97 protein-coding genes, 1 tRNA gene, 5 pseudogenes and 1 riboswitch (2 of these 104 running past the window's edge) are annotated in these 114,786 nt (G+C 70.4%); of the genes and pseudogenes, 59 read left to right on the top strand and 44 right to left on the bottom strand.

Annotated features, from left to right (window positions below; genetic code table 11):
• Window positions 1–491, bottom strand: the 5' portion of a protein-coding gene (gene fabG / locus AB0J72_RS01040; RefSeq protein WP_363393039.1) for a 3-oxoacyl-ACP reductase FabG. Its footprint begins 271 nt before the window's first position; only the first 491 of its 762 coding nucleotides appear in the window; the start codon lies at window positions 489–491; its stop codon lies off the left edge, out of view.
• A gap of 191 nt (window positions 492–682) precedes the next feature.
• Here fabG and AB0J72_RS01035 point away from each other — a divergent pair, with 191 nt between their 5' ends.
• The 5 genes from AB0J72_RS01035 to AB0J72_RS01015 all read left to right on the top strand — a co-directional run bounded on the left by AB0J72_RS01035 (window position 683) and on the right by AB0J72_RS01015 (window position 5,864).
• Window positions 683–1,684, top strand: coding sequence for a hypothetical protein (locus AB0J72_RS01035; RefSeq protein ID WP_363393037.1), 1,002 nt, complete (start codon window positions 683–685; stop codon window positions 1,682–1,684).
• Window positions 1,684–2,301: a hypothetical protein gene (locus AB0J72_RS01030; RefSeq protein WP_363393034.1), complete on the top strand. Its 618-nt coding sequence runs from the start codon at window positions 1,684–1,686 to the stop codon at window positions 2,299–2,301. Before AB0J72_RS01035 ends, AB0J72_RS01030 begins: the two co-directional genes overlap by 1 nt.
• A 3-nt stretch (window positions 2,302–2,304) precedes the next feature.
• Window positions 2,305–3,102, top strand: a complete 798-nt coding sequence (locus AB0J72_RS01025; protein WP_363393031.1) for an endonuclease/exonuclease/phosphatase family protein — start codon at window positions 2,305–2,307, stop codon at window positions 3,100–3,102.
• Between the two features lie 239 nt (window positions 3,103–3,341).
• Window positions 3,342–5,033, top strand: a complete 1,692-nt coding sequence (locus AB0J72_RS01020) for a substrate-binding domain-containing protein (RefSeq protein ID WP_363393028.1) — start codon at window positions 3,342–3,344, stop codon at window positions 5,031–5,033.
• An 84-nt stretch (window positions 5,034–5,117) separates the two neighbouring features.
• Complete coding sequence (locus AB0J72_RS01015; protein WP_363393025.1) at window positions 5,118–5,864, top strand: NAD(P)H-binding protein; 747 nt, start codon at window positions 5,118–5,120, stop codon at window positions 5,862–5,864.
• On the opposite strand, the gene AB0J72_RS01010 is transcribed toward AB0J72_RS01015, so the two are convergent.
• Entirely contained in the window at window positions 5,851–7,311 is a 1,461-nt protein-coding gene (locus AB0J72_RS01010; protein ID WP_363393919.1) for a fused MFS/spermidine synthase, read from the bottom strand. The two genes, AB0J72_RS01015 and AB0J72_RS01010, sit on opposite strands and share 14 nt — an antisense overlap.
• Between AB0J72_RS01010 and valS the strand changes: the two genes are divergently transcribed.
• Window positions 7,303–9,804: a valine--tRNA ligase gene (gene valS / locus AB0J72_RS01005; protein ID WP_363393022.1), complete on the top strand. Its 2,502-nt coding sequence runs from the start codon at window positions 7,303–7,305 to the stop codon at window positions 9,802–9,804. The two genes, AB0J72_RS01010 and valS, sit on opposite strands and share 9 nt — an antisense overlap.
• Entirely contained in the window at window positions 9,804–10,610 is an 807-nt protein-coding gene (locus AB0J72_RS01000; RefSeq protein WP_363393019.1) for a TrmH family RNA methyltransferase, read from the top strand. Before valS ends, AB0J72_RS01000 begins: the two co-directional genes overlap by 1 nt.
• 1,031 nt (window positions 10,611–11,641) lie before the next feature.
• On the opposite strand, the gene AB0J72_RS00995 is transcribed toward AB0J72_RS01000, so the two are convergent.
• Both AB0J72_RS00995 and AB0J72_RS00990 read right to left on the bottom strand, forming a co-directional pair.
• Entirely contained in the window at window positions 11,642–12,643 is a 1,002-nt protein-coding gene (locus AB0J72_RS00995; protein ID WP_363393016.1) for a cobalamin-dependent protein, read from the bottom strand.
• Entirely contained in the window at window positions 12,640–13,965 is a 1,326-nt protein-coding gene (locus tag AB0J72_RS00990; RefSeq protein ID WP_363393013.1) for a GAF domain-containing SpoIIE family protein phosphatase, read from the bottom strand. The genes AB0J72_RS00995 and AB0J72_RS00990 overlap by 4 nt, the downstream gene beginning before the upstream one ends.
• A 137-nt stretch (window positions 13,966–14,102) precedes the next feature.
• Between AB0J72_RS00990 and AB0J72_RS00985 the strand changes: the two genes are divergently transcribed.
• Window positions 14,103–14,444: an STAS domain-containing protein gene (locus AB0J72_RS00985; RefSeq protein WP_363393010.1), complete on the top strand. Its 342-nt coding sequence runs from the start codon at window positions 14,103–14,105 to the stop codon at window positions 14,442–14,444.
• A gap of 40 nt (window positions 14,445–14,484) precedes the next feature.
• Here the strand turns inward: AB0J72_RS00985 and AB0J72_RS00980 are convergent, their stop codons facing one another.
• Window positions 14,485–14,895, bottom strand: coding sequence for an ATP-binding protein (locus tag AB0J72_RS00980; RefSeq protein ID WP_363393007.1), 411 nt, complete (start codon window positions 14,893–14,895; stop codon window positions 14,485–14,487).
• A gap of 138 nt (window positions 14,896–15,033) precedes the next feature.
• Between AB0J72_RS00980 and AB0J72_RS00975 the strand changes: the two genes are divergently transcribed.
• A complete protein-coding gene (locus tag AB0J72_RS00975) occupies window positions 15,034–15,396 on the top strand; it encodes a TraR/DksA family transcriptional regulator (RefSeq protein ID WP_363393004.1) in 363 nt (120 codons plus the stop codon).
• 75 nt (window positions 15,397–15,471) lie between these two features.
• On the opposite strand, the gene AB0J72_RS00970 is transcribed toward AB0J72_RS00975, so the two are convergent.
• Window positions 15,472–15,702: a hypothetical protein gene (locus AB0J72_RS00970; RefSeq protein WP_344501026.1), complete on the bottom strand. Its 231-nt coding sequence runs from the start codon at window positions 15,700–15,702 to the stop codon at window positions 15,472–15,474.
• A 94-nt stretch (window positions 15,703–15,796) separates the two neighbouring features.
• Here AB0J72_RS00970 and AB0J72_RS00965 point away from each other — a divergent pair, with 94 nt between their 5' ends.
• The 5 genes from AB0J72_RS00965 to AB0J72_RS00945 all read left to right on the top strand — a co-directional run bounded on the left by AB0J72_RS00965 (window position 15,797) and on the right by AB0J72_RS00945 (window position 21,077).
• Complete coding sequence (locus AB0J72_RS00965; RefSeq protein ID WP_363393001.1) at window positions 15,797–18,442, top strand: response regulator; 2,646 nt, start codon at window positions 15,797–15,799, stop codon at window positions 18,440–18,442.
• Between the two features lie 35 nt (window positions 18,443–18,477).
• Entirely contained in the window at window positions 18,478–18,852 is a 375-nt protein-coding gene (locus AB0J72_RS00960) for a response regulator (protein ID WP_363392998.1), read from the top strand.
• 106 nt (window positions 18,853–18,958) lie between these two features.
• Complete coding sequence (locus AB0J72_RS00955) at window positions 18,959–20,593, top strand: sodium:solute symporter family protein (RefSeq protein ID WP_363392995.1); 1,635 nt, start codon at window positions 18,959–18,961, stop codon at window positions 20,591–20,593.
• A 12-nt stretch (window positions 20,594–20,605) separates the two neighbouring features.
• Entirely contained in the window at window positions 20,606–20,890 is a 285-nt protein-coding gene (locus AB0J72_RS00950) for a hypothetical protein (protein WP_363392992.1), read from the top strand.
• Between the two features lie 43 nt (window positions 20,891–20,933).
• Complete coding sequence (locus tag AB0J72_RS00945) at window positions 20,934–21,077, top strand: hypothetical protein (RefSeq protein WP_363392990.1); 144 nt, start codon at window positions 20,934–20,936, stop codon at window positions 21,075–21,077.
• Window positions 21,078–21,094: 17 nt separating this feature from the next.
• Here AB0J72_RS00945 and AB0J72_RS00940 read toward each other — a convergent pair whose 3' ends face one another.
• Window positions 21,095–21,406 carry a hypothetical protein gene (locus AB0J72_RS00940; RefSeq protein ID WP_363392987.1) on the bottom strand — a complete coding sequence of 104 codons (312 nt, stop codon included), beginning with the start codon at window positions 21,404–21,406 and terminating at the stop codon, window positions 21,095–21,097.
• A 3-nt stretch (window positions 21,407–21,409) separates the two neighbouring features.
• Here AB0J72_RS00940 and AB0J72_RS00935 point away from each other — a divergent pair, with 3 nt between their 5' ends.
• From AB0J72_RS00935 to AB0J72_RS00925, 3 genes are read left to right on the top strand one after another with little or no spacing between them, the layout of a single operon-like run.
• A complete protein-coding gene (locus tag AB0J72_RS00935) occupies window positions 21,410–22,423 on the top strand; it encodes a hypothetical protein (protein WP_363392984.1) in 1,014 nt (337 codons plus the stop codon).
• A gap of 18 nt (window positions 22,424–22,441) precedes the next feature.
• Window positions 22,442–23,137, top strand: coding sequence for a response regulator transcription factor (locus tag AB0J72_RS00930; RefSeq protein WP_344501042.1), 696 nt, complete (start codon window positions 22,442–22,444; stop codon window positions 23,135–23,137).
• Window positions 23,134–24,591, top strand: coding sequence for a HAMP domain-containing sensor histidine kinase (locus AB0J72_RS00925; protein ID WP_363392981.1), 1,458 nt, complete (start codon window positions 23,134–23,136; stop codon window positions 24,589–24,591). Before AB0J72_RS00930 ends, AB0J72_RS00925 begins: the two co-directional genes overlap by 4 nt.
• A 61-nt stretch (window positions 24,592–24,652) precedes the next feature.
• On the opposite strand, the gene AB0J72_RS00920 is transcribed toward AB0J72_RS00925, so the two are convergent.
• Window positions 24,653–27,532, bottom strand: a complete 2,880-nt coding sequence (locus AB0J72_RS00920) for a carbohydrate-binding protein (protein ID WP_363392978.1) — start codon at window positions 27,530–27,532, stop codon at window positions 24,653–24,655.
• 180 nt (window positions 27,533–27,712) lie between these two features.
• Between AB0J72_RS00920 and AB0J72_RS00915 the strand changes: the two genes are divergently transcribed.
• Window positions 27,713–28,183, top strand: coding sequence for an alpha/beta fold hydrolase (locus tag AB0J72_RS00915; RefSeq protein WP_363392975.1), 471 nt, complete (start codon window positions 27,713–27,715; stop codon window positions 28,181–28,183).
• Here AB0J72_RS00915 and AB0J72_RS00910 read toward each other — a convergent pair.
• The 5 genes from AB0J72_RS00910 to AB0J72_RS00890 form a co-directional block, all read right to left on the bottom strand.
• Window positions 28,164–29,246 carry a hypothetical protein gene (locus tag AB0J72_RS00910; protein ID WP_363392972.1) on the bottom strand — a complete coding sequence of 361 codons (1,083 nt, stop codon included), beginning with the start codon at window positions 29,244–29,246 and terminating at the stop codon, window positions 28,164–28,166. The genes AB0J72_RS00915 and AB0J72_RS00910 overlap by 20 nt on opposite strands.
• Window positions 29,243–29,764 carry a SigE family RNA polymerase sigma factor gene (locus AB0J72_RS00905; protein WP_363392969.1) on the bottom strand — a complete coding sequence of 174 codons (522 nt, stop codon included), beginning with the start codon at window positions 29,762–29,764 and terminating at the stop codon, window positions 29,243–29,245. Before AB0J72_RS00905 ends, AB0J72_RS00910 begins: the two co-directional genes overlap by 4 nt.
• A gap of 91 nt (window positions 29,765–29,855) precedes the next feature.
• On the bottom strand, window positions 29,856–30,323 hold the full coding sequence (locus AB0J72_RS00900; protein WP_363392966.1) for a Rieske (2Fe-2S) protein: 468 nt from the start codon (window positions 30,321–30,323) through the stop codon (window positions 29,856–29,858).
• A 17-nt stretch (window positions 30,324–30,340) separates the two neighbouring features.
• Window positions 30,341–30,919: a DUF6529 family protein gene (locus AB0J72_RS00895; RefSeq protein ID WP_363392963.1), complete on the bottom strand. Its 579-nt coding sequence runs from the start codon at window positions 30,917–30,919 to the stop codon at window positions 30,341–30,343.
• Window positions 30,920–30,935: 16 nt separating this feature from the next.
• Window positions 30,936–31,643, bottom strand: coding sequence for a hypothetical protein (locus AB0J72_RS00890; RefSeq protein ID WP_363392960.1), 708 nt, complete (start codon window positions 31,641–31,643; stop codon window positions 30,936–30,938).
• A 144-nt stretch (window positions 31,644–31,787) separates the two neighbouring features.
• Here AB0J72_RS00890 and AB0J72_RS00885 point away from each other — a divergent pair, with 144 nt between their 5' ends.
• The 8 genes from AB0J72_RS00885 to AB0J72_RS00850 all read left to right on the top strand — a co-directional run bounded on the left by AB0J72_RS00885 (window position 31,788) and on the right by AB0J72_RS00850 (window position 41,187).
• Window positions 31,788–33,695, top strand: coding sequence for an adenylate/guanylate cyclase domain-containing protein (locus AB0J72_RS00885; RefSeq protein ID WP_363392957.1), 1,908 nt, complete (start codon window positions 31,788–31,790; stop codon window positions 33,693–33,695).
• Between the two features lie 56 nt (window positions 33,696–33,751).
• Window positions 33,752–34,408 (top strand): Crp/Fnr family transcriptional regulator, encoded by a 657-nt coding sequence (locus AB0J72_RS00880; protein ID WP_363392954.1) that lies wholly within the window; start codon window positions 33,752–33,754, stop codon window positions 34,406–34,408.
• Window positions 34,409–34,695: 287 nt separating this feature from the next.
• Window positions 34,696–36,951 carry an immune inhibitor A domain-containing protein gene (locus AB0J72_RS00875; RefSeq protein WP_363392951.1) on the top strand — a complete coding sequence of 752 codons (2,256 nt, stop codon included), beginning with the start codon at window positions 34,696–34,698 and terminating at the stop codon, window positions 36,949–36,951.
• 62 nt (window positions 36,952–37,013) lie between these two features.
• Window positions 37,014–37,478: a hypothetical protein gene (locus AB0J72_RS00870; RefSeq protein ID WP_363392948.1), complete on the top strand. Its 465-nt coding sequence runs from the start codon at window positions 37,014–37,016 to the stop codon at window positions 37,476–37,478.
• 34 nt (window positions 37,479–37,512) lie between these two features.
• Entirely contained in the window at window positions 37,513–38,010 is a 498-nt protein-coding gene (locus AB0J72_RS00865) for a redoxin domain-containing protein (RefSeq protein ID WP_363392945.1), read from the top strand.
• Window positions 38,007–38,561: a thioredoxin domain-containing protein gene (locus tag AB0J72_RS00860; RefSeq protein ID WP_363392942.1), complete on the top strand. Its 555-nt coding sequence runs from the start codon at window positions 38,007–38,009 to the stop codon at window positions 38,559–38,561. Before AB0J72_RS00865 ends, AB0J72_RS00860 begins: the two co-directional genes overlap by 4 nt.
• Window positions 38,562–39,009: 448 nt before the next feature.
• On the top strand, window positions 39,010–39,636 hold the full coding sequence (locus AB0J72_RS00855; RefSeq protein ID WP_363392939.1) for a GPP34 family phosphoprotein: 627 nt from the start codon (window positions 39,010–39,012) through the stop codon (window positions 39,634–39,636).
• Window positions 39,637–39,747: 111 nt separating this feature from the next.
• Entirely contained in the window at window positions 39,748–41,187 is a 1,440-nt protein-coding gene (locus AB0J72_RS00850; protein WP_363392936.1) for an APC family permease, read from the top strand.
• 88 nt (window positions 41,188–41,275) lie between these two features.
• Here the strand turns inward: AB0J72_RS00850 and AB0J72_RS00845 are convergent, their stop codons facing one another.
• The 3 genes from AB0J72_RS00845 to AB0J72_RS00835 all read right to left on the bottom strand — a co-directional run bounded on the left by AB0J72_RS00845 (window position 41,276) and on the right by AB0J72_RS00835 (window position 43,786).
• A complete protein-coding gene (locus AB0J72_RS00845) occupies window positions 41,276–41,470 on the bottom strand; it encodes a hypothetical protein (RefSeq protein WP_327007418.1) in 195 nt (64 codons plus the stop codon).
• Entirely contained in the window at window positions 41,467–42,537 is a 1,071-nt protein-coding gene (locus AB0J72_RS00840) for a LacI family DNA-binding transcriptional regulator (protein WP_363392933.1), read from the bottom strand. Before AB0J72_RS00840 ends, AB0J72_RS00845 begins: the two co-directional genes overlap by 4 nt.
• A 139-nt stretch (window positions 42,538–42,676) precedes the next feature.
• Window positions 42,677–43,786 (bottom strand): MBL fold metallo-hydrolase, encoded by a 1,110-nt coding sequence (locus AB0J72_RS00835; protein WP_363392931.1) that lies wholly within the window; start codon window positions 43,784–43,786, stop codon window positions 42,677–42,679.
• 303 nt (window positions 43,787–44,089) lie between these two features.
• Between AB0J72_RS00835 and AB0J72_RS00830 the strand changes: the two genes are divergently transcribed.
• Window positions 44,090–45,541: a helix-hairpin-helix domain-containing protein gene (locus AB0J72_RS00830; RefSeq protein ID WP_363392929.1), complete on the top strand. Its 1,452-nt coding sequence runs from the start codon at window positions 44,090–44,092 to the stop codon at window positions 45,539–45,541.
• The gene (locus AB0J72_RS00825; RefSeq protein ID WP_363392926.1) at window positions 45,541–46,593 is read left to right on the top strand and encodes an OmpA family protein; all 1,053 of its coding nucleotides are present in this window, start codon (window positions 45,541–45,543) and stop codon (window positions 46,591–46,593) included. Before AB0J72_RS00830 ends, AB0J72_RS00825 begins: the two co-directional genes overlap by 1 nt.
• 60 nt (window positions 46,594–46,653) lie before the next feature.
• On the opposite strand, the gene AB0J72_RS00820 is transcribed toward AB0J72_RS00825, so the two are convergent.
• Window positions 46,654–48,252: an alpha/beta hydrolase gene (locus tag AB0J72_RS00820; RefSeq protein WP_363392923.1), complete on the bottom strand. Its 1,599-nt coding sequence runs from the start codon at window positions 48,250–48,252 to the stop codon at window positions 46,654–46,656.
• A gap of 371 nt (window positions 48,253–48,623) precedes the next feature.
• Between AB0J72_RS00820 and AB0J72_RS00815 the strand changes: the two genes are divergently transcribed.
• The 6 genes from AB0J72_RS00815 to AB0J72_RS00790 all read left to right on the top strand — a co-directional run bounded on the left by AB0J72_RS00815 (window position 48,624) and on the right by AB0J72_RS00790 (window position 57,515).
• Window positions 48,624–49,271, top strand: a complete 648-nt coding sequence (locus AB0J72_RS00815; protein ID WP_363392920.1) for a hypothetical protein — start codon at window positions 48,624–48,626, stop codon at window positions 49,269–49,271.
• A gap of 104 nt (window positions 49,272–49,375) precedes the next feature.
• Complete coding sequence (locus tag AB0J72_RS00810; protein WP_363392917.1) at window positions 49,376–49,894, top strand: SigE family RNA polymerase sigma factor; 519 nt, start codon at window positions 49,376–49,378, stop codon at window positions 49,892–49,894.
• A complete protein-coding gene (locus tag AB0J72_RS00805) occupies window positions 49,891–51,060 on the top strand; it encodes a hypothetical protein (protein WP_363392914.1) in 1,170 nt (389 codons plus the stop codon). The genes AB0J72_RS00810 and AB0J72_RS00805 overlap by 4 nt, the downstream gene beginning before the upstream one ends.
• A gap of 807 nt (window positions 51,061–51,867) precedes the next feature.
• Entirely contained in the window at window positions 51,868–52,107 is a 240-nt protein-coding gene (locus AB0J72_RS00800) for a helix-turn-helix domain-containing protein (protein WP_363392911.1), read from the top strand.
• Between the two features lie 881 nt (window positions 52,108–52,988).
• Window positions 52,989–55,409 carry a hypothetical protein gene (locus AB0J72_RS00795; protein ID WP_363392908.1) on the top strand — a complete coding sequence of 807 codons (2,421 nt, stop codon included), beginning with the start codon at window positions 52,989–52,991 and terminating at the stop codon, window positions 55,407–55,409.
• A gap of 636 nt (window positions 55,410–56,045) precedes the next feature.
• Window positions 56,046–57,515 carry a PIN domain-containing protein gene (locus tag AB0J72_RS00790; RefSeq protein WP_363392905.1) on the top strand — a complete coding sequence of 490 codons (1,470 nt, stop codon included), beginning with the start codon at window positions 56,046–56,048 and terminating at the stop codon, window positions 57,513–57,515.
• 64 nt (window positions 57,516–57,579) lie between these two features.
• Here the strand turns inward: AB0J72_RS00790 and AB0J72_RS00785 are convergent.
• Window positions 57,580–57,789 (bottom strand): annotated as a pseudogene (locus AB0J72_RS00785) (YdcF family protein); the annotation flags it as partial.
• Window positions 57,790–57,810: 21 nt separating this feature from the next.
• On the opposite strand from AB0J72_RS00785, the pseudogene AB0J72_RS00780 reads away from it, so the two are divergent.
• Window positions 57,811–58,494, top strand: a pseudogene (locus tag AB0J72_RS00780) (tyrosine-type recombinase/integrase); the annotation flags it as partial.
• A gap of 65 nt (window positions 58,495–58,559) precedes the next feature.
• Here AB0J72_RS00780 and AB0J72_RS00775 read toward each other — a convergent pair.
• From AB0J72_RS00775 to AB0J72_RS00755, 5 genes are all read right to left on the bottom strand, one after another.
• Window positions 58,560–60,545 carry a hypothetical protein gene (locus tag AB0J72_RS00775; RefSeq protein WP_363392902.1) on the bottom strand — a complete coding sequence of 662 codons (1,986 nt, stop codon included), beginning with the start codon at window positions 60,543–60,545 and terminating at the stop codon, window positions 58,560–58,562.
• 15 nt (window positions 60,546–60,560) lie between these two features.
• Window positions 60,561–61,343, bottom strand: coding sequence for a transposase family protein (locus tag AB0J72_RS00770; protein WP_363392900.1), 783 nt, complete (start codon window positions 61,341–61,343; stop codon window positions 60,561–60,563).
• Window positions 61,344–61,801: 458 nt separating this feature from the next.
• Window positions 61,802–61,876: transfer RNA gene (locus tag AB0J72_RS00765), tRNA-Lys, on the bottom strand.
• Window positions 61,877–62,127: 251 nt separating this feature from the next.
• Window positions 62,128–65,742, bottom strand: a complete 3,615-nt coding sequence (locus AB0J72_RS00760; RefSeq protein WP_363392897.1) for an RICIN domain-containing protein — start codon at window positions 65,740–65,742, stop codon at window positions 62,128–62,130.
• A 323-nt stretch (window positions 65,743–66,065) separates the two neighbouring features.
• The gene (locus AB0J72_RS00755) at window positions 66,066–66,500 is read right to left on the bottom strand and encodes a GNAT family N-acetyltransferase (RefSeq protein ID WP_363392894.1); all 435 of its coding nucleotides are present in this window, start codon (window positions 66,498–66,500) and stop codon (window positions 66,066–66,068) included.
• Between the two features lie 30 nt (window positions 66,501–66,530).
• On the opposite strand from AB0J72_RS00755, the gene AB0J72_RS00750 reads away from it, so the two are divergent.
• The gene (locus AB0J72_RS00750; RefSeq protein ID WP_363392891.1) at window positions 66,531–67,385 is read left to right on the top strand and encodes a hypothetical protein; all 855 of its coding nucleotides are present in this window, start codon (window positions 66,531–66,533) and stop codon (window positions 67,383–67,385) included.
• Window positions 67,386–67,430: 45 nt separating this feature from the next.
• On the opposite strand, the gene AB0J72_RS00745 is transcribed toward AB0J72_RS00750, so the two are convergent.
• Window positions 67,431–67,787, bottom strand: a complete 357-nt coding sequence (locus AB0J72_RS00745; protein WP_363392888.1) for a hypothetical protein — start codon at window positions 67,785–67,787, stop codon at window positions 67,431–67,433.
• 117 nt (window positions 67,788–67,904) lie between these two features.
• Between AB0J72_RS00745 and AB0J72_RS00740 the strand changes: the two genes are divergently transcribed.
• Entirely contained in the window at window positions 67,905–68,411 is a 507-nt protein-coding gene (locus AB0J72_RS00740; protein WP_363392885.1) for a DinB family protein, read from the top strand.
• Between the two features lie 97 nt (window positions 68,412–68,508).
• Window positions 68,509–69,834 carry an NAD(P)/FAD-dependent oxidoreductase gene (locus AB0J72_RS00735; RefSeq protein ID WP_363392882.1) on the top strand — a complete coding sequence of 442 codons (1,326 nt, stop codon included), beginning with the start codon at window positions 68,509–68,511 and terminating at the stop codon, window positions 69,832–69,834.
• A 64-nt stretch (window positions 69,835–69,898) separates the two neighbouring features.
• On the opposite strand, the gene AB0J72_RS00730 is transcribed toward AB0J72_RS00735, so the two are convergent.
• The gene (locus AB0J72_RS00730) at window positions 69,899–71,017 is read right to left on the bottom strand and encodes a glycoside hydrolase family 19 protein (RefSeq protein ID WP_363392880.1); all 1,119 of its coding nucleotides are present in this window, start codon (window positions 71,015–71,017) and stop codon (window positions 69,899–69,901) included.
• A 388-nt stretch (window positions 71,018–71,405) separates the two neighbouring features.
• Window positions 71,406–71,542, top strand: a riboswitch (cyclic di-AMP (ydaO/yuaA leader).
• Window positions 71,543–71,551: 9 nt separating this feature from the next.
• Between AB0J72_RS00730 and AB0J72_RS00725 the strand changes: the two genes are divergently transcribed.
• On the top strand, window positions 71,552–72,568 hold the full coding sequence (locus AB0J72_RS00725; RefSeq protein WP_354889985.1) for a hypothetical protein: 1,017 nt from the start codon (window positions 71,552–71,554) through the stop codon (window positions 72,566–72,568).
• Window positions 72,569–72,665: 97 nt separating this feature from the next.
• Window positions 72,666–73,595 carry an exopolyphosphatase gene (locus AB0J72_RS00720; RefSeq protein ID WP_363392876.1) on the top strand — a complete coding sequence of 310 codons (930 nt, stop codon included), beginning with the start codon at window positions 72,666–72,668 and terminating at the stop codon, window positions 73,593–73,595.
• On the opposite strand, the gene AB0J72_RS00715 is transcribed toward AB0J72_RS00720, so the two are convergent.
• Genes AB0J72_RS00715 through AB0J72_RS00705 form a run of 3 tightly spaced genes read right to left on the bottom strand, consistent with a single transcriptional unit; the run spans window position 73,592 to window position 75,505 of the window.
• A complete protein-coding gene (locus AB0J72_RS00715; protein WP_363392873.1) occupies window positions 73,592–73,984 on the bottom strand; it encodes a hypothetical protein in 393 nt (130 codons plus the stop codon). The genes AB0J72_RS00720 and AB0J72_RS00715 overlap by 4 nt on opposite strands.
• Complete coding sequence (locus AB0J72_RS00710; protein ID WP_363392870.1) at window positions 73,981–74,421, bottom strand: MarR family transcriptional regulator; 441 nt, start codon at window positions 74,419–74,421, stop codon at window positions 73,981–73,983. The genes AB0J72_RS00715 and AB0J72_RS00710 overlap by 4 nt, the downstream gene beginning before the upstream one ends.
• Before the next feature lie 40 nt (window positions 74,422–74,461).
• Complete coding sequence (locus AB0J72_RS00705; RefSeq protein WP_344501098.1) at window positions 74,462–75,505, bottom strand: phosphatase domain-containing protein; 1,044 nt, start codon at window positions 75,503–75,505, stop codon at window positions 74,462–74,464.
• Window positions 75,506–75,650: 145 nt separating this feature from the next.
• On the opposite strand from AB0J72_RS00705, the gene AB0J72_RS00700 reads away from it, so the two are divergent.
• The 3 genes from AB0J72_RS00700 to AB0J72_RS00690 all read left to right on the top strand — a co-directional run bounded on the left by AB0J72_RS00700 (window position 75,651) and on the right by AB0J72_RS00690 (window position 77,056).
• The gene (locus tag AB0J72_RS00700; protein ID WP_363392868.1) at window positions 75,651–75,932 is read left to right on the top strand and encodes a hypothetical protein; all 282 of its coding nucleotides are present in this window, start codon (window positions 75,651–75,653) and stop codon (window positions 75,930–75,932) included.
• A gap of 29 nt (window positions 75,933–75,961) precedes the next feature.
• On the top strand, window positions 75,962–76,240 hold the full coding sequence (locus AB0J72_RS00695) for a hypothetical protein (RefSeq protein WP_363392865.1): 279 nt from the start codon (window positions 75,962–75,964) through the stop codon (window positions 76,238–76,240).
• 81 nt (window positions 76,241–76,321) lie between these two features.
• Window positions 76,322–77,056, top strand: coding sequence for a hypothetical protein (locus AB0J72_RS00690; protein ID WP_363392862.1), 735 nt, complete (start codon window positions 76,322–76,324; stop codon window positions 77,054–77,056).
• On the opposite strand, the gene AB0J72_RS00685 is transcribed toward AB0J72_RS00690, so the two are convergent.
• From AB0J72_RS00685 to AB0J72_RS00675, 3 genes are all read right to left on the bottom strand, one after another.
• Entirely contained in the window at window positions 77,046–78,176 is a 1,131-nt protein-coding gene (locus AB0J72_RS00685) for an AAA family ATPase (protein WP_363392859.1), read from the bottom strand. The two genes, AB0J72_RS00690 and AB0J72_RS00685, sit on opposite strands and share 11 nt — an antisense overlap.
• On the bottom strand, window positions 78,173–78,934 hold the full coding sequence (locus AB0J72_RS00680) for an RNA ligase family protein (RefSeq protein WP_363392856.1): 762 nt from the start codon (window positions 78,932–78,934) through the stop codon (window positions 78,173–78,175). The genes AB0J72_RS00685 and AB0J72_RS00680 overlap by 4 nt, the downstream gene beginning before the upstream one ends.
• An 841-nt stretch (window positions 78,935–79,775) precedes the next feature.
• Window positions 79,776–79,976 (bottom strand): hypothetical protein, encoded by a 201-nt coding sequence (locus AB0J72_RS00675; protein WP_363392853.1) that lies wholly within the window; start codon window positions 79,974–79,976, stop codon window positions 79,776–79,778.
• 339 nt (window positions 79,977–80,315) lie between these two features.
• Here AB0J72_RS00675 and AB0J72_RS00670 point away from each other — a divergent pair, with 339 nt between their 5' ends.
• From AB0J72_RS00670 to AB0J72_RS00660, 3 genes are all read left to right on the top strand, one after another.
• Window positions 80,316–80,609, top strand: a complete 294-nt coding sequence (locus AB0J72_RS00670) for a hypothetical protein (RefSeq protein ID WP_363392850.1) — start codon at window positions 80,316–80,318, stop codon at window positions 80,607–80,609.
• Between the two features lie 41 nt (window positions 80,610–80,650).
• Window positions 80,651–81,061, top strand: coding sequence for a VOC family protein (locus tag AB0J72_RS00665; RefSeq protein WP_344501149.1), 411 nt, complete (start codon window positions 80,651–80,653; stop codon window positions 81,059–81,061).
• A gap of 265 nt (window positions 81,062–81,326) precedes the next feature.
• Window positions 81,327–83,354, top strand: coding sequence for a glycosyl hydrolase family 28-related protein (locus AB0J72_RS00660; protein ID WP_363392847.1), 2,028 nt, complete (start codon window positions 81,327–81,329; stop codon window positions 83,352–83,354).
• A 110-nt stretch (window positions 83,355–83,464) separates the two neighbouring features.
• Here AB0J72_RS00660 and AB0J72_RS00655 read toward each other — a convergent pair whose 3' ends face one another.
• From AB0J72_RS00655 to AB0J72_RS00645, 3 genes are all read right to left on the bottom strand, one after another.
• Window positions 83,465–85,186, bottom strand: coding sequence for a BTAD domain-containing putative transcriptional regulator (locus AB0J72_RS00655; protein ID WP_363392844.1), 1,722 nt, complete (start codon window positions 85,184–85,186; stop codon window positions 83,465–83,467).
• Window positions 85,187–85,345: 159 nt separating this feature from the next.
• Window positions 85,346–86,362 (bottom strand): L-threonylcarbamoyladenylate synthase, encoded by a 1,017-nt coding sequence (locus AB0J72_RS00650; RefSeq protein ID WP_363392841.1) that lies wholly within the window; start codon window positions 86,360–86,362, stop codon window positions 85,346–85,348.
• The gene (locus AB0J72_RS00645; protein WP_363392838.1) at window positions 86,359–87,567 is read right to left on the bottom strand and encodes an FAD-dependent monooxygenase; all 1,209 of its coding nucleotides are present in this window, start codon (window positions 87,565–87,567) and stop codon (window positions 86,359–86,361) included. Before AB0J72_RS00645 ends, AB0J72_RS00650 begins: the two co-directional genes overlap by 4 nt.
• 79 nt (window positions 87,568–87,646) lie before the next feature.
• On the opposite strand from AB0J72_RS00645, the gene AB0J72_RS00640 reads away from it, so the two are divergent.
• Window positions 87,647–88,195 carry a TetR/AcrR family transcriptional regulator gene (locus tag AB0J72_RS00640; RefSeq protein ID WP_363392836.1) on the top strand — a complete coding sequence of 183 codons (549 nt, stop codon included), beginning with the start codon at window positions 87,647–87,649 and terminating at the stop codon, window positions 88,193–88,195.
• Between the two features lie 382 nt (window positions 88,196–88,577).
• Here AB0J72_RS00640 and AB0J72_RS00635 read toward each other — a convergent pair whose 3' ends face one another.
• Complete coding sequence (locus AB0J72_RS00635; RefSeq protein ID WP_363392833.1) at window positions 88,578–89,321, bottom strand: TetR/AcrR family transcriptional regulator; 744 nt, start codon at window positions 89,319–89,321, stop codon at window positions 88,578–88,580.
• 78 nt (window positions 89,322–89,399) lie between these two features.
• On the opposite strand from AB0J72_RS00635, the gene AB0J72_RS00630 reads away from it, so the two are divergent.
• Together AB0J72_RS00630 and AB0J72_RS00625 are read left to right on the top strand one after the other, a co-directional pair.
• A complete protein-coding gene (locus AB0J72_RS00630) occupies window positions 89,400–90,125 on the top strand; it encodes an SDR family oxidoreductase (RefSeq protein WP_363392830.1) in 726 nt (241 codons plus the stop codon).
• 174 nt (window positions 90,126–90,299) lie between these two features.
• Window positions 90,300–90,485: a DUF3073 domain-containing protein gene (locus AB0J72_RS00625; RefSeq protein ID WP_344501158.1), complete on the top strand. Its 186-nt coding sequence runs from the start codon at window positions 90,300–90,302 to the stop codon at window positions 90,483–90,485.
• Window positions 90,486–90,528: 43 nt separating this feature from the next.
• Here the strand turns inward: AB0J72_RS00625 and AB0J72_RS00620 are convergent, their stop codons facing one another.
• On the bottom strand, window positions 90,529–91,311 hold the full coding sequence (locus AB0J72_RS00620; protein ID WP_363392826.1) for an alpha/beta hydrolase: 783 nt from the start codon (window positions 91,309–91,311) through the stop codon (window positions 90,529–90,531).
• Window positions 91,312–91,347: 36 nt separating this feature from the next.
• Window positions 91,348–93,138 (bottom strand): annotated as a pseudogene (locus AB0J72_RS00615) (family 43 glycosylhydrolase); the annotation flags it as partial.
• A gap of 303 nt (window positions 93,139–93,441) precedes the next feature.
• Between AB0J72_RS00615 and AB0J72_RS00610 the strand changes: the two are divergent.
• The 3 genes and pseudogenes from AB0J72_RS00610 (at window position 93,442) to AB0J72_RS00600 (ending at window position 95,221) form a co-directional block, all read left to right on the top strand.
• Window positions 93,442–94,026 (top strand): GNAT family protein, encoded by a 585-nt coding sequence (locus AB0J72_RS00610; RefSeq protein WP_363392823.1) that lies wholly within the window; start codon window positions 93,442–93,444, stop codon window positions 94,024–94,026.
• A gap of 73 nt (window positions 94,027–94,099) precedes the next feature.
• Window positions 94,100–94,525, top strand: a pseudogene (locus tag AB0J72_RS00605) (GNAT family N-acetyltransferase); the annotation flags it as partial.
• 51 nt (window positions 94,526–94,576) lie between these two features.
• On the top strand, window positions 94,577–95,221 hold the full coding sequence (locus AB0J72_RS00600) for a LysE family translocator (protein ID WP_363392820.1): 645 nt from the start codon (window positions 94,577–94,579) through the stop codon (window positions 95,219–95,221).
• Here the strand turns inward: AB0J72_RS00600 and AB0J72_RS00595 are convergent.
• Genes AB0J72_RS00595 through AB0J72_RS00585 form a run of 3 tightly spaced genes read right to left on the bottom strand, consistent with a single transcriptional unit; the run spans window position 95,210 to window position 99,277 of the window.
• Complete coding sequence (locus tag AB0J72_RS00595; RefSeq protein ID WP_363392818.1) at window positions 95,210–96,430, bottom strand: DUF6596 domain-containing protein; 1,221 nt, start codon at window positions 96,428–96,430, stop codon at window positions 95,210–95,212. The genes AB0J72_RS00600 and AB0J72_RS00595 overlap by 12 nt on opposite strands.
• Before the next feature lie 60 nt (window positions 96,431–96,490).
• A complete protein-coding gene (ggt, locus tag AB0J72_RS00590) occupies window positions 96,491–98,254 on the bottom strand; it encodes a gamma-glutamyltransferase (protein ID WP_363392816.1) in 1,764 nt (587 codons plus the stop codon).
• Between the two features lie 39 nt (window positions 98,255–98,293).
• A complete protein-coding gene (locus AB0J72_RS00585) occupies window positions 98,294–99,277 on the bottom strand; it encodes a helix-turn-helix domain-containing protein (RefSeq protein ID WP_363392814.1) in 984 nt (327 codons plus the stop codon).
• 65 nt (window positions 99,278–99,342) lie between these two features.
• On the opposite strand from AB0J72_RS00585, the gene AB0J72_RS00580 reads away from it, so the two are divergent.
• Window positions 99,343–100,626 carry an MFS transporter gene (locus AB0J72_RS00580; RefSeq protein WP_363392811.1) on the top strand — a complete coding sequence of 428 codons (1,284 nt, stop codon included), beginning with the start codon at window positions 99,343–99,345 and terminating at the stop codon, window positions 100,624–100,626.
• A gap of 68 nt (window positions 100,627–100,694) precedes the next feature.
• Here the strand turns inward: AB0J72_RS00580 and AB0J72_RS00575 are convergent, their stop codons facing one another.
• The 3 genes from AB0J72_RS00575 to AB0J72_RS00565 form a co-directional block, all read right to left on the bottom strand.
• Complete coding sequence (locus AB0J72_RS00575; protein ID WP_363392808.1) at window positions 100,695–102,245, bottom strand: aldehyde dehydrogenase family protein; 1,551 nt, start codon at window positions 102,243–102,245, stop codon at window positions 100,695–100,697.
• A 66-nt stretch (window positions 102,246–102,311) separates the two neighbouring features.
• Window positions 102,312–102,788 (bottom strand): hypothetical protein, encoded by a 477-nt coding sequence (locus AB0J72_RS00570; RefSeq protein WP_363392805.1) that lies wholly within the window; start codon window positions 102,786–102,788, stop codon window positions 102,312–102,314.
• A 37-nt stretch (window positions 102,789–102,825) separates the two neighbouring features.
• Window positions 102,826–103,371, bottom strand: coding sequence for a hypothetical protein (locus AB0J72_RS00565; protein ID WP_363392802.1), 546 nt, complete (start codon window positions 103,369–103,371; stop codon window positions 102,826–102,828).
• Window positions 103,372–103,897: 526 nt separating this feature from the next.
• On the opposite strand from AB0J72_RS00565, the pseudogene AB0J72_RS00560 reads away from it, so the two are divergent.
• Window positions 103,898–104,116 (top strand): annotated as a pseudogene (locus AB0J72_RS00560) (pentapeptide repeat-containing protein); the annotation flags it as partial.
• 441 nt (window positions 104,117–104,557) lie between these two features.
• On the opposite strand, the gene AB0J72_RS00555 reads toward AB0J72_RS00560, so the two are convergent.
• The gene (locus AB0J72_RS00555; protein ID WP_363393976.1) at window positions 104,558–104,959 is read right to left on the bottom strand and encodes a hypothetical protein; all 402 of its coding nucleotides are present in this window, start codon (window positions 104,957–104,959) and stop codon (window positions 104,558–104,560) included.
• 84 nt (window positions 104,960–105,043) lie between these two features.
• On the opposite strand from AB0J72_RS00555, the gene AB0J72_RS00550 reads away from it, so the two are divergent.
• The 5 genes from AB0J72_RS00550 to AB0J72_RS00530 all read left to right on the top strand — a co-directional run.
• Window positions 105,044–105,532: a MarR family transcriptional regulator gene (locus AB0J72_RS00550; RefSeq protein WP_363392799.1), complete on the top strand. Its 489-nt coding sequence runs from the start codon at window positions 105,044–105,046 to the stop codon at window positions 105,530–105,532.
• 84 nt (window positions 105,533–105,616) lie between these two features.
• Complete coding sequence (pulA, locus tag AB0J72_RS00545) at window positions 105,617–111,352, top strand: pullulanase-type alpha-1,6-glucosidase (protein ID WP_363392797.1); 5,736 nt, start codon at window positions 105,617–105,619, stop codon at window positions 111,350–111,352.
• 103 nt (window positions 111,353–111,455) lie between these two features.
• Window positions 111,456–111,845: a hypothetical protein gene (locus AB0J72_RS00540; protein ID WP_363392794.1), complete on the top strand. Its 390-nt coding sequence runs from the start codon at window positions 111,456–111,458 to the stop codon at window positions 111,843–111,845.
• Between the two features lie 152 nt (window positions 111,846–111,997).
• Window positions 111,998–114,700, top strand: a complete 2,703-nt coding sequence (locus AB0J72_RS00535) for a sensor histidine kinase (RefSeq protein WP_363392791.1) — start codon at window positions 111,998–112,000, stop codon at window positions 114,698–114,700.
• 5 nt (window positions 114,701–114,705) lie between these two features.
• A protein-coding gene (locus tag AB0J72_RS00530; RefSeq protein ID WP_344501174.1) for a roadblock/LC7 domain-containing protein crosses the window boundary here: on the top strand, window positions 114,706–114,786 show its beginning. It continues 336 nt past the right edge of the window; the window shows 81 of its 417 coding nt (coding positions 1–81); it begins with the start codon at window positions 114,706–114,708; its stop codon lies beyond the right edge, outside the window.

Here is a 114,786-nt window from a genome sequence, read left to right as displayed (position 1 = left end):
AAGCCCTGCAGCCCGGCCTTCGCGGCGGAGTAGTTGGCCTGCCCCCGGTTGCCGAGCGCGGACGACGACGACAGGTTGACGATCCGGCCGAACTTCGCCGCCGTCATGTGCGTCTGCGCGGCCCGGCTCATCAGGAACGCACCCTTCAGGTGCACCTCCATCACCGTGTCCCAGTCGCTGTCGCTCATCTTGAACAGCAGGTTGTCCCGCAGCACCCCGGCGTTGTTGACCAGGACCAGCGGCGGCCCGAGCTCGCCGGCGACCCGGTCGACGGCGGCGGCCACGGCCTGTGCGTCGGCGACGTCCGCCCCGACGGCCAGGGCGCGCCCGCCGGCGGCCTGGATCTGTTCGACAGTGTCCTTGCAGGCGCCCTCGTCCAGGTCGAGCACCGCCACGGCGTGCCCGTCGGCGGCCAGTCGGAGGGCGGTCGCGGCGCCGATGCCGCGGGCCGCGCCGGTCACGATCGCCACGCGGGCCTGTGTGTCAGTCATGCCTCCGATCCTCGCCCGTGAGACCCGGTCCTGAAAAGGCACTGCAAGTGCAGATTGTTCACACCGCCCGCGCCATATGTCCGATTGGCGGAATTTCCCGCAAGTTCCCGGCGGGGAACAGTTCAGGTGCGGCACGGTTGCGCCGATGGTCTCAGCGTCACACGGAAGAGACGGCACCACGGGGGGCACGGATGAACAGCAACGCGATCAAGAAGGCAGTCACGCTGGCCGGTTTCGCCGCCCTGGCGGGCCTCGGGACGATGATCGGTTCGACCGCCGCCTCCGCCGCTCCCGCCGCCGCCTCCTCCGCGGCCTTCGGCGGCAAGGCCGTCGCCTACGTGCGGGCCGGCGTCATCTACAGCAGCGACGGCTACAGCGAGGTCCGCCTCACCGAGGACGAGGTCAACGCCCGGCCGCGGTTCAACCCTGGCGGCACGAAGCTCGCGTACCTGCACAACAACACGGTCTGGGTGATGAACGCCGACGGCAGCGGCAAGCGCCAGGTCAGCGACCGGGTCTCCGGCGGCGCCTCGTGGTCCCCGGACGGCAGGTGGATCGCCTACGCCGCGCTGTCGTGCACCGGCGGCCCCGGCGTCTTCCGCGTCGCGGCCGACGGCCCCGAGGGTGCCGAGGGCTCTGGGTCGCAGCCGCTCTTCCCCGCCTCCTGCCGCGACCAGGCCGTCCCCGAGGTCGCGTACATCACCGAGCAGGCGACCGAGCAGGCCCCGGTGAAGCTGGTGGACCGGCTGCGCACCGACGACGCGGTCGCCTGGTCGCCCGACGGCACGAAGATCGCGTTCCGGGGCGGCGAGTGCGAGTCGATCGCCGACAACTGCCTGAGCGTCGGCACCGTCGAGACCGGCACCGAGCGCGCCATCGACTACTACGGCGGTGGCGGCAGCGGCACCAGCGGCTTCGGCGTCGTCCCCGCCTGGTCGCCCGACGGCGGGAAGGTCACCTGGACCACCTACACCGAGGACGGCACCGCGGTGCGGGTCACCGAGGCCGACGCCGACGGCGGCAACCGGCACCAGATCGGCGCCGCCGACGACCGCGAGATGGTCTACGCGGGCACCCGCACCGGCGTGCTGACCGCGTCGCACCAGGGCCACTCGTGGGTGACCGCGGTCGACCTGGCCACCGGGGCGCGGACCCCGCTGCACCAGGGCTCGCAGCCGACCGTTCAGGCCTGATGACCAGACACCTGCCCGGCGTCGCGCTGGCGCTCACGCTGGCGTCCTGCGGCTCCGGTCCGACACCCGTCGGGCCGGAGCCTTCGCGTTCGGCGACCGGCTCGCTGCTCGCCGTCGAGGACCTGCCCGACGGCTACGTGACCAGCCCGCCGCAGGCGGATCCCGAGGTCAGCCGGGACAGCGCGGTCAGCGTCGCCGGCTGCGGCGCCCTGATCGACCGGTTCCGCGGGGGCGGCACCGGCGTCCGGTTCGAGGGCGGCGCCGCCGGGCCCTTCCTCGCCGAGGAGGTCTCCGCGGATCCGGATGCGGTGGATGTACTGCGGCAGCTCGGCACCCGGTGCGCGGCCTTCACGGACACCGATCCCGGCGGCGGGACGACCAGCGTCACGGTGACCGACGCCGGGCTGCCGAGCCTCGGCGACGAGTCCGCGGCGGTCCGGATGGCGGCGTCCGGCGGCGCCGGCGACGACGCCTACACCCTCGGCGGCTATCTGCTCGTCGTCCGCGTCGGCGGCACGACCTGCACCCTCGTGCACTTCGGCCAGCCGGAGGTGGACCGGGCCGAGACCGAGACGATCGCCAGAGCGGCGGTACGGAAGCTGCGGCGGCCACAATGAGGCATGCGGCTGGGCACGTTCAACCTCATGCACGGGCGGTCCCTCGCCGACGGGCAGGTCGACGCCGGCCGCGTCCACGCGACGATCGCCGCGCTGGACGCCGACGTCCTCGGGCTGCAGGAGGTCGACCGGGGCCAGCACCGCAGCGGCCACGCCGACCTCGCCGCGATCGCGGCCGACGCCCTGGGTGCGGGGCACGTCCTGTTCGTGCCGGCCGTGGTCGGCACCCCCGGCGAGGGCTTCCGGACGGCGACCGACGGCGACCAGGACGGGACCGACCCGCACTACGGCGTCGCGCTGGTGAGCCGGTATCCGGTGGTCGACTGGCGGGTGACCCGCCTGCCGGCCGCCCCGCTGCGCTCACCGCTGCTGGCCGGACCCCAGCTGCTGTTCCTCGACGACGAGCCGCGGGTCCTGATCGCCGCGGTGCTCGAAACCCCCGCCGGGCGTGTGACGGTCGCCACCACCCACCTGTCCTTCGTCCCCGGCTGGAACGTCCGGCAGCTCCAGCTGGTCCGCCGGGCGCTGCGGCCGCTGCCGACGCCGCGCGTGCTCCTCGGCGACCTCAACCTCCCCGGCGGGCTGCCCCGGCTCTTCTCCGGCTGGCACCGCCTCGCGCGCCTGCCGACCTTCCCGGCGCCGGCGCCACGCGTGCAGTTCGACCACGTGCTGGCCGACGGGCGCGGCATCGAGCGCCTCCCGCGGGTCCTGCGGGTGGCGGCCCCGGCGGTGCCGTTCTCCGATCACCGGCCGCTGATTGTGACACTCCGTGACCGGCCAGGCACGCTGAAGATCGATTAGGGCAGATTTAAGTGCGAGCGGAATGCCTGCTTGCGGCGGTTTGTCCCGGCATGATTGCGAACCGTGTTCGGATAACTACGATTCTTCGGTGCCTTGTAGATTGGGCGTTCGTTTGTTGGGATGCGTACCGTCAGTGATTTCCAACCGAAGGTACAAGGCCGCAGAGGCCGCCGGTCCGGAGGATAAGAGCCGTGAAAGGTCGCCACCGCTCAGCGGGGTCGTCAGGCGCAGCGCTCAAGATGGGCGCCGCCGCCGTCGCCGTGCTCGTAGTCCTCGCCGGCAGCTGGTATGCGTTCCGGAAGTACTCCCAGCCGTCGTGCGGTGCGTCCACCAAGCTCACGGTCAGCGCACCCGCCGAGATCGCGCCCGCGCTGAAGCAGCAGGTCGCCGACTGGTCCGCGCAGGCCAAGCCTGACGACGGCTGCGTCGACGTCGAGGTCATCGAGGCCGCGTCCGCCGACGTGGCCGCCGCGATCGCCGCGACCTCGAAGAAGTCCCTGACCGGCGTCGGCCAGGCCAACGGCAAGACCCGCATCCCCGACGTGTGGGTGCCCGACTCGTCGCTGTGGCTCCAGCGCCTGCGCGCCGCCAACCCCGCCAGCGTCCCGGCCAACGCCAAGTCGATCGCCCGCAGCCCCATCGTCGTCGCCGTCCCCGAGCCGATCGCCACCACCTCCTTCGGCTGGCCCCAGACGAAAATCAAGTACACCGACCTGATCGGGAAAGTCGCCGGCGACCAGAAGGTCAAGCTCGGCATCGTCGAGCCCAGCCGCGACTCGACCGGCCTCGCCGGCCTGATGACCCTCGCCGCCGCCGCGACCGCCTCCGCCGGCGGCAACCAGACCCAGGCCACGCAGACCGCGACCGCCGCCCTCCGCGCGCTCGCCGCCGGCCGGTCCTCGCTGCGCGACGACCTCATGCAGAAGTTCCCGCGCGGCTCCGACCCGCAGGCACTCAGCGCCGGCCTGACCGTCGCGCCGCTGTCGGAGCAGGCCGTCATCCAGTACAACGCCCAGCAGCCGCCGGTCCGCCTCGCCGCGATCTACGCCGAGCCCGCGCCGCTCGCCCTCGACTACCCGTTCGTCATCCTCGGCAAGGAGCGCACCGCCGCCGCCGAGCAGCTGCTCAAGGTGCTCGGCGGCGACCAGTTCCGGGACCGGCTCGGCGCGATCGGCCTCCGCGGCTCCGACGGCGTCGCCGGCAAGGGCTTCCAGACCCCGACCGGCGCACCCACCTCCCTCACCGCCGGCCAGGTCCCCGAGGCCGCCGTCATCGAAGGCCTGCTCACCAAGTGGCAGGCGATCACCCTCCCGGCCCGCATGCTCGCCGTCATCGACGTGTCGGGCTCCATGCTCACGAAGGTCCCCACCGCCGGCGGCGCCGACCGCATGACGGTGACCCTCGAAGCGGCCCGCCGCGGCATGCAGCTCTTCGACGACTCCTGGGCCCTCGGCGTGTGGACCTTCTCCACCCAGCTCGACGGCGCCAAGGACTACAAGCAGCTCGTCCCCATCGGCCCGCTGGTCAGCCAGCGCAACCAGTGCCTCCAGGCGCTGCAGGGCATCCGCCCCAAGCAGAACGGCGACACCGCCCTCTACGACACCATCCTCGCCGGCTACAAGGCCGTGCAGAGCGGCTGGGACCAGGGCCGGATCAACTCCCTCATCGTCATGACCGACGGCGAGAACGACGACCCCGCCGGCGGCCTCTCCCTCGAGCAGCTGATCGCCGAGCTCAAGGCGACCGCCGACCCGGCCAAGCCCATCCAGGTCATCCTCATCGGCATCGGCGACAAGGTCGGCGAGGGCGCCATGCGCCAGATCACCGACGCCATCGGCGGCGGCACCTTCGTCGCCCCCGACCCGGCCAAGATCGGCGACATCTTCCTCCAGGCCATCTCGCTGCGCGGCCAGGCCGCCCAGCCCAAGTAGCTGTTACCCGCGCCCAGCCCGCCGCCCCGCCACGATCCCGCACCGCACGGGGATCATGGCAGGGCGGCGGCGCATACTGGGTGTGTGATCGCGGTGACCGGGGCATCCGGGCAGGTCGGCAGACGAGTCGCGGCGGGGATCCCCGAGGCGCGGCGGCTGACCCGCAAGGACGCCGAATACCGCGACACCGGCCGGATGCGGCAGGCGCTCGACGGGGTCGGGACGCTGTTCCTGGTCTCGGCGCGCGAGTCCGGCGACCGGGTCGCCGAGCACCGCAGCGCCGTCGACGCGGCCGTCGCGGCGGGCGTCCAGCGGATCGTGTACCTGTCGTTCGCCGGCGCCGCACCCGACTGCACCTTCACGTTCGGCCGGGACCACTGGCACACCGAACAGCACATCCGGCAGACCGGCCTGCGCTGGACCTTCCTGCGCGACAACCTCTACCAGGAGATGCTGCCGAATCTCGCCGGCCCCGACGGCGTCATCCGCGGGCCCGCCGCCGGCGGCCGGCTCGCCGCCGTCGCCTACGACGACATCGCCGCGAGCGCCGTCGCGGCCCTCACCCAGGACGGGCACGACGGACGGACCTACGAGCTCACCGGGCCCGAGGCGCTGACCATGCACGAGGTCGCGGCCCGGCTCGGACTCACCTACGTCCCCGAGACCGTCGAGGAGGCCTACGCGTCGCGGGCGCACTACGGGGCGCCGGCGTTCGAGGTCGCCGGATGGGTCAGCTCCTACGAGGCGATCGCCGCCGGCGAGCTCGCGACCGTCAGCGACGACGTACGGCACCTGACCGGACGGGACCCGAAACCGCTCAGTCCCACGTGAGCAGCTGGTCGACCGGCGCGTAGTCGTCGGTCAGGATCCGCGCTCCGCCGACGAACGCGCGAAGCTCGTCGCCGGTCAGGGAGTCCGGCACCGCCCGTACCGGCGACGTGGAAGCGAACACGACGAAGTTGCTGCCGGTCTCGCCCCGCAACGCGGGCTGCGGCGCCACCAGGGTCACGAACGGGAACACGGCGGCGATGGTCGCGACCTCGGCACGGACGAAGCGGCGGGCCGGACCGTCGATGACGTTGAGCGCGTAGACGCCACCCGGGCGCAGCACCCGCCGGACGTCGGTGACCAGCTCCCGGGTCGTGAGATGCCACGGAACCGCGAGGTGGCCGAACGCGTCGCCGATGACCAGGTCACGCGACGCGGACGGCTGGCGGCGCAGCCCCGCGCGGGCGTCGCCGGTCTCGACCCGCAGCAGCGGACCGGTCCGCAGGCCGAGCCGCCGCCGGTCGAGGTCGACGAGCGCCGGATCCAGCTCCAGGACGAGGTTGTCGCTGCCCGGGCGGGTCGCGGCCACGTACCGCGGCAACGTGAACCCACCACCACCCACGTGCAGCACATCCAGCGGGCCCGCCGGCAGATCGTCCACATAGGACCCGATCCACTGGGTGTACGCGTACTCCAGGTGCTCCGGGTCGCCCAGGTCCACATAGGAGTGCTGGGCGCCGTTGAGGAACAGGACGCGGCCCTCACCCCCGTCCTCGCCGACCGCGGCACACGTGTACGCGGTCTCCACGTCGCACGGGGAAGGGGTGACGATGCCGAGCGGCACGCCGATCACGACGAACGCCGCGGCCGCCGACAGGTTGCCGGTGCGCCGCCAGTACCCGCCGAAGCCGAAGCCGGCAAGTGCCAGCACACCCGCCAGGACCAGCAGGATCACGCTCGTCGGCACGGTGGCCACCAACACGAACCCCGTCGCGAACGTCGCCGTGATCGCGCCGAGCGTCCCGACGCTGGACAGCCGGCCCACCACCCTGCCCGTGTGCGCGAGATCGGCCAGCTGCAGCTTCACCACCAGCGGGGTCACCGCCGACAGCAGCGCCGCCGGCACGAACAAGGCCATCGCCGCGAGCAGCAGCACACTCGACGGCCCGGCGTCGCGCAGCCACGCACCGGCGACCCGGACGATCGGCAGCGTCGCGGCCGTCGCGGCGGCGCCCAGCAGCAACAACGGCGACAACAGCCGGCGCGGGTCACCCCGCCGGTCCGCGAGCCAGCCACCGGTCCACGCGCCGTACGCGATCGCGGCCAGGGCCACACCGATGATCGCGGTGCTGCTCGACAGCGTCACACCGACGTACGGCCCGACGAGCCGCAGCCCGACGATCTCCAGGACGAGCACGGCACCGCTGGTCAGGAACACCAGACCGGCGGCGATGCGGTTATTGAGGGGTGTCGCGGCATCCACCGCTCTAGCATGGGGCACATGTCCGATTCGACGCGCATACCCGCCAAGCCGACCCTCGATGGCCTCGAGGCGCGCTGGGTAAAGGTATGGGACGCCGAAGGGACCTACCGATTCGACCGGACCGCCACCCGCGACAGCGTGTTCTCGATCGACACGCCGCCGCCGACGGTGAGCGGGGCACTGCACATCGGCCACGTCTTCTCCTACACACAGACCGACGCGATCGCCCGCTACCAGCGCATGCGCGGCCGGGACGTGTTCTACCCGATGGGGTGGGACGACAACGGCCTGCCCACCGAGCGGCGGGTGCAGCTCACGTACGGGGTGCAGTGCGACCCCGCGCTGCCGTACGACGAACACCTCGTCATCACCAAGACCCCCGGCGGCCCGCCCCAGAAGATCAGCCGGCGGAACTTCATCGACCTCTGCAAACGCCAGACCGAGGTCGACGAGCAGGCCTACGAGCAGCTGTGGCGCAACCTCGGCCTGTCCGTCGACTGGACCCTGCTCTACACGACGATCGGCGACCGGGCCCGGACCGCCGCCCAGCAGGGGTTCCTCAACAGCCTCGCCCGCGACGACGCGTACGCCGTCGACGGCCCGACCCTCTGGGACGTCACGTTCGGCACGGCGGTCGCGCAGGCCGAGCTCGAAGACCGCGAACGCCCCGGCGCCTACCACCGGATCCGCTTCGGCGACTTCACCGTCGACACCACCCGGCCCGAGCTGCTGCCCGCCTGCGTGGCCCTGGTCGCGCACCCCTCCGACGAGCGGTTCCAGCCGCACTTCGGCACGACCGTGCGCACGCCCCTGTTCCACGTCGACGTGCCGCTGCTCGCCCACCCCCTGGCCGACCCCGCGAAGGGCACCGGCCTCGTGATGGTGTGCACCTTCGGCGACCTCACCGACGTGACCTGGTGGCGGGAGCTCGACCTGCCGACCCGCACCGTCATCCAGCGCAACGGCCGGCTCGGCCTGCAACCCCCGCCCGGCGTCGACGAGGACCAGTACGCACTCGTCGCCGGCCTCACCGTCAACCAGGCCCGGGAGAAGATCGTCGCGGCACTGCGTGCCGACGGCATGCTCGAAGGCGAGCCACGGCCGATCACCCACGCGGTGAAGTTCTACGAGAAGGGCGAGAAACCCCTCGAGATCGTCGGCACCCGCCAGTGGTACATCCGCAACGGCGGCCGCTCGCCAGAACTCCGCGCCGCGCTGCTCGAACGGGGCCGCGAGCTGCAGTGGACCCCGGCCCACATGCGCTCCCGCTACGAACACTGGGTCGAAGGCCTCACCGGCGACTGGGTGATCAGCCGGCAACGCTTCTTCGGCGTGCCGATCCCCCTCTGGTACCGCCTGGACGACGACGCCCACCCCGTCTACGACGACCCCATCGTGCCTTCGGTGCTGCCGATGGACCCGAGCAGCGACACGCCACCCGGCTACGACGAGTCGCAGCGCGGCCGGCCCGGCGGGTTCATCGGCGACCCCGACGTCATGGACACCTGGGCGACGTCCTCGCTGACCCCGCAGATCATCGGCGGCTGGCTCGACGACCCCGACCTCTTCACCCGGGTCTTCCCCATGGACCTGCGCCCCCAGGCCCACGAGATCATCCGGACCTGGCTCTTCTCGACCGTGCTCCGCGCCCACGTGGAGCACGACGTGCTGCCCTGGAAGCGGGCGTCGATCGCCGGCTGGATCGTCGACCCCGACCGCAAGAAGATCGGCAAGTCCAAGGACAACGCCGGCGACTCCCCGGAAGCCATGCTCGAACGGCACGGCGCCGACGCCCTGCGCTACTGGGCGACCAGCGCCCGCCCGGGCGTCGACACGGCGCTCGACGTGAACCAGATGAAGATCGGCCGCCGCCTGGCCACGAAGCTCCTCAACGCGAGCCGCTTCGTGCTCGGCTTCCCCGTGCCCACCAGCGGGGTCGTCACCGAACCCGTGGACCAGGCCCTGCTGGCCGCCCTGTCCACCGTGGTGACCGAGGCGACGACGGCCTTCGAGGCGTACGACTACGCGCGCGCCCTCGAACGCACCGAACAGTTCTTCTGGTCCTTCTGCGACGACTACCTGGAACTGGTCAAGTCCCGCGCCTACGGCGAGCTTCCCGCCGCCGACTCCGCCCGGACCGCCCTGACCACGGCGCTGTCGACCCTGCTGCGGCTGTTCGCCCCGTTCCTGCCCTTCGTGACGGAGGAGATCTGGTCCTGGTGGCAGCCCGGCTCCATCCACCGCGCCCCATGGCCGACCGTCACCACCACCACCTCCTCCTCTGACATCTCCTCTTTGTCTGACATCTCTTCTTTGTCGGTGGCGACGGCGGTGCTGGCGGCGGTGCGGAAGGCGAAGTCGGCGGCCCAGCAGTCCATGCGGGCCGAGGTGGCGCTGCTGGCGGTGGCCGGCCCCGCGGCCGTCCTGGAGCAGGTCAAGGCCGACCTGACCGCGGCCGGCAACGTCCGGTCGTGGGCCATCACCGACGCCGAGGAACTGTCCGTTACCGTCACGTTGTGATGGAACTCCAGGCCATCGGGGTCCAACACCCCGCCGTGCGGCAGGTGCAGCACATCCAGAACAACACCGCACCCAACCGCTACAAGCTCTTCGTCGCCGAGGGCCTCTGGGCGCACAACATGCTCCTGGAGGCCGGCGCCCCGATCGACACGTTCTTCTGGTGCCCCGAAGCGATCTACGCCGACGAGGCCCACCGCCGCGCGGAGGAGATCGCCGCACGGGCGGACCGGTCGTTCCGGATCTCGCTCCGGACCCTGGAGAAGATCTCCGAACGCGACAAGCCCGACGGCCTGCTGTCCCTCGCCGCCCTGCCCCGCTGGGACGCCGACGACCTCCGGTTCGGCAAGACGTCGCTGGTACTGGTCGCCGACGGCCTAGAGATCCCCGGCAACCTCGGCACCCTGATCCGGTCCCTGGACGCCTGCGGCGCCGACTGCCTGGTGCTCACCAACCGCAAGACCCGCCTGACCCACCCGAAGGTCATCCGCGCCAGCCAGGGCACGATCCTCACCGTGCCGACGATCGAGTTCGAGCAGACCGCCGACGCCGTAGCCTGGCTCCAACGCCACCGCTTCACGGTCCTCCTCGCCGACACCGACGAGGCAGTAAACTACCGCCAGGCAAACTACGCGGGCCGCACCGCCCTCGTCGTCGGCAGCGAACGCTACGGCATCGGCAAAGAGTGGTACGGCCACGGCTACCAACGCGTCGCAGTCCCCATGCTCGGCTCGGGCGACTCCCTCAACGTCTCCGTCTCCGCTTCAGTCCTCCTCTACGAGGCCCGCGCCCGCAAATCGTCCTGGTAACCACGCCGCGGACCTCTCTGGTAACCCGGCGCCGCGGCCTCTTGGTGGCACGCACCGTGGGCTCTTTGGTGGCACGTCCGGGCGCCAGGCGGCGACCTCGAAGCAGCAGACGGACGCCCCCGTAGCCACGGCTGCGGCCGCCGCCGCGGGCTCCTACCAACACGCGCCCGGGCTCCTACCAACACGCGCCCGGGCTCCTGCCAACACGCGCCCGGGCTCCTGCCAACACGCGCCGCGGGCTGCCAACACGCGCCGCTGGCTTCGCACGCGTGTCGTGCTCCGCCCACTCGCCGGGAAGCTCGCGAGCGCGGGATGCACTTGATGTCGGGAAAACTCGACGTCGGGAAACACTCGACGCGCGTGGATCGCCCGGGCCGACTGGGCCGAACTCGCCTCCGCCGTCAGACGCCCTGGCCGAGTGGCGGTCTCCGAGCGCCGAGCTGCACGAGTTACGCCAGCGCCCAGACAGCACCCGCTCCCGGCTGTGCGCGCAACCTGCACCCGGCACCACCGCGCCCGGCACCACCCGCACATGAGCACCACCCGTACAGGGGGCAACACCCGAGCCCGCCGCACTCGGCACCACCCGCACATGGGCAACATCCAGCCCGATTGCATGCGTGGCACCCGCACCCGGGGTGAAACGCACGCATGAGTGATGCGTGCCCGCCGGGCCACGCGCGCTGCGTGACGCACGCGCCCCTGGCTATGTGCGCCCGCCGGTAACGTGCGCGACGTACGCCCGCCGGCAATGCGCGCGACGTACGCCCGCCGGCAATGCGCGCCCGCGGGCCGGTGGGCGCGTCCGCGGGTGGGTGCCGGTAACGCGCGCCTGCGAGTCGGGTCGGTGGGTCCGTTGGTCGATGGCTGGCCGCACCGTGCTGGTGGGCAGCCCGCGCTGAACGTTCGGGGGTCCGGCACCGCTTCGGGCTGGTGCCGCACCGCCTACTTGGCAACCTACACCACGCCTGCAAATTGACCTTCAAACCCGTATTCAGAACAGTACGTGCAGTAGTTCGTGCTGTTCAGGGCTACAGGGACTTCAGGTGGCGGGCGGCCTCGGGGAGGGGTTCGCCGACGGTGCGGTGCAGGGCGAGCCATAAGTCCGGGATGGCGCCGGCGGGTTCGCCCCGGGCGGTGAAGAGTGCCGTCAGCCAGTCGCTGGCCTCGCGGAGCAGTCTCGGGTCGTCGGTGAGCAGCGCCGCTGACAGGGCGTGCAGGGCGTGGTCGATCGCGTCGTCGAACAGGCCGCCGTCCTCCTGGAAGCGGGCGACCGAGCCGGCGTGAGGGGATTCGAGCCAGCTCCGGCGGGCGGTGGCGCGGAACTCGGCGAAGCGGACGACCATCTCGGCGTGCTCGTCGGCGCCGGCGTGGCGGGCGCGGTCCGTGGCGGCGCTGTGAAGGTGGGTGACGAGGCCGTCGAGCACCGGCGCGGCGGCGCGGGCGTCCTTCGCCCAGCCGGAGGCGCCCAGCGCCCGGGCCCGCGTGTCGTCGGGGCCGAAGGCGCCGCCGCCGACGAGGACCGGCAGGCCCGCCTCGCGGGCGGCGTCGATGAGGCGGCGGGCGGCGGGCAGGGAGGCGGCGACGGAGCAGCTGATCGCGACCGCGTCGGCGTCCACGTCGTCGAGGAAGCGGGCGAACTGGCGGGCCGGCATCGACGCGCCGAGGAAGGTGGTGCGCCAGCCGGCCGCCTGCAGGCAGTACCCGACCAGGCGCGCGGGCAGGCCGTGCCACTCGCGCTCCGCGCAGGTGAGGATCACGTGGCCGAGCGGGTCGGTGGGGGTGTCGATGCGGGCGCCGACGGCGAGGGCGACGGACTCGCTGATCGCGGTCGCGGCGTGCTCGTGGGCGACGGTCCACGAGCCGGCCGCCCAGCGCAGGCCGACCTGCTCCTGCGCGCGGCCCACGACGTCGAGCAGGACGTCGACCGGGTCGGCGCCGCCGTCGACCAGCGCGAGCGCGTGCGCCACGGCACCCGCCGCGTCCCGGCGCTCCAGGAACGAGAAGTACGGCCCGAAGGACAGAGCGGTCACGAGACGGCCGCGCGCAGGGCCAGCACCGCCAGGTCGTCGCGTTGCGTGCCGTCGGAGCCTTCGAGGACGGCGATCTCGACCGCCTCCACCAGCGCGTCGACGCCCACCTGTGCGTACTGCGACAGCAGCTCGGCGAGGCGCCGCGTGCCGTCGCGGACGCTGTGGTGGCGGGCCTCGGTGACGCCGTCGGTGTAGAGGACGAGGGTGTCGCCGGGCGACAGGGTGACCTCCGCCGGCGTGTACTCGACCCCGGCGACCAGGCCGGCCGCGAGGCCGCGCACCGCGACGGGCTCCACCGAGCCGCAGGCGCGCACAGCCAGCGGCGGCGGGTGGCCGGCGGAGGCGACCCGCACGTGCAGGGCACCGCAGGGCTGGCGGCGGACCCGGCCGTAGACGGCGGTCACGTACCGGCCGGAGGTGCTGCCGTCGAGCATCGTGTTGAGGGCGCGGAGCACCGCGGCGGGGTCGCGGTCGACGGCGGAGGCGCCGCGGACGGTGTGCCGGGCCTGGCCGGTGACCACGGCCGCCTCGACGCCCTTGCCGGAGACGTCGCCGAGGACGAACGACCAGTCGTCGGGGCTGCCCCACACGTCGTAGAAGTCGCCGCCGATCTCGGCGTCGGTGGAGGCGGCGCGGTAGCGGGCGGCGAGCGCGCTGCCCTCCAGCTTCGGCAGCTCGGGCGGGCGGAGGCTGGCCTGCAGGACGGTGGCGACGCCCGCGCGCTCGGCATACCGGCGGGCGGCGTCCAGCGCGAGCGCGATGCGGACCGCCAGCTCCTCGGCGATGGAGATGTCCTCGGCGACGAACCCGAAGCCGGTGCGACGGGCGAGCGTCAGCGTGCCGAACGTCGTGCCGCGGGCGGTCAGCGGCAGGCCCAGCACGTCGGCCGGGCGCAGCGCCGCGACCTGCGCGCGCATCCGCTCGTCGGGCACGAGGGCGAGCAGGCCGTCGGGCTGCAGCGGGTCCTGCTCCAGCGAGACGTGCAGCAGCTCCGGCCGCCCGGTGACCAGTAGCCGCGACTGCCCGTTGACCCCGTCGGCGTCGGGATGGCGCCGGGCCGCGGAGGAGGTGCCCGTCTTGTTGACGACGAGGCTGGTGTACGACGCCCCGTCCCGCCCGATGAGCATGATCTGCGCCCAGTCGGCGAGGTGCGGCACGCACGCGGCCAGCGAGCGCCGGACGGTGTGCGGCAGGTTGAGCGACCCGGAGACGGTGCGGCTGGCGTCGGCGAGGAACTGGGCCCGCCGCTGGGCGACGGCAAGCATGCCGGCGTCGTTGAGCGAGTCCGGGGCACGCCCCACGAAGCCCAGGTCGCTGGTCATGAGTTCGAGTCTGCGTCGTACCCCGGACCGGGTCAAACGGTGTGAGCGTTTGAAGTCCGCCCAATGGGTACCACACACTGTTGACCAGCGATCAGTAGCCGATCCGTAGCTCGGTTCGCGAAAGGACACAGCGCAACGTGGTCAACGACGAGACGGTCTGGGAGCTGTCGGTGCGCCGCGAGGGGCAGCGGGCACGACTCGACACGGTGGGTGACCTGGACCTGGACACCGCACCGAAGCTGCTCACCGAGGTGGTCAAGCAGCTGGACGCAGGCGTGACGGAGCTGGTCATCGACCTGACCGAGCTCGCCTTCATCGACTCGAGCGGGCTGGGCACGCTGGTCGGCTGCTGGCGGCGGGCGCAGCAGGCGGGCGCGACGTTGATCGTCGCCAACCCCAACGAAGACGTGTCCATGACCCTGGAGATCACCGGTCTGGACCAGATCCTGCCGATCAGGGACGAGAAGCAGGCCGCCTGAACAACGAGCACCAGCGCTGACGGACGGGAAGGGCGCCGGCCTAGATCAACTCGGCCCAGACGATCTTGCCGATCGGCTGCGGGCGGACGCCCCACGAGTGGGCCAGCCGCGACACGATGAACATGCCCCGCCCCGACGTGCTGGTCTCGTTGTCGATCTCGGTGATCCGCGGCAGGGCGGGGCTCGCGTCGCCCACCTCGATGAGCACCGCGCCGTCGCGGCGCAGCAGGCGCAGCGCGGCCGGCGGGATGCCGTGCCGCAGCGCGTTGGCGACCAGCTCGTGCCCGACCATCACCGCGGCCCGGGTGAGGTGGGGCAGGTTCCACACGTGCAGCGCGCGCGTGATCACCCGGCGGGCCTGACGCGCCTGGCCGACGGGCACCTCGACGCTGACCGCGTCCGCGCCGGGCGTGACGAGGTCGTCGGGGTCGACCGTGAACACGTACCTCATGGTGCCCGCTCACGCCCCCGTTGAACAGTGACACGGCGCCGTGAGTCGGGCAGGTGACAGGTTTGCGGCAGGTCCGCGATGGGCAAACCGAAACCCAATCGAACTCCAGGGGGGCCCGTAATGCTCGTCCAGCCAGAAATGACGGTCGCCGGTGGCGCGCAGCGCTCTTCGGACCTGCGTGCCGCGCTGTCGGCGCGTCATCAGGAGCTCGCCGACGAGTATGCCGAGGCGGTCGCCGAGATGACCCTCGCGGGTGTGGTCGACGCCGGTGACGACGTCGCCGACCTGGGCACCAAGGCGTTCAGCCGGGACCAGGAGCTCGCCCTCTCGCTGTCGATCCGCGGCCGGATGGACCAGGTGGAGCGGGCGCTGGAGCGGCTCGCGGAGGGCACGTACGGCCGGTGCGAGCGCTGTTCCGAGGACATCCCGGTCGCCCGCCTGACGGCCTTCCCGTCGGTGACCCTCTGCGTCCACTGCAAGAGCCTGACCGAGCGCCGGTAACGCGGAAGGCGCCGAGCCCAACGCAAGGGCGGCGCGACAAGAAAAGATCGGCAAGAAAAGATCGACAAGGCGGCGCTAGTGGCGGGCGCCGCTGGCGCTCAGCCGCTCGACGACCCCGAGGGCCCGGTGCGCCGCGCTCTGCAGGTGCGGCAGGTAGTCCGCGGCGGCGGAGTCGGCGGCGAGGTCCTCGGACAAGAACGCCACATAGTTGAGGATGGCGCCCAGCGCGTTGGAAAGGTCATGGGCACCGTCGGCGATCTCGGCCCGCAACAGGGCGAGCTCGTCGGCCGGTTCCGTCGCGCCCATCCGTCCCCCTGGCTAGAGTGAGTCCCGTTCTACTGTTACGGGGCGTAGTCGAATGGTAACTCTAGTCACAGCACTGCTGGTAGTTGCGGTGTTCTTGCGTGCACTTGTGGGGTACGCCGCCACCCGGGATCCGATCCAGCGGGACATCACGCTGATCTTCCTTCCCCCGGTGGTGGTGTGCGCCACCGCAGTGGCCCGCCAGGTCCTGGTGAGCCCGCTGCCGCTCGCCGCGAGCGCCGCCTCGACCGCGCTGCTGATGCTGCAGCCGTACCTGACGCTGCGGCTCACCGCCAAGCTGCGGCACGTGCCGGCCTGGCTCAGCCGCACCCTGCTGGTCGCACTGCTCGCCAGCATCGCCGCCGTCGCGGTCGCACCCCGGCCGCTCAACCTCGGCTACCTCCTGCTGACCGCCGGCGCGTTCACCGTCACCGAGGTGATCGCCGGGACGTACCTGCTGCTCGGCGCCCAGCGGCGCTCCGGCGCGGCCCGGGCCAGGCTGCGGCTCGCCGGGGCCGCCACCTACCTGTTCGTGCTGATGATGCTGACGCTGTTCACCGGCGCCGTGCTGTACCCGGGCACGACCAGCTGGCTGGCGCCCGCCGGCCGGGTCGTGGCGCTGGTGTCCGCGATCGGCTACCTGGTCGCGTTCATGCCGCCCGCGTGGCTGCGCCGGATGATGTCGGTCACCGTCTGGTACGAGGCGACCGAGGACCTCCAGCGGCTGCCGGCCGCGGTCAGCACCGGCCAGGTGTGGCGCCGCTACGTCCAGGTGGTGCACGAGACGACCGGCGCCGACGCCGTCGTGCTGGTCCGCACCGCCCCCGACGACCGCCTGGAGCAGGTCGCCGCCGTCTGCCGCTCCGGCGCCAGCCTGCCGCACGAGCCGATGCCCGACCTGACCGCCGCCGACCTGCAGGCGCTCCTGACCGCCAGACAGCCAGCCAGGGGAGACACGAGCGAGCTCGCCGCCTGGTACGCGCAGACCACCGGCGCCCAGTACGTCACCGCGCTCGAACTGCCGCTGGCGCAGGGCGAAGGCGGCGCCGTGCTGCTGCTCGACCACTACCGCGCCCTGTTCACCGGCGACGACGTGCGCCTCGCGACGGTGCTCGGCGGCCAGGCCCAGGTCCTGGCGGAGCGCAGCACCATCGTCGCCGAGCAGCGCCGCCTCGCCGAGCAGCTGGCCGAGTCCGTGGCCGCGCTCACGCACGCCAGCCAGGCCAAGAGCGACTTCCTCGCCGGCATGAGCCACGAGCTGCGCACCCCGCTGAACGCGATCATCGGCTTCAGCGACCTGATGCGCGCCGAGCACCCCGACGGCGACCGGCGCGCCGTGCCCGCCGAGTGGGTCGACCACATCCACAACAGCGGCCGGCACCTGCTCTGCCTCATCAACGACATCCTCGACCTGGCGAAGGTCGAGGCCGGGCGGATGGAGCTGCACCCGGAGCCGCTCGCCCTCGACGCCGCGGTCAACGACGTGATCACCGGCCTGCGGCCGCTCACCGACCGCAAGCGCCTCGAGGTGACGATCGACGTGCCGCGGGTCGGGGTCCGCGCCGACCCGCTCCGGTTCCGGCAGATCCTGGACAACCTGCTGTCCAACGCGATCAAGTTCACGCCCGAGGGCGGCCGGATCTCGCTGACCGCCGCGCAGGGCGCCGGCGAGGTCGCGCTGACCGTCGCCGACAGCGGCGTCGGCATCGCCGCGGCGGACCACGGCCGCGTCTTCGAGGAGTTCCAGCAGGTCGGCGACGCCGCCCAGCGGAAGGCCGGCACCGGGCTCGGCCTCGCGCTGACCCGGCGGCTGGTCGAGGCGCACGGCGGCTCGATCGCGCTGCAGTCCGCGCTCGGCGAGGGCAGCCGCTTCACCGTACGGCTCCCGGACGCCACCGCCGAGATCCCCGACGCCGCGACCGACGAACCGCTCGCGGACCGGAGCGTCAGCGCGAGCTCCGTGCGCGGCCGGGTGCTGATCATCGACGACGACGCCCGGGCGGCCGAGCTGCTGCGCACCTACCTCACCGCCGCCGGATACCGGGTGCGGGTCGCGCCCGGCGGCAGCGAGGGCCTGACCGCGGCGCGGAGCTGGACGCCCGACGCGATCCTGCTCGACGTGATCATGCCGGACATCGACGGCTGGGACGTGATCCGGGAGCTCAAGCAGGAGGACGTGCTGCGCGACATCCCCGTCTTCTTCGCCACGATCGTCGACGACCGCAGGGCCGGGCTGTCGCTCGGCGCCACCGACTTCTTCGTCAAGCCCGTCGACCACGACCTGCTGCTCGCCCAGCTCGCCCGGCACGTCGTCCCGGCGAAGGGGGCCGGCGCCGAGGGCGCCTCGGTGCTGGTGGTCGACCGCGACGACCAGACCCGGCACGTCGTCGAACAGCACCTCCGTGACGGCGGCATCGACGTCGTCACCTGCGACGACGGTCCGGAAGGGCTGCGCCTGTCCCGCGACCGGCGCTTCGACCTGATCATCTGCGACCTGCAGATGGCCGACGTCGACGGCTTCGCGCTCCTCGCCGGGCTCGAGGGCGACCCGGCGACCAGGGGGATCCCGGTCCTGGCGCTGACCGAGCCGGACCTGTCCGACGCCGACCGGGTCCGCCTGACCGGCAAGGTCATCGGCACCATGCCCCGCAGCGCCGCCGCCTCCGACGGCGTCCGCGAGTGGGTCGACCTGGCCGCCGTGGCCAGCACCCTGTCCGACGCACGCGGAAACGGAGCGATCTGACACATGAGCGGACCAAGCGCAGCGGAGGCGACGGCATGAGCAAGGTCCTGCTGGTCGAGGACGAGGAGCTGAACCGGGTCCTGGTCAGGGCGATCCTCGCCCGTGCCACCGACGACACGATCCGCCGGGTCGAGCTGGTGGAGGCGGGCAGCCTGCAGGTGGCCCGCGACGCGCTCGCGGAGCACGCCGTCGACCTGATCCTCCTGGACGTCAACCTGCCCGACGGCAACGGGCTCAGCCTCGCCGCCGACCTCAGCGACCAGCCGGACCGCCCGCAGGTGATCGCCCTGACCGCGAGCGTGCTGCCGCACGAGCGGGCCGCCGCGATGAGCGCCGGCTGCGACGCGTTCCTCGACAAGCCCTACGGCGCGCAGGACCTATTGAAGATCATCGGTGAGCATCTCCCCTGATGACCGGGTTTGAGCGTCACCTACCCATGGGTAGGTGAATTGACGCTCACTCATCGTCGCCGGGGAGGAACGGGTGCGAACGCTCGCCGATGGTCTCCGCCTACAGATGGACGCGCTGGACTACGTCCTGCTGTCGCTCTACTTCATCACCGTCCTGGGCGTGGGCCTCGCCGCCCGCCGCTCCATCAAGAACAGCGCCGACTTCTTCCTGTCCGGGCGTTCGCTGCCCGCCTGGGTGACCGGCCTCGCGTTCGTCTCCGCCAACCTGGGCGCCCTGGAGATCCTGGGCATGGCCGCCAACGGCGCCAAGTACGGCATCATGACCGTCCACTACTACTGGGTCGGCGCCGTGCCGGCCATGGTGTTCCTCGGCATCGTCATGATGCCCTTCTACTACGGCTCCAAGGTCCGCAGCGTCCCCGAGTACATGCGGCGCCGCTTCAACCGCCCCGCCCACCTGCTCAACGCGCTGTCGTTCGCGCTCGCCCAGGTCCTCATCGCGGGCGTCAACCTGTACGCGCTCGCGCTGATCATGCAGGCGCTGCTCGGTTGGCCGCTGTGGACCGCGATCGTCGTCGGGGCCGCGATCGTCCTGGCGTACATCACCCTCGGCGGTCTCTCCAGCGCGATCTACAACGAGGTCCTGCAGTTCTTCGTGATCATCGCCGGGCTGCTGCCGATCGCGATCATCGGCCTGGTGAAGGTCGGCGGGATCGACGGGCTGTTCGACGCGGTCCGCGACACGAAGCTCGGCGACGCCGGCCTGCACACCTGGGCCGGCACCGGCGGCAGCGACAACCCGCTCGGCGCGCCCTGGTGGGGAATCGTCTTCGGCCTCGGGTTCGTGCTGTCGTTCGGCTACTGGACGACGAACTTCGCCGAGGTCCAGCGCGGCCTGTCGGCGCGCAACATGAGCGCCGCCCGCCGCACGCCGATCATCGCGGCCTACCCGAAGCTCGTCATCCCGTTCGTCACCGTCATCCCCGGCCTGGTCGCGCTCGTCACGGTCAAGGGGCTCGGCGCCGACAAGGGCGACCTGCAGTACAACAACGCCATCCCCCTGCTGATGCGCGAGTTCCTCCCGAACGGTGTGCTCGGCATCGCGGTGACCGGTCTGCTCGCGTCGTTCATGGCGGGCATGGCCGCCAACGTCTCCGGGTTCAACACCGTCTTCACGTACGACATCTGGCAGGAGTACGTGAAGCGGGACAAGCCCGACGGCTACTACCTGCGCGTCGGCCGCTGGATCACGGTCGTCGGCGTCGTCGTCGGCATCGGCACCGCGTTCATCGCCTCCGGCTACAGCAACATCATGGACTACATCCAGGCCCTGTTCTCGCTGTTCAACGCCCCTCTGTTCGGGGCGTTCATCATCGGCATGTTCTGGAAGCGGATGACCGCGTGGGCGGGCTTCTGGGGGCTGCTCACCGGCACGGCCGCGGCGTTCATCGTCTACGCCGGCTACAAGTGGTGGGGCTGGTTCACGTTCGGCTCCGACCTCGACGAGTCGTTCTGGGGTGCCGGCATCGCGTTCGTGACCGTCGCGATCGTCTCCGTCGTCGTGACCCTCTTCACCACCCGGAAGACCGACGAGGAGCTCAGCGGCCTCGTGTACGGCATCGGAAGCCACGACCTGAGCGCCGGCGAGATCGCCGGTGACCGGGCCTGGTACCGCTCCCCGATCCTGCTCGGCGCCGGCGCGCTGATCCTGGCCTTCGCGTTCTACCTGCCGTTCCTGTAGGGGGTGCTGCACATGTCCGACCAGCCGACGAAAGCGGAGACCGCCAGGGCGGCCCGGTTGTTCGACGTCCGCCGCGTCATCGGCGGCCTGTTCACCGTGTACGGCGTGATCGTCACCATCGTCGGCCTGTTCGACTCGCAGGCCGAGATCGACAAGGCCGCCGGCGTGCGGATCAACCTGTGGATCGGGCTCGGCATGCTCGCGCTCGGCCTGCTGTTCCTGCTGTGGCAGTGGTGGCGGCCCGCCGAGCCGCCGCCGGAGAGCGACATCCCACCGGCGGACCAGATTCGGGAGTAACAGCCAGTTCCGGGCTCCGGCGCGACGGGGGACACTGCGCGGCATGGAAATCGTGCTCGCTGACATCGCGCCGGACCCGGAGCCGTCCGCGGCCGGAGTGGCGGTCGTGGTCGTGATCGGCGGGATCGTGGTGGTGACCGCCGTCATCGTGCTCGTCGTGTGGCTCCTGCGCCGGTCCCGGTCCTAGAGCAGCCCAGAGCGGCCCTAGAACACCAGCCCGATGAGCACCGACGCGGCGTTCGCCCCGAGACTCGTCACCAGCAGCAGCGCCGGGTCGCGGCGGCACGCCAGCCACAGCGCCGCCGCCTCGACCGCCACGACCGCCGCCTCCGCGCCCCACAGCGCTCCCGCGGACGGGCGCGGCGCCAGCGACCACCACAGCACCGGGTGCGTCAGCAGGTTCACCGCGACCCCGAGCAGCGCCGCCTTCCGCCAGGCCACCAGGCGGAGCGCCGTCAGCGCCAGCACGTACAGCGGAACCTCCACGGCGAGGGTCAGCAGCAGCGCCGGGATCACCTCATGAAGGTAACGCTGCAGTTCCTGGTCGCCGCCGGTGCCGCCCTCACCGTCGCCCTCGGCGCGCCGCTCGCCACGACCGTGCTCGGCCTCATCGCGTTCGGCGTGCTGCACAACGTCCTGGAGCTGCGCTACGTCACCGGGCGGTTCGCGCCGGTGCTCAACGGCCGGTTCCTGGCGGTCCTGCTCGGGCTGATCACCGCGATCGTGCTCTGCCGGCTCGCCGCGATCGTCGTCGGCCAGCCGGCCCGCACCGCGGAGATCCTCGTCGGCTACGCCGTCCTCGCCGCCGGGTGCGCGCACGCGCTGCGCGGCTGGCTGCTCGGCCTGTCCGGCGCGGTCCTCGCGGTCGCCGGCGCGGTGTCGCTGACCTGGCCGGCCTACCACTTCGTGGTCCTCGCGCACCTGCACAACGTCGTGCCGCTGTTCTTCCTGTGGGAGTGGGCCGCGACCCTGCCACCCGCGACCCGCCGCTGGTTCCGGGGCATCCAGGTGGGCTGGGTGCTCGTGCTGCCGTCGCTGCTGCTGTACGGCGTCGCCGACGCCGCACTGCGGGACGTCTCCGCCTCGGCGGTGGCCTCGTTCGCCGGCGACCCCGCGAAGATCGTCGCGCTCAGCGCCCCACCCGGCGCCGACACGGTCATCGGCGCGCGGTTCCTCGTCGTGTTCGCGTTCCTGCAGACCATGCACTACTTCGTCTGGGTCTGGTTCCTGCCACGGCACGCGCCGGACGCGGCCAGGGCCTTCGAGCGGCGGGTGCCGTGGCTGCGCGGCCCGCGCGCCTGGGCCCTCGGCGCGGGCCTCGGCGGCGTCCTCGCCGTGCTCTTCGCCGTCGACTACGCCTCCGGCCGGGCGATGTACGCGGCATTCGCCTCATACCACGCGTACCTGGAGTTCCCGGTGTTGCTGGCGTTGCTCCTCGGTGCCGATGCAGCGCGTTCACAGCTGGTTTTCAGGGAAACCGGACCCGGCAGCCAGGAAGCGGCGGCAATGTCGACGGTGACAAGGGAACACTGACGCACCTGGGAGCGAATCATGACGCGGCTGCTTGTGGTCGACGACGAGCCGGACATCGTCGAGCTGCTGTCCGCGAGCCTGAAGTATCACGGCTACGACGTGGCCAGCGCCACCAGCGGCCGGCAGGCGATGGAGGAGGCCCGCCGCTTCCGCCCCGACATGATCCTGCTCGACGTCATGATGCCCGAGCTCGACGGCTTCGAGGTGCTGCGCAAGCTGCGCGGCGAGGGCACCCGCGTGCCGGTCCTCTTCCTCACCGCCCGCGACGCCACCGAGGACAAGATCAAAGGCCTGACCCTCGGCGGCGACGACTACGTCACCAAGCCCTTCAGCCTGTCGGAGATCCTCGCCCGCATCCAGGCCGTCCTGCGCCGCGTCGCCGACCCGGCCGGCGGCGCCGCGGCCGCGTCGTCCCGGCTGACCTTCGCCGACATCGAGCTCGACGAGGACACCCACGAGGTGTTCAAGGCGGGCCAGGAGGTCCAGCTGTCGCCGACCGAGTTCAAGCTGCTGCGCTACTTCATGACCAACCCGGGCCGCGTCCTGTCCAAGGCCCAGATCCTCGACCACGTGTGGCAGTACGACTTCGGCGGCGACGCCGGCGTCGTCGAGTCCTACGTGTCGTACCTGCGCAAGAAGATCGACACCTCGGAGCCCCGCCTGCTCCAGACCCTGCGCGGCGTCGGCTACTCCCTCCGGCTGCCCCGGACATGAACGCCTGGCCGCTCCGCGTCAAGCTCGTCGCCCTGATGCTCCTGCTCCTCACCGTGGCCCTCGCCGTCACCGGCGGCGTCAGCCTCTACAGCACCCGCTCATTCGCCTACCAGCGGGTCGAGGACCAGCTCCGCGGCAGCGCCAACAAGCCGGGCGATCCCTGCAGGGTCCGGCAGGATCTGTTCGACGGTCCGGCGCAACGCAGCGCCTACTGGGTCGGCTGCCTGAACAGCGCCGGTGCGATCACGCAGGTGTACTTCATCAAGAGCGCGAGCAACGACGCGCAGGGCGCGCCAGACCTGCCCACCAGCATCGTTGCGCTCCTCGCGGATACCGACCCGACCCCGCAGGGCGACTACCTGCTCACCATCCCGCCCAAGGGCGGCGTCGGTCACGACTGGCGAATTCTGGTCACGCGCGACCCGATCCGTGGCCCGGTGGTGATCGGCCTGAGCCTGGACGAGGTCGACGAGACGGTCAACCGGCAGCTGTGGGTCACGATCGGCGTCGGTGCGGGTGTTCTCGTGGCGCTCGCGGTGGTCGCGTACCTGCTGGTGCGGTCCAGCCTGCGGCCACTCGTCGAGGTCGAGCAGACCGCGGAGGCGATCGCGGCGGGTGACCTGACGCGGCGCGTACCCGAGGCGCATCCGAGAACGGAGGTCGGCGGGCTGTCGACGGCGTTGAACACGATGCTCGGGCAGATCGAGACGGCGTTCGACGAGCGGCGGGCCAGCGAGGAGGCGGCCCTCGCGTCGGAGGAGCGCATGCGCCGCTTCGTCGCCGACGCCAGCCACGAGCTGCGCACCCCGCTGACGTCGATCCGCGGCTTCGCCGAGCTGCACCGCCAGTCGGGCGGCGCTGACGAGACCGTCGGCCGGATCGAGCACCACGCCACCCGCATGGGCCTGCTCGTCGACGACCTGCTGCTGCTCGCCCGGATGGACCAGCAGCGCCCGCTGGAGAAGAAGCCGGTCGACCTGCTGGCCCTGGCCACCGACGCGATGATCGACGCCCGGGTCACCGCCCACCACCACAAGCTGCGCCTGCGCACGCTCGGCGGTGGCGACGACGACGTGGACCTGGAGGAGCCGGTCGTCCTCGGCGACGAGGCCAGGCTGCGCCAGGTGCTCCAGAACCTCATCACCAACGCGTTGACGCACACCCCCGCCGGCACCGAGGTGACCGTGTTCGTCGGGACGGAAGGCCGCGACGCGATCCTCGAGGTCGCCGACAACGGCCCCGGCATGACCCAGGAGGACGCCGACCGCGTCTTCGAACGCTTCTACCGCACCGACCCGAGCCGCACCCGCGCGCTCGGCGGCTCCGGCCTGGGCCTGTCGATCGTCAGCGCCCTGGTGACCGCCCACGGCGGCAAGGTCACCCTCCGCACCGCTCCTGGCGAGGGCGCCGCCTTCCGCGTCACCCTCCCCCTGCACGCCCCCGGAAAGCCGTGATCCGGAAGACCTCGTGTACCCAGGGGTGCACAAGGTCTTCCGGATCATTGAGAGCGGAAGGTTACGGGTGGGTCCAGGTCTGGGCGCCCGTGCCGTTGCAGTCGTAGATCTGCAGCTGGGTGCCGTTGGTGGTGGTCGAGCCGGGGATGTCCAGGCACTTGTTCGCCTGGGGGTTGCGGATCGAGTTGTTCGCGCCGATCACCCACTGCTGGGCCGCGGTGCCGTTGCACGTGTAGAGCTGCACCAGTGTGCCGTTCGTGGTGCCGCTGGCCTTCACGTCGAGGCACTTGCCGGCCAGGCCGGTGATGGTGCCGTTGGCGTTGACGGTCCACTGCTGCGCGCCGGTGCCGTTGCAGTCGTAGATCTGGACCTTGGTGCCGTCGGCGGTCTGGCTCGCGTTGATGTCGGCGCACTTGCCCAGCGCCGTCAGCGTGCCGGTCCGTGCGCCCGGGGTGCCGATGCCCGGGCCGGTGAAGGTGTAGCTGTCCAGGTCGAGGATCGCCCCCGAGCCGCCGGTGAACACGATGTACAGGTCGTGCGTCCCGTCGTCCGGCTTCGTCACCGCCCCGCTGACCTCGGCGTAGGTCTCCCAGCCGCCGGTGTTGGGCACGGTGAGGCGGGCGACCTCGGTGCCGGTGGGGGAGTCGTAGCGGAAGGAGACCGTGCCGCCGCCACCGCCGGAGGAGACGCGCGCCTTGACGCCCGTGATGTTCTTCAGCGACACCGCGTGGTGCCGGACGCTCTCCCCGGACTGGATGTCACCGAGCCGCTTGCCGCCGTCGGCCGCGGCCGCCGTGATGACCTGCGGGCCGGACAGCGACACGTAGTGCTCGGCCTGCCAGTACTTGGGCCAGAGCGTGAACTCCGAGGAGCCGGTCAGCGGCACCGAGCCGGCCGCACCGTTGTCGGTGTAGGTGGCGCGGACGACGAAGAACAGCACCGAGTCGGGCCCGGCGTGCACCGGCCCGGTGTTGAACGTGGCGGAGCAGCCGGTGCCGGAGCCCTCGTCGTGGGCGTGCTCCTGGTGGCCGAGCGCGACCGCGATCACGATCTTGGAGCAGTCGATCGAGCCGTCCTGCGGGTCGGTGGCCGAGGCCGTGACGGTGAAGTTGTCGTTCCAGTCGAACATGCCGCCCGCCGGCACGCCGGAGATCGTGACGGTCGGCCGGTTGTTGCCGACGGTGATCGGCACGAGCGTCGTGCCGGTGTGGCCCGCCGGGTCGCGCACCGTCAGCCGCGCCTGCTTCGCGCCGTTCGTCGTGTACGTGTACGACGGGTTCGCCGCGGTGGAGTCCGTCGTGCCGTTGTTGTCGAAGTCCCAGGCGTACGTGATGGCGTCGCCGTCAGGGTCGCTGGAGCCGGCGCTGGAGAAGGTCACCGCGAGCGGCGCGAGCCCGTTGTCCTTGTTGACGGTGGCCTTGGCGACCGGCGACCGTCCACCCTGGACATAGTTGATTTTGTACAGGCCGGCGTCGGCGGCGCCGGAGAAGTAGCCGCTGCCGTACTCCAGCATGTACATCGAACCGTCGGGGCCGAACTGCCAGTCGATCGGGTGCACGAAGGGCATGCCCGCGTTGACCGGCTCGATCCCGCCGGAGACCGGGTTGCCGGTGGCCGGGTTGTTGTTGTCGAAGTTGACCATCTTGACCCAGTTGCGGCAGTACTCGGAGATGATCCACTTGTTGTCGTAGTACTGCGGCCACTTCACCGACGAGTTGAGGTTGGGGTCGTAGTGGTACACCTCGGTGTGGTTCGGCGAGCCGCACCCGCCGGGGCTGTCCAGCTGCGGCCACTGCACGCTGCCGCCGTGCTGCTCCCAGACCAGCGCCGGCTTGGTCGCCGGCAGCTGCTGCAGGCCCGTGTTGCGGGGCGAGTTGTTGACCGGCCCGGTGCTGCCGCCGCACGGGAACCAGCCGCGGGGCGCGTTGGCCGCGAAGTCCCAGTCGTTGTAGGCCACGTTCGGGCCGCCGCAGTAGGGCCAGCCGTAGTTGCCGGGGCCGCTCGCGCGGTTGAACTCGTCGAACGCCGCCGGCCCGCGGTTGGCGACCGTCGCACCCGCGTCGGGGCCGACCTCGCCCCAGTACAGGGTGTTGTTGGCCTTGGTGTCGACCCAGATCCGGTACGGGTTGCGCGTGCCCATGATGTAGATCTCGCCCCGGGTCTGCGCGCTCTGCGCGAAGAGGTTCCCGGCCGGGATCGTGTAGGTGCCGTTGCTCTCCGGGTGGATCCGGTTGATCTTCCCGCGCAGGTCGTTGGTGTTGCCCGAGGTGCGCTGGGCGTCGTACTGCGGGTCGCGGTTGGTCCGCTCGTCGATCGGCGCCATGCCGGCCGAGTCGCCGCCGGAGTTGGTGTTGTCGCCGACCGCGAAGTAGAGGTTGTTGTTGCTGTCCCAGGTCATCGACCCGGCCGAGTGGCAGCACAGGTTCCGCTCGGTCGGCCACTCGATGATCATGTCCTCGCTGGCGGGGTCGAGGACGTTGGTCGAGGGGTTGAAGGTGAACCGGGAGATCCGGTTGACCAGCGGCGTCACCTTCGGCGAGTAGAAGATGAAGACCCAGCGGTTGGTGGCGAACTGCGGGTGCAGCGTGATGCCGATCAGCCCGTCCTCGAAGCGCGCGTCCAGTTGGAGCGTCAGCGCCACGGTCGTGGACTGGGTGGTGGGGTTGTACAGCCGGACCTGGCCGCCGGCGGCGGTGGTGCCCCGGTTGATGTACATGACCTTGCCGTCGGGCAGCACGGCCAGCTCGATCGGCTCGCCCATGGTCAGCCCGCCGTCGAGCTTGACCTTCTCGAAGTCGCTGGCGGGTGGCGGTGCCGCGGCGGCGGGAGCGGGGGCGGCGGCCTCGACGGTCGCGAACGTCGCGAGACCCACGAGACTCGACGCGATCAGGGCCAGGGCTGACGTGCCGACGGTCCATCGTCGGCGGTGGGGGTGTTTCACCGGACCTCCTGTGAGCGGATTGCCCGATGGCCTCCCGCCGACTGGAGGACATCGATGTGCGCCAGACAGTAACGTCTTTCGTTCGAAAGCAACAGACTTTCCTCGATATTGACAAAAGTTGGTTACCTCTTCCGTGGTTGGCCCTACCGGAGGCCGGCGACAGTTGGGTATGAAATGAGGGTGTTCGATGAATGGGTCGACCTCTGGGACGTGACCCTTCGAATCCGGCGCGAAGGCTCGGGCCCGCCGGTGCTGCTCCTGCACGGGCACGCGGGCACCCTGGAGGTCTGGGACGAGCTCGCCCCGCTCCTCGCCGCGCACCGCACCGTGGTCCGGCCGGACCTGCGCGGCCGCGGTGCGTCGGCCCGGGCGACCGACGAGGACTGGCCGGCGCTCGTCCACGAGATGGTCCTGGACAACCTGGCGCTCATGCACTCGCTCGGCCACGACAGCTTCGCCGTCGTCGGCAGGGACCTCGGCGGCCACGTCGCGGCGGCGCTGGCGGCGGAGCACCCGACGAAGATCGACCGGCTGGTCGCCGTCGACGCCGTCCCGCTGCCCCCGCCGGGCTGCCCCACGCTCGTCCTGTGGTCGGACGGGCCGCCGTTCACCGAGTCCCTGCTCGACTTCCTCAGGCCCGGTAGAACATGACCGCCTCCGGGTCGTGCGCCGGCAGCGGGTACGTGTGCGTGACCTTCAACGCCTGGTCGAGCACCTTGACCTCGGTCGCGGTCACCACGACCAGGCCGCCGTCCGGGCGGAACCAGACGTGCTCGAACGCGCCCAGCTGCAGGCGCATCCGCTTGACCGTGTTGTAGACCACCACCGTGCCGTACACGTGGCTCGGGTCGCTGTTGACGTTGCCCAGCGCCACCAGCAGGCCGCTGTCGGAGACCGCCTGCACCGAGGTCGGGCAGCCCGCCGTGCGCTCGCACTCGTCCAGCCCGGTGACCGGCACCGTCCGCGTCGCGCCCGCGCCCTCGGTCGAGACCTTGAGGTCGTTGCCCTGGAACAGGTAGGCGGTCGTCACGCCGCTCGGCGAGTACGCCAGGTACTGCGGCCGGTCCGGCAGAGGGTGGGCCGCGCCGGTCGCCACGTCGTACCGGACGCCGCCCGCGACCAGCGCCGAGCCGTCGGGCGTCCAGACGACGGTGTTGCCGCCGTCCCACCGGACGTCCTTCGCCACCACGTGACGGGCGCCGCCGCTGGTGGCGACCACCAGGTCGCCCGGGGCGATCCGGTCGCGGTCCGGGGACGTGTTGATCGCCAGCCGGGTCCCGTCCGGCGACGGCGTCGCGTACATGTCCTTGCCGGTCGCGGTGCCGAAGTTCACCGTCTGCAGGGTTCCGCCGGCGTACCGGTGAAGCTCGATCGGCCTGCCGGCCTTCAGGGTGAGGAAGGACAGCGCGCCCGGGATCGCGGCAGCGGGCGACGGCGGCGCCGAGGAGGGCGAGGACGGCGGCGCGGACGGCGGTCGGGACGGCGTGGCCGAGACGGCCGGCACCACGTCCGGCCGGGTGTCCTCGTGCCGGACCTTCAGCAGGGCCGCGCCGCCGGTCAGGGCCACCGCCACCGCCACCCCGGCGGCCGAGGCGGCCAGCGTCCGGCGCGTCCGCAGCCGCCGCGACGTGCGGTCCACCCGCTGCCGCAGGCCGGCCAGGTCGGTGCCGGCCATCTCGCCGGCGAGGTCGTCCAGGCGATCGTGCAGGTTCATCGGAACATCCCCTCCGTCGCCGTGCCGGCGTGGTCGTCCGGCAGTGCCCTGCGCAGCGCCGCCAGCCCGCGGGCGAGGTGGCTCTTGAGGGTGCCGACCCGGCACCCCAGCAACTCGGCGGCCTCCGCCTCGCTGCGGTCCTCGAAGTAGCGCAGCACCACGGCCGCGCGCTGGCGGGCCGGCAGCGTCAGCAGCGCCTGCCGCAGCGCCAGCCGGCTGGTCGCGTCCGTGGCATGGTCGCGCCCGTCGCGGCGCTCGGGCAGGTCACCGGGCAGGGACTCCGGGACGCGCCGGCGCCGCCACCGGCTGACCTGCAGGTGATACATGACCTGCCGGGCGTACGCCTCGGGGTTGCCGCCGTCGCGCAGCCGCCGCCACGCCCGGTGGGTGCGGGCGAGGGCGTCCTGCACCAGGTCCTCGGCCAGGTGCCGGTCCCCGGTCAGCAGGTACGCCGTGCGCAGCAACGCCGGCGTCCGGGCCCGGTAGAAGGCCTCGAAGTCGTGCTCGTCCGGTTCCATCAGCGCTATAAACGCCGTCGGGCCACCAACGGGTTACACAGCCGGGTGCCCGGGATCCGCGAGGGATCCCGGGCACCCGACCCTGTGGGAGTTACGCCTTGGCGATGGAGTCGCCGTCGACCTTGATGGCGACGGCCTTGAGCGGCTTGCTGGCCGGCCCGTTGGCGACCGAACCGTCGGCGACCTTGAACTTGCTGCCGTGGCACGGGCAGTTGATGGTGCCGCCGGACACGTCTCCCACGACGCAGCCGGCGTGCGTGCACACCGCGGTGAAGCACTTGAACTGGCCGGCGGCCGGCTGGGTCACCACGATCTTCTGGTCCTCGAAGATCTTGCCGCCGCCCACGGGGATGTCGGAGGTCTTGGCGAAGCCACCGCCCCCACCGCCGGTTGCGCCGCCGGTGGCGGCCGCCGCGGTGTCCCCGCCGCCGGTCGCGGCGGGCGCCGCCCCGTCCGAGGAGGTGCCAGTGTCGCCGTAGGCCGCGCAGCCCGCGAGGGCCGCGGTGAGGCCGGCCGCACCGGCGCCGGCGATCAGGGTCCGTCGAGTCGTGTTGCTCATGGTTCTTCGATTCCCTTTCAGATCTTGACGCCGAACGTGGTGAAGAACCACAGCGCGGAGGTGACGAACAGGCCGGAGAGCGCGGTGAAGACCAGCCCGCCGAAGAGCGGCAGTGCCCAGTTCGGCACGCCCTTCTTGGCGAGGAGCAGCATCTTCGCGGCGAAGACCCCGTAGAAGAAGCAGCCGAACAGCGAGTGCATGAGCGTGCGGGTGTCGAAGTCGGCGAAGCCCAGCGCGTACAGGCAGTGCAGGGCGACCGGGATCGACGCGATGAACGCCAGGCGGCCGGACCAGCGGTGCAGCCCGCCGAGCCAGTTCGCGTTCGGCAGCGGGATCTTGCCGTACATGACGAGCGCGGTGAAGAGCTGCACGACCGCGAGCGCGAAGGCGAGCGTGGCCAGCCACACCTTGACCGTCTGCGGGCTGGAGAAGCCCGCGACGTTCACCGCGATGCCGGTCGGCTCGTGCACCTTGCCGTAGACGCCGAGGGCGCCGGCGACGAAACAGGCGACCAGCACCGGCACGATGAGGGTCGCGGCCGTCTTCGGGTTGGTGGGCTGGACGACCGGAGCGGTCTGGGTCTCATCCGGGGACATGGTGACGGCTCTCCTCTCAGTAACCGGAGCTGGCGTTGGGGTTGCCCGCCTCGATCGGGACCTTGGTCCCGTCGACCGTGACGGTCTTGCTGTTCACGTCGAACGGCGGCGCCTCGCTGGTCTCGCCGTTCTTCGTCTGCACGCCGACCTGGCGGCCGTCCGGCAGGACGACCCAGCTGGCGTCGAGCTTGTTGCGCAGCGACGCGGCCGAGCGGTACAGGCCCGAGGGCGCCGCGGCCACCTTGACGGCGAAGCCCCACGACTTCGTGCCGGCGGTGACGTTGCCCTTGACCTGGCCGCCGCCGTAGGTGCCCTTCAGGCTGCCCTTGGCGCCGGTGAGCTCGACCTGACCGTTGGCCATGGTGCCGTTGAGCCACGCCTCGACCTTCTTGCCGTCGCAGACGTAGGCGATCGCCTTGCCGTTGTTGACGACGATCGCGAGCGAGGCGGCCCCGCCGTCGACCGCGCCGGCGTACGTGACCGTGCCCTGCTGGCCGGCGTTGCCGCTGCCGTCGCCGGCCGGCGCGCTGGACGCCGGTTGCGAGGGAGGCGGGTCGGCGGCCGGTTGCGAGGAGGCCGGCGCGGCGACGGTCCCGGTCTGCTTGGCCGAGGCCGCGGCCTGGTTCTTCTCGACATCGTTGCTGAGGTCGACGTTGAGCGTGTAAAGGACGCCGGCGACAACAAGTCCGGCGCCGAGCGTGACGAGCGGTGCCTTGAACCTCATCGGTAACTCCCACAGTTGATCGCACCCATCAGGTGCTTCGATGAATATGAGACCGAGGTTGGCGTACCGTGTCTGCGTCCAAAGACGCACAACGCAACTGCTGCAATGTCGCCAAAGTGACCAGCTAGAGAATGGGTGCGTTCGATGCCTCGTGTCGTGGTCTGGGCGAGCCACCTGGCATTGCCCCTCGCCGGTCTGTGGCTGCTGCTGACCCGTCCGGGCGCGGACCTGATCTGGCAGCACCACGACACGCACTTCTGGCTGGTCCTCGTGGTCGCCGCGGTCAACGTCGCGGTGGGCGCCGCGATGAGCGTCGCCGCGCACCGCCGGCAGGACGGGCGGCTGTTCCTCGTCTCGCTGGTGTTCCTGGCCGGCGCCGGCTTCCTGTTCGCGCACGCGCTCGCCACCCCGAAGGTCCTCATCGCGCACCCCAACGCCGGCTTCGACATGGCGATGGCGGTCGGCCTGATCATCGGTGCGCTGCTGGCGGTGGTGTCGTCGGTACGGCTCCCGCCCGGCATCACCCGGTGGCAGCTGGCCCTGCGCCCGCTCCTGGCGGCCGTCCTGTTCGCCTGGATCGTCGTGTCGGTGCTGGACCTGCCGCCGCTGAACCGGCAGACCCAGGTGCGCGACGTCGAAGGGCCGATGGTCGTCGCCTCGTACGCCGCGGTCGCGCTGTACCTGGTCGCCGCGGTCCGCTTCTACCTGCGGTACCGCCGCGCGCCGGGCGTGGTGCTGCTGTCGGTGGTGACCGCGTTCGTGCTGCTGGCCGAGGCGATGCTGGCGGTGACCCTGGCCGACAAGTGGCGGCTGTCGTGGTGGGAGTGGCACCTGATCCTCACCGTGGCGTTCCTGTTCGTCGGCTACTCCGCATACGTGCAGTACCGGCGCGAAGGCAGCGCCGCGGGGCTCTTCGACGGGATCGCGGCCGCCGAGACCACCCGCCGGATCCGGGCGCAGTACACCGAGGCGCTCGAGGAGCTCGTCGCCGCCCTGCAGGAGTCCGAGGCGGGCGGCCGGCCGGAGCGGCTCGCGGCGCGGATGGCGGAGCGCTTCGACCTCACCGAGAAGCAGGCCGAGGTGCTCGACCGGGCCGCCGCCGCGCTGCTCGCCGAGCGCGACCTGACGGGCCGGCTCGGCGCCCTCGTCACCGTCGGCGAGCAGGCCCGCGTCGGCGCCGGCGAGGACGAGTTCCTGCGCTCGGCGGTCGACGCGGTCCGCCCGTCCTTCGGCGCCGTCGAGGTCGGCCTCGTCTCCGGCGGCGTCGCCGCCGTGACCGGCGCCGACGTGCTGCCGCTGACGGTCAAGGGCAAGGTCGCCGGCGGGGTGCGGATCCCCGCCACCGGGCGCCCCGAGCTGCGCGCCACCCTCGCCAACCAGCTGTCCATCGGGCTGGAGAACGCGCGACTGTACGGGGAGCTGTCGACGCTCTTCCGGCAGTACATGTCGCCGGACGTCGCGGCCGCGCTGCTCGCCGACCCCGGCCAGGCCGCGCTGGGCGGCCAGCTGGTCGACGTCACGGCGCTCTTCGCCGACCTGCGCGGCTTCACGACCTTCTCCGAGGCGGTCGAGCCGGGCGAGATCGTCGAGATGCTCAACCGGTACCACGGGGTCGCCGTCCCCTGCATCCTCGACAACGGCGGCACGATCGTGCAGTTCGTCGGCGACGCGCTGCTGGCGCTGTTCAACGCGCCCGCCCGGCAGGACGACCACGAGACGCGGGCGGTCCGCGCGGCCCTGCAGATGCAGGACGCGGTGCGGGTGATCGCCGCCGGGCACCCCGGCTGGCCGCGTTTCCGGGTCGGCGCCAACACCGGCCCGGCGCTCGTCGGCAACATCGGCAGCGAGCTGCTGCGCGGCTTCAACGCGATGGGCGACGCCGTCAACGTCGCGGCGCGCCTGCAGACGATCGCCGAGCCCGGCCAGGTCGTCATCGGCGGCGCCACCCACGACGCGCTGCGCGGCGTGGTCGCGACCCCCCTCGGCGACCTCGAAGTGAAAGGACGCCGACAGACAGTCCGGGCATATGTGGTGGAGAGTATGCATCCGTGACCGAGTTCTTCGACCTGCTGAACTCGAGTTGGTGACGAGCGGAGCGAGGAGGCAGCTTGACCGAGTTCTTCGATCTCCTGAATTCTGACGAGCAGGCCGCGCTGGAGGCGGCCGGGCACCGGCGGCAGTGGAAGCGCGGCGCGGTCATCTACCGCGAGGCGAGCCGCTCCGAGTCGGTGATCGTGCTCAAGGCCGGCCGCGTGAAGGTCTCCTCCGACACCGCCTCCGGCACCGAGGTGGTCCTCGCCGTGCGCGGCCCCGGCGCGCTGCTCGGCGAGCTGTCCGCGGTCGACGGCGGCCCGATGTCGGCGACCGTCACCGCCCTCGAACCGGTCGTCGCGCTCGCCGTGCCGTCGCCGGAGTTCGAGCGCTACCTGCTGGGCCACGCGCGCGTCTCGATGCTGCTCATGCGCGAGCTGATCGGCCGGCTCCGCGACGCGGACCGCAAGCGGATCGAGTTCGGCGCCTACGACACCACCGGGCGGGTCGCGGCCCGCCTCGTCGAGCTCGCCGAGCGCTTCGGCGAGCGGACAGACGAGGGGCTGCGGATCGGCCTGCCGCTGTCGCAGGACGAGCTCGCCGGCTGGACGGGGTCGTCGCGTGAGGCGGTCACGAAGGCGTTGCGCACGCTGCGTGAGGAGGGCTTGATCCAGACCGGTCGCCTGCACGTGATCGTACGGGACCTCACCGCATTGAGAGATCGCGCTCAATAGACGGGTTCACCCTTGCTTTGACCCTCGCACCACCACCCTTTACCCGATGTGGATCTTTACACCCTGCAAGGACCACCTAGTCTCTCGCGACAGGTGCATCGAGGCATCGACATCATGCCTGGGTGCTTAGCCCCACCAGGGAGGTACCTGTGCGTAAGTTGACCGTGGGACTTCTGAGTCTCACGCTTGCGTCGGGTATGGGGGTGTTCGCCGGGGGTGGTGCCGCGTACGCGGTGCCGGCAGCCGGGGAACCGTCCGTAGCCGACGCCGCGTCACCCTCCGACGAGTTGCCGAACCCGTTGGAGGACAAGCGGCGCGAATCCCGTGAGGTCGCGATCTCGCAGATCCTGAGCGGTCAGGCGACGCCGGAGAAGCGTGGTTCCAGCACGGTCGTGAAGATCGGCAAGAAGGGCCAGACCGGGAAGGGTGGCGACACCAAGACCAAGAAGGCCCGCGTCGACCAGTACGTCGAGCTGAGCCGCGAGAAGACCGACAAGATCTTCGTCGTCCTCGCGGAGTTCGGTAACACGCGGCACCCGAGCTACCCGGACCAGGACACGTCGGCGGCCACCCCCGGCCCGACGACGTTCGAAGGCCCGCTGCACAACGCCATCCCGGAGCCGGACCGGTCGGTCGACAACTCGACCCTCTGGGAGCAGGACTTCAGCCAGCAGTACTTCTACAACAAGTACTTCGCGACCGGCAGCGGCGCGGAGTCCCTGAAGACGTACTACGAGAAGCAGTCGTCGGGGCGCTACAGCGTCGACGGTCTGGTGACCGACTGGGTCAAGGTCCCGTACAACGAGGCCCGGTACGGCCGCAGCAACGGCTACCCGTGCGCCAGCAACGTCTGCAGCAACACCTGGTTCCTGATCCGTGACGCGGTCGACGCGTGGGTCGCGGGCCAGAAGGCGCAGGGCAAGACCGACGCCGACATCGCCGCCACGCTCGCCTCCTACGACCAGTGGGACCGCTTCGACTACGACGGCGACGGCGACTTCAACGAGCCCGACGGCTACATCGACCACTTCCAGATCGTCCACTCCGGTGGCGACCAGGCCGATGGTGACCCGTACCAGGGCGAGGACGCGATCTGGAGCCACCGCTGGGCGGCGTTCCAGAACTTCACCAGCGGCCCGACGTTCAACCAGATGGGTGGCACGCAGATCGGCAACACCGGTCTGTGGATCCGTGACTACACGATCCAGCCCGAGAACGGCGGCCTGAGCGTGTTCGCGCACGAGTACGGCCACGACCTCGGCCTGCCGGACCACTACGACACCTCGGGCGCCGGCGGCAACGCCGAGAACCCGGTCAACTGGTGGACCATCATGGCGCAGAGCCGGGTCAGCAAGGCCGGCGACAACAACATCGGCGACCGGGCCGCCGACCTCGGCGCCTGGGACAAGCTGCAGCTCGGCTGGCTCGACTACGAGATCGTCGTGGCGGGGCAGAACAAGACGCTCGACCTCGGGCCCCACGAGTACAACAGCAACAAGGCCCAGGCCGTCGTCGTGGTCCTGCCGAAGAAGCAGATCGTCACCCAGCTGCCCACCCCGCCGGAAGGCACCAAGTCCTGGTGGAGCGGCTCCGGCGACAACCTCAACAACTCGCTGACCCGCAGCGTGGCGATCCCGGCCGGGACCACGACGCTGAGCTTCAAGGCGGCGTGGGACATCGAGGACTGCGGCCCCGACGCGTGTGACTACGCCTACGTCGAGGTGGACGACGGCACCGGCTTCAAGTCGATCCCGGGCACGATCACCACCGCCGCCGAGGGCAACGGCATCGACGGTGCCAGCAACGGCTTCGTGCCGGCGTCGTTCGACCTGTCCGCCTACGCGGGCAAGACGGTCGGCCTGCGGTTCCACTACTTCACCGACGGTGCCGCCGGCGGCATGGGCTTCTTCGCCGACGACATCAAGGTGACCAACGGCGCCACCACGGTCTTCGCCGACGGTGCCGAGGCCGGTGCCAACGGCTGGGCCGCGGTCGGGTTCACCGCCGTGGGCAGCACGCTGACCACCGCCTACGACAACTTCTACATCGCCTCGAACCGTCAGTACACGTCCTGGGACCAGTACCTCAAGACCGGGCCGTACAACTTCGGGTTCGCGGACAAGCCCGACCTCGTCGAGCACTTCGCGTACGAGCAGGGTCTCCTGGTCACGTACTGGGACACCTCGTACTCGGACAACAACACCAGCCAGCACCACGGCGGCGGCCTGATCCTGCCGATCGACGCGCACCCGGACCTGGTCTACAAGCTGGACGGCACCCCGTGGCGTCCGCGCATCCAGGGCTACGACGCGACCTTCGGCCTGACCAAGGCCAGCTCGTTCTCGCTGCACTACGGCCCGAACAGCACCTCGAGCTACATCCGCGGCCAGAACGGTGTCGCCACGTTCGACGACAGCAAGAACTACTACCGTGAGGACCCCGCCACCAACACGTACTACGGTGTCAAGGTCCCCAACAACGGTGTGAAGATCAAGGTGCTGTCGACCAACGGCACCAGCGTGAAGATCCGCATCACCGGCTGAGGTCCTAGCCGCTGATTCGACATCGCGCGGAACCGCGCGCGGCCGGAGGAGGTCCAAGTGCCATGAACCGAGCACTGGGCCTCCTCCTCGCCGTTTCCGCACTGTCCCTGCCGGTCGCGTTGACCGGGTGCGCCGCGAAGTCCGCCGACCGGGCCACCGACACGGCCGCCGCGCCCGCGCCCTCCGTCTCGCCCGCGTCCTCGACGCCCGCGCCCTCCCCGTCGAAGGGCGCGCCCAGCCCGGACACCTCGGTGCTCACCACGCTGCCGTCCGGGGTGCCGAAGACCACCGCGCCGCACGAGCCGACCGACGACTTCTCCGTCCTCACCACCACCGGCCAGGTCCGCGTCGCCGGCGCCTGCGTCGAGCTGGTCACGGACAAGGTGGTGTGGGTCCTGATCGGCCCGCCCGCCGCCGGGCTGCGCGCCGGCCAGCGGGTCAAGGTCACCGGCCTGCCCGACCCGGGCTTCGAGTCGCAGTGCACCGGCAGCCCGCTGAAGGTCACCACGGTCACCCCGTCGGAGTGACCCGCCCCGCCGCAGCCCGGCGAACCGTTGAGGAATGAGCGGTTCTGTATCCCCGGCGCTGCACGCAGGACAGCGTGCACCCGACTTCGAGTTGCCCGTCGCACCGGATCATCGGGTCGGCACGGCCCAGTACCGTGGCCGCCCGGCGGTGCTCGCCTTCTACCCGGCCGACTGGAGCCCCGTCTGCGGCGACCAGATGGCGCTGTACCAGGCGGTCATGCCCGAGTTCGAGCGCTACAACGCCGGCGTGCTGGGCATCTCCGTGGACAACGTCTGGTCGCATCGGGCGTTCGCGCAAGACCGGGGGATCACCTTTCCGCTGCTGGCCGACTTCGAGCCCAAGGGGCAGGTGGCCCGGCGGTACGGCGTCTACAACGATCGCGCGGGGGTCTGCGAGCGGGCCCTGTTCGTGCTCGACGGCGACGGCATGGTGGCCTGGAGCCAGGTCACGGCCGCCGGCGTCAACCCCGGCGCCGACGGCATCCTCAACGCGCTCGAAGGCCTCGACAGCGGACGGCGGCCGGTGCTGTGACCACGACCCCCTTCCAGGTGACGGTGGCCCGGCTGGTGGTGCCGGTCGGGCCCGACGAGCACACGCAGGGCGAGGGCACGGTGTCGCTGGTCGAGTACGGCGACTACCAGTGCCCCTACTGCGGCATGGCGCACGCGATCGTGCGGGACCTGCTGCGGCTGCGGCACGAGACGGTCCGCTACACGTACCGGCACTTCCCCCTCACCAACGTGCACCCCTACGCCGAGCTCGCCGCCGAGGTGGCGGAGGCGGCCGCGGCCAGAGGGCGGTTCTGGCCCGCGCACGACTGGCTCTTCGAGCACCAGCGCAGCATCAACCCGCGCCAGCTCATGGTCGGCGTCGAGCGGCTGGGCCTGCCGTCGGAGGAGATCGCCGACGAGGTCGGCGCGCACGTCCACCTCGACCGGGTCCGCCGCGACTTCGTCGGTGGGGTCCGCAGCGGGGTCAACGGCACGCCGACGTTCTTCATCAACGGGGTCCGCCACGACGGCGGGTACGCCCTGGAGGAGCTGCTCGAGGCGGTCGACGAGGCGGCCGAGGCGGCCACCTGACGCTCCCGCAACGTAAGGCCGGCTCTCATTACGCGCTGTGTGGGAGCCGGCCATTTGGCGCGTCCGGCGCCGATTACCCAGTGCGATATCGATCATTGACTTCTGTACCGCAATCAGCAGCGGATAAAGCTCAACAATGCCTCAGCCATACGGATCCGAATGTTACCCACGGTGTGAATGAGTGCCGTTTGGACCCGAATTACTGCCCCTCACGCTCGGTAGCCTCCGCTGGCTGTGCCCGGCGTCAATATCACTTGCCTGAAGACAATCATTCAAAATCCTCATTACATAAGTTGCGGTGGCACTGTCCCGCAGTGCATGCTTTCGCGTTGGGTCCGTGAGATCTTTCGGATCCATACTGAGCTGAAGACGGATGTGCGGTGACGGTTAGCGCCAGGCTGGGGTTCGTGGCGCGCTTCACCCTGCCCTCTTCGAGGAGTGCGGGCGGATGCTGCTTGCAGATGACTTCTTCCTGATCGCGCACGACGACAGGGACGGCCGGTCCCGTCTGTCGCAGCGGGCGGTCGAGCTCGGCCTCGCGGGAGCGATGCTCGGCGAGCTCGTCCTGGAGCAGCGGATCGTCTGCGAGGGCGCCCGGCTGCGAGTGATCAACCGGGAGCCTCCGTCGGACCCGCTCGCCCACACCAACCTCGCCACCATGGTCGCGGAGACCCAGCACCGCGAGATCCGCACCTGGCTGCTCTTCCTCGGCCAGACCGCGGTCGAGGCGGTCGGCCAGCGGCTCGCCCGCGTCGGCCTGGTCGAGCAGACCCAGGTGCGGCGGCTGCTGCGCACCACGACCCGATGGGTGGCCACCGACATCAACCTGCCGGCCGGGCGGGTGGTGCGGCTGCGCCGACTGCTCACCGGGCAGGAGCCGATGCGGGTCGCCGACACCACCCTCGCCGGCCTGGCCGACGCGACCGGGCTCACCGGTCACGTCCTGTGGGACACCGACCAGACCAGCATCAGAAGACTTCAACAAGCGGTGGGCGCACTGCCGCCACCGCTGCGCGACCTGATCCTGCAGGTCGAGGCGGCGGTCGGCGACTCGGTGCTGTCGCAGCGCGGCTAGCGGACTTTCCTCTCCCCTTCCCCCTCAAAACCCCCTGGAGGACCGATGTCCGCAACGTCGCCTGCGCGACCGAGCGTGGTATCCCAGGCACTGGCCCGAGACCGTCTCGGCGTGCCGTCCGTCATCATGTTCGCCCTCACGGCGGCCGCCCCCCTCATGGTGGTCGGCGCCCTGGTCTCGTCGGCCTGGGGCTGGGTCGGCGTGACCGGCTTCCCGCTCGCGTTCGTCATCATCGCCGTGGTGCTGGCCGTGTTCAGCTTCGGCTACGTCGCCATGTCCCGGCACATCACCAACGCCGGCGCGTTCTACAGCTACATCTCCCAGGGCCTCGGCCGGCCGCTCGGCGTCGGCGGGTCCCTGGTCGCGCTGCTCGCCTACAACCTGCTGCAGATCGGCCTGTACGGCGCGTTCGGCTTCTACGCCTCGCTGATCCTGGCGGACAAGGCCGACCTGAACGTCGACTGGTGGATCCTGGCGCTCGCGCTGTGGCTGGTCATCGCCGTGCTCGGCCTGCTGCGGGTCGACGTCAACAGCAAGGTCCTCATGGTCCTGCTCGGCGCCGAGCTGATCGCCGTGACGATCTTCGACTTCATCTTCCTCAGCAACCCGGCCGAGGGCGGCGTCAGCCTCGAGCCGTGGAACTGGAGCTCGCTGAAGGACGCGGCCGGCCCGGCCTTCGCCGTCTGCGTCACCGCGTTCGTCGGCTTCGAGGCCGCCCCGGTCTTCGCCGAGGAGGCCAAGGGCAAGAACCGGACCGTCGCCGTCGCCACGTTCCTCGGCCTGGCCGTCATGGTCGTCTCGTACGCCGTCACCAGCTGGGCCGCCGCGGTCAGCATCGGCGTCGACGCCACCGTGCCGGCCGCGCAGGAGATGGCCGAGTCCGGCGGCCCGTTCTTCCCGACCCTCGCGGAGAAGGGCGGCGCCTGGGCCGCCGACCTCGGCCTCGTCCTGCTGACCACCAGCATCGCGGCCGCCGCCCTGAGCTACCACAACACGACCGCGCGCTACGCGTTCGCGCTCGGCCGTGAGCGGGTCCTCCCGGCGTTCTTCGGCCGCACCCGGGCCCGCTCCGGCGCCCCGTCGTCCGGCTCGATCTTCCAGACCGTGATCGCGCTCGTCGTGCTCGTGCTCTTCGCGGTCCAGGGCTGGGACCCGATGCTCAACCTGTTCTTCTGGCTGGGCACCTCCGGCGGCGTCGGCGTGCTGTTCCTGGTCTTCGCGACCTCGCTGTCGGTCATCGGGTTCTTCCTGAAGGACGCCCGCGGCGAAGGCGCCTGGTCCCGGCTGATCGCCCCGATCATCTCGTCGGCGGCGCTGGCGTACATCATCTGGCTCGTCGTGGACAACTTCGGCGGCCTGCTCGGCTTCGCCCCCGGCACCGAGAACGCGGCCGTCTGGGCGTTCCCGGCGGCGTACGGTGCGGTCGCGGTCATCGGCGTCATCTGGGCGCTGATCCTGCGGGCCACCAGCCGGCAGGACTACGACGCGATCGGCCTCGGCGCCCGCGCCAGCACCGCCCGGGCGGACACCCCGGACTACGCGGCGCTCTAGCCGCACGCAGAAGGGCCCGGGGCGGTTGCCCCGGGCCCTTCGTCGTTCAGGCGTGCTGCGTGGGTTCGCGGCCGGTCCGGCCCCCGCCTTACCCGTAGGTGAGGGCCGGCGTGGGCTCGACTCGGTCGGCCGCCCGGCGCAGCGTGCGCGCGGTGAAGTTGCGCATCTTGCCCATGGTGGCCGACTCGCGGCGCCGGTCGTCGACGACGGGGGCGTTGGGCATGGCCGAGTTCGCCTCCAGGCGGACGGCCTCCAGCGACATGATCAGGGCGATCGGGGTCATGACTTCTCCTTGGCAGTGTTGGGTCCGGTGGTCGACCTGACCACCAGGGATACGGGCAGCGTCAGGCGACGCAGCGCCGGGTCTTCGGGCGGGTCGAGCAGCAGCTCTCCCGCGAGCCGCCCGCGCTCGACGCTGGGCTGGCGGATGGTGGTGAGCCCGGCGGCGCCCGCCTCCGGGATGTCGTCGAAGCCGGTGACCGAGACGTCCCGGCCGGCCTGCAGGCCCCGCACCCGCAGCGCGTCGAGCACGCCGAGGGCCAGGACGTCGGAGGTGCACAGGATCGCGGTCGCCCGGTCGAGCCGGTCGAGCGCGTGGGCCGCCGCCTCGGCGCCCTCCTCGCGCTGGTTCGCGGCCCCGTTGATCAGCACGACCCGCTCCCACGGCACGCCCGCGGCCAGGAACGCGTCGCGGAAGCCGCGGACCCGCTCGCCGGTCACGTAGTAGCGCAGGTCGTCGGGGTCGGCGTGCACCTGGCTGGTGACGCCGTCGTCGACGATCCAGTGCGCCACCACCGCGATGTCGCGGTGGCCGAGGTTGACGATGTGCTCGCCCAGCCGTCGGGCCGCCGCGCGCTCGTCGATGCCGACGTAGCTCGCCTCCGGCCCGAACGCCCGCGGGTCCTCACCGATCACGATCGGCACGCCGCGGGAGCGCACCAGCTCCAGCGCCGAGTGCCAGTCGGGCACGCAGTAGAGGCAGAAGGCGTCGACGGCCGCGTTGCTGATGACGCGCCGGCCGGCCGCCTCGTCCTTGGGCAGGTTGAGCAGCAGCAGCGAGGTCTCCCGCGCCGAGGCCGCCTCCGCGAGCCCGCGCAGGTAGGCCACCGCATAGGGGTCGGTGAACGCCATCGACAGGTTGTCGGTCAGCAGCACACCGATCGCGTTGACCTTGCCGCTGCGCAGCGAGCGCGCCGTCGGGTTGGGCCCCGAGTAGCCGAGCCGCTGGGCCGCGGAGAGGATCCTGGCGCGCAGCTCGGGGGAGAGCTGATCCGGCCGGCTGTAGGCATTGGACACCGTGCTGCGTGACACGCCGAGCTCGTCGGCGATGGTCTGCAACGTGGCCTTCATGGTCGGGCTCCTCCCTTCTCTGCATCGATCCAGTCCTTCTGTATCGATACAGTACGTCGGGAGGGAGCCCGTCCGCCAGCCTTTTGTCGGGTCCTTGCATGTGTGCCCCGACACGTGCCCTGAGCTGCTCTTTTAATCCTTACGCAATAGCCCGCCACCACGGTTCAACTGACGGCAACGCGTCGATGTTGAGCCGGTCACCTGGTCGGGGGATCGCGAGCGTGATGTCCCGCGCGGCGGCCTCGTCCAGCAGCCGCTCGACCGGCTCCGACCACGCGTGCACCGCCAGGTTGAACGTGCACCAGTGCAGCGGGATGAGCACCCCGGCCCGCACGTCGAGGTGCGCGCTCGCCCCGTCCTCGGGCTTCATGTGGATGTCCGGCCACGCGTCGCCATACGCGCCGACCTGGATCAGCGACACGTCGAACGGCCCGTGCTGCTCGCCGATCTCCTTGTAACCGCCCCAGTAGCCGGAGTCGCCCGTGTAGAACACGCTGCGCCGCTCGCCCTTGACCGCCCACGACGCCCACAGCGTGCCGTCACGGGTGAACCGGCGGCCGGAGAAGTGCCGCGCCGCCGTGGCGGTCAGCGTGACGTGCCGGACCTCCACGGACTCGTCCCAGTCCAGCTCGATGATCCGGTCCAGCGGCACGCCCCAGCGCTCCAGGTGCGCGCCGACGCCCAGCGGCACCAGGAACGGCGCCTGCTGCGTCCTGGCGAGCGCCTTGATCGACGCCAGGTCCAGGTGGTCGTAGTGGTCGTGCGAGATGACGGTCGCGTCGATCCTCGGCAGCTCCTCCAGCCCCAGCGGCATCGGGTGCAGCCGCTTCGGCCCCACGAACGACGTCGGTGAGCACCGCTCGCTCCACACCGGGTCGAACAGCACCCGCACGCCCTCGACCTCCGCCAGCGCCGTCGAGTGCCCCAGCCACGTGACGTGCAGGTCGCCGTCCTGCTTCGCGGGGAACACCGGCCGCACCACCGGGATCACCCCCTGCGGCCGCCGCGGCTGCTGACCGAAGATCAGCTGGCGGAACGCATTGGCCATCGCGCCGTCCGGCAGGGCCTCGGCCGGCACCGGGTTGACGAACTTGCCGTCCCCGAACTGCGGGGAACGCCGCATCCGCTCCGCCCTCGCCCCCGACGCGACCGCGCCCAGCTGCGCCGGAAGGTCACGCAGCGCCCACGCCACCCCACCCGCCGCAGCCGCGACCGCCGCCAGGGTCAGGACCCGTGTCGTCTTGCCCATGCTTCGTCGACCTCCAGTTCACCTGCCATGTCGTGAGCTTCAGCACCAAGCTTTCCATCGGCACCACATCAACGGTTGCACGGATTTTCCGCCGCCCTGGCGGTCACGCCCCGTCACATGCCCTCTCATCAGCGCAAATGCTCCGCAACGTTTTCCCGCGCCCCGCCCACGCCCGCCGTGATCGAACAGAACCGGCAGGTCGCGCCGTCTTTCCGGCTCTGTTGCGAAGCTATCGAGGTATGGAAAGCTGCCCGCAAACTTCCCCCAATCACGCGTCGGTCACTTTCCCCCCGGAGGCCCGTCGTGACCTGGTTCATCAACCAGTCACTGTTGTTCATCATCGTTGCGTTCCTCCTCGGCCTGCTCGTCGGTTACCTCTGGTGGGGCCGTCAGGTGCGCCGGATCCGTTCCGAGGAAACCACCACCACCCCCGCGACCCCCCAACCCCTCGTCGCCGCCGCGCCGGCCGAGCCCGTCGCCGAGTCGGCCGCGGAGCCGGCGCCGGTCGCCGACGCTGAGCCCGTCGCGGCGCCAGCGACTGCCGCCGACCCCGAGCCGGCTGCCGACCCCGAGCCCGTTGCCGAGCCCGTCGCGGAGCCGGCACCTGTTGCCCACCCCGACCCCGAGCCCGTCGCGGAGCCCGAGCCGGTCGCGCTCGCGAAGTCCGAACCCGTCGCGGAGGCCGACCCCGAGCCCGAACCGGTCGCGGCTTCCGCGGCCGAGTCGCTGCCGGCCGAGCCCGCGGCAGGAGACCCGGTCGTCGAGGACCCGGCGCCCGTCACGGTCGAGGAGACCGAGCCGGTCGCCGACGTCGAGCCCCTCGTCGAAGCCGAACCCTCTGCCGAATCCGAACCTACTCCCGACCCCGAGCCGGTCGCCGCGACCGAGACGCCCGCTGTGGACAACCCGGTCGTTGTGGATGACGAACTGGTCGCCGAGGTCGAGTCCGCGTTCGCGGCGGTGCCGGTCCTCGGGGACGCGCCCGAGGCGGCGGAAGCGCCCAAGGCCGAGGACGACCTCGCCAGGATCGAAGGCATCGGTCCCAAGATCGCCGCGGCGCTGAAGGCGGCAGGCATCACCACCTATGCCGCATTGGCCGATGCCGAGCGGTCCACCTTGGAAGACGCGCTCGCCAACGCCAATCTGCGATTCGCACCGAGCATCGGCTCGTGGAGCCGTCAGGCGCGGCTCCTCGCGGACGGCGACGAGGTTGCCTTCAAGGAGCTCACGGACTACCTGATCGCCGGTCGTGAGCCGACCCCCAAGAAGCCCGTCGTGGCACCGGATCCCGTTGCCGCGGCTGAGCCCGTACAGGAGCCGCAGCCCGAACCGGAGCCGGAGCCGGCTGCCGAGATCGCACCCGAGCCGGAGCCCGAGCCGGTCGTCGAGCCGGAGCCCGAGCCCGAGCCGGTCGTCGCGGCGGTGGCCGTGGACGACGGGCCGCCGGACAACCTGCAGCGGATCGAGGGGATCGGCCCGAAGATGTCGGCCGCGCTCCTCGCCGCCGGCATCCGGACCTACGTGAAGCTCGCCGAGTCCGACGTGGACACGCTGCGCACCGCGATCGAGGCGGCCGACCTGCGGTTCGCCCCGAGCATCGTCACCTGGGCCCGGCAGGCGCGCCTGCTCGCCGACGGCAAGGAAGAGGAGTTCAAGGAGCTGACCGACTGGCTGATCGCCGGCCGGGAGCCGACCGCGAAGCCTCCGCTCGGCGGCACCGCCGAGACCGCCGGCAGCGACGCCGGGTCCGCCTGATGGCGGGCACGACGACGACCCGGACCGTGCGGCACGAGCTGCGCAGGGTCAACCCGGTGGTGCCGATCGTGGTCGGCGTGGTCGGGTTGGCCGCGCTCGCGGCGGGCATGGAGGTGCCCTTCCGGCACCACGTCGAGAACGTGCTGACCGACCACACGAAGGTCGCGCTGAGCAACGCCGGGATCGACGCGCAGGTGTCGTTCACGGGGCGCGACGGCACGGTGCGCGTCGGCTCCGCCGACGAGAAGCAGAAGGCCGAGGACGTCTCGCGCGCCGTGGAAGGCGTACGGGTCGTGACGGTGATCGCGCCGCCGAAGGTCGAGGTGCCGCCGTCGCCGGTCGCGGTGAAGCTGCTCGTCGACGCCGGGAAGGCGACGCTCACCGGTACCGTGGCCGACGACGCCGCCAAGTCGGCGCTCGCCGACGCGGTGAAGACGGCCTTCGGCAGCGAGAACGTGCTCGACGAGGTGACCGTCGACGCCAAGCGCAGCACCGACGGCGTCAAGATCGCAGCACTGGCACCGGTGCTCGTCGCGCTCGGCAAGGAGACCAAGGCCGGGGTCGTCGACCTGCAGGGCGGCACCGTGACGCTGACCGGCACCGTGGTGTCGCAGGCGGTCAAGGACCAGGCCGAGCAGGCGGCCCGCGAGGTCACCGGCATCGTGCGCAACGAGCTGGCGATCGGCGAGGCCAAGGCCGAGCAGGTGCAGACGCAGCTGGTGGCGCTGCCGACGGTCGAGTTCGAGAACGACAAGGCGACGCTGACCCAGCAGGGCCAGGCGGTCGTCGCCAACGTGGCCTCGATCCTGAAGGCCAACCCCAGCATCCGGATCAGCATCGAGGGCCACACCGACAGCACCGGCACCGAGGCGAGGAACCAGACGCTGAGCGAGGCCCGTGCCAAGACGGTCCTCGACACGCTGGTCGCGCTGGGCATCGCGCCGGAGCGGCTGTCCTCGAAGGGCTTCGGCGAGTCCCGCCCGAAGGTCCCCGACACCAGCGACGCCGCCAAGGCGATCAACCGCCGGGTCGAGTTCATCGTCCAGCAGTAGCTCCTGTACGAAAGCGGGGCCCCCGGTTCTCCGGGGGCCCCGCTGTTTGTGCAGCGCGATCTAGTGGTGCACGGGGAACAGCGGCGCGCGCACCGCGCTGCTGTCGGCCCGCAGCGACTTCGCCTGCAGCGAGACCTCGGTCGGGTCGGGCTGCGGCAGCGGGTCGCAGGTGGCGTCGGCCCGGTCGCCCTGCTTGCGGGCCGGCAGCTTACCGGTCGCGAGATAGTCGGCGATCACGTTGTCGACGCACTCGTTGCCGTTGAGCGAGTTGGCGTGCGTGGTCTGGCCGACCTCGGCCAGCAGCGCGCTGTTGGGGAAGCGGCGGCGCGCCTCGAGGCTGCCCTCGAACGGCGTGGCGGCGTCCAGCGTCGTGCCGACGAACAGCACGCTCTGGACCTTCGAGCCGTCGACCTTGACCGGCTTGGACACCTTGCCGGGCCAGAAGAGGCACGGCGCGTTGTACCAGGCGTTGTCCCAGGTCATGAACGGCGCCTTGAGGAACGTGCGCCAGTTGTCGCGCTCCCAGGTGTTCCAGCTCTGCGGCCACTGGGTGTCGGTGCACTGCACCGCGTTGTAGACCGCGAAGCCGTTGTCGTCGCCGGGGGCGACGTAGTTCTCGTACGCCGCGACGATGAGGTCGGTGTTCTTGTCGTTGGCCCAGCCGGCGAACGCCTCGGCCAGCTCCAGCCACGTCGACTGGTAGTAGCCGGCGTACAGGAAGATGTCGGCGAACTCGTCCGCGCCGACCACACCGCCGGCCGGCTTGCTGCGGAGCTTGTTCTGCTCCGCGTACCAGCGCAGCTGCACCTCGGTGCCGGTCTTGCCCAGGTGGTAGACCGAGTCGTACTTGGCGACCCAGTCGAACCAGATGCGCTCGTTGCGCTCGAAGTTCACGTCCTGGTCCAGGTTCGCCTGGTACCAGACCTTGCGCACGTCGACGTTGCCGTCCAGCACCATGCGGCGCACCTGCTTCGGGTGCAGCGTGCCGTAGACCTGGCCGAGGTAGGTGCCGTACGAGAAGCCGTAGAAGTTGATCTGGCTGGCGCCGAGCGACTTGCGGATCGACTCCATGTCGTTGACGGAGTCCACCGTCGTCATGTGGTCCAGCAGCGCGCCGCCGGCCTTACCGCAGGCCTTGGCGTAGTTCTTGGACCGGTCGAGCCAGGTCTTCTCGATGCTCTGGTTCCACGGGATGTACTCCGGACGCGGACCGTTGAAGTAGTCGTTGTCGCAGGACAGCGCGGGAACGCTGGAGCCGACGCCGCGCGGGTCGAAGCCGATCCAGTCGTACGCCTGGCCGGCGCCGTTGGGGACGTACTCGCCCAGCACCGACAGCGTCAGCCCGGAGCCGCCGGGGCCGCCCGGGTTGACGAGCATGACGCCCTGGTAGTCCTTCGCGGCGACCTTCGCCTTGATCCGCGAGACGGCGATCTGGATCTTCTTGCCGTTGGGCTTGCTGTAGTCCAGCGGCACGTCGAGCAGGCCGCACTCGGCGCCCCGCCGCTGCAGGCCCGGGCTCTCGCACTGACCCCACGTGATCTTGGCGGCTCCCGCGGTGTCCGCACCGGGCGCGGCCGAGGCGCCGGTCGCCGGGACGACGACCAACGCCGTGGCCGCCGCGGTGAAGAGGGCGAGCCCCTTCACGGTCTTTCGCTCCACAAATCCTCCCAAATTTGCCCAAATGGGTGTATTCGGGCAGTTGATTCGGGCCAAACAATGTCACGCCGATCGTTTCGGGCGCGCCCGACGCGCGGAAGGCCGGCGACCCTTTCCTCCACCCGAGCAACTCCACCCCGCCGGGGCGCCCGTCCCGGGCCCCGGGGGGCCCGGCTGCCCCCGCCCGGGGCCGCCATCGTTAGGGCATGAATGATTCCGGTACAGTGGAAAATTGAATTCGAATTGGAGTCTTTGAATTGTCAAGCAACCACTATTCCGCCGGGAACGCAGACGGATAGCCGCTCGACCTCGGGTTTTGCCGCCCCGAAGCTGGACGTGGTCACGATGACCACGACACGAGGGGAGCATCAGTCATGGCCAACCAGAAGCCATCGAACCGGCTCAGCCGACGCGGCATCCTCACCGGAGCGGGAGCCGGCGGCGTGGCCGCGGTCGCCGCCGCGATGACCACCGCCACCCCGGCCGCCGCCGCGCCCGGCGACCCGGTCCTCCAGGGCGCCGACAACAACGCCGGCACCGAGTCCACCATCCTGCGCTCGACCTCCGACGCCGCCACGCTCGACGTCCGCAACACCGCCACCGTCGCCGTCGACGCCACCGGCTTCGACGCGGGCGTCCTCGGGTACTCCTCGAACGGCAACGGCGTCATCGGCCGCAGCGACATCGGCTACGGCGTCATCGGCGTCGCCGGCGACCTCGGCGGCATCGGCGTCGTCGCCTCCGCCCCGGACGAGTACAGCAAGACCGCCCTCTCCGTCCGCGGCCAGACGCGCTTCAGCCGCAGCGGCCTGGCGACCGTGCCGGCCGGCGCCAACAGCGTGACCGTCACCGGCCTGCACGTGTACGCCTCGACCCGGGCCCTCGCGCTCGCCCAGCGCAGCACCGCCGTCTGGGTGAAGGCGGCGGTGCCGAACCCGGCCACCGGCGAGCTCCGCCTGCACCTCAACGCCGCCGCCCCCGCCGGCGGCGTCCCGATCGCGTGGTGGCTGCTCGAGGCGTAGACCGTCCGTCCGTCCGGGCCCGTTCGGCGTTGGTCGGACGGGCTGCCAACCTCAGACACCGTTCCCCTCGTGTACCGGGGCGACACAGTCATGAGGGGGTGCCGGTGGACGATGAGGCAAGCTTCCGGGAGTTCGTTTCGGCACGGATCGGCCGCCTGTCGCGGGTCGCGTACCTGCTGACGGGCGAGCATCATGCGGCCGAGGACCTGGTGCAGGTGACGCTCATCAAGGTGGCCCGGCACTGGCGCCGGGTGGTCCAAGGGGGCACGCCGGACGCCTACGTGCGGCGGGCGCTCTACCACGAGCACGTCTCGTCGTGGCGGAGCCGGCGCGGCCGGGAGGTGCTGGCCGCCGACCCGCCGGAGCGGGACATCGGGCGGGACGAGTCCGCCGACGCGGTGCGCCGGATCGTGCTGCGCAACGCGCTGGCGAGGCTGGCGCCGGGACACCGTGCGGTGATCGTCCTGCGCTACTTCGAGGACCTGTCCGAGGCCGAGACCGCCGACACGCTCGGCTGCTCGGTGGGCTCGGTCAAGAGCCAGACCCATCACGCCCTCGCCCGGCTCCGGGTCGTGGCTCCTGAACTGGTGGAACTCATCGAGGACTCGGAGGTGCCGGCATGATGTCCCTGAAGGATGCGCTGGTCGACGCGGCCGACGACGCACGCGTCTACGACGTGACCGACCGTGCCGTGAAGGTGGTCCGGCGCCGCCGGACGCTGACCCGGCTGGTCCCGGTCGCGGCGGCCCTGCTCGTGGTCGCCGGCCTGGTCGGCGTCGCCTGGCCGCTCAGCGGCGGAGGCGGTCAGGAGCCGTCGACGGCCGCCGACGGCCTGCCACGGCAGCTGGCCCTGGAGCGGTCCGCGCCGGTGCTCCCCGAGGACCGCGGCGTCGGCCCGGCCACGCTGGCCTTCCTGTACGACGGCGACCAGGGACGTTGGGCCCTGCTCGCCGCGGACGGCCGCCAGTACAAGGTGGACGGCCTGCGCGTGGACGGGATGTCGCCGGACGGCCGGTGGCTGCTGGTGCTGCGCTCCGAAGGATCGTGGGTGCTGCGGGACCTGACCGGCACCGCACGGCAGGAGTTCGCCGGCGTGGACACGAGCGCCGGCGCGAGCTGGTCCCCGGACAGCCGGCGGCTGGTGGTGCAGCCCTCCAGCCGGTCCGGCGTCACGTACACGGTCGACCTCACCACCGCGGCCCGCAGCACGGCGCCGCCGGAACTGCCGCGCACCGCCCGGGTGTGCGCGGTGCGCAACTCGGGCGAGCTCCTGCTGTGCCCGCTGCCCGAGTCGTCCTTCTCCGGTCTGCGCCTGGCCGACGGCACGACCGGGCGGGTCATCCGCGACATCCCCACGACCGACCTGGGTCTGCGCCCCACGGAGACGCTGCCGGAGGCCTTCGGGGCACCGATCCTGGACACGGACGACCGCACCCTGTTCATGCGTACCCACGACGCGACCGACCCGGGCTCGGCCGCCGGCCAGCACACCTTCCTCGTCGGGTTCGACCTCGAGACCGGCCGCCTCACCCACCGGTACCCGCTGCCCGACGACATCCCAGGCGCCCAGCGCCCCACCAACGGCGGCGTCGAGTACGGCCAGCCGGACGCCCGCCACGTCCTCGGCGCCCACCCCGAAGGCCCGCTCCTGCTGCACCTCACCCCGAGCGAAACCGACCCGTTCCAGGTCGGCTCCGTGACCATCGAACTGATCGCCCGCGACACCGGCGCCCTGCGCACCGTCACCCACGCGTCCAGCCCGATCGGCCTGATCCGCTACCCGGGCTGACCGCCGGAACACGACCCACCACGCGCCTGGCCGGACCTCCACCCGACCCGGCGCGTGGTGGCTCCTGGAATCCGGAAGCACCCGATCGTGTCACGCGCGAGTGCTTCGTTTCGGGGATGGTCGATGCGCATGGTGGGGGTGCGTCTACCAATCCCTGCAGCGTGGGCTCGACCGGGAGGGCGGCAATGTCGGTTCCCGATGCGCACCTCGCACCGCCGGAGCGCTCCTCGATCTCCTCAGCGGTCGAGGAGGAGATCACTGGCGGGCCGTGGTCGACCTGACCAACGGTGCGTTGATGGACGACCCGTCGCCGCTGGCCTCACCTCTGGTGGCCGACGAGATGACCCGCAACGTCGCGATCGCCGCGCTGCACACCTACCGGGCCGGAGAGGTGTCCCTGGGCGCCTGGCCGGAGGGCGACTACGTCGTCAAATGCCACCAGCTGCGGGTGGCCATCATCACGATCCCCGCCACCGCCCTGGCCCGGGCCGTCGGCGCCCTGCCGGGCGACAACCTCGCGCCGCTGCGGTTCCCGTCGTTGGCGCCGGCCTCAGCGGCGGCCGCCGAGCACTGGAAGCGGGCCGCGGCGTTCGTGCGGGGACGAGACCGCCGGCAGCCCACTGATCCTCGGCAGCGCCACCCGCACGCTGGCCGCCACCGCGCTCACTGTGTTCCCCAACACCCGGCTGCCCGAACACGGGCTGCACGGCCGCGACGCGACACCGGCCACCGTGCGCCGAGCCGAGACCTACATCCACGCTCACGCCCACACCGACCTCGACCTGGCCGAACTCGCCGCCGAGTGCCATGTCAGCCCACGCGCTGCAGTACGCCTTCGCCCGCCACCACCAGATGAGCCCTATGCAGTACCTGCGCCGGGTCCGGCTCGCCCGGGCCCATCAGGACCTCCTCGACGTCGACCCCACCACCGGCGCGACCGTCACCGCCATCGCCGCCCGCTGGGGATTCGCCAACCACAGCCGCTTCACCGCCAGCCACCACGCCACCTGCGGCGAACCGCCCTCCACCACCCTCCGCGACCGCTGACGTGCTGAGGCCGGTGCACGGTACGCCGGAAACGGTCATCCGGTCTCGCCCCGATGGAATGCCGCCGCGTCCACCACCCCAGCCGGGCGCCGCCCGCAGGCCCGGCCTGCAGTCCGGCGCATGGAGACGGCAGACATGGTGATCGTCGCTTCTCGGCGCCGATGACCTACGAGCACCTCATACAGGAGGCAGACCGCCGCTGGGCCCAGGTCCGGTTGGGGACGGTCTTGAGGGGGCGCGGGTGGAGCGCAGCTCCCCCGATGGGGAGCACGGCGAAGCCGTGCGCGGGGTATGACGGGCGCCCCGGCGAGCCGTCCCGAAGGGACGAGCGAGCAGGGGGCGCCCAAGCCCGTGGGCCGCCAGGGACTCGAACCCTGAACCTACGGAGTCGCGGCAGTGCGGTTCGGTGAAGCCGGATTCGTTGCTACACAAGGGTTTCAGCGTTGGCATGGTCCGGCTCGGTGGGGTCGGTTGCTGTACTTTGCTGCTGTACTTCCTGGGGGATCCGTGCCGCGCCGGCCCCACGCAGGAAGGGGACTAAGAACCGCTAGCGAGCCTGCACTTTTGAAGATCACTCGATCCGGCAGATCGTGGCTGTGGCCAGCTCGAACGCTGCCAACGCTCGTGGACCTTTGACAATGCTTCTCAAGCTTAGCCCGGATCCAGATTGGGTTCCGATGATCTTCGCCGAGCGGCTGGCTCAAGTATCGGTTCGGGTGAGTGATTGTGCGGTACAGAGGTGGCAGGATGGACGGCCGGGAGGCAAAGATCAGTACCGCTTGACTTGCATGCGCTCGGTACTCCAGCTAGCAACCCTCCCAACCTCGTTATAGCGGGTCTGAGAAGATGTGCGAAGCGCTGGAGCGGGAGGGAACACCTCGATGGATCGCTTTCAAACCTCGAAGCAGAAGCTTGAAGAGATCGGGCGGGAGCTTGAGGCGGCCCCGCTCAATGAGGCGACTACCCGGATTCGACTGATCGACCGGTTGCTGACGGATTGCCTTGACTGGCGACCTGGAGACATAACTGCGGAAGACCGTTTCGACGGACGAATCGCAGACTACGTGATCGGAAGCCCTAACCCGCAAATGGTGGTCGAGGCGAAGAGGGAAGGCGTCCACTTCAACATTCCTGCAGGGCTGGTAGGGCGACGGTCCATTGACTTGCCAACTCTACGCGAAGACGCTACTACCGACAGCGCTATCCGGCAGGTTCTCGGATATTGCCACGAACGCGGCGTGCCCATCGCAGTACTATGCAACGGGCATCAGATAATTGCTTTTTATGCATCGCGCCAAGACGGTGTCCGCCCGCTAGAAGGGCGCGCATTGATGTTTTCGTCAGTCACAGAGATGGTTGACGAGTTCGGCGTTCTTTGGAATAACCTGTCCCGCGAAGGGATTGCACTCCGCCATCTGCAACGATTACTGTTGGGTCGCAATCCTCGCCCCCTAGCCCCCGGAAAGATGTCCGATCAGATTCGGCGCTATCGGACTCTTCGCGAGAGGACCGAACTGGAGACTGACCTTAAGATTCTCGGAGAACTCTTTCTCCAGGATCTTGGAACTTCTGGCGATGTCAAGGAAGACTTCATACGTAACTGCTACTGCGAAACCGGCGCGCTTTCGCAGTACGCCGCGGTTAGCAAAGAGATTCTCAGATCGCGATACGTGTCACTGAACAGCGATCTACCGGTCTCACCCGAATCCGTCACTAATCGCCGCGGTATTAACCCCTCACTCAAGAGCAGCACACTGCTGTCAGCGATGAGCAATCGCCCACTGGTCTTGGTGGGCGATGTTGGCGTTGGCAAGAGTATGTTCATACGGCATCTGCTGCAGGTCGAGGCACAGGAAGTCCTCTCGAATGCATACGTCTTCTACGTAGACTTCGGCAAGGAACCGGCTCTCGCGCCAGACCTTCGTCCATACGTTGTTATGAGACTGGCTCAGCAGATGCGGGTAAAGCACGGTGTCGATATTCATGAGGCCGCCTTTATACGCGCCGTCTACAAGGATGAGCTAGATCGTTTCGAGCGCGGGTTGTGGGGAGAGTTCAAGAGCGTAGACCCATCACTCTATCGGCAAAAAGAGCTAGAAATGCTCGCCGGGTTAACCGCCGATGTACCGGAACATCTCCGCGCGAGCCTGAAGCATCTAGCGAAATCCCGACGACGATCTCCCGTTTTTGTCCTTGACAACATCGATCAGCGGAGCTCAGAGTTTCAGGACGAGGTCTTTCTTATCGCTCAGTCACTGGCGGACGGATGGCCCGGTACTGTATTCGTAACGCTTCGCCCGGAAACGATGTACCAATCCAAGAGCAAAGGCTCGCTTGCTGCCTATCCGCTCAAGGTGTTTACGGTATCACCTCCACGGGCCGACCAAGTTGTTATGCGACGCTTGAAATGGGCTCACGCGAAACTACTGGACGCTGCAGAGACCGGAGACTTCCAGATCCAGTTCTCAATCAATACGCCCTCTATGCGTGCTGTGCTTGAAGCATACATAAAGGCGTTCTCCGAGAATTACCAGCTAAATGAGATCATCGATAACCTGAGTGGTGGTAATACGCGCACCGCCCTTGAGTTTCTGAATACCTTCATCGGCAGTGGGTACGTTTCAGTGCAGCGAGTGCTGGAGGTGGCGGGGCAGGGTGAAGTCTACTCGGTACCCGTTCATGAATTCCTACGGGCGATTATTTTCGGTGACTACAACTACTATATTCCCTCCGTAAGCAAGGTGTGCAACGTCCTGGACATTCATTCGGACGACGGTAGGGAGCACTTTCTACTTCCTCTAATCCTTGCCTACGTCGACCAGGCGGGGCTGGCAGAGAATTCCAAAGGATTTGTCGAGACGTCTGAGGTCTATAAACTTGCGCAAGAGTGCGGCTACGCACAAGAGCAAGTTGGCCTGCACCTCGACGTGGCGCTGGCACGTGGTCTACTGCAGGCCCCATACTCTGCGGGCGCCGAGGGGCCTTTTCGAATCACGACAGTCGGCAGTTATATGTATAAGTCAATGTTAGCTAGATTCGTCTACCTTGACGCTATGGTGGTCGACACGCCGATCACCGATGTGCAATTCCGGATGCGGTTGGCAGACGTTCATAGCATCCTTGAGCGAATCAATCGCGGACGGATATTCGCCGACTACCTCGACGCTCAATGGCAAAAACTCGGGCGAGTAGTGCCGTCTGACGTCCCGTTCGACTGGACGGCCACCTCTGCACTACTGCGAGAAGACATCTCCGAGGCCGAGCGTCGTGCTATAAGAGCTGAGAGAACAAGGCGCTCATAGTCTCGGACGCTGATGATCGACGCCGCTCGTGCGCTGCTGCCTCAAGTCCCTCCGTGTACCCGTCGTCCACCTCCTGGGAACGGGACGGCGGCGGGGGCTGCCCCTGTGAGTACGGACCGCGACGTCGGCGACCACGCTTGGCGGCCCCCGCCGCTGGCCTGTTGGCTTGCCTGGACGGCGGGTCTGCGGAGGGGCGCCCACCGGAACCCTGAGGCCCCGGCTGGAGGCCCCGCCGGAGGCAGAAGCGTGACTACTGGGTCAGCTGGCAGGGAGCGCAGCGACCGGTGTCCGCAGGAGCGACGGTATTGCGCTCGACGGACCGGGTCCCGAAACTGCTGGACCGTTGACGGCCTGGAGCTCACCGACGTTCGTCCACGATCGACTCTGCGCGGCCTGTGCGCGGGTTCCCGGCCGAGCGGGGTTCCGGCGCCAGCGCGGAGCGCTGGCGCCGGTTGCCCGCCGAGCCGGTGACCGCGTGCGGGCTGCGCCGAAGGCGCCTTGATCTAGTACAGCAAAATTCGGCAACAGTCAGTTAACCCGCCCTAGCTGACGGGCTTGTCTGCAACTACGCCATATATACCTTAGCAGTATCGCGATCTTGTGGGACGCTTTACCGGCTACACAAGAAGACAGAGGATGGCAATGGCGAATTTCAGCGACGGCTTCCTTCCCTACCTTCCACCGGACAAGTCAAGAACGAGCGTGGCACTGAAGACGGGTATTGTCGTAGTCGATGCAAATGTCCTACTCGACGCCTACCGCTATACCACGGATGCAAGGAGTGAACTTCTCTCCGCCCTGCGAGCGCTTGGCAAAAGGCTATGGGTTCCGCACCAAGTGTCCCTCGAATTTCACCGAAACCGCGTTTCGGTTATCGCCGCACATGGCGACGCATACAGAGATGCAGTCAAGGCAATCTCGGAGTTCCGAAAGAACTATGAAGATGAGTTGGTGCAGCATCTCCGACAGTTCGCCAACCGAGTCGCCCTGGACGAGAAAACACAAAACGATCTGATTACCTCTGCAACAAAGTCCCTTGGCGAACTTGCAAATCGCATCAATTTACTGCAGAGCCGGCACGGCATATCTGACCACTTCGTCCGAGACGATCCAGTCCTCGAACAACTCAGAGAGTTGCTTGCGGAACTTGTAGGCGAACCCATGGCGCCGGACGTTGAATCCGAGGCGAGAGCTGAAGCTCAGAAGCGTGTCCAAGAAGGCCGGGCACCAGGCTTCAAGGATAGCTCCAAGTCCGACCCGTGTGGCGACTACCTGCTTTGGCGACAAAGCCTAGAAGAGGCAAGGATTCGAAAGGTCCCACTGGTGCTAGTGACGAGGGACAGCAAGGAGGATTGGTTCCTCAAGATACGCGGAAAGACAATAGGCGCACTTCCGGAGTTGGTCCAGGAATCATTGGATTATGCCGGCGTAGATTTTATAGCGCTGACCACTCGAAGCTTCCTGGTGCACGCACGCTCCGAATTGAACGCAAGCATCAGCCAAGAAACTCTTGCTCAGACCGAGGCAATCGACCAAAGCGCTAGAAGCCGCTCTAATCTCGTCCGATTTACCATGCAGACGGTTGACGAGGCACTTAATAGGCTTGAAGCACGTCAGCTCGACCTTGCCAACCTTGAAGCATCGGTCACCCATCAACTACGCGAGGGCGCCCTGCTACCGGACAGCGACAATGAGCAAGACATGGCGGATCGGGCAGTATTGGCGCATCGACTGGATGCAGTCAAGGCCGAGCGAAACTTTGCGGAGAAACTTAGTACGAAGCTTCGTAATATCAAAGGTGCGGGCTCGCGCATTGTATTCGATCCACGCGAACTCGACTACCTACAAGACCATGCAGCGCAGGCTGTAATTTCAAGGCCAGCACCCTCGCACCGCACAATCGCTGACCTGTTCCGCGACTACAGGAGCAACGGAGCTCGCACACTAAGCGGCATGACAACGTCCGAACTGCGTAGAATATATGCAACTCTATCACCGGACTCGAATGTCCATTCTAGCAAGACTACAAAGATGGACTTGATACACCTGATCGCCAGTATCCTGGAAGCCAACGCCGACCTAGACGAATCCCTGTATCCGGAATGAACGACTGCGTTAACCTAAATCCCCACGCATAGCCGGGCGTAGAGCAACTACCTCTGTACCCTATCTACGCTAGAAGACGGCTTGTAAATCCGGCAGCAACGAGTCGCTCATACGCTGTCTTCACATCCCCGGGAATGTCTTGCGGGATGGCGTAACCAAGGTCGGCATAGAGACTGATCCGCTGGGTATCTCCGACCAGCATATTAACAACCTTCACAGCATTGCCGATGGTCCGAACGTATTCATCTAGACTGAGTGGATTCGAAAAGCAGATCTTCCCGTCCAGCGTGCTGCCCGGCGCAAGTCGTGGGACACGGACGATGCCCGGAAGTTCCTGGAGTCGGCCCGCGCTGACGGCGACCCGCTCTACGCCGCGTACGTCCTGGTCCTCGTGCTCGGCCTCCGCAAGGGCGAGATGCTGGGCCTGACCGACGACGCGATCGACTGGGCCGGCTGGGACAGACGCTGCAAGGAGCACCGGGAGACCTTCTGCGTGGACTGCGTCGCCGAGTACGACGTCACGCTCCGGATTGATCGGCAACTTCAGCGCATCGGCTCACAACTCCTCCACCGCGAGACGAAAACCCCGACGTCCGACGCCGGCCTCCCGCTTCCACCAATCTGCGCCGTAGCCGTTCGGCAACGCCACCTCGATACCGAACGCGACAGGGCCGAGGCCGGCCCGCTCTGGCACGGCCTGCGCCTACTCTTCACGACGAAGTTCGGCACACCAATCGAGCCGAGGAACTTCAACCGCTACTGGGACCGGCGCTGCCTCACAGCTGGCGTACCGCGTATCACTGTGCGGGATGCCCGGCGGACCTGCGGTTCATTGCTTGCAGACCTTGATGTCCACCCGCGGGTTGCGATGCAAATTCTTCGACACGCGAAGTTCTCAATAACTATGGAGATATACACTCAGGTTTCGTCGACAAAAACCCGTGAGGCCCTACGACGCCTGGGAGCAAGCTTAACTTAGGCAATCGGACGACAGACATCTACCTCGCTCCACGGAAACCAGCGTCCGGGCGCGCTTGCAAATGGCTAAGTCTCCAGTAGATATCTCTCTAACCCCTTGTGTCGAAATTGAAAACCAATCCCGGACTTCCGCATCAATCCAGCTCGACAGCACCAGTCGAAGAATGCGAGCAAGCGGATCGGCGTACGGTTCAAGTAGATCGAACTAAGAATCACGGCGAATAGATACCGTCCTGCCGCGCAAGTAATGACCGTGCTTACAACCCAACAAAGGCCGATGCATATTGCCATTGGTAAGCCAAGGACTTCCGACGTTACGGCAGTCTGCACAGACCCGAAAGCAGCGCCGAAGAGAATGGCTGCGAAGAGGTCGCCTCTTAGCACTGAGCGGGGTGATTGAGTCCGAGCAAGATCGCTCGGGATGGAGAGTATTACCACAATTCCCAGCACTGCGACTGACGTCCCAGCGACAATACCGTACGGCTCGTCATAGAAGAACGAGGCGAATCCGATCGCAATTGCAACAATGACCGCGAGTGCCGCCGAGCGTTTGATGCGTAGATTGCGAAGCCCTTTAACGCCGATAGTCATTGGAGGCTTTCTTGCTCCCAGAGCCGTTCCGGTCAAGATCGCAAGCAGAAGCAAGGAAGAAGCGAACATGAGGCCAGTTGCCCACGGACTCGCAGGTTCTTGTGGCGGCAAAGCACGACTCAAAGGACGATAGAGGCCGATGGGCAACTGAATGATTCCTACTACGGCGGCCATCTTGGCGCGGGTATTGGTCCGAAGTTCGACCACCAGGTCCCAGTCATGCAAGAGTATGGTTCCGGCCGAAGGATGCGATTGGCGGTGTCGGTCCATCAGTCCGGCGACTTTACGGAGGGCTCTAGCGACACCTTGAGGGCTTCGTCCATAAATCTGCGCACGAGACGTTACAAATGTTCGATATAGGATTCTATCCACTCTTGATATGTACTCACTACTACTCCCGCCGGACTGCCGACGCGCGAGTTCTGTGGGGGAAGGCAGGAGGTCGGACAACGGGGCGCCACTTTTCTGGTAGGCGACCATCATGGCTAGCCGCCAAGGCGCAGATAGCAGTAAGCGAATGTCTTGGTCGCCCGCCCTAAGCCTGCCTAAAATTTGGCTCCATTCGGCGAGCTCCAAATCGCTGCTCTGGATGCTGATGTAGTTCGTTACTGATTCTGTAGATAGCGCCTCAATGGAAAGCTCGTCGAAAGCTCGCAGACGAGAGACCATCGTCCGGTAGCTCTGCCTGTCGTTTCGACACGCTAGGACAAGTCGTGAGTGCGGAGACGTCGCAAGAAATCTATTGATGGCAGCTACCGCCGCGCGGCCTCGCTCGGTGGAAACGCCGACGTCGTCAACCTCATCCAATGCGTCGAGCACCGGAACGATGTAGTTCGCAGCAAGTAGCCGATTAGCAATCTCGCGGCTGAGGCCGAATCGCGTTGAAAGCTCGTAGGAGAACCAGTCATTCATGGAGTCCCCGGCCTGCCAAGACGGAAGGCTGAAAAGTACCGGAACCGCCAACCCGCCGTCCGCGAGGCGCAGGCCTTCGCTTTGCTTTCTTTTTAAGTGCAAATCCACCAAGAGTCTTAGCGCAACAACCGTCTTTCCTGAACCTGGACCTCCTGATATCAGTAGCCTGCCCGAGGTTTTTCTAACATAGAAATCTGCTATAGAGCCGATTTGAACTCTTTCAGCCCTGGTCGCGGAAGATCTCGAACTCGCGGTTCTTCTCGCGGCCCTCGTCAAGATGACGGCCGCTGCATGGGATTCCAAATCATTAGTTCCGAGCAGGTGTGCGATTTGTTCAGCTCCATCACGGAGCACCTCAATCGCCAGCTGATCAGCCACATCCGTCAGACTAGTCAGCGCACCCGACTTCTTCGCTTGGATGCGATCCGCGACCACAAATACAATTCCAAGTGCGCCAAGCGACATGCCGAGAATGTTTGCCCAGCTAACGACCGCATCAAAGGATGTCGCGCTACGACGGAACGCAAATGCAACAATTGGAATGCCCAACGCAATGAGGCATTTTCATCGTGGGTAGTGGCTGGTCTCGACGCGGTGTAGCGCGAGGATGGCTTGCACGATCATGGTGGCTCGGCGTGGGCAGCAGCGGAGTTTCGCCAGGATCTTCCAGGTCTTGAGGGTGGCGATCGCGCGTTCGCCGCAGGCCCGGATCTTCGCGTGCGTCTTGTTCACCGCCTTCTGCCGGCGCGACAGCTTGGGCCGGCGACGGTGGCGCTTGAACGGGGTACGGAGGGTCCCGCCGGCGCCCTGGTAGCCCTTGTCGGCGAACGTCATCACGCCGGCGGAGCTCAGCGCGTCGATGATGCCGTGGGTGCGTGCCGCGGTGAGGTCATGGGTCACGCCGGGCAGTGCCGGTGACGCCCAGACGAGGCGGCCTGCGGCGTCCGCGATGACCTGCACGTTCACGCCGTGTCGTCGGTGTTTGCCGGAGTAGTACGGACGTTGATCTGCGACCCGGTCGATCGGGATGAGCGTGCCGTCCAGGATCGCGTACGCGAGGGTCCGGATGCGTGCCATCGCTGTGCTCAGGTCGCCGGCAGCTACGGCGAGCAGGGCGATCGCTTCCTGGACGTATCGCCAGGCGGTCGCGACGCCGACCTCGAACCCGGCGGCGAGGCGGGTGTAGGTGTCGCCGTTGCGTAGATGGGCCAGGGCGAGTAGTGCCTGCCGGCCCGGGTCGAGGCGCCGCCATCGGGATCGATGCTGGTTGCGGTGCTGGCGGATGCGATGCGCGAGGTCGTTGAGGGTGCGGCTGGACAACGGAATCGTGGCGGGGTAAGACAGCACGGCGAGGCTCCCGGTCGGGGCATCGGATCTTGGTCGACTGCTGTCTTACCTGGAGCCTCGCCCTCATCGATCCCCGGGTCTGCTGCACCCGCTCCGAGCTGCAACGTCAGCTTGGAAATGGCTCAATGATAAGCAGGCCGACGAGACTTAAGCACAGGCCGATCATCCTGAAAGAGAATGGCAACGTCCGTCGCGCCAATGACAGCTCCTATGCCTACTATGGGCATCAAAGGTGAGATCGGTCGATCACTAGCCGTGTGGTCCTGGCATACCCTAGTGCAGTAAGCCACTGAAAGCGACTGGCGGGCGTCCGTGAGTAGCTGGCGGCTTCACCGCGAGGTGCACGACTTATGCCTCATACAGCGACCCGAGGGTTGCCCAACTGCTGTACTTCGGTGCTGCATGAGCCTCAAGACGGCAGAGCCGGCGCTCGTCGCACCGGCTCTGACCTGTACTTCTGGTGGGCCGCCAGGGACTCGAACCCTGAACCTACGGATTAAAAGTCCGCAGCTCTGCCATTGAGCTAGCAGCCCGAGGTCCTGAGATTACCTGACAGAGGACCGAAGACTCACATCAGTTAGGACCAAGGTCGCGGGGCTCTGCAGTGCAACTGACAGCGGGTGGAGGGCACGGTTGCGGCAGGTTGGTGCTGCGCGGCGCCGGTCGTGGAGCAGGTGACTCGGAGCAGGTGCTCGGGATGGACCGAGACGTGGCAGGCCTCCTCGGTGACCTTCGCCAACAGGCCGAGGGGCCGGCGCCCTGGTCGGAGCGCCGGCCCCACGACTCACGGCACCGGGTGCAGCAGGTACCTCTGCTGGTCGCTGCCGTTGCACGACAGTTGCTGGACCTGGGCGCCGTCGGCGAGGCTGCCGCCGATCACGTCCAGGCACATCGCGGTGTGGCCGGCGAGCAGGTTGGCCATCGGATCGGTGAAGCCGCCCGCGTAGTAGCCCGCGAGTCGTTGCTGCGGGGTGCCGCTGCAGGCCGCGGTCGCCGCCAGGGCACCCTGGGAGAGGCTGCCGTTGCGGATCTCGAGGCAGGAGCTGGGCGACGAGACCGGATGGATCCGCTGGTAGTCGCTGCCGTGACGGTCGAAGGTCCACGTCTGGGTCGGGCCGGTGCCGCACGTCTGCTGGACGATGTTGACCCCGTCTGCACCGGCGGTGAGGCACTTGCCCGACTTCACCGAGACGATCTGGTACCGCGTGCCCGGCTCGATGCGCAGCGAACCGACGGTGAACGGTCCGGTCCCGCCCTCCCAGCGCTGGTCGGGTCCGGTGAAGCTGCCGTCCGCGTTGGTCGTCCAGGTGAAGAACTTCGTCTGGTACGCGCCGCAGCACCGGCTGGCCGCGCCGACGTCAGCCCGGCCGTCGCCGTTGAAGTCGCCGACCTGGAACGTGTTGTTGTCGCACCACGTGTAGGTGCCGCTGGCGTACCGTCCGACGACTGCGGAGACGGTCCGGTCCGCGTTGCCGTATTGCACGAAGAGTGACATGTTGCAGGTGCCGAAGCGGTACACGTGCAGCACGTCGGAGCGGCCGTCGGCGTTGAAGTCGCCGGTGAGCTGCTGGTCGGAGGCGGCCCAGCAGAAGTTGCCCGGGCCGGAGTCCCAGGTGAAGATGCCCTGGAACGACGCGACCGTGTTGTAGTTGACCCACATGCGGGTCTGGCAGCCGCCGTAGTCGTAGAAGACGCCGATGTCGACCAGCTGGTCGCCGTCGAAGTCACCGGCGACGACCTTCATCCGGTTCCAGTCCGCGCCGCCGGAGGCCGGCTGGGTGTACCAGGTGGCCGGTGCCGCGAACGACGGTGTGCCGGCCGTGCCGTTGGCGACCAGGATTCGGTAGGTCCACACGGTGGTGTTGTCGTTGTAGACGACCGCAAGGTCGTCGCGATGCTGCGGGTCGTTGTCGTAGTTGCCGCTCAGCACCCGCATCTTCGCGAGGTCCCAGCCGGCCAGCGTGGCGAGGACTGCCGAGCTGTACAGCCCGTTGCCGTCGGAGCGCTGCACGGAGACCGTGACGTTGGTGCCGCTGGTGCTGAAGACCGCGACGTCGGAGAGCCCGTCGCCGTCGTAGTCGCCCTGGGTGGTCTTCACCGATGCGGTGGTGTAGACCCCGCTGACGCCCTGCGGGGCGAGGGCGCTTGCCGCGGCACCACTCGCCGGCAGGTCCAGTCGCCACAGCGCGCTCTTGCCCGCCCCGGCGTCCGTCAGCACGGTCAGGTCGGCTCGGCCGTCACCGGTGGCGTCGCCGGCGACCCGGGCGACGGTGCCGGCGTTCGCCTTGAACTTGTAGATGATCCGCGCGCTGTCGAGCCCGCCCATGCTCCGCGCCTGCAGGGTCAGGTAGTTGACCGTCGTGCCGGAGGCCCTCGGGACGACCGGGATCACGACGTTGCCGTTCGCCTGCGCCGGTGCCCAGATCGCCGGTTCCGCCGGGACGCCTTCACCGACCGCGTAGAGGTACCCGGCGATGTTCGCGTCGTGGCTGTCCTTGAGCACCTGGACCGCGGCGGGCCTGCCGACGACGGCGTTCGCCGCCGGTGCCGGCACCACCAGTCCGGTGGCGAGCGCGAGATCGGTGCTCGTTGCGGTCGGGTTCACCGGTGGCGCGTTGTCGACGACGAAGGAGCAGGTCGGGCTGTACTGCCCGGCATGGGTGCCGTCGTGTCCGCGCACCGAGAAGGAGTACGTGCCACCGTCGGTGAACGCCTCGGGTGGGAGGGTCGTGGTGAAGTCGCCGGCCGTGGCGTAGCCGGAGTCGGCCGGTGCGTACTGCGCCGGGATGCCCGTCACCTGCCACTGCGCTTTGAGGTTGTCGTTGTTCGGGTCGCTGAGCGCGGCGCGCAGGGTCAAGCCGCTGCGGGTGTTGACGGCGACGGTGCCGGCCGTGCACACCGCCGACGGGTCGATCGACAGCTGCGCGAGCGTCGGGGTGCGCGGAACATGGTTGTAGTTGACGATGAGCACGGCGGTGTTGACGTTGAACTTCTTCCACCGGTCCCCGGTCGACTCGCCGTTGCCGGCCGAGTCCATCGCCGACAGCGCGAGGGTGTAGTTGGCCCACGCGGCATTGGCGACCGCCTGCACGTCGCCGGTCAGGTTCCCGCTGAAGTACATCATGGGCTGGTTCGCCGTGTAGCACGTGTCCTTGTTGGCAGCGGCCGACTGGGCGTCGAGGTAGGTGTTGACGCCGCTGTTGGCCCACGGGTTCTTCGGGGTCGCCGCGATGCCGTTGGCCCGCCAGAGCGTCGCGGTCGTCGCGGAACAGGACCAGGAGTGGTAGAGCTGGATCTGGAACGTGGCGGAGGTGACGATCGAGCCGCTCAGCACCCCGACCGGAAACTCGAACAACGGCCGGTAGATCGCGCCCGAGTCGGGTGACTTGCCCATCCGGACGGTGGAGGTGTCGTTGTTCTCGTTGGCGTTGTTGGAGTAGGCCCACCGGCTGGCGCTCGGGCTGTGGAAGGCCGGATCGATGAAGAGCGGGAAGTCGGCACCGCCGAGCAGCGCCCGGTCGGGCTGCAGGACGAGCTCGGACTGGCTGACCTCGGTCGCCGCGGTCGCCTTGCGGGCCCGGTCACTGGCGCCGCGCACGGTCGAGGGTTCGGCGGCGTCGGCCGCGGATGCGGATGCGGATGCGGATGCGGCACCCTGCTTGACGGCGCTGCCCCCGCGTAGCCCCGAGTCCCACATGACCGCGGCACCGGAGGTGAGCATCGGCTTGCCGTCGACGCCGGTCACGTCCACCCCGCCGTCGGCGGTCCGGGTGACTTTGACGCCGGTGCCGCCCAAGGTGTAGCGGATCCGGCGCAGCGCCGGATTCGCGGCGGCGGCGGCGTCGTGCACGACGAGGACATGGGTGAAGCCGGTGGCGGTGGCGGTGACGACCAGGTCGACGCCGGTGAACACGCCGGGATAGGTGGCGGAGTCGCCGTTGACCTGGGGCGCGGGCAGCGCGGCGGGCCAGCCGAGGGTGAACGTGCGGCCCTTGTCCGCGACGGTGACGAGCGGGTCATTGCCGCCGGCCGAGAACTGTACGTCCATCGTGGACGCCTTCGGCACGAAGCCCTTGCCGGACCGCACGAGGTTCACGTCGATCGGGGCCCATGATCCGTCGGTCCGCTTGACCCGCTGCGGCACGACTGATGCCTGCAGGGTCGAGGTGCCGTCGGCGTTGGCGAACACCTGGGTCGACTCGGTGCGCGCGGTCAGGTCTTCGACCCGCCGGTCGCAACGGCGGGCCAGGTCCCTTGCGGTCTGGGCGCCCGTCGCGGTGTCGGCGCAGGCCGGTGGTTTCGGTGGGGCGGCGGTCGCCGGTGACCCGGCGACAAGGACGGCTGGTGGTGCGAGCACGGCGAGCGCCGTGATCGCAGCCAGTCGGGCACGGATGGACATGGCGATCCTATCGAGGGTCGGCGATGGGGCAGACGGCAGCGCCACTACGACCGATGGGGCACGGTCGAAGCGTGTGACGAGAGTCGGATCGGTCGCTCGGCAACCGCGACGGTCAGGACCGCCGGCGCGCCACCCTCGATGGTGGCCCGGACAGAGAAATCCCCGCCATCCGCAACATGCTTCCTCCCCCGCTACGTGCTGCGTGGCGACACGGTAGAACACCCGAACGACACGTACAAGAGTCGATACGGTGGGTAGCGTTCATCGGCGGGCCGGCCAGATGGTCACCCCTAGCCAAAGGCCCGCGAAACCGGCACCGCAGGTCAGAGGGGGATCTGGTAGAGGATGAAGCCGCGGTTGACGGCGACCTGGTCGTACAGGCGGCGGGCGGTGGCGTTGGTGTGGTGGGTGGACCAGTAGACGCGGTTGCAGTGGCGGGCGCGGGCCCAGTCGGCGACGGCGGCGATGAGGGCGCGGGCGACGCCCTGGCCGCGGGCTGACGGGGCGGTGAAGAGGTCCTGCAGGTAGCAGACGTCGTCGGTGGTGGTGCTCGCGTGGACGAGGAAGTGCGCGATGCCGACGAGCTGGCCGTCGAGCTTGGCGCCGAGGGCGTGGATGCGGGTGTCGTCCTGGAAGCCGGCCCACGCGGTGTCGAAGCGGTCAGCGGGCAGGACGCGTTCGTAGAAGGTGTTGTACCCGGTGAAGAGGACCTCCCACGCTGCGCGGTCTTCCGTGGTGAGCGGGGCGACGGTGACCATGGACAGACCCTACAGAAAGGCTGTCCCAGCGTGACGGTGTTGGAGGATGCCGAGGAGACGATCACCGGGGAGCTGCGGCTGCTCGCGATGCTGCTCGGGGCGGTGCTCGGGACGTGGATCGCGTGGACGAGCCCGGAGCACGGGCACGAGCCGCGGTGGGTGCTGTTCGCGGTGCTGGCGGCGGTGCTCGGGGCGGCCAGCGGCGAGGCGTTCGGGTTCGGCGCGGCGCGGTGGCGGGACCTCGGGACGGTGCACCGGGTCCGGCTGTTCCACGTGCTGCACCTGGTGCTCGCGTCGGTGGCGGTGGCGGTCGGCCTGGTGGCGGCCACGCCGTTCGTGCTCGGCGAGCAGGGACTGACAGGGCGCGGGCTGGCCCTGTCGGCGATCGCGATCTGCGGGGCGCTGCCGTCGGCGGCGACGCTCGGCGCGGTGCACCGGGTGGCCCGGCGCAGGATCGAGGGCTCGCCGGGGCAGCAGCTCAACACCCTGCTCAGCCTGCGGCGGCTGGTGAGCCGGCTGCTCAACCAGCTCGGGTTCCTGGTGCTGCTCGTCACGCTCGTCAACGGCGCGGCCACGGGATGGGGTGCGGAGCTGCCGAAGTCGGCGGTGCTGTTCTCCGGGGCGGTCGCCTCGTTCGTCGTCGGCGTCATGTACGTGCCGGCGAGCACGACGTTGCGCCGCCGGTGCGCGTTGTTCGTCGACCGGAACTTCCCGCTCACGGATGTCGCGCTGGGTGAACTGGTGGACAAGGCCGAGGAGCGGGCGAGGCTGGAGAAGCTGCTCGGCATCGACCAGACGACGTTCGGGGAGCTGCGCAGCGGACTGGTCATCATCAGCCCGTTCGTGGTGAGCGCCCTCGCAGCGCTGGTCCCGACCAAGTTCTGAATACGAAAAGGGGGCCCCGGGAGGGGCCCCCTTTTACGAAGAACTTCAGTTCGAGGCGAACGTGCCCTCGGCGAACGTGGCGTCGAGGCGGGCCTGCAGGGCCTCGAGCTCGTGGAACTCGCTCGAGGACGCCGACTCGGAGCCCTCGGCGGCGAACACGTGGTCCGTCTCGGCGGCGGAGTGGTCGTAGGAGGTGAAGTCCGACTCCTCGTACTGCGCGCCGCTCGGGTCGGTGTACGACATGTGGTGGCCCTGGTCGAAGCTGGTGTTCTCGGCCGAGGCGTGGTCCTGCTCGTAGACGCCGAACTGCGAGTCGTAGTTGCTCTCGTTGGCGTCGACCTCGTGCAGCTGGTCGAGGGACTCGTGCTGCTCGCCGGTCTCGAACTCGCCGTACTCGCTCATGTCGTTCTCCTTTGTGGAAGTTTATGTGGTGTTCGCTGCGTTCTTGCGATGTGCTGAACACTACGGACGTTCGTCGAAGGTCAACTCCCGGAAACGTGCCACGAGGGGAAGCTTGCTGTGCGGGTGAACGAACTGCTCGTCGAGGGGTACGGGCGACTGCCCGATCTGGTCAGGGCCGCGGTCGAGGGGCTCAGCCCGGAGCAGCTGCGGTGGGCGCCGGCGCCCGGCGCGAACACGGTCGGGTGGCTGGTCTGGCACCTGACGCGGGTCCAGGACGAGCACATCGCGGAGCGCATCAACGGCGCCGAGCAGCTGTGGGTGACCGGCGACTGGGCCCCGCGCTTCGGGTTGCGGCAGGACCAGCACGACACCGGCTACGGCCACACGGCCGCGCAGGTCCAGGCGGTACAGCCGGAAAGCGCCGACGTGTTGATCGAATACTTCGAGGCGGTGTCGGCGCGGACCGTCGCGTGGCTGGAGAAGCTCACGGAAGAGGATCTCGACCAGATCGTCGACGAGCGGTGGGACCCGCCGGTGACGCTCGGGGTGCGGCTGGTCAGCGTCCTCGACGACGACACCCAGCACGCGGGCCAGGCGGCCTACGTGAGGGGATTGATTCCCTGACGGAGGGCCGTGAAACGTCATGGAGGACACACGGCCGTCACCCGCTGGGAGTGGTGTACTTGATCTGCACGATCCACACCCCAATCGGGAGATGCAGATGGACGAGCGTGCACAAGGACGCCACCGCGTCGTGATCGTCGGCGCCGGCTTCGGCGGACTGTTCGCCACCAAGGCGCTCAAGAACGCGCCGGTCGACGTCACCCTGATCAACGGCACCGCCTACCACCTGTTCCAGCCGCTGCTGTACCAGGTGGCGACCGGCATCCTGTCGGAGGGTGAGATCGCGCCGCCGATCCGGGAGATCCTCAAGCGGCAGGACAACGCGAAGGTGCTGCTCGGCACCGTCACCGAGATCGACCCGGAGGCGAGGACCGTCACGGCGGTCGCGCCCGGGACGAGCTACACCGTGCCGTACGACTCGCTGATCGTCGCCGCCGGCGCGTCGCAGTCCTACTTCGGCAACGACGCGTTCGCCGAGCACGCGCCCGGCATGAAGAGCATCGACGACGCGCTGGAGCTGCGCGGGCGGATCTTCGGCGCGTTCGAGCTCGCCGAGCTGGAGACCGACCCGGCCGCGATCGAGCGGTGGCTGACGTTCGTCGTGGTCGGCGCCGGTCCGACCGGCGTCGAGATGGCCGGCCAGATCGCCGAGCTCGCCCACCGGCACCTGCCGGGGCAGTACCGCAACATCGACCCGAAGCACGCGCGGATCATCCTGATCGACGCGCTCGACACGGTCCTGTCGAGCTTCGGCGACCACCTGTCGACGAAGGCGCTGCGGCAGCTGCACACCATGGGCGTCGAGGTCGAGCTCGGCACGAAGGTCGTCGGCGTCGACGAGACCGGCATCGAGGTCGAGACGCGCAACGGCCGGCAGCGGATCGAGTCGATGACGAAGATCTGGGCGGCGGGCGTGGCCGCGCCGTCGCTGTCGACGCAGCTGGCGAAGGCGACGGGCGCCTCGACCGACCGGGCCGGACGGCTGGAGGTCGAGCCGGACTGCACCGTGCCGGGCCACCCGGAGATCTTCGCGATCGGCGACATGATGTCGCTCAACCGGCTGCCGGGCGTCGCGCAGGTCGCGATCCAGAGCGGCCGCCACGCCGCCGGCCAGATCAAGAAGCGGCTCGCCGGCGAGGCGACCGGTCAGCCGTTCAAGTACTTCGACAAGGGCAGCATGGCCACGATCTCGCGCTTCTCGGCGGTGGCGAGCGTCGGCAAGCTGCACTTCACCGGGATCGTCGGCTGGCTCATGTGGCTCGCCGTGCACCTGCTCTACCTGGTCGGCTTCAAGAACCGGGTCACCGCGGTGCTGCACTGGTTCGTCAGCTTCATCGGCCGCGGCCGCTCGGAGCGGGTCGCCACGTTCCAGCAGGTCTTCGCCCGCCGCGCGCTGCAGGAGTACCGCCAGCACCTGCCGTAACCGTCGGCCAGGACAAAGAGAAGGGCGCCCCACTCCCCGGGGCGCCCTCCTGGTTCTTCGGTGACTAGCAGCTGAGCGAGCCCGCTCCGACGCCCACGCCGAGGATGCCGACGAAGCGCTGGTACGCCGCGACCCGGCTCTGCACCTGCGCCGGGTTGCGCCCGCCGCACTCGAGGCTGCCGTTGATGCTGCGGATCGTCTCGCCGAACCCGGCCCCGTTGACCATCGCGTTGTGCGGCGTCATCGTGCCCGGGCCGGTCTGCGTGTTCCAGTACCAGAGCGCCGTCTTCATCGCCACGGCCGGGTCGGTCTGCACCAGGTTCGGGTTGCGCAGCAGGTCGATGCCGAGCGCGTCACCGGCGGCCTTGTAGTTGAAGTTCCAGCTGAGCTGGATCGGCCCGCGGCCGTAGTACGCGGCCTGCCCGGCGGGGCAGCCGTACGGCTGGCTCGTGTCGCAGTAGTGCGGGTAGTTCGCGGTGTTCTGCTCCACGATGTACACCAGGCCGCCGGTCTCGTGGTTCACGTTCGCGAGGAACGCCGCCGCCTCCTGCTTGCGCTGGGCGTCCGATCCCGTCTTCGCGAACGCCGGGTAGGCGTTCAGCGCCGCGACCAGGCCGTTGTACGTGTAGAAGGGGTTCCGGTTCGGGAACATCTGGTTGAACTGGGCCTCGCTGACGACGAACGCCCCGTTCGACGGCGGGTTCGTGGTCGGGTTCGGCGGCGGCGTCGTGCCGCCCCCTCCGCCGTTGCAGGTGTACGGGTCCCAGTACCAGGTGCTGATCGTCGGGCTGTACCCCGGGTTGTCGTGCTCGGCGATGTAGTACTTACCGTCGGTGAACTTCACGACGTCCCCGGTCACGTAGTTGCGACCCTGCACCCACGCCGGGAAGCTGCACCCGCCCGCGGACCCGGTCTGCGTCGGCGGCTGCGGCGTGCTCCCGCCGCACGACCCCTGGTCCTGCCACACGCCGGTGTTCCCGGGCGGCGCCTCGTTCTGCGTCCACCACTTGGCGAGGAAGTTGTGCCCGTTCCGCGACACCGTGGCACCCCCGGTGTACACGGCCGACGCCTGCCACGCCGGGGCACAGGTGGCCGCCGACGCCGGCAGCATGTTGAAGACGGCGACGACGCCACCGACGACGGCGGTCGCGGCGAGCCCCGCCCACAGGCGCACTCTGGACACCAGATCACTTCCGTTCAGATCGACGCTGAGCCCCCATCCGACCAGCCACCACCGCGGTACAGGAGCAATCACATCGATTTATGAAGAATCTTTACGGTTCCCCTAACCTCACCTTTCCGAGGTGACCCGGGGTGACACGGGGTGACCGCGGGGTGGCGTAGAACAATCGCCCAGGCGAGAACGTTGCCGGCAGGGTGAGGCCAGTTGAGTGATTTCCGTCACGCGAGATTCTTTCGCCAAGCTTAGGCGACCTGCTTGGACGGCGCGGTTTCGAGAGGTGCGTCACAGCGGCGGACAGGCAGTACGCTGCGCGGTCCGTTCGCCCTGGGTAGGCTGGCCGTCGGTCTCGTCCGACATGGCGCCGCCCCCCGCGGCGCCGGGCGTGACTGCCGCCCAATCGCCGGCTCGACACCGGCGAATCGGGGACCCAACCGCACAGTGGGGTGAATCCGCGGGCAACCGCGGTAGGGGTCGTTCCGTCCCGAACCCGTCAGCTAACCCGGTCGGCGGCCGACGGAAGGAACAACGAGCCAGATGTCATCACGACATCCCGGTCGGCGGATCATCGCCGTCCTGATGACGGCCGCCGTCCTCTTCGGGATGGCCGCCACTCCGGCCGCCGCCGAGCCGGGAGACGACACGGGCGACGAGGGATCCAACGCGTCCCTCGCCCAGGTCCTCGACGAGAGCACCCGCGCGTGGATCGAGGCCAAGGACAAGTACGACGCCTCGGTGAAGAACCAGGCGGACCTGACCGCCAAGCTCGCCCAGACCGAGGCCAACCTCGCCAGGGTCACCGAGCAGGTGTCGGCGATCGCCGTCGCCGCGTACCGGACGGGGCCGCTCACCACGTTCGTGGCGCTGATGGACTCCGGCAGCCCCACCGGCTTCGCGGAGCGGGCCGGCTCGATCGACGAGATCGCCCACCACAACGACAACCTGTTGCGCGAGCTCAACCAGCTGAAGCGGGACCAGGCGGCGCAGAAGACGGCGCTCGAGGGCGAGGTCAAGCTCCAGCAGGAGCAGGTCGCCGTCATGGCCGCGAAGAAGAAGGAAGCCGAGAAGGGCCTGGCCCAGGCGGGCGGGCCGAGCAACGGCTTCGTGTCGGCCAACCTGCCGCTCGCGCAGCCGTCGCCGCGCAACGCCAGCGGCGGCTGGTCCTCGGAGTCGTGCAAGCAGAACGACCCGACCACCAGCGGCTGCATCACGATGCGCACGCTGCACGCGATGCAGCAGGCGCAGGCGGCGGGCTTCAAGCGGTTCGTGTCCTGCTACCGGCCGAGTGGGCCGTACGAGCACCCGAAGGGCCGCGCGTGCGACTTCTCGGTGCAGGCCAAGTCGGGCTTCGGTGGCGTCGCCGCCGGTGAGGACAAGGTCTACGGGGCCAACCTGGCGACGTACTTCGTGAAGAACGCGGACCGGCTAGGCGTCATGTACGTCATCTGGTTCAAACAGGTGTGGACACCCGCGGTCGGCTGGCACCACTACAGCGGCGTGGGCGGAGACCCCTCCAGCGACCACACCAACCACGTGCACCTCTCGCTCCTGTAAGCACCGCCAAGACCTCACGTCTGCGTACGGCCGGCCGATAGGGCAACTGTCGACCGGCCGACGCAGGGTGAGGGGATCCGAAGTGAAGCACCGACTCGTGACGCGCAGCGACTTCGACGGCCTGGTGTGCGCCGTCCTGCTGCGTCACCTGGACCTCATCGGCGACATCACGTTCGTGCACCCGAAGGACGTCCAGGACGGCGCGGTCGAGATCGGACCCGGCGACATCCTGACGAACCTGCCCTACGCGCCCGGCGCCCACCTCGTCTTCGACCACCACCACTCGGAGACCCTGCGCAACACCGGTGACCGGAGCAACCACATCATCGACGCGGAGGCCCCGTCGGCGGCCCGCGTCATCTACGACCACTTCGGCGGTGCCGCGCGGTTCCCGAACGTGTCCGACGAGCTGATGGAAGCGGTCGACAAGGCGGACTCCGCCCAGTACGACATCACCGACATCCTGCAGCCGGTCGGCTGGACGCTGATGAACTTCCTCATGGACAGCCGCACCGGGCTGGGCCGGTTCCGGCAGTTCCGGATCTCCAACTACCAGCTGATGATGCAGCTCATCGACGCGTGCATCGACCACCAGGACGTCGAGGAGATCCTGGCGCTGCCGGACGTGGCGGAGCGCGCGGAGCTGTTCCGCGAGCAGCAGGAGCTCTTCGTCGACCAGCTGCGGCGGGTGAGTCACCTGGAGGGCGACGTCGTCGTCGTGGACCTCCGGGACGAGGAGGTGATCTTCGCCGGCAACCGGTTCATGGTGTACGCGCTGTTCCCCGAGGCGCGGGTCTCCATCCACGTGATCTGGGGCAAGCAGAAGCTCAACACCGTCTTCGCGGTGGGCAGGTCGATCCTCGACCGCACGTCACCGACCGACATCGGCTCGGTGATGCTGCAGTACGGCGGCGGCGGCCACCTCGCGGCCGGCACCTGCCAGGTCCCGCACGACGAGTCCGAGCAGGTCCTGGCCGACATCATCGCGAAGGTCGGCGCCCCGCGCGCCGCGGCCCTGAGCAACTAGACCAGGGCGTTGGCCCGCTCGGTGACCTGCAGCAGGACCCGGCCGGCGGTGTCGAGGTCCTCTGGCGATAAATCACCATAAATCTGCACGGTGAGCGCCTTGATGCCGGCGCTGATCTCCTCGTACCGCGAACGGCCCAGGTCGGTGAGGGCGACGTCGCCGGTCAGCAGGCCGGCCCCGAACGCCGCGTCGACGTGGGCGGCGGGGTCGGTCCGGAGGCCGGCCGACATCTGCGCGAGGAGCTCGGCGCGGGTCAGCGGGCCGGCGGCGGTGAGGTTGACGGCGACCCACTGCTCGAACGTGGTGCCGGAGCGGGCGAGCAGGCGGTCGAGGACGGCGCGGGTGGCGCGCTCGGCCTGGCCGAGGATGCGCCCGTTGAGGGTGGTCATGACGGACCTCTTTCCAGAAGAAGGGCTTGCAGGTCCGCGACGAACGCGGCCTGGCGATCGGCGGGCAGCGGCGCGAGCAGCTCCGCCATGAGCTCGCGGACGATGCCGACGGCCTCGGCGCTGACCGAGCGGCCGCGGTCGGTGAGCCGCAGCTGCACGGCGCGCGTGTCCGCGGGGTCGGGGAGCCGGTCGATCAGGCCGGCCGACTCCAGGGTCCGGGCGAGCTTCGAGACGTACAGCGCCTCGAGGCCGGTGTGGTCGGCGAGCCGCCGCTGGCTGGGCAGCTCGGCGCTGCGCGGGTCGTGCTGCAGGCCATACAGGGTGGCCAGCAGCGAATACTGCGCGTGCGTGAGCCCCAGCGGCGCCAGCGCCCGGTCCACGGCGACCTTCCACTTCATGGACAGCCGCCAGACCAGGAACCCGGGCGTAGGACTCATGCCAGAAACAGTACATGGCAATAGTAGCCATGGCTACTAACTACAGCAGCTCCGTGTCGCGCAGCAGGCGCCACAGGCCGGCGCCGTCGGGGGCGCGCAGCCAGCGCTGCGCGGCGTCCGCCGAGGAGGGCAGGCGGCGGGTGCTGCCGACCGGGGTCGGGAAGCCGCCGGCGAGGACGGCCTGGGTCGGCGAGAGGTGCCGGATCGCGACGGCCGCGACGCTGTCGGGGTGCTCGGCGACGAACTCCGCGTAGATCTCGGGGTCGTGCTGGCCGTCGTCGCCGACGAGCAGCCACCGGATGTCGGGGAACTCCGAGGCGAGCCGCGCCAGCGACGCCCGCTTGTGCGCCTGGCCGCTGCGGAAGAACCGGTCGGGCTGCGGGCCCCAGTCGGTCAGCAGGAGCGGGCCCGCCGGGTACAGGTGCCGGGACAGGAACCGGGTGAGCGTCGCCGCCACGTTCCAGGCGCCGGTGGAGAGGTAGAAGACCGGAGCGCCGGGGTTGGCGTTGACCAGCCGCTCGTACAGGACGGCCATCCCCGGCACGGAGGCCCGGGCGTGCTCGTCGAGGACGAACGTGTTCCACGCGGCGAGCAGCGGCCGGGGCAGCGTCGTGACCATGACGGTGTCGTCGACGTCGGACACGATGCCGAAGCGGACGGAGGGGTCGATGATCCTCACCGGCGCCTCGACCGGGGCGCTGTCCTCGCTCTCCAGCGTGACCGTCGCCCAGCCCGGGGCCAGGTCGGCCTCGATGACGGTGTCGATGAAGCCGCCACGGTCGCAGCGGACCTCGCAGGTACGGCCCCCGGCCGTGATCCGCACGGGCGCGTTGGCCACGGAGACGGCGGTGAACGAGCGCCAGCCGCGCAGCTTCTTGAGGCGCCTGCCGGGCTTCGGGTCCAGGCGGGCCAGCAGGACCCGGCCGAGGACGCGGACCCAGCCGGGGCCGCCGTAGCCGGTGTACGGGGTGACGGCGACCTTCCACCCGCGCAGCCGGAGCCGCCGCTCCAGCACGTCGTGGAAGGCGTCCTCGATGCGCGCGGCGCGGTGCAGGCGGACCGGACCTGATGGGGTCAACGACACTGGATCACCCTGTCACAGCACCCACCCCGCCGCACCAGCACACGTAGGGTGACAATTCTGCGACCGTGGCATAAATCCGGGAGCCTGAACCCCCTCTTCGCTTCTAGCGTTGGTGTTATCAGGAACACACCTTCAAGGGGTCGAGATGGCAACCACGACATTCGAGGCGGTACGAGCCGAGGCACTGTTCGTTTCCCACCTGCAGTGCTCCCAGTCGCCCAGGAGCGACGAGATCCGCACCGCGGTGGCGACCACGCTGCGGCGGGTCGGCATCCAGGGCTGCGCGGCCCAGGTCGCCGGCGAGTTCGGCGACCACCCGGACACCGCCGTGGCGCGGATGGCGTGGGCGCTGGCGATGGTCCGCTCGACGTACCCCGCCCGGCGCAACGCACCCCGGTCGATGCAGCTGCTGACGCGCAGCGCGTGAAAATCGAGCGACATGGGTAACGCGCGGGCATGCAGGAACTTCACGTCTCTCTGGACGACGCCCAGCTCAGCCCGGCGGCACAGAAGCTGCAGGAGCCTCTCGAAGCCCAGCTGAGCTCGGCGTTGCAGCGCGCCGCCGAGATCGTCGAGCAGGACTACCACGGCGAGCCCGCCGAGGAGGTCGCCGCCCGGTTGCTGGAGGTCGCGAGGTCGAGCCTCCACCCGGACATCGCCGACGCCTTCGCGCCTGACCGGGCCGAGCTGGAGCAGGCCGCCCGAGCCGTCATCACGGCCGCGCGAAACGCGTAGCTATTTCGCGAATTGCCCCGATTGTGCAACGCAGCAGCTCCACACTGAGGTCCAACCGCCGCCGGACCTTGGAGGACTGCCGTGGAGCAGCACAAACTCACGATCGACATGAACGAGGCCACGATCGATCAGCTGCGCGACCACCATTTCGCGCTCTTCGGCCTCCACGCGGTCGCCACCTCGGCGAGCGGCGTCCCCACGATCTGGCTCTCGGTCCACTACCTCGAACGCCGCCTCGAGCTGACGTGGCAGGAGACCTACTCCATGTTCACGGCGCGCCACCAGGGCATGGCGCCGAGCACGAAGATCGTGCCGACGCACAACTACCCGGCGCCGCTGGGCAGCGTCCTGACGGTCTCCGGCAACGACGGCGCAGGCATCGTGACGCCGGGCGGGCCGGCCGGCCACATGGAGATCGACAACACCGGGCGGATGGAGCTCGGCGCCGGCCTGTGCATCCATGACACGCACGGCATGTACCAGCCCGTCGGCATCTTCGACCTGATCGACGTGGACCTGTTCCAGCCGATCCCGAAGGTCGCGTTCTTCTTCTCGCCGATCCCGCACATGGCCGGCGAGGTCGCGACCCGGGCCCTCGGCCCCGGCATCCTGCTGGACTACTCGAAGTCCCGCGACCGCAGCTTCTCCGTCGGGTACGACCTGCACGACGGCTGGTCGGTGGAGAACCGCCCCTACGCCCAGCCGATCGCGGCCAACGAGCCGCTCAACCCGCTGCTGCTGGTGCGCTCCTCCGCCCTGCAGGCCCTCGCGATGCAGCGCCAGCGCATCACCGCGGCGTCCAACATCAGGCGTTGAGCACCCAGTCGACCCGGTGCGCCTCGGTGGGGTCGGGCAGCTCCCAGCGCCCCACCATCCGGTCGATCACGCCGTCCGGCACCGGACGCGGGCGGGCCCGGTTGCGTCGGCGCATCACGCCGGGCGGCGCCTCGACGCTGACGATCTCGACCCGGCCGCCGTAGTCGGCGACCAGCCCGATGCAGCGGGCGCGCAGCTGGCGGGTGAGGTTGGTGGCGTTCCAGACGAACGGCGTGCCCGCGCGCAGCAGCGCCTTGGCCTGGTCGGTCGCGGCGGCGATCACCGGGCCCTGGTCGCCGGTGGGCTGGACGCCGAGCCGCTCGCGCCAGTCGTCGAGGCTGACGACGGCCACGCCCGGACGGTTCGCCGCGATCCAGTGGTCCTTGCCGGAGCCGGGCAGCCCCGACATGACGGTGACGGTGACCCTGGTGTCGTCGTAGGCCGCGTAGTCCGCCTCCCGCAGCGGATTGCGGAAGTAGGTGAAGCGGGCGTGGTCCGACGGGAAGCTCCGGGGCTTGTCCAGGCAGTCGTCGTCGCCGGTGTACTGGAGGAAGAGCCCGACGTTGTCGAGCATCCCGGCCTGGTCGGCGCAGACGCGGCCGAGGATGTCGGCGGTGGCCAGCAGCCCCAGGTCGTCGTTGCGGGCCAGCAGGCTGACCCGGTGGACGATCCGGTCGAGCTCGCCGCGCGGCCGCTCCAGGGCCCAGAACGGCACCTGGTGGTGGCGGATCAGCGCGGCGACGTGCTCCCGCCAGGCGATCGGCACGCCCGCCTCCCACAGCACCCGCCGCGCTATGAGGTCGCCGCGCCGCGAGTGGCCGTGGGCGGTGATCCGCCCGTCCTCCTCGACCTGGGTGCAGAACGGCTTCGCCGCGTCGTGCAGCAGGACCGCGGCGAAGAGCCGGACCCGCTCGTCCCGCGGCCGCTCCCGCCACGCCGGCAGCGCGGCGAGGGCCTCGCACGCCAGCCGCGTGTGGGTGGCGACGTCACCCTCCGCGTGGTGCACGGCGTCCTGCGGTACACCGTCCAACCGCCGGACCCAGTCGAACTCGGCGCGGACCGCGTCCCACGGCACCGTCCACTCGGGACCGTCCGGGCACAGCCGCTCGAAGGCGTTCACGTGCCGACCCGGTTGGCGACGATCGGCCGGTCCTGCCAGTGGCTGCCGGAGTCGAGGATCGCGGTGTGGAAGCTGGGCCGCACCCACTTGTACCGGCCGAGCACCGCGTCGGCGGACTCCAGCTTCAGGTACAACCCCTCCATGTCCTCGGACATGTCGGTCTCCTTGACGACCTGGTCGGGGTCGGCGCCGCCGGCGACCGCGGCCTCGCGCAGCGCGTCGCGCCACCCCGGCGTCCGGCAGGTCGAGGGCCCGACGAGCGCGGTCAGCTCGGCGAGCTTGCCGAAGCGCCCGGTGCGCAGCACGGGCACGGAGCTGACGGGCAGCCCTTCGAGCAGCTCGCGCCGCCGCACGGTCGACAGGAACGTCTCCGTCTCCCGGTCGAACACGTCGAACTCGCAGAAGTGGTGCGGCAGCGCGTCGTAGAAGACGGTGTGCTTGGCGTAGAGCCACTCGCCGTACATGACGTACCGGTCGGTCAGGACCGGCTGCAGCAGGAACCGGACGGTGGCGGCCCACGCCTTCAACGGCCCGAACTGCTTCTCCCGCGGCCCTCCGGTGAGGTAGTGCCCGCGGGACTGCAGCAGCATCTCCCCACCGGCGTCGAAGCTGACCGCACAGTTCGCCCCGTCGAGCTTCTCCTCCACGACGAGCTCCTGCCCCACCAGCTCCGCGAACGGCACCTGGGCCAGGTCATGGTCGCCCGGCTGCAGGCGGGACCCCTGCAGGTGAGGCGTTCTCGGATACTTGCGCAGCACCTGACCGTTGTAGCGGACCGCCCCAAATCTCCAACACCAGTTTTTTGCGCTGTGCCCCGCGCACGGCTCCGCCGTGCTCCCCAGCGGGGGAGCTGCGCTCCACCCACACCCCCTCAAGACCCGTCGCCGGGCCTACCTGTCCGCCGCCGGCCCGTTCCCGGAGGGTGTACGACGGGTATACGGAGGGGGCGCTCAGCTCACAACGACACGCTGTTCTGGGGTCTCGGGGTTCAGGGCTGGCGTGTCAATCATTGAACGACGGGCGTGTCTCCTCTGCCTGAGCTTTCCGTCATCCGTTTGCGGCGGCGTCGTTCGCGCTCGGCGTCGTCAATATGTACTCGACTACATCAGCACCCCACCGATCGCGGTGGTGAAGGCGCGTGTCTGTCCGCGTCACGGTCGGGCAAGGGATTGATCTTCCAGGCCACACCGTGGGACGAAACCGTGGGGATTCCGTGTCGTCCACGAGCACATCATTCTTGGGAGGCGAGCGCACCGACCCCGTGATATCTCCACTGGGAAATACAGCAAAGTACACCGACCGACCGTACCGAGCCGAACCTCAGCGAAGCTGGAACCATTGTGTAGCAACAAATCCAGCTTCACCAAACCGCACTGCCGCGACTCCGTACGTTCAGGGCTCGAGTCCCTGGCGGCCCACGGGCTTGGGCGCCCCCGCTCGCTCGTCCCTTCGGGACGGCTCGCCGGGGTGCCCGTCATTCCCCGCGCACGGCTTCGCCGTGCTCCCCAGCGGGGGAGCTGCGCTCCACCCGCGCCCCCCTCAAGACCCGCCGCCACGCCGCCCTGTCGCGTGGCGGCGGTGCCCGGACAACGGGGTCGCTTATCCGATGGAGGACAGGGGGATGCCGAAGACGGTTCGTCTGCCGTTGTATTCGGTGAGCGTCCACATCCGCTTGCCCTGGGGCTGGTAGGTGAGGTCCTCCGGGCCGCCGAGGAGGACCTTGGTGTGCCGGTTCGAGGTTCCGACGGTGGCGCGGTGCAGCCAGTCGGGCCTGCGGCCGTACTCGCTGGTGCTCAGCACGAATCCGGGTGCGTCGCCGAACCGCGACCAGGAACGCGGCGTTGCTGACGGCGTTGAGCGGCTCGTTCCACAGGCCGGGCGCCGTCCGCTCGCAGTACGAGTCGACGTACACGCCACCGAGTCTGTCCGGCCCGTGTCACCACGAAGTGCCCGGCGGGCGAACCTTCGGTGCCGGCGAGGGCCGGCGAGGGCCGGCGAGGGCCGGCGAGGGGCGGGCGAAGGGCGGGCGAAGGGCGGGCGAAGGGCGGGCGAAGGGCGGGGCGTGTACGACGGCGGGAGTAGACGGGGTTACCGCGCTGGGTCGACGACCGGTGGCGCGGCGTGCGGCAGGGTGGGGGGATGAGGTTCACGCCGTGGTGGCGGAAGGCTGTGCAGGCGCTGCGTGTCGTCACGGCGGTGGGGTGGCTGGGCAGTGACGTGGTGCTGCTGGCGCTCGGGGCCGCGGGGCTGAGCGGGGTCGTGGACAAGGACGTGGCGTATCCGGCGATGGGCTTCGTCGGGGGCGCCATGTTCGTGCCGCTGTCGGTGGTGCTGGTCGTGTCGGCGGCGCTGGCGGCGTGCAAGCCGTGGGAAAGACGAACCGGCCGTGGGGTAAAGAGCGAATCGGGGCCGGTGGGGGTGGCGGGGGCCTAGGGTCGGGTCGACGGCGTCCATCGCGACCAAGGGAGTTTGTGATGACCTCTCGGCTCAATCCGTACCTGAGTTTCCGTGGCAACGCCCGCCAGGCGATGGAGTTCTACCAGAGCGTCTTCGGCGGGACGCTGCGGCTCAACACGTTCGGCGAGTTCAACCCCGAGGCCGGGCCGATCGCGGACCAGATCATGCACGGGCAGCTGGAGACCGCGAGCGGCTACACGATCATGGGGTCCGACACGCCGCCGGAGATGGCGCACAACCCAGGTGACCACATCACGGTCAGCCTCAGCGGTGACGATGCCGCGGAGCTGCGTGGGTACTGGGAGAAGCTGTCCGCGAGCGGGAAGGTGAGCGTCCCGCTGGAGAAGCAGATGTGGGGCGACGAGTTCGGCGCCTGCGTCGACCAGTTCGGCATCCCGTGGATGGTCAACATCGGCACGCAGGCGTAGCGACGCGGACAACTGAGCGGCGGGATTCGGGGTGCCGGATTCCGCCGCTTTTGCATGCCCGTGTACCGCAAACTCCGCGTCAGTTTGCTGCAAAGAACCGACAAGGCGACGACAGATCTGGCTGCAACGTTGCGTAAATATTTCGCAGGACCTTGTGGAGTGCGGGATGAGGGTCCTAATGTCACCTCACCCTCATCCTCATGGCGCCGCCCCGCCGTAGAGCGTCTCGGGCGTCCGCCCTCCTCCCGAGAGAATCGAGTCGTCGATGTCACGCAGCATTGGACCCTTACCGCGCTGGGCCGCGGCGGCGACAGCCGCGGCGGTCGGCGTCGGTGTCGTGGTCACCGGTGCCGGCCCGGCCGTCGCCGGAAACCCCGGAGCCGCACCGGCGGTGACCCGCGCCGCCATCGACCCGGCGTTGAGCGCGGGCCGCGGCGCCAGCGTCGCGTTCGTCGAGCAGGAGGCCGAGAAGGCCAAGACGAACGGCACCGTCATCGGGCCGGACCGCACGGCCTACACGCTGCCCGCCGAGGCGTCGGGCCGCAGCGCGGTGAAGCTGCTCCCCGGCCAGTACGTCGAGTTCACGCTGCCGAAGAGCGCCAACGCGATCAACGTGCGCTACAGCATCCCCGACGCGCCCAACGGCGGCGGCATCACCTCGCCGCTGGACGTGACGGTCAACGGCGGCAAGAAGACCACGATGACGCTCACGTCGCAGTACTCGTGGCTGTACAACCAGTACCCGTTCTCGAACGACCCGAACGCGGGCCTGCTGCACCCCGACTGGTGGATCACCGAGTGCGCCTGCGTGCCGGCCGCCACCACGCCCGCGCCGACGATCACCACCCCGTTCCGGCCGAACCACTTCTACGACGAGCAGCGGCTGCTGCTGGGCAAGACGTACAAGGCCGGCGACACGGTGCGGCTGACCGCGCCGAAGAACAGCGCCGCGTGGACGGTCATCGACCTGCTCGACTCCGAGCTCGTCGGTGCCCCGAAGATCAGCATCATCGCGGCGAACGTGCTGCTGTTCGGCGCGGACCCCACGGGCCGGCGTGACTCGGCCGACGCGATCGACAAGGCCATCGCGTTCGCCAAGAAGACGCACCTGAAGGTCTACATCCCGCCGGGCACGTACCAGGTGAACCGCCACATCCTCGTCGACGACGTCACGATCGAGGGCGCCGGCAACTGGTACACCATCATCAAGGGCAAAGAGGTCGCCCTGAGCACGCCGGCGCCGGACAACTCGATCCACACGGGTGTCGGGTTCTACGGCAAGTACGCCCAGGACGGCGGCAGCAAGAACGTCCACCTGTCCGGCTTCTCGATCATCGGTGACGTGCGCGAGCGCATCGACACCGACCAGGTCAACGGCATCGGCGGCGCGATGAGCGACTCGACGATCGACGGCCTGTACATCCAGCACACCAAGGTCGGCCTGTGGTTCGACGGCCCGATGTCCAACACGAAGATCACCAACAACGTGATCGTCGACCAGATCGCGGACGGCCTCAACTTCCACACCGGCGTCACCAACTCCAGCGTGTCCAACAACTTCGTCCGCAACTCCGGCGACGACGGCCTGGCCATGTGGTCGGAGAAGACGGCGAACGCGGGCAACACGTTCGACCACAACACGGTGCAGACCCCGGTCCTCGCCAACGGCATCGCGATCTACGGCGGCAAGGACACCACGGTGTCCAACAACCTCGTCGCGGACCCGATCCGTGAGGGCAGCGCGATCCACATCGGCTCCCGCTTCGGCGCGGAGGCGTTCACCGGCTACGTGAAGGTCACCGACAACACGACGGTCCGCGCCGGCACGTACGAGCTGAACTGGAACATCGGCCTCGGCGCCATCTGGTTCATGGCGCTCGACAAGAGCATCGACGCCGACATCCAGGTCACCGGGGACCACTTCCTCGACAACACCTACAACGCGATCATGATGGTCTCGGACTGGCCGGTGAAGGACCTCTACTCCATCAACGGCGTGAAGTTCAAGGACATCCGGGTCGACGGCACGGGCACCTCGGTGCTCAGCGCCCGGGTCGCCGGCTCCGCCTCGTTCGAGAACGTGGACGCCCGCAACGTCGGCGCCGTCGGCATCAACAACTGCGGCACGTTCCACTTCACCCCGGCCGGCTCCGAGTTCTCGGTCGTCGACAAGGGCGGCAACGACGGCGGCGGCACCACGGGCCCGTGGCTCGCGTCGTGGGAGCTGCCGAACACGATCACCTGCGACGACCGTCCGCCGGTCGTCGTGCCCCCGGCGCCTCAGCCGTGGTAACAGCACACCGGTAAGCCGGCAACAGCCGGGAAGGGCGGGCGCTTCGGGGGCGCCCGCCCTTCTCTGTTTCCGTTTCGCGGCGTCGGTACGGGCGGAGCCGGCCGCCCGGGTCAGCCCTGCATCACCGGTGGCTGCTGCAGGACGGGCGGGGGCGGCAGGAACAGCAGGCGGTCGTTGTACGCGGCGGTGTCGTCGGGGCTCACGCCGCAGCGCAGCGCCAGGTCCAGCATCGACACGAACGGCCCGCGGGCGGTGCGGTCCGCGATGACCCGGTGCGCCACCGCCGGGCGCATGCCCTTGATGGTGAGCAGCACGTGGTCGGGCACGGCGTTGACGTCGATGAGGCCGCCGTCGTTGTGCCGGCGGGGCAGGTCGGGCCGGCCGATCGCGAGCGCGAACCGGGCCACCGGGCTGGTGACCAGCAGCCGCCGGGCGCGCTCGCGCCGCTCGAGCGGGCCGCTGCGGCGGCGCCGCCACAGGTGCCGCAGGTGCTCGTTGATCAGCAGCACGTGGACGGGCGCGCCGAGCGAGACGCCGAAGACCGACAGCATCGCGACCGCCTCCGCCAGCGGTGGCTGCGACAGGTCGTCCTCGAGGTAGATCATCTCGACGGTCCAGTACGTCACCGCCACGGCGAAGTACCCGAGGGCGACGGCGAGCAGCGGGCGGCTGCGCCGGCGGGCACCGTGGTACAGGAACGGCACCCAGGCGAACGTGGACAGCGTGCAGGCGCTGAGGACGATGCCGACCAGCGTCTCGATCCAGGTGATCCACGGCTGCCGGTTGAACTCGTGGCCGAAGTACGGGTCGACCCCGACGGCGAAGGGCGGCCAGCGCCGCAGCCCCACCGGCGCCGCCACCAGCATCGGCATCGGGAACAGCATCGGCGGAGGGGGCGGCGGCCCGGGCGCGGCCAGGAACGGTGCGGGGCTGACCGAGGACTCCACCGGCGCCGGGCTGACCGGCTCCCACGACGCCGCGGAGATCGGCGCGGCGGAGGACGACGACGGTGCGGTGTGCGTCGGCGGTACCGGCGACGACGGCAGCGCCAGGGTGGGGTCGGAGCGCAGGATGCGCCGCTGGAGGTCCTGCAGCGGCTCGCCGGGCTCGATGCCGTGCTGGTCGTCCAGCAGCGACCGCAGCTCCCGGAAGGTCTGCAGCGCGTCCGTGGGGCGGCCGCTGCGGTACAGCGACAGCATGAGCAGCTGGCGGAGCCGCTCGTGCAGGGGGAACTCCTCGACGAGGGCGGTCAGATCGGCGACGAGCTCCCGGTGCTCGCCACGGCGGAGCCGGATCTCCGCGAGGGCCTCGGACGCCGACACGCGCCGCTCGCCGAGCCGCACCCGCACCGCCTCGAACGCCGGTCCGCCGAGACCCGCGAACGGCTCGCCCTTCCACAGCCGCAGCCCGGCCCGGAAGCCGTCGGCGGCGTCGTCGTCGCGGCCGGCGGCGTGCGCGGCGGTGGCCGCCTCGACGTGCGCCTCGAACTCGGTCACGTCGACGGCGGCCGGCTCGATCGCCAGCCGGTAGCCGCCCTCGTCGAACGTCAGCAGGCGCGACGGGGTCCGCGGCGACCGGTCCGGCTCCAGCAGGCGGCGCAGCGCGGCGACGTACTTCTGCAGGACGTTGGTCGCGTTCTCCGGAAGCGCGTTGTCAGGGAGGTCGTGCGGCCAGACGGCGTCGATGATCTGGGCGGGCGGCACGGGACGGCCGGGCTGCAGGAGCAGGACGCCGAGGACGGCGCGCTGCTTGGCGGGGCCGAGGTTGACCGGTCGCTCGCCGGCCCAGGCCCGCAGCGGGCCGAGGATCTCGAAGCGGAATCCGCCGTCCATCCAATCCCTCGTGCTGTGGTCCGGCAGAAAGCTGCTGGTCAGTGCCGCAGACGGTCGGACGGCAGCATACCGGCAGCGGCACGGCAGTGGGAACCGGCAGCATTTCGGCGGTCGGGACGGGTCGGCGACTCAGACGGGGGGTCGCCGTCCCGCTCGGACCTACTGGGCGGACGCCCGGGTCAGCCGGTCGCGGATCGCCAGCCAGTCGTCGCCGTGGGGCGGGTGCTGGGCCAGGATCGTCGCCACGCCGGCGTCGTCGAGGCGGTGCAGGGCGGCGTACAGGTCGGCGCCGTACTCGAGCGGGTCCGCGGACAGCAGCTCGACGTGCGCCCCCTCGACGGCCGCCGGCAGGTGCGTGAGGATGCCGACGGTCCCCGGGTCGGACCCTTCCGCCAGCGCCGCGGGGTCGTCGACGAGCCGGAGCCGGGCCCGCGGCGCGTAGTGCCGGTGCGCGAGGCCCGGTGACCGTACCTCCGGAGCGGCCTCGGCGGAGCCGGGCAGCTGCCCGGAGCTGCCGGAAGGGTGTGACAGCTGCCCGGAGCTGCCGGAAGGGCGTGACAGCTGCAGCGCGCCGACGACGTCGCGGATCGCCCGCAGGCTCAGCGCGCCCGGGCGCAGCAGCCGCGGCGGAGACACGGTCACGTCGACGACCGTGGACTCGATGCCGAGCCGGCACGCGCCGCCGTCCAGGACCAGCGGCACGTCCGGCAGGCTGCGGATCACGTGCTCCGCGGTCGTCGGCGAGATGCTCTCGGACCGGTTCGCGCTCGGCGCCGCCAGGGGCAGCCCGCACTCGCGCAGCAGGGCCAGCGCGACCGGGTGGGCCGGGACCCGGATCGCGATGGTGGGCGGCCCGCCGTTCGCCGGCAGGTGGTGCGCGCGCTCCACGACGAGGCTGAGCGGCCCGGGCCAGAACCGCTCGGCGAGCAGGCGCGCCGCCGGAGGCCACTCGTGCGCGAGGGCCTCGGCCTCCGCGGTCGTCGCGACGTGCACGATGAGCGGGTTCCACGAGGGGCGGTGCTTCAGCCGGTACACCTCGGCGACGGCCCGGGCGGAGAACGCGTGCGCGCCGAGCCCGTAGACCGTCTCGGTCGGGAACGCGCAGACGGACTCCTGCCGCAGCAGCTCGGCGGCGCGGCGCAGCCCGGCCGCGTCGGCGGCGACCACCTGGTTCATGCCCGCAACACTAGAGGGTCGCGCAGCCGCACCCCGTTGAGCATCGCCGCCGGTCCGCCCCCGAACGAGGTGAGCCTGCGCTGCACGAAGCCGGGCAGCCGCGGCAGCACGCGCAGCGCCTGGGCCATCGTCCAGACCTGCAGCTCGCTGCGCGGGATCAGGGTGCCGAGGACCGAGGGGCCGATCGTGCGGCTGGCCGCGACCGCGCCGGCCATGGCTTGCTCGTACGCCGCGAACCCCGGCACATGGTCGTCGCCGGCCGCCGCCAGCTCGGAGGCGAGGACATACGCGCCGACGATCGCGAGGCTGCTGCCGCCGCCGACCGCGGGGCCGGGCCCGTAGCCCGCGTCGCCCGCCAGCGTGATCCGCCCCCGGGACCAGGACGGCAGCCGGATCTGGCTGATCGAGTCGAGGTAGAAGTCGTCGGCGGCGTCCAGGTGCTCCAGCAGGCGCGGCACCTCCCAGCCGAGGCCGGCGCAGACGTCGCGCAGCAGCCGCCGCTGCGCGGCCGGGTCGCGGGGCGCGGGCTCCGCGGCGCGGAACAGGACCACCACCCTGGCGCGGCCGGGGATCTTCGTCGGGTAGAGCGCGACCGCCTTGTCGACGCTGTTGTACCCGAGGACCCGCCCGTCGAGCCCGACGAGGTCCGGGACGCTGAACACGGCCAGGCAGCCGCCGAGGAAGTGGCTGTGCCCCTCCTCCGGGCCGAACACCAGCCGCCGCACCCCGGAGTGCATCCCGTCGGCGCCGACGACCAGGTCGAAGCCGCCGGACGTGCCGTCGGAGAAGGCCGCGTGGACGCCCCCGTCGCGCTCCACCAGCTCCGTGATGCTGGTGCCGAAGGTGTACGAGACGTGCTCCCGCGTCGCCTCGAACAGGATCCGGGCGAGGTCGCCCCGCATGATCTCGACGTGCCGGTCGGAGACGCCGGCCAGGAGCTGCGATCCGTCGATCGAGACGTCGGGCCGGCCGGGCCGGATCAGGGTCATCGTGTCCGCGGTGGTGCGGGCGGCCTCGACCTGCGGCAGCAGCCCCATCCGGGCGACGACCTCGACGGCCGGGCCGAGCAGGTCGACCGCGTGGCCGCCGTCGCCGAGCCGCGGCCGCGGGGTCCGCTCGACGACGGTGACCCGGTGCCCGTTGCGGTGCAGCCAGTACGCGAGGACGGGCCCGGCGACGCTCGCGCCGGAGATGAGCACGTGCATGGCTCCCCCTACGATCGTTTACTTACCGATAGGTAAAGGTAATCACTTACCTTCCGGTAAGTAAAGTAGGATGTGACGCGTGCCAAGGGTGAAGACCACAGCGACCGCCGACCGCATCCGCGCCGTCGCGATCGAGCTGATCGCGGAGAAGGGCGTCGCCCAGGCGAGCCTGCGCGAGATCGCGGAGCGCGTCGGCATCAGCAAGCCCGCGCTCTACTACCACTTCGGGTCGCGCGAGGAGCTCGTCCGCAGCCTGTTCCAGCCTCTGGTCGACGAGGTGTCCGCGCTGCTCGACGACATCGAGTCCGGCCGCTGGCCGGGCGACACCACCGACCGCCGCGCCGTGCTCGGCGCCTACTTCGACGTCACGTACCGCCACCGCAACATCACCAAGCTGGTCATGCAGGACCCGAGCGTGCTAGCCGACCTCAACCTGGCGGCCGAGGTGACCGACTGGGGCCGCCGCCTCACCACCCTGCTCTTCGGCCCGGCCCCGACCCTCGCCCAGCGGACCCGGGCGATCGTCGCGGTCGGCGGCCTCAGCGACTGCACGGCGATGCTCACCGACGTCCCCGAGCCCGACCTCAAGACCGCCGTCCTAGACGCCGTCTGCGCCACCCTCGGCTAGCCACCCGTGCTGCCTCCGGTCACCTGCCGCGCCGGGACGAGCGTCGACATGGTGGCCTGGCCGTCTCAGATCGGCTGCCATGCGACTCTGGGGCGCCCGTCCGCATGGCCTCCGCGGTCCCGGGGCTGGGTGCCCGTGTGGCCTCGGGTCAGGCGCTCGCGCGGCCCGCAAGTCGGGCGGGCGCTGAGCCTCGGGTCGGCTGCCGTGCGGCCTCAGGTCAGACATCTGTCCAGCCGTGAGTCAGCTGTCGTGCCGCTCTAGGACGTCCGCATGGCCTCGGGTCAGGCGCCCTCGTGGCTCGCAACGTCGGGCGTCCGCGCTGCGCCTCTGGTTGGGTGCACGGCGGTAGCCTGCGGGTTGAGCGTCCGTGCTGTGCCTCGGGTCAGGCGGGCGCGTGGTCGCCGGGGCGGGCGTCCGCGCTGTGGCCCGAGTCGGCGAGGCGGGTCAGCCACTCGTCGAGCAGGGCACGCTCGGCGCCGGTCAGGGCCGTGACCCCTGGCAGCGCTGCCCGTAGCGCCCCCGCGGCACCCGCCAGGCTGGCATCGCCGCCGCCGCCGCCGTCGCTGCCGTCGCCCGCTCGTTCGGCCGTGACGGCCGCGATGATCGACTCGCGGGCGAGGGCCGACAGCGCCGGGTCGCGCGCCTCCGGCGGCAGCGCGATCAGCGTCAGCGTCATGCCGCATCCCGCCGCGTGGATCAGGTGCGCGGCCCGCTTCTCGCTCACCCGCAGCCGGCCGGCCGCCGCGATCCGCTTCACCTGCCCCGCCAGCACCTCGGCCGCCGCACGCGCCGCGGGCGACTCGACGCCGGGCCGGGGCTCGCCGTAGATCAGCGTGTAGACGGCGGGGTGCTCCAGTCCGAACGCGACGTGCAGATCCCACCCCCTCCTCAGATCCTCCACAGGATCCCCCGTCTCCGGCAGCCCCATCTTGCCACCCAGGTACGACACAAAACCGTGGCTCGCGACGGCGTCCAGCAGGCCCTGCTTGTCGCCGAAAAGCCGGTAGATGGTCGGGGCCTGCACGCCGGCCGCGGCGCTGACCGCGCGCGTCGAGATCGCCTCGCGGCCACCCTCGTTCAGCAGGGCCGCGGCGGCTTCGACGATCTTTTCGCGGGTAATGGTCACGGTAACAACGCTAACACTTGCGTGTTATCGAGTGAATGATAACGTGAAGTTGTTAGCAGTGATAACAAGGAGGTCGTCATGGACAGGGTTGCCGTCGTCACCGGAGGGTCGCGCGGGATCGGGCGGGCTGTCGCGCTGCGGCTGGCGCAGGACGGGCAGGCCGTCGTCGTCGCCTACGGGCACGCGCCCGCCGCCGCGGACAGCGTCGTCGCCGAGATCACCGACAAGGGTGGGCGGGCGCTGGCGGTACAGGCGGACGTCGCGGACGAGAGCGCCGTCGCCGCCCTGTTCGACACGGCGGAGCGGCAGCTCGGCGGCGTGGACGTGGTCGTCAACGCGGCCGGGATCATGGTCCTGACGCCGCTGGCCGAGCTCGACCTCGACGACCTGGACCGCGTGCACCGCACCAACATCCGCGGCACGTTCGTCGTCGGCCGGGAGGCCGCCCGCCGGGTGCGCCGCGGCGGCGCGATCATCAACTTCTCGACGTCGATCACGCGGCTGTCGCTGCCGACCTACGCCGCGTACGCCGCGAGCAAGGCCGCCGTCGAGGCGATCAGCCCCATCCTCGCCAAGGAGCTGCGCGGCCGCGACATCACCGTCAACGCCGTCGCGCCCGGGCCGACCGCCACCGACCTGTTCCTCGACGGCAAGGACGACGCCACGGTCGAGCGCATGGCGAAAATGAACCCGATGGAGCGACTCGGCACCCCCGAGGACATCGCCGAGGTCGTGTCTTCCCTGGCAGGACCCGCCCGGTGGGTCAACGGCCAGACGATCTACGTCAACGGCGGGGCCGCCTGACCGCGCGGCGGCACCCGTAAACACGCAGTGTCGTCGGACTCTTGTCTCATCGCCGGCAGACGACACCTGCGACGGGGATGTACCGTGTCGGGCACGAGGACGAATTCAAGTTGTCACGACGCCCGGGCGCGGCACTGCCACCGCCTCCCGGAGCGCGGGAAACGGGGAGCCGACATGGGACGTGGACGGGCCAAGGCCAAGCAGACGCGGATCGCCCGGGAGCTGAAGTACTTCACCCCGCCGACCGACCTCACCGCCCTCCAGCACGAGCTCGCCGGTGCACCCACCCCGGAGCACGACGACGCCGACCAGGGCGACTACTACTACACCCCGGACCGCGACGACCGCACGTCGCGCTAGCGGCCACGCAAAGCGCGGCGCGACGCAAAAGCGCAGCGCAGAGCTAGCCCACCGCGGCGGCCACGATCCGCCGGAAGGGGTCGGGGGCCGACAGCATCGGGAAGTGGTCCGCCCGGGGGATGACCGTGAGGGTCGCCCCGGGCGTCCGCGACGCGATCCGCTCGGCCCACAGCTGGGTGGCGGCGAAGTCGTGGCCACCCACGACGACGCTGACCGGCGTGGTGATCTCGTGGAGGCGGTGCTTCACCGGCGGGTCGAGCTCGGTGCCGAGCGACTCCGGCAGCCGGATCCAGTAGGCGTTCGCGACCTGCAGCCCGACCATCAGGCGCCGGTCGGGCTCGTCGAGGGCGGCGCCCCACGCGCCGATGTCGCGGGCGGCGTAGGCATGGATGTCGGCCTCACCGATGATGCCGGCGAAGTGCTCCCGCATGACCGCGTACGCCGCGGACTCCGCGGGGCTCGGGTCGGGGAAGTCGCCGAACGCGCCGCCGGCCGCCACCACGTGCCGCACCCGTTGCGGGTACCGGTGGGCGAAGGCGAGCGCGCGGCGAGCCCCGTCGGACACGCCGACCAGTACCGCGGCATCCACGGCGAACGCGTCGAGCACGGCGGCGATGTCGTCCAGCTCGCTGTAGGGCCTCGTGGCGTGCGACGACAGGCCCATGTCGCGGTGGTCGAAGGTGATGACCCGGGCGAACCCGGCCAGCCACGGGACCGTCGAGTCCCACATCCGCAGATCCGCGGCGCCGGCGTTGAGCAGGACCACGTCCGGGCCTTCGCCGCGGATCTGCGCGTGGAGATAACCGTCTTCGACGTCGATGAACACCCGGGAAGCTTAGACGTCGATGGACGCCCGGGAAGCTTAGAAGACCCGCAGCTCGTAGATCCGGGTGGCGACCTCGGTCGTCTGGGTGGGTGTCACGACGTTGAGCCGCACGTACCGGCCGGAGACGCCGCTGACGGGGTGGCTGGTGTTCGCCGCGGTGTTGGCGGTGACGTTCACGACCTGCGTCCAGGTGGTGCCGTCGTTGGACACCGAGATCGTGAACGCCTTCGTGTTCATGCTCGCGGCCTCGCCGCCGGCCTGCGCGTGCGCCAGCTCGAAGCGGCTCAGCGAGCGCGTCGAGCCCAGGTCGACCTGCAGCCACGCGCCGGCGCCCGACGAGCAGAACTTGTCGGAGTTGCCGCCGCTGACGCTGCCGTTGACGGCCTTCTCCGGCCCCTCCGACGCCGTGCACGGCGTGCTGCCGGTCGCGGGCCGGCCCTGCGCGACGTTGACCCCGGCGCCGACCGGCGCCCCGACCACCACGTTGTCGAACGCCGCGGCCGCGTTGAACACCCGCACCCCGTCGCTGCCGGACGCGAACGTGCCGTCCGTGACGCTGATCCGCGGGTTGGTCATGTCGTCCACGTACACCTTGATCGACGACCCGATCGCGGTGACCCGCAGGTGGTAGCTGGTGCCGGCGGTGACGGTCAGGTTCGCGGTGCCCAGCTGGGTCCAGTTGTTGGCGGCGCGGCCGAGCACCACCCGCCCGGCGGGGCTGATGCCGGCGTAGTAGCCGTTGTAGCTGTCGGTGCCGGTGGCCGCGTTGCTGACCCGGAACGTCAGGCCCGCGTCGCCGCCGCCGGACGTGACGGTCACGTCGGCGTCGTAGGAGAAGTCGCCGAAGTTGGTGTCCAGCTGCGCCTTGCCGCCGAGCGAGCTGCCGGCCTGATACCTGCCGCCGGAGACCGAGAACGCGCCGCCGTACGTCTTCCAGCCCAGCGCGTTGCCGTCGGCGAAGTTGTCCTTCACCCGCATGGTGACCCGCTGGATGGTGCCGTCGGCGTTGAACGTCATCCGGTCGTAGGCGAGCTGCCGGTGGTTGCCGTCGGTCTCGCTCAATGGCCGGCGGTGGTAGAGGATGTACCAGGTGTCGGTGCCCGGCACGTTGATCACCGAGTTGTGCCCGGACCCGCGGGCGACGGCGGCGTCCTGGGTGAGGACCCTGTCCAGCTTGGTGAACGGGCCGGTCGGCGAGTTCGCGATCGCGTAGGACACCGAGTAGTCCGGGCCGGTCCAGCCGCCCTCGGACCACATCAGGTAGTACTTGCCGTTGCGCTTGAACATCTGCGGGCCCTCGGTGTACCCCGACGGCGTGATCTCCTTGAACGTGCTGCCGTCGCTGAACGTGCCGAGGCTGGTCATGTCGGCGTTGAGCCTGGCGACGTTCGCGTGGCCCCAGCCGCCGTAGTAGATGTACGCCTGGCCGTCGTCGTCGATGAACACGTCCTGGTCGATCGGCTGCGCGCCGTTGTAGAACTGCCCGATCAGCGGCCGGCCGATCGCGTCCCGGTAGGGCCCGGCCGGGTTGTCGGCCACGGCGACGCCGATCCCGCCGAGTTGCGAGTTGTTCTGGATGTCGTTGGCGCCGAAGTACAGGTAGTACCTGCCGTTGCGCTGGATCGGGGCGGGCGCCCACATCGCCTGCGTGGCCCACGACACGTTGGCCTTGGTGAGCACGTTGGGGTGCCTGGTCCAGTTGACCAGGTCGGTGGAGGAGAACGCGTCGAGGTAGGTCTGCTCCCCGTACGACTTCGACGTCGTCGGGTACACCCAGAACGTGTTGTCGTACACCGCGACGTCAGGGTCGGCGTACCACCCGTCGACGATCGGGTTGCCCGCCTCGGCGGTCGTGTAGTCGGGGATCGCGGCGGCGGCCGCGACGGGCGCGAGCGCGCTGCCGAGCAGGGCGGCGGCGGTCAGGGCGGCAAGGCGTTTGGCTGCGGTGAACATCGGTGGCGGCTCCGACGGTGACGCGCTGGCGGGCGCGGACGGCGTGGCGGTTCCCACATGTTCGGTAAATATTGAACAGAACCACCAATCGAGTCAAGGCTGTCCCAGCGCCTGAATCAACAACCCTCAACGTGTTCTGACAAAAATTCTCAGAATGAGGCGCTGTAGGGTGGCGCCATGGTCGATGCTGTGCCGCTGCCGGCGCCCGTCCCGCTGCCCGGCGGCGCGACGCTGCGCCCGCTCGAGCTGACGGACGCGGCGGCCCTGCTGGACGTACAGAAGCGAAACCGCGAGCATCTCCGGCGCGCGACGCCGATGCAGCCCGACACCTTCTGGACGCTCGAAGGGCAGCGCGACCGGCTCGAGACGCAGGTCGGGCGCAACCTGGCCGGCGACGCCCTCGGCTGCGCGATCGTCCGCGACGGCCGGATCCTCGGCTGCGTGACGCTCAGCGGCATCGTGCGCGGCCCGTTCCGCAGCACCAGCCTCGGCTACTGGATCGACGCGGCCGAACAGGGCAAGGGACTCACCTCGGCGGCGGTCGCCGCGGCCTGCCGGCTCGCCGACGAGCACCTCGGCCTGCACCGCATCGAGGCCAGCACCAACGTGGACAACCTGGCGTCGCAGCGGGTCCTGGCCAGAAACGGCTTCGAGCGGATCGGCGCGGCCCGCGACTACCTGTTCCTCGACGGCGCCTGGCGGGACTCGCTGCTGTTCCAGCGCATCCTCAACGACCGGCAACCGGCCGCCGGCTCCGCCTGAGAACGACCGCCGGCGGGCCACCGGCTCAGCGTGGGAAACGACCGCCGGTCGGCGACCGTCAGCCAGTACGGTCGGCGGCGTGGACATCGAACTGCGCGGCGCCGCCGCCGAGGACGTTCCGGCGGTGCTGGCCTTCTGGAAGATCGCGGCGGAGGGCACGAACCGCGGCGGTGACGACACCGCGGCCGTCGAGGCGCTGCTCTCGCGGGACCCGTCGGCGCTGCTGCTGGCGGTGGCGGACGGCGAGATCGTCGGGTCGCTCATCGCGGGCTTCGACGGGTGGCGGTGTCACCTGTACCGCTTCGCGGTGCACCCCGAACGGCGCCGGCAGGGGATCGGGGCACGGCTGCTGGCCGCGGCGGAGGAGCGCTTCCGCGGGTTCGGCGCCCGGCGGGCGGACGCGATGGTCCTGGCGGACAACACGCTCGCGCACCAGGTGTGGGCGGCGGCCGGCTACGCGCCGCAGGAGGAGTGGCGGCGCTGGGTGAAGAGCCTCTGACCGCCGATTGGCTCTCGACCCGCACCGCCCGGGCCTGACACCGTGAGGAACATGATCACGATGGGGGCGGCGGCCGGGGTCGCGCTGGTGGCGCTGGGGATGGTGCTCACGCCGGGGCCCAACATGATGTACCTCGTCTCCCGCAGCATCTCCCAGGGCCGGCGGGCGGGCATGATCTCGCTCGCCGGGGTCGCCGCCGGGTTCCTCGTCTACCTGACGCTCGCCTCGGCCGGGCTGTCGGTGGTGTTCTCGACCGTCCCCGCGCTGTACACGACGGTGAAGCTGGCCGGCGCGGCCTACCTCGCCTACCTGGCGTGGCAGGCGGTCCGGCCCGGCGGCACGTCGGTGTTCACGCAGGTCGAGCTGCCGCCGGACTCGACGCGCAAGCTGCTCACGATGGGGCTGATGACCAACCTGCTCAACCCCAAGGCCGCGATCATGTACGCGTCGCTGATCCCGCAGTTCGTCGACCCGCGCGCCGGGCACCTGATGGCGCAGGGGTTCGCGCTCGGCGGGGTGCAGATCGCGGTGAGCATGGTGGTCAACGCGGGCATCGTCCTGGCCGCCGGCGGCATCGCGGTCTTCCTGGCCAAGCGTCCCGTGTGGCTGCGGCTGCAGCGGTACGTGACGGGCACGCTGCTCGGCATGATCGCGGTCAAGCTCGCCACCGACAAGGCCCGGCCGCTACCCGTTTGACAGCGTGGCGGCCTTCGACAGCAGGTAGCGCCGCTCGGGCAGGCTCGTCGTGCGGCGGGCCGCCAGCTCGTACGACGAGCGCGCCGCCACCGCGTCGCCGGACATCTCCTGCAGGTGCGCGCGGACCGCGGCGAGCCGGTGGTGCCTGGCCAGCCGCTCGTCGGCGTCGAGCGACTCCAGGAGGCGCAGGCCCGCACCCGGCCCCTGCACCATCGCCACCGCCACGGCCCGGTTGAGCGTCACCATCGGGTTCGGCGCGACCCGCTCCAGCAGCTGGTACAGGGCGAGGATCTGCGGCCAGTCGGTGTCCGCGGCCGACTTGGCCTCGTCGTGGATCGCGGCGATCGCGGCCTGCAGCTGGTACGGGCCGGGCGGCCCCTTCGGCAGCGTCCGCGTGATCAGCTCGACGCCCTCGGCGACCGCCGGCCGGTGCCACAGCGCGCGGTCCTGCTCGGCGAGCGGCACCAGCGTGCCGTCCGGCAGGGCGCGCGCCGGCCGGCGGGCGTCGGTGAGCAGCATCAGCGCGAGCAGCCCGGCCACCTCGCCGTCGTCGGGCAGGAGCCGGTGCACCTCCCGCGTCAGGCGGATCGCCTCGGTGGTCAGCTCGGGCCGGTGCAGGTCGTCGCCGGAGCTGGCGGTGTACCCCTCGTTGAAGATCAGGTAGAGCACCTGCAGCACGACCTGGAGGCGGCCCGCGCGCTCGGCGGGCGGCGGCATGCTGAACCGCGCGCCCGCGGCCCGGATCTTCTGCTTGGCCCGGCTGATGCGCTGCGCGAGCGTCGCCTCGGGCACGAACAGCGCGTGCGCGATCTGCGCGGTGGTCAGCCCGCCCACGGCCCGCAGCGTCAGCGCCAGCTGCGACGCGCTCGTCAGCGACGGGTGGCAGCACAGAAACAGCAGCAGCAATGTGTCGTCTTTGTCGGGAATGTCAGGCGCGTCCGATGTTTCATGTGAAACGGCGATGGACAACTCACGCCTGCGCCGCGCGTCCTCGCTGCGGAACTGATCGGTCAGCCGCCGCGAGGCGACCGTGATCAGCCACCCGCGCGGCTGCTCGGGCACCCCCTCACGGGGCCACTGCAGCGCCGCCGCCAGCAACGCCTCCTGCACGGCGTCCTCACAGGCGTCGAACTGCCCGTGCCGCCGGACCAGCACCCCGAGCACCTGCGGCGCCAGCCGCCGCAGCTCCTCCTCGACCCCGACACCCACGGAGAACAACGATCCCACGGCGGCGCCGCCCCGCATGAGGGCGGCGCCGCCGTCGCGGGCTCAGTGGACGGTGCCGGCGGAGCCGGTGCCCCGGCGGACGGGTTCCGCGCAGGCGAGGAGCTTGCCGCGGGGGAGGAACTCGATCGCCGTCGCGGCGCCGATCTCGGCCATGGGGGTGAACGTGTGGCCGAGGGTGCCGAGCGCCACGCCGGGGCCGGCGATGAAGGCGGGCTCGGCGACCACGGCCGCGGTGTTGCGCTGGGTGGCGCGCGGGGCGGCCAGGGCCTGCGGGAGCGTCATGCCCAGGTCGATCCGGTTGATCAGGATCTGCAGGACGGTGGTGATGATGGTCGAGCCGCCGGGGGAGCCGAGGGCCAGGAACGGGCGGCCGTGCTGCAGGACGATCGTCGGGGCCATCGAGCTGCGCGGGCGCTTGCCGGGGGCGGGGAGGTTCGGGTCGTCGGCCGGTGCCTGGGTGTTGGTGAAGTTGAAGTCGGTCAGCTCGTTGTTGAGCAGGAAGCCGCGGCCGGGGACGACGATGCCGTTGCCGCCGATCTGCTCGATCGTGAGCGTGTACTCCACGACGTTGCCCCACTTGTCGGCGACGGTCAGGTTGGTCGTCGACTTGCCGAAGTCCGCCGTCGCTCCGCCTGCCGTGGTCGCGCAGGAGGCTCCCAGTACACCGGGCGGCACCGGCTTCGTGGCGGCGTGCAGCGGGTCGATCCGGCAGGCGCGGGAGGCCGCGAACTCGTTGGTCAGCAGCGACTCGAGCAGCGGGCGCGGGGTGTAGTCACCGACGTAGCGGTTGCGGTCGGCGAAGGCGAGCGCGCTGGCCTCCAGGTAGCGGTGCAGGGCCTGCGTGCCGTCGAGCCGGCCCAGGTCGGAGCGCTCCAGGATGTTCAGGGCCTCGCCGACGGTGGAGCTGCCCGAGGACGGGGTGGCCATGCCGTAGACGTCGTAGCCGCGGTACACCATGTGCGTCGGCGCGGGGCGGCGGACCTCGTAGGCGCGCAGGTCGGCGAGGGTCATGCCGCCGGGGCGGATCTGGTACTGCCACGGCACCGACGGGCTCGCCGCGACCGGCGGGTGCTGGACGGCCGCCACGATGTCGCGGCCCACCTCGCCGCCGTAGAACGCGTCGATGCCGCGGCGCGCGACCAGGTCGTAGGTCGCGGCGAGGTCGGGGTTGCGCAGCGTGCTGCCGACCGCAGGCGGCTGCCCGCCCGGCAGGAACAGCGCCGCCGTCGGCGTGAACTGCGCGAACGCCGCCTTGTTGTCGCTGACCTGGGTCGCGAACGTCTGGTCGACGGTGAAGCCGCGGCGCGCGACCTCGCTGGCGGGGCGCAGGTTGGTGGCGAGGGACCGCTTGCCCCACCGGCGCAGCGCGGTGTCCCACGTGGCCAGGGTGCCGGGGACGCCGGCGGAGATGCCGCTGACCCGCGCCTCCTGGAAGGCGTACGGCTGGCCGGTCGCCGGGTCGACGAACGCCGTGGACGTCATCGACTGCGGCGCGGTCTCCCGGCCGTCGAGGGTGGACACCTTGCCGCTGCGGGCGTCGTAGTACACGAAGAACCCGCCGCCGCCGATGCCCGCGGAGAACGGCTCGGTCACGCCGAGGGTCGCCGCGACCGCGACGGCGGCGTCGACCGCGTTGCCGCCGCGGCGCAGCACGTCCAGCCCGACCGCGGTGGCCGTCGGGTCGACCGAGGTCACCGCGCCGCCGTACCCGGTCGCGGTGGGGCCGGTGGACGACGCGACGGCGGGCGCGGCGGGGCCGCCCAGCAGAGGCACGATGAGAAGGGGGATCAGCAGCAGTCTACGCATGGTGCCTCCCGGAGGATCGACGGCGATCGTTCCTCCTGCCTACCGTCCCGGGGTGTCGGGCACAACCCGGAACGTGCGGCGGTACGCGCTCGGAGCGACGCCGATCGTGGTCTGCAGGTGCTGGCGCAGCGACGTGGCCGTGCCGAGCCCTGACCGGCGGGCGATCTGCTCCACCGCCAGGTCGGTGCTCTCCAGCAGCCCGCGGGCGTGGTCGACCCGCTGCTGCAGCAACCACCGGGCCGGGCTCACCCCGGTCTCCTCGCGGAAACGACGGGTGAACGTGCGCACACTCATCGTGGCGTACCCGGCCATGTCCTGCAGCGTCAGCGGCTCGGCGAGTCGCCGCAACGCCCACTCGCGGGTGGGTGCGGTCGTGGTGTCGGTGACCCGCGGCAGGGGTCGCTCGATGTACTGCGCCTGCCCGCCCTCCCGCCACGGCGGCACGACGCTGCGCCGCGCCGCCCGGTTGGCGACCTCGCTGCCGAAGTCGGTGCGCACCACGTGCAGGCACAGGTCGACCCCGGCGCCGACCCCGGCGGAGGTGAGCACGTCGCCGTCGTCGATGAACAGCACGTCCGGGTCGAGCTTGACCTGCGGGTACAGCGCCCGGAACTGGTCTGCCCACCCCCAGTGCGTGGTCGCCGGGCGGTCGTCGAGCAGGCCGGCGGCGGCGAGCACGAACGCCCCGGTGCAGATCGACATGACCCGGGCCCCGCGGGCGTGCGCGGCGAGCAGCGCCGCCGCGACGGACGGGTCGAGGCTGGCGTCCTCGACCGGCCCGCCGCGGTGGATTCCGGCCACGACGACGGTGTCGGCCCGCTCGGTGATCTCCAGCCCGTGCTCGGGCAGCACCTGGAAGCCGGCCGCGCTGCGCACCGGCAGCCCACCCGGAGTGCAGACCTGGATCTTGTACTGCCGCAGGCCCGAGGCGTCCCGGGCGGCGCCGAAGATCTGCGACGGGGTGCCGAGGTCGAACGCCACGACCCCGTCGAGCGCGATGACGGCCACCAGATGCCTTCCCATGGCCCAATTCTTGCGCACTATGGCTTCCGGGCCACTCGTCCGCGCGTACCGGAGCCAGAAGGATGATGACCGTGAAACGATTCCACCCCGCCTGGCTGGTCGCCGCGGTCGCGTTCGTCGCGCTGGTCGGCGCGGCGGGCTTCCGCGCCACCCCGGGCGTCATGCTGCACCCGCTGCACGAGGAGTTCGGCTGGTCGCTGGGGACCATCTCCCTCGCGGTGTCGATCAACCTGCTCCTGTTCGGCCTCACCGCGCCCTTCGCCGCCGCGCTCATGGAGCGCTTCGGGATCCGGCGGGTCGTGGCGTACGCGCTGCTGCTCGTCTCCGCCGGCAGCGGGCTGACGGTCTTCATGCGGCACAGCTGGGAGCTCATCGCGCTGTGGGGCGTGCTCGTCGGCCTCGGCACCGGCTCGATGGCGCTCGCGTTCGTCGCGACGGTCACCGGCCGCTGGTTCGTCAAGCGGCGCGGCCTGGTCACCGGCGTGCTCACCGCGGGCGGCGCGGCCGGCCAGCTGGTGTTCCTGCCGCTGCTCGCGCTCCTGGTCGACAGCCACGGGTGGCGCGCCGCCGCGCTGACGGTGGCCGGTGCGGCGCTGGTCGTGGTGCCCCTCGTCCTCTGGCGGCTGCGCGACCACCCGGCGGACCTGGGCGTGACGGCCTATGGCGCCACCGATGCCGATGCGGCGCCGGTACCGGCGGCGTCGGGCGGCGCGGCGCGGCGGGCCGTGGGCGCGTTGCGCGGTGCGGCCCGGGTGCCCGCGTTCTGGCTGCTCGCGGGCGGGTTCGCGATCTGCGGCGCCACCACCAACGGGCTGATCGGCACCCACTTCATCCCCGCCGCGCACGACCACGGCATGACCGAGCCGGTCGCGGCGTCGCTGCTGGCGCTGGTCGGCCTGTTCGACATCGTCGGCACGATCGCGTCCGGCTGGCTCACCGACCGGATGGACAGCCGCGTCCTGCTCGGCTGGTACTACGCCCTGCGCGGCGTCTCGCTGCTGGTGCTTCCGGTGCTGTTCGCCGCCACGGTGCGGCCGAGCATGGTCGTCTTCATCCTCTTCTACGGCCTCGACTGGGTGGCGACGGTCCCGCCGACGGTCGCGCTGTGCCGCGAGTACTTCGGCGCGTCCGGCCCGGTGGTGTTCGGCTGGGTCTTCGCGTCGCACCAGTTCGGCGCGGCGATCGCGGCGACGGGCACCGGCCTGCTGCGCGACCGGCTCGGCAACTACGACCTGGCCTGGTACGTGGCGGGCGGGCTGTCGATCGCCGCGGCCGGCCTGTCGCTGCTGCTGTTGCGCACCCGGCGCGGGGTCGTGACGCCCGCGCCGGTCGCGGTGGCCGCGGCGTAGCGGCGGCCTGCCTGCCTCCTCGGCGTGGTGGCTGTGCTTCGGCGTGGCGGCCCGCTTCGGCGGGGCCGTCAGCTCAGGCGGAAGTCCAGGTCCGGGGTGATCTCCAGCGTGTCCATCTGGGCGCGCTGGAGCCGGCCGGAGTAGTCCCAGTTCATCGACTGCCAGCGGGTGAACTGGTCGAGCACCCAGACGCCCGACTGGCGGCTGCCGTTGCCGGACTTGCCGTTGCCGCCGAAGGGCAGGTGCGCCTCCGCACCGGAGGTGGAGTTGTTGACGCTGACCATCCCGGCGCGGGTGCGGCGGCGGAACGTGAACGCCTTGCCCGGGTCGGTGGTGTAGATCGCGGCGGACAGCCCGTAGCCGGGCGCGTCGGCCAGCTCGACCGCCTCGTCCAGCGTGCCGTAGGAGGTGACACCGACCAGCGGGCCGAAGGTCTCCTGCTGGAAGATCTTGTCTTCCGGCCGTACACCGTGGACCAGCGCCGGATGGTAGAACAGGCCCTGCTCCGGGTCGCCGACGAAGCCTTCGCGCGGGTTGGCGGCGCTGATCCTGCCGGTCGGGCCCGCCGGCCGGTGGTGGTCCTCGATCCAGCCGAGGAACTCCTCGAAGCGCGCGGCGAAGCGGTCGGTCATCAGCGGGCCGTAGAGCACCGACGGGTCGGTGGGGTCGCCGACGCGCGCGCCGGCGATCGCCTGCTCCAGCCTCACGGTGAAGGGCTCGAGGACGCTCTCCTGCACGATCAGCGTGCCGAGCGACGTGCAGCGCTGGCCCGCCGTGCCGAACCCGGCGAAGAGCGCGCCGTGCACCGCGAGATCCAGGTCGGCGTCCTCGGTGACGACCATCGGGTTCTTGCCGCCGAGCTCCAGGCAGGCGCTCTGCAGGTGCCGGCCGGCGAGCTCGCCGATCCGCGCGCCGACCTCCGACGAGCCGGTGAACCCGACCTTGTCCACCAGGCCTTCGGACAGGGCCTTGTCGAGGCCGTCGAAGGTGGTCGCCCCGTCGGCGAACACCACGTCGAAGACCCCGTCGGGCACCCCCGCGCGCCGGATGAGCTGGGCGAACGCGTCGGCGCAGGCGGCGGAGTACTCGGCCGGCTTCCACACGACGGCGTTGCCGCACAGCAGGGCCGGCACCAGGTACCAGCTGGGGACCGCGACCGGGAAGTTGCCGGCGGTGATGATCGCGGCGACCCCGACCGGCACGCGGAACGTGAACAGCTGCTTGTCGGGCATCTCGCTCGGCACCGTCTGCCCGTAGAGGCGGCGGCCCTCGCCGAGGAAGAAGTCGCAGGTGTCGACGATCTCCTGTACCTCGCCGCGGGCTTCGGCGGTCGTCTTGCCGACCTCCCGCGTCACGAGCGCGGCGAGGGCCTCGAAGTTGGCCTCGACGAGCCGGCCGAGGTTGGCGATCACCCGGCCGCGGACCGGGGCGGGCACGTCGGCCCACTCCCGTTGCGCGCGGCGGGCGGAGCGGCAGGCGGCGACGAACGTGTCGGCGTCGGCGAGGGCGACCTCGGCGACGACCTGGTCGAGGTGGGCCGGGTCGACGGACCGGAAGCGGGCGTCGCCGGGCGCGTCGAGGGGTCTGCCGCCGACGGTGGAGACGAGGAGGCTGCTCATGCCCCCATCTTGCCGGTCTGGCTGTTTCTGGTCAGCCGGTGCGGTCGGCCGTGCCGTGGTTCCTGGTCAGCCGATGCTGTCGGCCGTGCCGTGGGGTGTGTCGGCCGGGTGCTGGGACGTGGGCGGCGGGGCGAACGCCAGCTCGCCGCCGAACTGGTCGTGCAGCCGGACGTCGTAGTAGTCGGCGGCGTCGGCCACCCAGTCGCAGGCGTTGCTCAGCTCGGTCGCGTCGAGTGTCTCGGCCATCAGCTCGTAGGACGCGATGACCGAGTCGTCGCGCCAGAACAGCCGGACGAAGTTGAGCCGGCCGTTGAGGTCGTTGAGCTCCGTCAGCAGCCGCGGCGAGCACTCCAGCCGGCGCAGCAGCGGCGAGAAGACCCGCACGAACGGCGGATCGTTGGCGACCAGGCGCAGGTAGACCACGGCGGTGCCGCTGCGGATCGCGGCCGGGGTGGCGCTCAGGTCGGCGGGCACCGCCTGCCCGCCGAGGTATTCGGTGAGCAGGCGGTGCACCCGGATGCGCACGGCGTCGTCGATCGACACGCCTGTCACCCTATCGAATGACCGCACGGTCACCGGGTCACCCGGACTTGCCGGGGCGGCCCGGGGGCAGGAAGCCGCGGCGGCGGGCCTCCTTGACCCAGCGGTGCGCGGTGCTGACCGGCACGCCGTGCCGATCGGCCAGGTCGCAGGCGGGCCGGGGCGAGTCCTGCGCGAAGTCGAGGTAGACGTCGGCGACCTCGCGGTAGAAGACGTCCGGCCGTCCCCGTGACGGGTTCGCCGCGCCGGGCGACGTCCGGGCGACCGCCAGCGCCGGCTCGACCATCTCCCAACCCGTGTCCCCTGCGACGGGCGGCGCGACCGGCCGCGGCCGCGGATTGAGCACCGGCGGCGTGTCGATCGACTCGTGGACGACCGCGAGCTGCGCATTGGCGGCGGCCTCGATCCGCCCGACGGGGATCGCCCGGAGCAGGTCCGCGCTCGGCGAGCCGTCGATGTGCAGCCCCGTCAGCACCAGCCGACCACCGTCCGCGACGCCGACCCGCACCCGGACGCTCTGCGCCAGGGGCGGCTCCTGACGCCACTCATACCAGCCATCGGCGACTGGGAGAAGCCGGCCACGCACCCGGCAAATCTAGACCACTCTTCCTCGAATCAACAATTGCGCGAACCTAGACGTCTAGATACGCTTATCTGGACCCGCCGGCCAGAGGCTTCAACGGGGGGTGTCTGGAGCAGCAGGTGCGTGGCCGCGCACCGACAGTTCCAGCAGAAGCCAACGGCACGTCTGCCTCGCCTTGGGGGAGCAAGGGGGAGGGCGCAGACGGGTGGTCTGCCGGGCGGCTCGCGCAGCAATGCGCGTCCCGCCCGGCGGCGTCGGTGACAAGCCGCGGTCGCGGGGTCTCGCCGGACCTCGCGACCGTCCACCGCTTTGCGGACGCCGCGGGGCCGCCTGGCCCAACGATGCGCGCACCGGCCGACTGTCCGCCGATCCCCGCACCGGGGCGGCGCTCCGCGTCTCGCGCACGCGCCGACCAGCAACCCGGCGGGTTGGCGTCTTCAGTTCCGGCTGAAACGGCCCGCCCGATCGACACAGGCTGGATTCTGGATCGGCGCTGGCTAGATCGACACTCCCCGACAGACCTTGGCCAATGCCCGGGTCTGTGGCGTTCGAGGAGAGGTCGCGTCCGTCCGGTTCGGCGGGTTGGTCGGTTCCGGCGTCCGGTCGAGTGACGTCTTCGGTTCCGGCCGGAGCGGTCCTGTCCAGAACGGTCCTGTCCAGAACGGTCCTGTCCAGAACGGTCCTGTCCAGAACGGTCCTGTCCAGAACGGTCCTGTCCAGAACGGTCCTGTCCAGAACGGCCCTGTCCGGAGCGGTCCTGCCCGGATTGGTCCCAGCCGGATTGTTCCGGCCTGGAGCGGCCCTGCCTTGGCAGACGTTGGTCAATGCCCGGATTTGTGGCGTTCGGGGGGCGACTGGGTGGTCCGGTGGGTTGGTCGGTTGCGGCGTCCGGTCGGGTGGCGACTTCGGCTCCGGGCTGGAACGGTGCCTGCTGGCTCGGCGCTGTCCGGATCGGCTCCGGCTGGATCGGCGCTGCATGGATCGGCGCGATGCGGAACGGTGCGACACGGAACGGCATCAGCGCGGAGCGGCACCCATGTGGCGCGGCACCCATGTGGCACGGCGCTCATACGGCAGGGCGCTCATACGGCAGGGCGCTCATGCGGCAGGGCGCCGGCTGAGTGCACCGTCTGGAAATGCGGTGGTCAATGCCCCGGGTTGTGGTGTTCAGGGGGAGGGAGGCGCGGGGTCAGTGGCGGCCGGTGTAGAGGAGGAAGACGCCGGCGAGGACGACGCCGATGCAGAGCAGGGACACCATGGCCACGGTGATGAGGACCCAGATGAGGGCGCCCAGCTTGCGGCCGGGGTTGATGTCGAGGCGGGCGGGTGGGAGTTCGGCGGCCTCCAGTTCGGCCGCGACGTCCGCCGGGTCGCCGAGCAGGTCCAGGATCGAGCGGACCTCGTCCTCGGGCGCGTGGGGGTGGCCGTCCGACCCGGGGTGCGGCTCGGCGTGCCGGGTCTCGGCGAGCTTGCCGGCGATGTGGTCGCTGAGGTCGGCGAGCAGTTCGGCGCGGCGGCCGGCGGGCACGTTCTGCAGCGCCTGCTCGACCGCGTGGAGATAGTCGTTGACCAGGACATCGTAGGTGTTCAAGGCGCCCCCGTCCGGAAAAGCTGGCACTCTCCAGCATGATCAGTAAGACTTTTCGAGCAGGCACGCAGTCCTGGAGGGAGCGATGTGAGCGCACCGACCCGCTGGCTCGACGCCGAGGAACAACTCGCCTGGCGTGCTTTCTACTCCGCCGCGACGCAGCTGATCGACCGGCTCGACCGCGAGCTGCAGCATGACGCGGGCATGCCGCACGCCTACTACGAGATCCTCGTCGTGCTGTCGGAGTCGCCGGGACGCACCCGGCGGATGAGTGAGCTCGCCGACCTCACCCGGTCCTCGCGCAGCCGGCTCAGCCACGCCGTCACCAAGCTCGAGGCCCGCGGCTGGGTCAGCCGGCGCGACTGCGACGACGACAAGCGCGGGCAGTTCGCCGACCTGACCGACGTCGGCTTCGCCGCCATCGAGGCCGCCGCGCCCGGTCACGTGGAGACGGTGCGCAAGCACCTGTTCGACGCGCTCAGCGAAGAGCAGGTCGAGCAGCTGCGCAAGATCAGCGAAGCGATCACGGCATCCCTCAAGCAAAGGCCTCGAGTAACGCCCTCAGGTAACCCCTGAAGTACCCCCAGCGGGGCACTGCGCCTTGTGTCGATCATTGTGTGTCGATACGTTCACGGCCTGCCGCGAGATGGGGGCCCCGCCATGAAGCGTCTGAAACTCACGCAAACCATCGCCGCCGCGGCCTTCGCCGTGGCCACGCTGGCCGCGGTCCAGGGCAGCGTGCCGACGCTGCCCGAGCAGGCGAGGACACCGAGCGGCTACGCCGGCGGCGTGCCCCAGTGGGAGAACGAGCCGTCGATCGCCAGCCTCCTCGCCGGCGGCACCCAGCAGCACGCCGAACAGTTCTACTTCGTGCTGCCCGACCGGTTCGCCGACGGCGACCCGTCCAACAACACCGGCGGCCTGTCCGGCGGCCGGCTGAGCTCCGGCTACGACCCCACCGACAAGGGCTTCTACCACGGCGGCGACCTCAAGGGCGTCATCGACCGGCTCGACTACATCGAGCACCTCGGCACCACCGCGATCTGGCTCGCCCCCGTGTTGAAGAACCGGCCGGTGCAGGGCAGCGGTGCCGACGTCTCGGCCGGCTATCACGGCTACTGGACCACCGACTTCACCCAGATCGACCCGCACTTCGGCACGAAGGCCGACCTGCAGCGGCTGGTGGACCTCGCGCACCGCCGGGGCATCAAGGTCTACCTCGACGTCATCACCAACCACACCGCCGACGTCATCCGGTACGCGCAGGACCAGTACTCCTACCGGAGCAAGACGGACTACCCGTACAAGGACGCCGCCGGCAACAGGTTCGACGACCGCGCCTTCGCCGACGGGCGGCGCGGCTTCCCGCCGGTCAACGCGCATTCCTTCCCGTACACCCCGGTCTTCGGCAGCGAGGCGGACAAGACCGTCAAGAAGCCGGCGTGGCTCAACGACCCGCTCATGTACCACAACCGCGGCGACTCGACGTTCAGCGGCGAGAACAGCGAGTACGGCGACTTCTTCGGCCTCGACGACCTGTGGACCGAGCGCCCGGAGGTCGTCCGCGGGATGACGAAGATCTACGCCGACTGGGTCAAGGACACCGGGATCGACGGCTACCGGATCGACACCACCAAGCACGTCAACATGGAGTTCTGGCCGCAGTTCGTCGAGGGCGTCGACAAGGTCGCCAAGCGGGACTTCTTCATGTTCGGCGAGGTGTACGACGCCGACCCGCGGTTCGACTCGACCTACGTGCGCAAGGGGCGGCTGCCGGCGACCCTGGACTTCCCGTTCCAGCAGGCCGCGACCGACTACGTGGCCCGCGGCGGCTCCGCGGCCGGTCTCGCCGGCGTGTACGCGCAGGACGACCTGTACACCTCGGCGGGCACCACCGCGGGCACCCTGCCGACGTTCCTGGGCAACCACGACATGGGCCGGATCGGCATGTTCGTCGCCGGCGGCGGCACCGATCCCGCCACGCACCTGCGCCGCGACCAGCTCGCCCACGAGCTGATGTTCCTGACCCGCGGGCAGCCGGTCGTCTACTCCGGCGACGAGCAGGGCTTCACCGGCGCCGGCGGCGACAAGGACGCCCGGCAGGACATGTTCCCGAGCGTCACCCCCGACTACCTCGACGACGACCTGCTCGGCACCGACACCACCCACGCGGTCGCGCACTACGACGAGAGCCACCCGGTCTACCGCACGATCGCCGGCCTGGCCCAGCTGCGGCAGGCGCATCCGGCGCTCAAGCAGGGCGTGCAGGTGACCCGGTACGCGGCGCAGGGCGCGGGCGTGTTCGCGTTCTCCCGGATCGACCCCCAGCAGCGCGTCGAGTACCTGGTCGCCACCAACAATGCCACCACCACGCAGACCGTCACCGTCCCGACGGCCATGGCGAGCACCACCTTCGACCGGATCTACCCGTCCACGGGCGCGATCGCCGCCTCCGCCGGGGACGGCCGGCTGCAGCTGGACGTGCCGCCGCTGAGCACCGTGGTGTTCAAGGCCCGCGGCGCGATCGCGAAGTCGGCCGCGAAGCCCACCGTCACGCTGGTCGCGCCCGCCGCCGGGCAGCCCGTCCCCGGCCCCGCCGAGGTCAAGGCGGAGGTCACCGGCGACCCCCTCGCCACGGTCACGTTCGCCGCGAAGGTCGGCAACGGCCCGTGGAAGCTGCTCGGCACCGACCACGCCGCGCCGTACAGCGTCACCCACGACCTCGACGGGCTGCCCGCCGGCACGGCGCTGGAGTACAAGGCGGTCGTGCGCGACGGCTCCGGCCGTACCGCAGAGACGAGGATCACCGCGAAGGTCGGCACGCCGCCGAGCGCCGCCTCGCCCGACTACGCGATCGTGCACTACCAGCGCCCGACCGGCGGTTATGAGCCGTGGAGCCTCTACGCGTGGGGCGACATCGAGACGCCGATGACGTGGCCGGCCGGCGCCCCGTTCGCCGGGGAGGACTCGTTCGGGCGCTTCGCATGGGTCAAGCTGAAGCCCGGGGCGGCGAACGTCGGCTTCCTCGTGGTCGACTCGAGCGGGGTGAAGGACGTCGCCGCCGACCGCTCGCTCGACCCGACGAAGACGCCGGAGATCTGGCTCAAGCAAGGAGACGCGACCATCTACACCTCACAGGCCGCGGCCACCGGCACCGTCGCCGTGCACTACGGGCGGCCCGACGGCGACTACACCGGCTGGGGCCTGCACCTGTGGGGCGACGGCCTCGCGCCCGGCACCGGCACCGACTGGTCCGCGCCGCGCCCGCCCGACGGCACCGACAGCTTCGGCGCCTTCTGGCACGTGCCGGTGACCGACCCGGGCAAGCCGGTCAACTTCATCGTGCACAAGGGCGACGTGAAGGACCCCGGCCCCGACCAGTCCGTCCTGCCGAGCCGGCAGGGCGAGGCCTGGGTCCGCTCCGGCGAGGCGACCGTCCACCCGACCCGCGCCGCCGCCGAGCACACCGCCGTGCTGCACTACCGCCGCCCGGCCGGCGACTACACCGGCTGGGGGCTGCACGTCTGGACCGGCGCGGCGACCCCCACCGACTGGGGCGCCCCGCTGCTCCCGGAGGGCAGCGACGCGTTCGGCGCGCGGTTCCGGGTGCCGCTGGCGGACAACGCCACGACGCTCAACTACATCCTGCACAACGGCGACACCAAGGACCTGCCCGCCGACCAGGCGCTCGACCTCGTCACCGTCGGGCACGAGGTCTGGATCCTGTCCGGGCAGGAGCGCTACCTGCTGCCGATCCCGCCGCAGGGCACACCCGACACGGACCTGACCAAGGCGAAGGCGGTGTGGGTCGACCACGACACCATCGCGTGGCGGTCCGGGCCGACCGACGGGCACTCATACGAGCTGCTGTCCGCGCCCAACGGCGGCCTGTCGGTGGTCGACGGGCAGGTCGTCGGCGTCGCGAAGGCCCTGCCGATGCGCGCGACCGGCACCCTGTCCGAGCCGCAGCGGGCGAAGTTCCCGCACCTGTGGGCGTACCAGGCGTTCCACGTCACCGGCGACCGCGCCGCCGTGGCCACCGCGCTGCGCGGGCAGGTGGTCGTCGTCGAGCGCGACGCCGCCGGCGCCGTCACCGAGGCCAGCGCCGTGCAGGTCGCCGGGGCGCTCGACGACCTCTACGTCGGCGCCGTCGGCGCGAAGCTCGGCCCGCACTTCGAGGGCGGGCGCGTCGCGGTCAGCGTGTGGGCGCCGACCGCGCAGAACGTCGCGCTGGAGCTCTTCGACGACCCGTCAGCGCAGCCGGTACTGGCGGCGATGAAGCGCGACGAGCACACCGGCGTCTGGACGGCGACCGGCGACCGCAGTTGGAAGGGCCGCTACTACCGGTTCCGGGTCACCGCCTGGCAGCCCGCGGTCCGGGGCGTGACGACGGCGTCGGTGACCGACCCCTACTCGGTGTCGCTCGCCGCCGACTCCACCCACAGCCAGATCGTCGACCTGGCCGACGCCGCCCTGCAGCCGCCCGGCTGGTCCGCGGTCAAGAAGCCGCCGGTGCCGGCCCGGCCGCAGATCCAGGAGCTGCACGTCCGCGACTTCTCCGTCGCCGACACCACCGTGCCGGCGCAGCAGCGCGGCACGTACCTCGCCTTCGCCCAGGCCCAGTCGGCCGGCATGACACACCTGCGGGACCTGGCCAGGGCCGGCACGTCCTACGTGCACCTGCTGCCGGTCTTCGACATCTCCACGATCCCCGAGCGGCGGGCCGACCAGCAGCAGCCGCCGTGCGACCTGACCGCGCTGCCGCCGGACTCCAGCCAGCAGCAGGCGTGCGTCGCCCAGATCGCGGCGCAGGACGGCTACAACTGGGGCTACGACCCGTTCCACTACTCCACGCCCGAAGGCTCCTACGCGACCGACCCGCAGGGCACCCCGCGGATCAGCCAGTTCCGCCAGATGGTCGCCGGGCTCAACGGCGCCGGCCTGCGGGTCGTCGTCGACGTCGTCTACAACCACACCACCGCCGCCGGCACCGACCCGCACTCGGTCCTCGACCAGATCGTGCCCGGCTACTACCACCGGCTGCTCGACGACGGCACCGTCGCCAACTCCACCTGCTGCGCCAACACGGCGCCGGAGAACGCGATGATGGGCAAGCTCGTCGTCGACTCGGTCGTGCTGTGGGCCAAGCAGTACAAGGTCGACGGCTTCCGCTTCGACCTCATGGGCCACCACCCGAAGGCCAACATCCTCGCCGTGCGTGCCGCGCTGGACCAGCTGACCCTCGGCAAGGACGGCGTCGACGGCAAGAAGATCCTCATCTACGGCGAGGGCTGGAACTTCGGCGAGGTCGCCGACAACGCCCGCTTCGTCCAGGCGACCCAGGCCAACATGGCCGGCACCGGCATCGGCACCTTCAACGACCGGCTCCGCGACGCGGTCCGCGGCGGCGGCCCGTTCGACGGCGACCCGCGCATCCAGGGGTTCGCGTCCGGCCTGTACACCGCGCCCAACGGCGACCCGGCCAACGGCACCACCGCCGAGCAGCGGGCCAGGCTCCTGCACTACCAGGACCTGATCCAGGTCGGGCTCACCGGCAACCTCGCCGCCTACGAGTTCGTCGACTCCACCGGCCACCGGGTCACCGGCGCCCAGGTCGACTACAACGGCTCACCCGCCGGCTACACGCGCCTGCCCGCCGAGGGGGTCACGTACGTCGACGCCCACGACAACGAGATCCTCTACGACGCCCTCGCCTACAAGCTGCCGACCGGCACGACCGCCGAGCAGCGGGCGAGGCTGCAGGTGCTCGCCCTGTCCACGACCGTCCTCGGCCAGGGGACCGGGTTCGTCACCACCGGCTCCGACCGGCTGCGCTCCAAGTCCCTGGACCGCAACTCGTTCAACTCCGGCGACTGGTTCAACCAGATCCGCTGGGACTGCGCGGCCGGCAACGGCTTCGGCGCCGGCCTGCCACCCGCCGCCGACAACCAGGACAAGTGGACCTACGCCCAGCCGCTGCTGGCCAACCCGGCGCTCGTGCCCGACTGCGCCGCCGTCGACCTCGCCGCCGCCCGCTTCCAGGAGCTGCTGACGATCCGGGCGAGCTCGCCGGCGTTCTCGCTGGGCACCGCGGCGCAGGTCCAGCAGCGGATGGCGTTCCCGCTGTCCGGCGCGTCCGCGACGCCCGGCGTGATCACGATGACGCTGGACGCCCGCGGCCTCGACCAGCGGTTCCAGACGATCGTGGTGGTCTTCAACGCCGGCCCGGCCGCCGCGACGCAGACGGTCGGCGCCTACACGGGCGCCCGGTTCGTGCTCCATCCGGTGCAGGCCGCCTCGGCGGACCCGCTCGCCCGTCAGGCCACGTTCGACAGCGCCCACGGCACGTTCACCGTCCCCGGCCGGACCGTCTCGGTCTTCGTCCGGCCCGCCTGACCGGTTCCGTGATCCGGTAGACCTCGCACACCCCCGGGTGCCCGGGGTCTACCGGATCACCGAAAAGCCTCAAGGCTGGGCGGTCGGTGCCGTTTTGTCCGGTGTGAGGCATCATCGGGCGTTCACCGCCGCCGGGCTGCTGCTGGTCGCGCTGCTGGCCGGGGCGACCGGCAAGCCGTCGCCGCCACCCGGGCCGCCGCTGCCCGGGCCGCCCGCGGTCATCGAGCCGGGCGCGCCGCCGTCGACGCTGCCGGCGCTGAGCGACCTGCCGACGCTCCGCGAACCGACCGGCCGGTCCATCGCGCCGTCCGCGACCGCCGCCGCCGGCACGCCGGGGGAGCCGGCGCCGAGCGTCAAGGCAACTTCAAGCCCGAGCCCCGCCGCGACCACCGCGACCAGCCGCCGGTCGACCTGGTGGATCGGCCTCGGCGTCGTCGTCGTGGTCGCCGGAGCGGTCGCCTTCCTCGTACTGCGACGGCGCCGTCACGCCTAGTCGCGAACGGCGGGCCGTTTGGCTTGTGACGGCCGCCGTTCGGCGAATGAAGGCTTATCGGGGAAGCCCCTTTCCAGTAGCGTGCCCTTTCGTGTTCCTTAACGAGCTTTCCGGCTACAGCGTGCTCCCCCGCCACCGGTAGGGGATGACGGTTGGCAGGCAGCAGCCCCTCCCGAGCGACCGGCACCGACTCGCCCCGCGCGATCGGCGGCGGCGGTCGGCAGCGCCGATCGGGCGCGCCTGACACCTCGGTCGCCGGACACCGGCGCGGCGGAGCGACCCGGCCCAGCCGGCTGCGGTCGGTCCGCACGCAGCTGCTCGCCCCCATCATCGTCGCGATGGTCGGGCTCGCGGTCCTCAGCACCGCCCAGGCCGCCACCGCCACGTCCGCCGCCGGGGACGCGGCGCGAGCTCGTACATTGGCATCCACCGCGACCAGCGCGGTCAGCTTCGTGCACGAGCTGGAGCGCGAGGTCGCCGAGACCGCGGCACTGCGGCAACGGGGCGGCAAGGCCGGCATGTCGCTCGTCGTCGCCCAGCGCGGGCGGACCGACCAGGCCGCGGCCCGTTACCTCGCCGACAGCCGCGCGGCGGTCAAGGCCGTGCCCGACCTCGACCGGTCCGTCCGGGCCGTCAACGAGATCTACAGCCGGCTCGGCGCCACCCGCGAGGCCGCCGACACGAACCCCGCGATCACGCTGATGACCGACCCCGTGTACCGGCCGCTCGCCGAGGCCCTGCTGGCGATCGCGGACGCCGTGCCGGCGCAGATCGCCGACATCGAGCTCGCCAACGCCGCCCGGGCCGTCGCCGCCGTCGCGGCCGTCGAGCACTTCGCCGCCCTCGAACGGGACCTGCTGCGCGCGGTGTTCTCCCGCGGCGCCGTCGAGCCCGGCGACCTGGGCGCCATGTCGGAGCTGCGGGGCGCGCGCGACCAGCGGGCCGCCGAGTTCCAGCGGGCCGCGACCAGCGCCGAGCGCACCGTGTACGACCAGGAGATCCGCGGCCTCGACGTCGACAGGGCCGACAAGCTCAGCGCCGCCGCCCGCAACGCCGAGAAGGACCCGGCCGGGGTGAGGGTCGACGCCGACGCGTGGTTCGTGGCGCAGTCCGGCTTCATCCGCCGGCTCAACATCGTCAGCCTCGACCTGTCCGACCGGCTCGACGGGCGCGCCGAGCAGATCGCCGTCACCGCCCAGCGGCGCGCGTGGGCGACCCTCATCGGCACCGCCGTGATCGGTCTCGCCGCCCTCGCGATCGCGATCACCCTGGCCGTACGGACGGCCCGGCGCCTCCGGCGGCTGCGCGCCGCGGCCCTGACGGTCGCCCGGCAGGAGCTGCCCGACGTGATCCACTCCGTCGCGGCCGGCGCGCCGATCCCGACCGGCACCTCGGCCGCCGCCGCCACCCGGAGCATCGCCGCCACCAACGACGAGATCGGCCAGGTCGCCGACGCGTTCGCCACCGTCCACCGCACCGCGCTGCGCCTCGCCGGCGAGCAGGCCGAGCTGCGCGTCGACGTGTCCCGGATGGCCGAGGTGCTGGCCCGGCGCATCCGTACCCTCATCACCCGGCAGCTGCGGCTCCTCGATGAGTTCGAGCGCGACGAGACCGACCCCGACGTGCTCGCCCGCCTCTTCGCCCTCGACCACATCGCGGCCCGCCTGCGCCGCAACGGCGAGAACCTGCTGGTCCTCTCCGGCGGCGAGCCGGGCCGGCCGGCGACCCAGGCGGTCGGCATCGGCGCGGTCATCACGGCCGCCGCGTCGGAGATCGAGGACTTCCAGCGGGTCGAGGTCCAGCCCGCCGACCTGGCGATCACCGGGCCGGTCGTGGGTGACCTCGTCCACCTCCTGGCGGAGCTGCTCGAAAACGCCACGACCTTCTCGCCGCCGACGCAGCAGGTCCGGGTCGACGCCCGGCCCACGGTCGACGGCGCCATCATCCGCGTCCACGACAGCGGGATCGGCATCGCGCCGCGCCGGCTCGCGGAGATCAACTCGCGGCTGGCGACGCCGACGACGCTGAGCAGCGCGGCGGCCGGCACGATGGGGCTGCACGTGGTGTCGCACCTGGCCGCCCGGCACCGGATCCGGGTGGAGCTGCACGCCACCGGCAGCGGCACGGTCGCCTACGTGGCGCTGCCGCACCGGACCCTGGAGCGGATGCCGGCGCTGACACCCGCCGCCGCTTCCTCGGCCCCCGCCGCCGCTTCCCCCGCCCTTGCCGCCGCGTCCGCGCCCCCTGCCGCCGTCCCGTCGGCTCCACCGCTTGCGGCGCTTCCGCCGTTTCCACCGGTTTCGCCGGTCTTCTCCGCGCCGGTCGCCGCCGCGTCCGCTGCCGCTACGCCGGTGTCTCCTGCGCCGGTGTCGGCGGCGCCGATCTCGGGCGTTCCCGTTTCCGCCTCGCCCCGCCCCGGGCCGCCGCCGGTCGTCGTGCCCTCGACGGTCGGCGCGCCGCTGGGGCGGCCCCGCGTACCGCAGCAACACCAGCCGGCTCCGTCCGGGGCGCCCGCACCATGGTTCCGCCCCTATCTCAGCGGTGGCGACACCCCCAGGCCACCCGCCCCGCCCGTCCCGCCATCGCCTTCCCCGGGTGCCTGGCCGCCACGGCCGGGGGGCCCGTCCAGCCCCCTCGGCGGCTCCACCGAGGACGGCCTCCCCCGCCGCCGCCCAGGAGCGCAGCTCGCACCAGGAACGACCGACCCCGAGCCGCAACCCACCCGCAGCAACGCGGTCGACCCGGACGCCGTCCGGTCCCGGCTGTCGGCGTTCGCGGAAGGTGTCTCGGCCGCCGCCCGCCGAACCAGCTCGGGCGGCTTCAACAGCGCGACCCCAGGACAGAAGGACCGATGATGGCGATGCCAGACGCTCAGAACCCGACCGGCGCGGGCCAGCTCGACTGGCTCATGGCCAGCTTCGCCCGGCAGGTCCCCGATGTC

The organism is Dactylosporangium sp. NPDC049742 (assembly GCF_040674675.1).
GTDB lineage: Bacteria > Actinomycetota > Actinomycetes > Mycobacteriales > Micromonosporaceae > Dactylosporangium > Dactylosporangium maewongense.
This window is presented reverse-complemented; position numbering and strand designations above follow the sequence as displayed.

What these genes read in the sequence shown, in the direction of transcription:
- AB0J72_RS00735 (WP_363392882.1), top strand. Translation starts at nt 68,509, where the DNA reads ATGGACGAGCGTGCACAAGGACGCCACCGCGTCGTGATCGTCGGCGCC.
- AB0J72_RS00755 (WP_363392894.1), bottom strand. Translation starts at nt 66,500, where the DNA reads ATGGTCACCGTCGCCCCGCTCACCACGGAAGACCGCGCAGCGTGGGAG.
- AB0J72_RS00580 (WP_363392811.1), top strand. Translation starts at nt 99,343, where the DNA reads ATGACCGTGAAACGATTCCACCCCGCCTGGCTGGTCGCCGCGGTCGCG.
- AB0J72_RS00800 (WP_363392911.1), top strand. Translation starts at nt 51,868, where the DNA reads ATGTCAGCCCACGCGCTGCAGTACGCCTTCGCCCGCCACCACCAGATG.
- AB0J72_RS00835 (WP_363392931.1), bottom strand. Translation starts at nt 43,786, where the DNA reads ATGGGCAAGACGACACGGGTCCTGACCCTGGCGGCGGTCGCGGCTGCG.
- AB0J72_RS00610 (WP_363392823.1), top strand. Translation starts at nt 93,442, where the DNA reads ATGGTCGATGCTGTGCCGCTGCCGGCGCCCGTCCCGCTGCCCGGCGGC.
- AB0J72_RS00865 (WP_363392945.1), top strand. Translation starts at nt 37,513, where the DNA reads ATGAGCGGTTCTGTATCCCCGGCGCTGCACGCAGGACAGCGTGCACCC.
- valS (WP_363393022.1), top strand. Translation starts at nt 7,303, where the DNA reads ATGTCCGATTCGACGCGCATACCCGCCAAGCCGACCCTCGATGGCCTC.
- AB0J72_RS00600 (WP_363392820.1), top strand. Translation starts at nt 94,577, where the DNA reads ATGATCACGATGGGGGCGGCGGCCGGGGTCGCGCTGGTGGCGCTGGGG.
- AB0J72_RS00575 (WP_363392808.1), bottom strand. Translation starts at nt 102,245, where the DNA reads ATGAGCAGCCTCCTCGTCTCCACCGTCGGCGGCAGACCCCTCGACGCG.
- AB0J72_RS00795 (WP_363392908.1), top strand. Translation starts at nt 52,989, where the DNA reads ATGGATCGCTTTCAAACCTCGAAGCAGAAGCTTGAAGAGATCGGGCGG.
- AB0J72_RS00805 (WP_363392914.1), top strand. Translation starts at nt 49,891, where the DNA reads ATGATGTCCCTGAAGGATGCGCTGGTCGACGCGGCCGACGACGCACGC.
- AB0J72_RS00935 (WP_363392984.1), top strand. Translation starts at nt 21,410, where the DNA reads ATGAAGGTAACGCTGCAGTTCCTGGTCGCCGCCGGTGCCGCCCTCACC.
- AB0J72_RS01000 (WP_363393019.1), top strand. Translation starts at nt 9,804, where the DNA reads ATGGAACTCCAGGCCATCGGGGTCCAACACCCCGCCGTGCGGCAGGTG.
- AB0J72_RS00970 (WP_344501026.1), bottom strand. Translation starts at nt 15,702, where the DNA reads ATGGGCGCGACGGAACCGGCCGACGAGCTCGCCCTGTTGCGGGCCGAG.
- AB0J72_RS00815 (WP_363392920.1), top strand. Translation starts at nt 48,624, where the DNA reads ATGGCCAACCAGAAGCCATCGAACCGGCTCAGCCGACGCGGCATCCTC.
- AB0J72_RS01030 (WP_363393034.1), top strand. Translation starts at nt 1,684, where the DNA reads ATGACCAGACACCTGCCCGGCGTCGCGCTGGCGCTCACGCTGGCGTCC.
- AB0J72_RS00980 (WP_363393007.1), bottom strand. Translation starts at nt 14,895, where the DNA reads ATGAGGTACGTGTTCACGGTCGACCCCGACGACCTCGTCACGCCCGGC.
- AB0J72_RS00660 (WP_363392847.1), top strand. Translation starts at nt 81,327, where the DNA reads ATGTCACGCAGCATTGGACCCTTACCGCGCTGGGCCGCGGCGGCGACA.
- AB0J72_RS00670 (WP_363392850.1), top strand. Translation starts at nt 80,316, where the DNA reads ATGAGGTTCACGCCGTGGTGGCGGAAGGCTGTGCAGGCGCTGCGTGTC.
- AB0J72_RS00695 (WP_363392865.1), top strand. Translation starts at nt 75,962, where the DNA reads ATGCAGGAACTTCACGTCTCTCTGGACGACGCCCAGCTCAGCCCGGCG.
- AB0J72_RS00825 (WP_363392926.1), top strand. Translation starts at nt 45,541, where the DNA reads ATGGCGGGCACGACGACGACCCGGACCGTGCGGCACGAGCTGCGCAGG.
- AB0J72_RS00910 (WP_363392972.1), bottom strand. Translation starts at nt 29,246, where the DNA reads ATGAACCTGCACGATCGCCTGGACGACCTCGCCGGCGAGATGGCCGGC.
- AB0J72_RS01035 (WP_363393037.1), top strand. Translation starts at nt 683, where the DNA reads ATGAACAGCAACGCGATCAAGAAGGCAGTCACGCTGGCCGGTTTCGCC.
- pulA (WP_363392797.1), top strand. Translation starts at nt 105,617, where the DNA reads ATGAAGCGTCTGAAACTCACGCAAACCATCGCCGCCGCGGCCTTCGCC.
- AB0J72_RS00905 (WP_363392969.1), bottom strand. Translation starts at nt 29,764, where the DNA reads ATGGAACCGGACGAGCACGACTTCGAGGCCTTCTACCGGGCCCGGACG.
- AB0J72_RS00870 (WP_363392948.1), top strand. Translation starts at nt 37,014, where the DNA reads ATGAACCGAGCACTGGGCCTCCTCCTCGCCGTTTCCGCACTGTCCCTG.
- AB0J72_RS00625 (WP_344501158.1), top strand. Translation starts at nt 90,300, where the DNA reads ATGGGACGTGGACGGGCCAAGGCCAAGCAGACGCGGATCGCCCGGGAG.
- AB0J72_RS00895 (WP_363392963.1), bottom strand. Translation starts at nt 30,919, where the DNA reads ATGTCCCCGGATGAGACCCAGACCGCTCCGGTCGTCCAGCCCACCAAC.
- AB0J72_RS00650 (WP_363392841.1), bottom strand. Translation starts at nt 86,362, where the DNA reads ATGAACCAGGTGGTCGCCGCCGACGCGGCCGGGCTGCGCCGCGCCGCC.
- AB0J72_RS00950 (WP_363392992.1), top strand. Translation starts at nt 20,606, where the DNA reads ATGTCCGACCAGCCGACGAAAGCGGAGACCGCCAGGGCGGCCCGGTTG.
- AB0J72_RS00700 (WP_363392868.1), top strand. Translation starts at nt 75,651, where the DNA reads ATGGCAACCACGACATTCGAGGCGGTACGAGCCGAGGCACTGTTCGTT.
- AB0J72_RS00855 (WP_363392939.1), top strand. Translation starts at nt 39,010, where the DNA reads ATGCTGCTTGCAGATGACTTCTTCCTGATCGCGCACGACGACAGGGAC.
- AB0J72_RS00925 (WP_363392981.1), top strand. Translation starts at nt 23,134, where the DNA reads ATGAACGCCTGGCCGCTCCGCGTCAAGCTCGTCGCCCTGATGCTCCTG.
- AB0J72_RS00890 (WP_363392960.1), bottom strand. Translation starts at nt 31,643, where the DNA reads ATGAGGTTCAAGGCACCGCTCGTCACGCTCGGCGCCGGACTTGTTGTC.
- AB0J72_RS00945 (WP_363392990.1), top strand. Translation starts at nt 20,934, where the DNA reads ATGGAAATCGTGCTCGCTGACATCGCGCCGGACCCGGAGCCGTCCGCG.
- AB0J72_RS00955 (WP_363392995.1), top strand. Translation starts at nt 18,959, where the DNA reads ATGGACGCGCTGGACTACGTCCTGCTGTCGCTCTACTTCATCACCGTC.
- AB0J72_RS00900 (WP_363392966.1), bottom strand. Translation starts at nt 30,323, where the DNA reads ATGAGCAACACGACTCGACGGACCCTGATCGCCGGCGCCGGTGCGGCC.
- AB0J72_RS00790 (WP_363392905.1), top strand. Translation starts at nt 56,046, where the DNA reads ATGGCAATGGCGAATTTCAGCGACGGCTTCCTTCCCTACCTTCCACCG.
- AB0J72_RS00645 (WP_363392838.1), bottom strand. Translation starts at nt 87,567, where the DNA reads ATGCACGTGCTCATCTCCGGCGCGAGCGTCGCCGGGCCCGTCCTCGCG.
- AB0J72_RS01025 (WP_363393031.1), top strand. Translation starts at nt 2,305, where the DNA reads ATGCGGCTGGGCACGTTCAACCTCATGCACGGGCGGTCCCTCGCCGAC.
- AB0J72_RS00585 (WP_363392814.1), bottom strand. Translation starts at nt 99,277, where the DNA reads ATGGGAAGGCATCTGGTGGCCGTCATCGCGCTCGACGGGGTCGTGGCG.
- AB0J72_RS00975 (WP_363393004.1), top strand. Translation starts at nt 15,034, where the DNA reads ATGACGGTCGCCGGTGGCGCGCAGCGCTCTTCGGACCTGCGTGCCGCG.
- AB0J72_RS00840 (WP_363392933.1), bottom strand. Translation starts at nt 42,537, where the DNA reads ATGAAGGCCACGTTGCAGACCATCGCCGACGAGCTCGGCGTGTCACGC.
- AB0J72_RS00665 (WP_344501149.1), top strand. Translation starts at nt 80,651, where the DNA reads ATGACCTCTCGGCTCAATCCGTACCTGAGTTTCCGTGGCAACGCCCGC.
- AB0J72_RS00725 (WP_354889985.1), top strand. Translation starts at nt 71,552, where the DNA reads ATGTCATCACGACATCCCGGTCGGCGGATCATCGCCGTCCTGATGACG.
- AB0J72_RS00630 (WP_363392830.1), top strand. Translation starts at nt 89,400, where the DNA reads ATGGACAGGGTTGCCGTCGTCACCGGAGGGTCGCGCGGGATCGGGCGG.
- AB0J72_RS00760 (WP_363392897.1), bottom strand. Translation starts at nt 65,742, where the DNA reads ATGTCCATCCGTGCCCGACTGGCTGCGATCACGGCGCTCGCCGTGCTC.
- AB0J72_RS01020 (WP_363393028.1), top strand. Translation starts at nt 3,342, where the DNA reads ATGGGCGCCGCCGCCGTCGCCGTGCTCGTAGTCCTCGCCGGCAGCTGG.
- ggt (WP_363392816.1), bottom strand. Translation starts at nt 98,254, where the DNA reads ATGCGTAGACTGCTGCTGATCCCCCTTCTCATCGTGCCTCTGCTGGGC.
- AB0J72_RS00960 (WP_363392998.1), top strand. Translation starts at nt 18,478, where the DNA reads ATGAGCAAGGTCCTGCTGGTCGAGGACGAGGAGCTGAACCGGGTCCTG.
- AB0J72_RS00930 (WP_344501042.1), top strand. Translation starts at nt 22,442, where the DNA reads ATGACGCGGCTGCTTGTGGTCGACGACGAGCCGGACATCGTCGAGCTG.
- AB0J72_RS00710 (WP_363392870.1), bottom strand. Translation starts at nt 74,421, where the DNA reads ATGAGTCCTACGCCCGGGTTCCTGGTCTGGCGGCTGTCCATGAAGTGG.
- AB0J72_RS00990 (WP_363393013.1), bottom strand. Translation starts at nt 13,965, where the DNA reads ATGACCAGCGACCTGGGCTTCGTGGGGCGTGCCCCGGACTCGCTCAAC.
- AB0J72_RS00745 (WP_363392888.1), bottom strand. Translation starts at nt 67,787, where the DNA reads ATGAGCGAGTACGGCGAGTTCGAGACCGGCGAGCAGCACGAGTCCCTC.
- AB0J72_RS00845 (WP_327007418.1), bottom strand. Translation starts at nt 41,470, where the DNA reads ATGACCCCGATCGCCCTGATCATGTCGCTGGAGGCCGTCCGCCTGGAG.
- AB0J72_RS00885 (WP_363392957.1), top strand. Translation starts at nt 31,788, where the DNA reads ATGCCTCGTGTCGTGGTCTGGGCGAGCCACCTGGCATTGCCCCTCGCC.
- AB0J72_RS00715 (WP_363392873.1), bottom strand. Translation starts at nt 73,984, where the DNA reads ATGACCACCCTCAACGGGCGCATCCTCGGCCAGGCCGAGCGCGCCACC.
- AB0J72_RS00655 (WP_363392844.1), bottom strand. Translation starts at nt 85,186, where the DNA reads ATGGACGGCGGATTCCGCTTCGAGATCCTCGGCCCGCTGCGGGCCTGG.